Below are 113,935 nucleotides of genomic sequence, written 5' to 3' on the forward strand. Positions count from 1 at the left end.
GAGATGACCTCGGGCCAGATGGTTCTCGTGCTCGAACAGCAGGGCAATACGTTCTTTATCTACGACACGACCTGCGACGGGAACCGTGCCGAGGTGCCTCTGTCAGATTTCATGCCCGTTTTCACAGGCACGATTGTTCGCGCTGATGTTGCCGTCAGTGAACTGACCCGTCGCCATGCGGAGAAAGACAAAAAGGCCCACTGGTTCTGGGGCGAATTGAAACGGTTCCGCCGTCACGTGGCTGAAGTGGCTGTGGGGTCGTTTGTCGCAAACCTCTTGGCCGTGGCGATCGCGCTGTTTTCCTTGCAGGTCTATGACCGCGTGATCCCGCACCAATCCACCGCCACCCTTTGGGTGCTGGCGATTGGTGCTGGCCTTGCGATGATCTTGGAAGCCTTCTTGCGCATCGCGCGTGCCCGTCTGATGGACGGGGCAGGGCGTCAGATCGAAATGAAAGTGCAACAGCTCCTTGTTGATAAGGTGCTGGGCATGAAGGCAGGTGCAGCGAATTCCCCATCGCAAACCTTTTCTGCGGTGCGAGAGTTTGGGTCGATCCGCGAATTCTTTACCGCCTCTACCATCGGCACGCTGACCGATTTGCCGTTTATCGTGCTGTTCCTCGCGCTTGTGGCGTCAATTGGCGGTAACGTGGTTTGGGTGCTCTTTGCGGGCGGTGTTCTCATGGTCGCGCCGAGCTTTGTCTTGCAGCGCAAGATGATCGCGCTGACCCGTCAGACCCAAGGGGCGAGCACCAAAGCGAACCGCCTATTGCATGAAATCGTTTATGAATCAGACACGATCAAAGCCACCCGTGGCGAGGATCGGTTCCGCCGTCAGTGGACGGAGCTGTCTGCGCTGAACTCTCTGGCCACGTCAGAGCAGCGCAAACTGGCGTCGACCCTGACGTTCTGGAGCCAAGGCGTCCAGCAGGCGACCTATGTTGCGGCGGTTGTGACGGGTACCTTCATGGTGTTCTCGGGCGAATATACCGTCGGCACGATCATCGCGGTGGGTATTCTGACCTCCCGCACGCTTGGCCCGTTGACGCAATTGGCGGCGACGATGGCGCGCTGGTCGAATGTGAAGGCCGCATTGGATGCCTTGGACAAGGTTGCAGATGCGCCGCAAGACATGGATGAGACCCGCAGCTACCTGCGCCGCGATACCGTCGATGGCGCGTTCGAACTGCGCGATCTGATGTTCAAGTACGACGAAGACAGCGACCGCGTGGTTGATATCTCGTCGCTCAAAATCGAGGCAGGCCAACGGGTTGCGATCCTCGGTGCGAACGGGTCGGGGAAATCAACGCTACTCAAGATCCTGTCGGGTCTCTATCCGCCGACAGGTGGCCGCGTGATGCTCGACGGCGTTGATATGGGCCAGATCATGCCGCGCGACCTGCGCCGGAATGTTGGCTACCTCGGCCAAGAGGTGCGTATGTTCGCAGGCACTTTGCGCGATAACCTCAATATGACGATGCTCGAACGCGATGACGAACGTCTGCTGAAATCGCTCGATTTTGCGGGGCTTGGTCCGTTCGTGCGTTCGCATCCCAAAGGTCTCGATATGCCGATTTCGGACGCGGGGCAGGGCTTGTCCGTCGGTCAACGTCAGTCGATTGGCTGGGCGCGTCTGTGGCTCCAAGACCCGAAGGTCTGCTTGCTGGATGAGCCGACCGCAGCGCTCGATCAAACGCTTGAGGCGACACTGGTGTCTCGTCTCGATCACTGGCTGGGTCAGCGCACCGCGATCATCGCGACGCACCGCGTGCCGATCCTGCAACTGACGGGGCGTACCGTTATTCTGCAAAATGGCCGTTTGGCCGTCGATGGTCCCCGTGACGAGGTCATGGCCCATCTGCGCAACAAAAAGGTAGCGGGCTAATGGCAACGGTAGACGCAGAATTCGAAAAAGGTCTCGGTTCCTCTAGCCGTATCATCTGGCTTGTTGTGGCGACCGTCATGGTCTTCCTGATCTGGGCAAAGTTTGCGTGGGTTGATGAAATCGTTCGTGCCGATGGTCAGATCATTTCCGCCGCCCGCCCGCAGATCGTTCAGAACCTCGAAGGCGGTATCCTCGCGGAGCTTTTGGTCAGCGAAGGGTCCGTTGTTGAACCGGGTCAGGTCCTCGCGCGGCTGCGCGGAACGCAGTTTCAGGCAGCGGTGGATGATCTCGCCGATCAACTCGTGGCCGCAAGTATTCGCCGTGTCCGTCTGGAGGCAGAGATGGCGGGCCAAACCGATTTCGAGGTCGCCGCGATTTTCGCACAGCACAGCCCGACGACAGTTGCGTCTGAACGTGCGCTTCTGCAGGCGCGTCAGGCGGACTATCAGAGCCGTATCAGCGGGGCGCAGGCCGTCTTGCGCGAGACGGAGCGCGAGTTGGCCTCGATGGAGGATATGTACCGACGCGAAATCGTCGCGCTGTTCGAGGTGACGAACGCTCGCAAGGCCCATTCGGATGCTCAGAACCGCTACAATGACATCGTCACGGGCGCAGAGCTGGAACGGGCGAATGAATACTCAGAGGTGCTGCAAATCATCGGCACCCTGACCCAAGAACTGCGCATGGCTCAGGACCAACTGAACCGCACGGTTATCGTCGCACCGATGAGGGGTGTGGTGAATAACCTTGCCGTCACGACAATTGGGGGCGTTGTCCGCCCAGGGGAAGAGATTTTCCAGATCATCCCATTGGACGACGAGTTGTTCGTTGAGGCTCATGTCAAACCCGAGGACATCGCCAACGTCCGCACAGGGCAAGACGCGAATATCAAACTCTCGGCCTATGATTACACGATCTACGGCACCTTGAACGCGACGGTCGATTTCATTTCAGCCGACACGTTCAAGGACGACCGTCGCCCCGATATTCCGCCGCACTACAAGGTGACTTTGCGTGTCGATCTCTCTGATCTGACCGAGCGCCAGCGCGAGATTGAGATTCGTCCGGGCATGCAGGCAACGGTCGAATTGCACACTGGTGGGAAAACCGTGCTGCAATATCTCACGAAACCTCTTTATCGCGGGTCGGAGGCATTGCGCGAACGCTAAGTCCGCAAACCCATCACGACATTTTTTGACAACAGCAGGGGTCATTTGGCCCCTGTATTTGTGTTTCATTGACCTTTTCCCACCATAGGAAGCGGGACCAAAGTGAGCAAAGCGGGCAGCTGGGCTTGAAGCCCCCCTAACTGACCACTAAGACTCTGTTTGGAAAACCCGTGTTATCGACGTGCGCGTCCCCAATTCGAGGCAGTGATGATGAGAGACCCGATCGAGACCTATGCCAACCTTGTGCCCATGGTTGTCGAACAAACCGCGCGTGGCGAACGTGCTTACGATATTTTCTCGCGCCTGCTGAAGGAACGCATCATTTTCGTGAACGGTCCGGTACATGACGGCATGGCGCAGCTCATCGTTGCGCAGCTTCTGTTCCTTGAATCGGAAAACCCGAAAAAAGAAATCAGCATGTATATCAACAGCCCGGGTGGCGTTGTGACCGCTGGTCTGTCGATCTACGACACCATGCAGTACATCCGTCCGAAGGTTTCGACCCTTGTTGTTGGTCAGGCTGCGTCGATGGGGTCGGTCCTGTCGATGGCGGGCGAAAAAGGGATGCGCTTTGCGCTGCCGAACGCACGTATCATGGTGCACCAGCCCTCTGGCGGTTATCAGGGTCAGGCAACGGACATCATGATCCATGCCCAAGAAACCCAGAAAATCCGCAACCAGCTGTATCAACTCTACGTCCACCACACTGGACAGCCGCTTGAGGTCGTTGAGAAGGCGCTGGAGCGCGACAACTTTATGTCGCCGCAAGAAGCAAAAGACTGGGGTCACATCGACGAGATCCTGCAGAACCGTGGCGAAGCGGCGGAATAATCCGCCCTTTGTTATTACTTTTTGGCGTTGTGGACCGGTCCGGCCTGCCATAGTCTCGGACTTCAAAGGCACCGGACCGTTTACAACGACGACAGACGCCCAGGGGAACCAGTATGGCGAATACGACAGGCAGCGACAGCAAAAACACCCTCTACTGCAGCTTCTGCGGTAAGAGTCAGCATGAGGTGCGCAAGCTGATCGCAGGCCCCACTGTGTTCATTTGTGACGAATGTGTCGAACTTTGCATGGATATCATTCGCGAAGAGACAAAGTCGTCGGGCCTAAAAACGACTGAGGGCGTCCCGACACCGCGCGACATCTGCAAGGTTCTGGATGACTATGTGATCGGTCAGGAACACGCAAAGCGCGTGCTCTCTGTTGCGGTGCATAACCATTACAAACGCCTGCATCACTCTGGTAAATCCGGAGAGATCGAACTGGCGAAATCGAACATCATGCTGATTGGCCCGACAGGCTGCGGTAAAACGCTGCTTGCTCAGACCTTGGCCCGAATCCTCGATGTGCCGTTCACCATGGCGGATGCAACCACTTTGACCGAGGCTGGTTATGTGGGCGAGGACGTTGAAAACATCATACTGAAACTGCTTCAGGCGTCGGAATACAACGTAGAGCGGGCACAGCGCGGCATCGTCTATATCGACGAGGTCGATAAGATCACCCGCAAGTCTGACAACCCGTCGATCACCCGTGACGTGTCGGGCGAGGGCGTTCAGCAGGCTCTGCTGAAGATCATGGAAGGCACTGTGGCGTCTGTTCCGCCGCAGGGTGGCCGCAAGCATCCGCAGCAGGAATTCCTGCAGGTCGACACCACGAACATCCTGTTCATCTGTGGTGGTGCATTCGCGGGCCTTGATAAAATCATCGCGCAGCGCGGCAAGGGCTCTGGCATTGGCTTTGGTGCTGCTGTCAAAGAGAACGACGACCGTGGCGTGGGCGAGATCTTTAAAGAACTCGAGCCCGAAGATCTGCTGAAATTCGGCCTGATCCCTGAATTTGTGGGCCGTCTGCCTGTGATCGCAACCCTCACCGATCTGGACGAGGATGCGCTGATCATCATCCTGACCCAACCAAAGAACGCTCTGGTCAAACAATACCAGAAACTGTTCGAGATTGAGGGCGTTGACCTGACCTTTACCGATGACGCCCTGCGCGCGATCGCGAAAAAGGCCATCGACCGTAAGACAGGCGCGCGTGGTCTGCGTTCGATCATGGAAGATATCCTGCTCGACACGATGTTCGACCTGCCAGGTATGGAAAACGTCACCGAAGTCGTCGTCAACGAAGAAGCCGTTGGCCCTGATGCCAAACCGCTGATGATCTTCGAAGAAGACGCTAAGGGCGAAAAAGCCAGCGCAAGCTAAGGCGAAGCTATCTTGAAACAGGGCCGTCCAAATTGGGCGGCCTTTTTCGTTGCTCACAATCCATATTGAAACACCCTGCGTTTGGTTCTAACGCAACGGCAACGCCAATAAAGGATCATCCAAATGACGATGAAACGCATTTTCACGGGTAGCCCGTTTGAAGAAAAGATCGGCTACTGCCGTGCCGTTGTAGCTGGTGGTTTTGTCCATGTTGCTGGCACCGTAGGGCAGGGCGATGATGTCGTCGAGCAGTGCAAGGCTGCGCTGACAACGATTTCGAACGCGCTCAAAGAAGCGGGTAGCGACCTGAGCAAGACCGTTCGTGTCACCTATTACCTGCCCGACGCGGCAGAGTTTGAACCCTGCTGGCCGACCCTGCGCGAGGTATTTGGCGCAAACCCGCCCGCAGCGACCATGGTCGAATGCAACCTGATCGACCCGAAATACCGGATCGAGATCGAAGTGACTGCACTCGCAGGCTAAAATCCCCTTTGCGGCGCGGCGGGCACTGGACCTTTGGTGCCCGTTGCGACATAACCCAAGTGTCGATTTAAGGGAGCGGTCCATGGGCCTTCTGAACATCATCAAACGCCTGCTGACTTGGTGGGACGGACAAACCATTGGCACCCAACTGTTTACTTGGCGCAAAGGCGTCAAAGTTGGTGAAGATTCGCAGGGCAACATTTTCTACAAGACCCGTGATGATTCCCGCCGTTGGGTGATCTTCAATGGAGAGATCGAAGCCTCGCGCATTGATCCTGACTGGCATGGCTGGCTGCACCGCACATTCGACACCGCGCCGAGCGAGGTTCCGTTGAACCACAAGCCGTGGGAAAAGCCGCATCAGGAAAACCTGACAGGCACCGCGATGGCCTATGCTCCTGCCGGTTCGATCCGCCGCGCACAGCCAGCAGAGCGTGCCGATTACGAGGCATGGCAGCCCGAATAAGGAGCTCGCCTCATGGCTAATCACACCACAGAGACACTCGTCGGCGCCGCGGTTCTTGCCGTGGCTGTCGGCTTTTTGGGCTATGCGTCCAAATTCACCGATTTCGCGTCGGGTGGATCGGATTATGCGTTGAACGCCAGCTTCCGCTCGATTGAGGGCGTGAGCGTTGGCACCGACGTGCGCATGGTCGGCGTGAAGGTCGGCACGGTAAGCGACATCAAACTCGATACCGAATTGTTCCGCGCCACGACTGTTTTGTCGATGCGCGATGGCGTGCCTGTACCGAACGACAGCACTGCTGTGATCGCGTCCGAGGGTCTGTTGGGCGGTAACTTTGTTGAAATTCTGCCGGGTGCATCGTTTGACAACTATCAGCCGGGCGAAGAGATCCTTGATACTCAAGGCTCGGTTAGCCTGATGAACCTTTTGTTGAAGTTCGTCTCTGGTTCTGGCGACAGCGGAAGCTCGAACTGATGCGCGCGCTGGCCTTTGCCCTTGCGCTCTTTGCTGCGCCCGTTGCAGCCCAAGAGGTCAGCGTAGCGCCCAAAGGCGAACTACGCGTCTTGGATAAAATCACAGGTGTGGTGAGCGATTTGGTTTTAGCCTCTGGTGAGGCGACAACCTTGGGCCATCTCACGGTGACTTTGGGCGAATGTCGCTATCCCACCGACAACCCCTCGGGCGATGCCTATGCCGAAGTGACCGTGATGTATCGCGACAACGCGACGCCAGCGTTTTCGGGCTGGATGATCGCCTCGGCCCCTGCGCTCAACGCGATGGACCACCCGCGCTACGACGTCTGGGTGCTGCGCTGTATCACTGAATAAGCGGTCTCTATCGGGGCTTTTGCATTGAACCGTGCAGGCTCTGCCAGAGCCGCTTTCAATCGTTTTCGATATTCACCGCGTGGGATTTCGATCCCGCCCAAAGATGCCAAATGCGGCGTCAGGAATTGGGTGTCAAAGAGGGTGAACCCGTCGAGCCGTAGACGGTCGATCAGCCACGCCAGCGCGATCTTGGAGGCGTCGGTGCGGCGTGAAAACATGCTCTCACCGAAATAGGCCCCACCCAAGGCCACGCCGTAGCTGCCACCGATCAGGGTGTCGCCCTCCCAGACCTCGACCGAATGAGCAAAACCGGCCTCATAGAGCGCGGTGTAGAGCGCAAAGATGGTATCGCTGATCCATGTCTCATCACGGTCAGCGCAACCCTCTACGACTTGCACAAAAGCCGTGTCAAAGCTGACCCTGAACCCGCCCCTCTGCATTCGTTTGGCAAGGCTGCGCGAGATGTGGAAGCCGTCGATTGGGATTATGCCGCGAAAACGCGGGTCGACCCAGAACACCTCTGGATCATCGCGGGACTCTGACATGGGAAACACGCCCGACGCATAGGCGTTGAGCAGGAGTTCAGGTGTCAGGGCAGGGGCTTCGTCACGCATGGTCCGCACCATAGGCACAGTTGCGGCATAGAAAAAGGGCGCGCTGTGGTAGCGCGCCCTTTTAAATCAGGTGTTGGCTTCGAGCCATTTTTCCAGCCAGTGGATGTTGTAGTTCCCTGACTGCACATCCGGTTCCGCGAGTAGCGCGTGGAACAGCGGGATCGTGGTATCGACGCCATCGACAATCAGTTCGCCCAAGGCGCGTTTCAAGCGGGCCAAGGCTTCGGGACGGTCGCGACCATGCACGATCAGTTTCCCGATCAAGCTGTCGTAATAGGGCGGGATCGAATAGCCGTCATACAGCGCGGAATCCATCCGAACGCCCAGACCACCCGGTGCGTGATACTGCGTGATCTTACCGGGGCAGGGGCTAAAGTTCGGGAGCTTTTCAGCGTTGATACGAACTTCAATCGCGTGGCCGTTGATCTTGAGGTCGTCTTGGGTGAACGACAGGCCCTGCTTTGCAGCAACGCGGATCTGTTCACGCACGAGGTCGACGCCAAAGATGCCCTCGGTCACAGGGTGTTCCACCTGAAGGCGGGTGTTCATTTCGATGAAATAGAACTCTCCATCCTCATAAAGGAACTCGATCGTGCCAGCGCCTGAATAGCCCATCTTGCCGATTGCCTCAGCACAGATGCCGCCGATACGAGCGCGCTCTTCTGCGGTGATGCAAGGGCCAGGGGCCTCTTCAAAGACCTTCTGGTGACGACGCTGGAGCGAACAATCACGCTCGCCAAGGTGAACGCCGCCGCCCATACCATCGCCGAAGACCTGCACCTCAATGTGGCGCGGCTTCTGGAGGTATTTCTCCATGTAGACTTCGGCGTTGCCAAATGCGGCTTTCGCTTCAGAACGTGCGGTCGAGAAGGCGGTTTCCAGCTCTTTCTCATCCTTTGCCACTTTCATCCCGCGGCCACCGCCACCAGCGGTCGCTTTGATGATGACTGGGTAGCCCATATCAGCCGCTGCCTTTTTCGCAGCAGCGATGTCAGGCACACCACCCGCAGAGCCCGGAACAACTGGGATGCCCAGCTTTTCAGCGGTTTCCTTTGCGGTGATCTTATCGCCCATCATGCGGATGTGCTCCGCCGAGGGACCGATAAAGGTCAGGCCGTGATCTTCGACGATCTGAACAAAGGCCGCGTTTTCCGACAAGAAGCCATAGCCCGGGTGGATCGCCTGAGCGCCCGAGATTTCACAAGCGGAAATGATCGCGGGGAAGTTTAGGTAGGATGCCGTGGAAGAGGGCGGTCCAATGCAGATCGCCTCGTCTGCCATACGGACGTGCATCGCATCAGCGTCAGCGGTCGAGTGGACCGCAACAGATTTGATACCCATCTCGCGGCAAGCGCGCACGACCCGAAGGGCAATCTCGCCACGGTTCGCAATGAGGATTTTATCGAACATGGGGCGCAGCCTTATTCGATGATAACGAGCGGAGCACCGAAATCGACCGGCGAACCATCAGCGACAATGATCGTCTTGATCTTGCCCGATTTCGGCGACGGGATCTGGTTCATTGTTTTCATCGCTTCGATGATCAGCAGCGTGTCGCCTTCGTTCACGGTCTGGCCAACGGTGACGAACGGTGCGGCGCCAGGTTCAGCAGCGAGGTAAGCGGTACCAACCATCGGCGAGGTCACAGTGCCCGGGTGCGACGCAGGATCGTCGTTGGCAGCAGCAACAGGCGCAGCAGCGGCGGGTGCAGCAGCAGGTGCAGCGGCAGCAGCAGGCGCAGCGGGCATAGCCATCGTTTGAACGATTTGCTGTTGGCGGCTTACCCGAACGTTCAGGCTGTCGTTGTCGCCATATTCGCGGACGACTTCCAATTCGGTGAGGTCATTTTCGCGGAGGAGTTCTGCCAATGCGCGGATAAAATCCACATCGCCGTCGTGGCTGCGTTCTTTGCTCATCTTTTCTCGGCCCTTGCCATTACGTTGCGTCCGCCCTGAAAAAGTGCGGTTGGTTCTGGCTTATACGCCAATGAATAGAGGCTGGAAAGCGTTAGGCGTCGCCTTTCGAGGGTAATAAACGGCAAACAGGCCCAACCATGGGGTTGGGCCTGCAAGAAAATGTCGCAACCTTTGAGGTTTGCGCAATAACGTATCAGATCGCCAGATACTTGGACCGAAGCGCCTCGTCTTCGAGGACTTCTTGGGCCGAGCCATCAAACACAACCGTTCCAGTATCAAGGATCACCGCACGGTCCGCCAATTTCAGAGCGGCGACAGCGTTTTGTTCAACGATGATCGTGGTGATGCCCTGATCACGGATGATTTTGAGCGTCTTAGCGATCTCTTGAACGATCACGGGGGCTAGGCCTTCGTAAGGTTCGTCGAGAAGCAGAACTTTGATGTCACGGGCCAAGGCGCGCGCAATCGCAAGCATCTGTTGTTCACCGCCTGAAAGGGTGATCCCCTCTTGGGTGCGGCGCTCTTTGAGGCGCGGGAACAGTTCGTAGATGCGTTCCAACGACCAGCCGATCGGCGGTGCGATCTGTGCGAGTTTCAGGTTCTCTTCGACCGTCAGGCCCGGAATGATGCAGCGATCTTCGGGAACGAGGCCGATGCCTGCCGCGGCAGCCTGATGCGACTTCATCAGGTGCAGCGGCTGGTGGTCGAGCCAGATCTCACCGTGTTTCAGCGCGGGATCGTCCATACGTGCAATAGCCCGCAGGGTCGATGTTTTACCCGCACCGTTACGGCCCAAGAGGGCGAGGATTTCGCCTTCGTGGATGTCAAAGCTGACGCCTTGCACAATGTAGCTTTCGCCGTAGTAGGCCTGAATGTCCCAGACGCTGAGGTATTTGGCGTGGGTGGCGGCGTTGTTGACGTTTTTGTCGAACGGCTTGTTCATGTTCAGCCCCCTTAGACCTGTGCTTCGCCCAAGTACGCTTCACGCACTTTGGGGTGGCCTTTGATGTTTTCCGGCGTTTCCTCGATCAGCGGCGTGCCCTGAGCGAGAACCGTGATCCGTTCCGCGAGAGAGAACACAACGTGCATGTCGTGTTCGATGATCGCCATGGTGATGTCGCGTTTGTCCTTGATCTCTTTGAGAAGATCGATGGTGTTGTTGGTGTCGGCACGCGCCATCCCTGCGGTCGGTTCGTCGAGCAGCAGGAGTTTCGGGTTCTGCACCAGACACATCGCCATTTCCAAACGACGTTTATCACCGCGCGAAAGGCTGCCCGCATGCATGTTGCGTTTGTCTTGCATGTTCACATCCAAGAGCATCTGCTCTGCCATTTCGACGATATCCTTTTCGGACTCGACAGTTTCGATGGCATGCATACGGAACGCCCCGTCACGCTTTGCAAAGCAGGGGATCATCACGTTTTCGATCACCGACAGGTCGCTAAAGATTTCCGGTGTTTGGAACACGCGGGAAATGCCCATCTGGTTGATCTCGTGCGGTTTGCGGCCCAGCACCGACTGACCGTCAAACATGACCGAACCGGAGTCGGGGATCAGTTTGCCAACCAGACAGTTGAGCAGGGTCGATTTACCAGCGCCGTTCGGACCGATGATGGCGTGAACCGTGTTTTCCTTAACGGACAGGTTCACATCACCCAGTGCCTGCAACCCGCCGAAGCGTTTGTTGACGCCTTTGACTTCAAGAATACCCATTGGTTTCTCTCCTTATTCGGCAGGCTGGTTAGAGGAATCTTCGTCTTTGCCGCGGTTTTTCCACCAAGAGGCAATCCGCTGGCCACCCTCAACGAGGCCGCCCGGCAAGAAGATAACGATCAGCATGAACAGCACGCCCAAGGTCAGGTGCCAGCCTTCACCCACAAAGCGGGCAAAGAACCAAACGACGACCGACTCGAGGCTGTCAGGCAAGAAGCTGAACCAGCTGTGCAGGATGGTTTCGTTGATCTTTGAGAAGATGTTTTCGCAGTATTTGATGAAACCAGCGCCCAGCACCGGACCCATCAGGGTGCCCGCACCGCCGAGGATGGTCATCAGAACAACCTCACCCGACGCAGTCCACTGCATACGCTCTGCACCAGCCAGCGGGTCCATCGCAGCCAGCAGTGCGCCAGCCAGACCAGCATAGATGCCAGAGATCACGAAAGCCGCCAGCGTGTAAGGACGCGAATTCAGACCTGTGTAGTTCATACGCTGTTGGTTTGATTTCACCGCACGCAGCATCATGCCGAACGGCGAACGGAAAATCCGGAGCGACATGTAGAAGCCAAGGATCGCAATCACAGCACAGACGTAGAAGCCCACGTTGAAGTCAAAGCTCCATGCGCCGATGTCCAGCGTGTAGGTGCTGTTCATCTTTAGTCCGAACAGACCCGGCACAGGCAGAGAGCTCGTATCTGCTACACCGTCGAGGACCCGCGGGTCGTTCAGGTTCAGCTGAAGGCCCGTTTCGCCGTTGGTGATCGGTGTCAGCACCGAATAGGCCAGACGATAGCTCATCTCTGCAAACGCGAGCGTCAGGATCGAGAAGTAGATGCCCGAGCGACGCAAGCTGATGTAACCGATAGCGAGCGCAAAGAGGCCCGATACGATCATCGCGAGGATGATTGCAGGCAGGATGTTCATCGACAGGAGTTTGAACATCCAGACTGCAGAGTAGGACCCCACACCCAGAAAGGCTGCGTGACCGAACGACAGGTAGCCGGTCAGACCGAACAGGATGTTAAATCCGATCGCCATCAGGCCGTAGATCGCAAAACGCTGCATCAGTGCAGGATAACCTGCGTTGAACTGCGCCATCGCGCTATCCGTCGGAAAGGGGTTCAACAGGAATGGCGTCAGCAAGGTCAGCGTGACCACGATCAGCAGGAATTTGGTGTCTTTTTGGTTCAAGCCGAACATGGATTAGTCCTCCATCACGCCCTTGCGACCCATGAGGCCACGTGGACGGGTAAGTAGTATGACGATGGCGACGAGGTAGATGATGATCTGGTCGATGCCTGGGATGATCGCTTTGACTTCGTTAAGCGATGCAAAGGATTGCAGAATGCCCAAGAGGAAGCCCGCAGCCACAGCGCCTGGAAGCGAACCCATGCCACCCACAACCACCACAACAAAGGACAGCACGAGGAAGTCCATACCCATGTGGTAGTTCGGCGACAGGATCGGTGTGTACATCACGCCCGCCAGACCCGCGACGCCAGCAGCGAGGCCGAACATCAGGGTAAAGCGTTTGTCGATGTCGATCCCCAAGAGGCCCACCGTTTCACGGTCTGCCATACCTGCGCGAACAACCATCCCGAAGGTGGTGAACTGGAGGAAGGCAAAGACGCCGCCGATGATCACAGCCGAGAAGAAGAAGTAGACCAGACGCCATACAGGATAGAAAATGTCCATACCGAGTAGCGCGCCGATGTTCACAGTGCCCGAATAGTCGGACGGTGCCATCATCTGGATCGGGTTCGCGCCAAAGAAATATTTAACGATTTCTTGCAGTACGATCGCCAGACCAAAGGTCACAAGGATCTGGTCCGCGTGGGGGCGTTTGTAGAAGTGTTTGATCAGACCGCGCTCCATCGCCCACCCGACAAAGAGCATCACGGGGATGGTCAGCAGGATGGCAAGTGGCACGGAATAGTTGATCATCGCTGACCCGATGGTTTCACCGAACCATGCCTCTACATAGGGGGTTTTAACCTCGAGAGGTTTGCCCAAGAAGTCGGTCTTGGTCGGATCGAGCGAAACCTTGGAAATTTCGAAAACCGTGCGCAAGGTCACAGCGCAGAAGGCGCCGATCATGAACAGCGCACCGTGCGCGAAGTTCACAACACCCAATGTGCCGAAGATGAGAGTAAGGCCCAACGCGATCAGCGCGTAGGCCGAGCCTTTTTCAAGGCCATTGAAAAACTGCAGGATAATAGCGTCCATTGTCCCCGCCCTGTCTTGGGAGTGGCTAAACCCCCGTGCGTTGACGGGGGCGAACCGGCCGCGCATTGTGCGCGACCGGTCTATGTGAGTGGTGATTAAGCGCCCGGGTTACACTGACCGAGATCGCCACCGGCGAACATCGGGTGATCCGGTGCGTATTCGACCTGAGCACGCGGGGTCGTTTCAACGATTTCCAGCGTGTCGTATTCGTTGGTCGGGTTCTCTGCGCCTTTCATAACCAGAACGTCTTTGAAGCACTGGTGGTCTGCACCGCGGTACAGAACCGGACCGTTGCCCATGCCGTCGAATTCGAAATCTTCGAGAGCTTCGACAACGCCACATGGGTTGAAGGTGCCTGCGCGGGTTACAGCATCTGCATAGAGCAGGGTCTGAACATACGAGGTGTGTGCAGCGTTTGAAGGCGGACGGCCATATTTTTCGCCGAACGATTTTACGAAGGCCTGGGTGCCAGCGTCTTGCAGCTGCCAGTTCCAGTTCATCGAACCGTAAACGCCTTGGATGTTCGAACCAGCACCAGCCGCCATCAGTTCCGAGTAGAGCGGAACAACGATTTCGAACTGCTTGCCGTTCACCATCTTATCACGAAGACCGAACTGAACGGCCTGCGACAGCGAGTTCACCATGTCCCCGCCGTAGTGGTTCAGGATCAGAACATCTGCGCCCGAGTTCAGAACTGGTGCGATGTAGGACGAGAAGTCGCCTGCGCCAACTGGGGTGCGAACCTTCTCAACGGTCTGCCAGCCGAGAGCTTCGGTGGACGCCGCGATCGACTCTTCCTGTGTCCAGCCCCAAGTGTAGTCAGCGGTGAGGTGATACGCGCGACGCTCGGTGCCATAGACGTTGCCCAGAACCGGAGCCAGAGCAGCACCGGACATGTAGGCGTTAAAGAAGTGACGGAAACCGTTGGCCTTGCGGTCTTTACCGGTTGTGTCGTTCGAGTGGGTCAGAGCGGCCATGAAGATCACGCCAGCTTCTTGACACAGACCTTGAACAGCAACAGCCACGCCCGAGGACGAACCGCCAGTGATCATCACTGCGCCGTCTTTCTGGATCATCGACTGTGCGGAGGCACGTGCAACGTCAGATTTGGTCTGGGTGTCACCAGTGACGAAGGTCACTTTCTTGCCCAGGATACCTGCGCCGTCGAGCGCTTTGGACGAGAAGGTGTTCAGCATACCGCCGTCGCCTTCGCCATTCAGGTGCTCAACAGCGAGCTGGAATGCGCGCAGTTCGTCGAGACCTTCTTCGGAGTAGGGGCCAGTTTGCGGAACGTTGAAACCAAACACGACTTCGCTGCCTGTTGGGGCATTGGTAAAGCCGCTGTGGCTTTCAGCGCGTAGGTAAGTCGGCAGAAGCAGGCCAGAGCCGGCGATAGCGCCAGACTTCAGCACGCCACGACGCTAGAATTTATTGGACATTATTATCCTCCCTATTGTGAAAATCCGCGCCGGGCTCCTCCTTCCCGATGCGAAAAGCATTTTTACATGCAAGGTCATTATCAAGGGAGTTTCGAAAATCGGGCAACAAGTCACTTGGATATAATGATTTTTTTGTAAAGAAAATCACAATGCCATGGTATACGTTGTAAAATCGTTTTCTCGCAGGTGCGGAAACAGACTGAAAACGTTGAAGGAATCACGATGGTGCAGCGCCAGTTAACAGGGTCCAGAATTCGCGAACGGCGTGTCGACCTTGGTATACGACAAACTGATCTGGCAAATGCGGTCGGGATATCCGCGTCCTACCTGAATTTGATCGAACACAACCGCCGCAGAATCGCGGGAAAGTTGCTCAACGACCTCGCGCGGGCGATGCAAGTGGACCCATCTGCGCTGACCGAAGGGGCGGAAACGGCGCTTTTGGATCAGTTGCGCGCCTCTGCCGCGCGGGACCGTGCCTCTGGGGCAGAGGTATCGCGGACAGAGGATTTCGCGGGTCGTTTCATTGGCTGGGCCTCGCTCGTCGTGCGTCAGGATAAGCGGATTGATGAACTAGAGGCGCGGGTCAAAGTGTTGACCGACCGACTGGCCCACGACCCGCAACTGGCGACATCTTTGCACGAGGTGATTTCGTCGGTGACCTCGATCCGCTCTGCGGCGTCGATCCTTGTCAGTGATGATGACATCGACCGCGATTGGGAACGTCGGTTCCATCGCAATATATATGAGGACAGTCAGCGATTGGCCGAAGCGTCACGGGCGCTGGTGTCCTACCTTGACGCGCCCAGCGAAGAGGGCACCGCTTCGCTGTCGCCTCAAGAAGAAGTGGAAACCTACCTCGATGCGCAAGGGTTCCACTTGCCGTATCTCGAGGGCGATGGGGCACCGCAGCGTGCACCAATGCTACGATCCAAGGCGGCGTCAGCCCTGTTGGCTGACTATCGGACGCGTTACCTCGCCGATGCCGAAACAATGCCGCTCAAGGAGTTCTCGGCGGCAGCGATTGAGGTCGGTCATGATCCCGCGCTTCTGGCTGGGCGCTTTGGCGTGCCACTGGCCGCGGCGATGCGACGGCTCGCCACTCTGCCGATCGAGAGCGGCCATCCTGCCTTTGGTCTGGTGATTTGTGATGCGGCAGGGGCGATCACATTGCAGCGTCAGGTCTCTGGCTTCGGGTTGCCGCGTGCGGCGGCGGCCTGTCCCCTTTGGCCTCTGTTCCGCGCCTTTAGTCAACCGATGCAACCCATTCGCCGCGACGTTCAGTTGCCAGTCGACGGTGGGGGGCGGTTCCGCTGCTATGCGATTGCCGCACCCGCAGGTGCTGCGAGCTTTGACGCACCTGCAACGATGGAGGCCGTAATGCTTGTGCGCTCCGTGGCACCTTCGGGCGGTCCTGCCGATCCTGTCGGCACATCCTGCCGAATTTGTCCCCGCAGCGGTTGCCGTGCCCGCCGTGAACCGTCGATCTTGAACGAGGATGCGGTTTAGCAATCACAGCTTTGACAGTGACGCCTATTACGGTGATAGTCAGGCGGAAACCGATGTCTTGGGAGGGGCTGAGGAATGGCAAAACGGGTTTTGGTCATCGAAGATGAACCGAACATTATTGAAGCGATCAGCTTCATCCTGTCGCGAGACGGGTGGACCGTGCATACCCATTCCGATGGTGAAACCGCCAACGAACGGATCACTGCGACGCCGCCCGATTTGATCATTCTGGACGTGATGCTGCCAGGTAAAAGCGGCTTTGATATTCTGCGCGATCTGCGCGAGTCCCCCGAAACCACCGACTTGCCTGTGCTGATGCTGACCGCGCGGGGTCAAACCCGTGACCGCGAGATGGCAGAACGGCTCGGTGTCACGCAATTCATGACCAAACCGTTTTCGAACGCTGAAGTTCTTGAAAGCGTGCGCGCCTTGGTGCGTGACTAAGCGCGATGGCGCGGCCCACCAAAAATACCTTTCTCGAACGCGCAGGATATCGCCGCCGCCGTATGCGTGACGTGGCACGTGTGCTGCCCGTTCTAATCGGGATTCTGTTCTGTATTCCGTTGTTGTGGGACCGAAATGGCGAACTCGGCACCGCGGATGCGCTGATCTATCTCTTTACGGTCTGGCTCTGCGCTCTGGGTATTTCAGCGGGGATCGCTCGTTTTCTGACCACTGATCGGAGCGATGATCGGTGATGGTGTCGTTTAACCTCCTCTTGGCTGTGGCGCTCGCTTATGTCGCGTTCCTTTTTGTCATCGCCTTTGCCGCCGAACGAAGCGCGGAAAAGGGGTCGGGGGCGTGGCTGCGGTCACCGTGGATCTACACTCTTTCTCTGTCGATCTATTGCACGGCTTGGACGTTTTACGGTGCGGTGGGCTATGCGGCGCGGTCGGGGTTAGAGTATCTGACGATCTACCTTGGCCCGACAGTTGTGATGATCGGCTGGTGGTGGGTTCTACGTAAATTGGTGCGGATCGGACGGAGCCAGCGGATCACATCAATCGCTGACCTCGTGTCATCGCGTTTCGGGAAATCGACCGCGCTGGGCGTGATGGTCACGTTGATGATGGTAGTGGCCGCCACGCCTTACCTCGCGCTGCAACTCCAGTCTGTAACGCTGTCGTTCGCGGTCTTTGCGGATGCCGCCGGCGACAGTTGGCTGAGCGAAGACCTGACCCGCTCCGCTCTGTGGGTCGCCTTGGGCCTTGCGGTCTTTACGATCATCTTTGGCACGCGGAACCTTGATGCGAACGAACGTCACCACGGGATCGTTATGGCGATCGCGGTCGAGGCAGTAGTAAAGCTCTGCGCCTTGGTCGCGGTTGGGGTCTTTGTGGTCTGGGGCGTTGCGGGTGGCTTTGGTCCGATGATCGACCTGATCGACACCTCTGACATTGCGCAGTGGCAACAATCCAGCGGACGCTGGGTGGGGCTGACCTTCCTTTCGGGCGCTGCGTTCCTGACCCTGCCGCGCATGTTTCAGGTGTTGGTCGTCGAAAACGCCAATGAAAAGAACCTGATCACCGCAAGCTGGGCCTTTCCTCTTTATCTTCTGACGATGAGCCTTTTCGTCGTGCCGATTGCGGTGGTGGGTCTGAAAATCCTGCCGGAAGGATCCAACCCCGACTTGTTCGTTCTGACCATCCCGCTGAGCCAAGGGTTGGACGGGTTGGCGATCTTCTCGTTCCTTGGCGGGTTCTCGTCTGCAACCTCGATGGTGATCGTGGCAACGATTGCGCTGGCGACGATGATTTCGAACCACATCGTGACGCCGCTGTGGCTTTCGTCCAAAGGCCCGGGGGCGGTGGTTTCTGGCGATATCCGTCAGTTGGTGATCGGCGCACGCCGCCTGTCCATCGCGGGTGTTCTGCTGCTCGGTTACATCTATTTCCGCCTGTCAGGTGGTGGCGAAGCACTCGCCGCCATTGGTTTGATTTCATTCGCCGGTGTCGTGCAGGTTCTCCCTGCGATGATCGGCGGGATTTTCTGGCGTGGTGCGACCCGCTGGGGCGCAGTGGCAGGTATCACCGTCGGCTTTGTCATCTGGGCATGGTCACTGTTCCTGCCGTCCTTTGGGCCTGATGGCATCCTGCCGCAAACGGTCATCGATCACGGGCCGTTCGGGATCGCGGCGCTCCGTCCACAGGCGCTCTTTGGGATCACGGAAATCGACCCGCTGATCCATGCATTGATGTGGTCGATGTTGCTGAACTCTGTCGCGTTTTTCTTTGGCTCTGTCCTGACCTTCCCGCAGCCGTTGGAGCGGTTGCAGGGTGCGCAATTCGTCAACATCTTTGAACATTCCGAAGGGGCGCGGGCATGGACCACCTCAACGGCTGAGGCCGAAGATTTGTTGATTATGGCGCAGCGTATCCTTGGTTCGAACGAGGCGCAGGTTCTGTTCCAGCAAGAGGCGCAGCGGCAGGGGAAGGCTGGCTACCTGCCCGAGGTCACGCCAGAGTTTGTCCAGAACTTGGAGCGCGAATTGGCAGGGTCCGTGGGGGCTGCGACGGCCCACGCGATGGTTGGCCAGTTCATCCAAGGTGCGTCCGTTTCCGTTGAGGACCTGATCGCGGTGGCGGACGAGGCTGCGCAGATCATGGAATATTCCAACCGACTGGAGCAAAAGTCGGCAGAGCAAGAGCGCACCGCACGTCAGCTGCGCGATGCCAACGAAAAGCTCACCCAGTTGTCGATCCAAAAAGATGCCTTCCTGTCCCAGATCAGCCACGAACTGCGGACGCCGATGACCTCGATCCGGTCCTTCTCTGAAATCCTGCGCGAAGGCGGGATGTCGGATGAGGAACTGTCGAAATATTCGGGCATTATTCATGATGAGGCGATGCGTCTGACCCGCTTGCTTGACGATCTGTTGGACCTGAGCGTGTTGGAAAACGGTCAAGTGACGCTGAACATGGCCCAAGGCAACCTTAAGACGGTCATTGATCGTGCGGTTTCAGCGACAGCGCATAGCCCCACAGCAATCACAGTGAAACGGCGCGATGGCGAAGAGACCATTCCGCTCTACACCGATCTGGATCGCCTCACGCAGGTCTTTATCAACCTGATCGCCAACGCGGGCAAATACTGCGATGCAAAACGTCCTGTGCTGCGGATTGAGCCGCGTAAGGTCGCGGGCGAATGGGTCGTTGATTTCATCGATAACGGTGCGGGGATAACCAAAGAGAACCAACAGGTGATCTTTGAGAAATTCTCGCGTTTGTCTGATCATCGAAAAGCGGGCGGTGCGGGCCTTGGCCTCGCCATCTGCCGCGAGATTATGACCCGACTGGGTGGCACGATTACTTATCTACCAGGGCAGGGTGGTGCGGCCTTTCGTGTCGTTTTGCCGCCCGCCGTTAACCCCGTGCTAACGCGCTGAGAGATACAGTCGGCGGGCTATGGAAACGCCCGTTTTACACCGCATGTTACGCAAGCCCCCCGACGCGCCAGTCGGGACACCTGACCGTGCCTTGCGGTTGGCGATCGTTCGGGCGTTTGATCGGATGTTCGGTGTTCCCGTATCGGTCGATGTGGCATTGTCGGAGGTCGATGTTGATGACCTCGCGGCGTCACTTTCCGACGGTGTCATCATCGGGCTCGACCGTGGGATCGCCGTGGGCCTGTTGGCCTGTGACCCACCGCTCGTCGCGGCGCTAACGCAGATGCAAACGATTGGGCGGGTGGTGGATCGTGACGCAGCGCCGCGTCCAATTACGGCGACGGATCGCGCGTTATGCCTTCCGTTCTTAGCCACCTGTTTCGATGATCTAGTGGGAGGATTGGTGGACACCGATCTGGCAGACTGGCTCACGGCGGTGACAATTGGCGCAGCGATCACAACTCCACGACAGGTGCCAATGATCCTAGCTGCGACGACCTATCGGGTGGTGCGGTTCGCGGTCAGGTTCGGCGACACCTCTCGCGCGGCTGAATTGGTGATCGCGCTTCCTCCAGCGCCGAAACCACAGGCCAAGGCGCCGTCGACCCAATGGGCCGATAACTTGCGGCAGTCGGTTTTGGAAACGCATGCGCAACTGAACGGTATTCTCGCGCGGATTTCGCTGCCGTTATCGCAGGTCGAAGGATTGTCTGTGGGGGATGTAGTGCCGCTCTACGGGGCTACGGTTGGTGCGGTGCGTCTGGAAGGGCCAGATGAAACCTGCGTTGCCATGGGCCGCTTGGGCCAGATGGCGGGGCAACGGGCCGTGCGGATTGAACCCGCGCAGCCCGCGCAATTGTCAGAGGTGACGGTGGCTGATCCGCCCCGTCAGGCAGCGCCTTTACCCCTCAGCGAGGCCGTCGATACGGGCAGCGAGACCTGAGAGGTCATAGCCCGCACGTGCGGTCGCGTTGATGATCGCCTCAGTCGGCATTTTGCCTGCCATACCCAGCGACCAAACGATCGACGACCGTGTGCCCGAGGCGCAGTAGGCCAGCACGGGCCCACCAGCGGAGTCGATGGTCGCCATCTGGAGTGCGACCATGTCCATGTTCAGGCCTGCGTGGGTGACGGGATTGACCACATAGGCCAATCCAGCGCCCTCGACGGCGATTTTCATCGCGTCAGACTGCCACTCCGGCGGGATCTCCGAATCGGGACGGTTATTGATAACCGCCACGAACCCTGCCGCTTTGATCGCGTCGAGGTCTTCGGGGGTGATTTGCGGGGTCACAGCATAGCTGTCAGTGATCGTGCGTATATCCATAGCGCAGGATTAAACCGCCGGAGCGGCTCCGTCCAGACGTGCTTTTATCGAAGGCGCAAACCACATGCCTGCACCCATCGCGAGCACGAAAACTGTACCCTGAATGCCACCATAATAGAGTGAGGCAATCGACGGTCCTGGGCAAAGACCCACCAGACCCCAGCCAAAGCCAAACAGCGTCGAGCCAAGGACAAGGTTACGGCCGATCACAGGGTTCGGTCGCGGCGGGAACATACCGCCCAACGCGGGCATACGGCCTTCGGTCCAGCGCCATGCAAAGAACATCGGAATGATCGCGCCGCCCATCACAAATGCGAGCGTTGGGTCCCACTCGCCGAACACGTCGAGCCAGCCTTGAACTTTACGGGTGTCGGTCATGCCAGACACAAAGAGGCCAGCACCAAAGAGCCCACCGGAAATAGCAGAAAAGAGATTACGCATTACACCCACCCCAGCAAATGTTTGAACAGGATCACGCCAAAGCCGCCTGCGACGATGTAAAAGACAGTTGCAACCATCCCACGCAGCGACAGGCGCGAGATACCGCAGACGCCGTGCCCAGAGGTGCAGCCATTTGCGATGCGTGTGCCAATGCCGACCAAAAGGCCTGCAACGATTACAGCCCATAGATTTTCAGTGGCATAAGTTTGTGCAGGGCCGTCGCCTTGGAGGTTACCAAAGAGAATTGCCAAAACGGTCGGTACGCCCAAAAGTCCAGCGATGAACCATGCCCGTTCTGCTTTTTGGTTGCCAGCGCTGCCGTCGATGATTCCACCGATGATGCCGGATGCCCCCATGATGCGCCCGTTTACCAGTAGGTATACGGCACCGCCCAATCCAATGAGCACACCTCCGGCAAGGCCGAAGATCCATTCAATCTGCATATTTTTTGTCCTGTTCGTTTCCCAAGAGTTGGCGAGAGAGGGCAAACGGCCCATTTACATAACCACCGACACCTTTCGGCGCCGTTATATTTGAATTACGATCTGTTTCGCGTTATCTGCGTTACAATCGCGGACAAAGCCGAACCTTTGGCATATCGGACATTGCAGCGGTCCTGACCAGATTCTGTGCTAGCTTGTCTGGCACTGAAAATAGAACACTGGTCACGTATTGCAATAGTTTAATATGTGGGTTATTAAATTTATGAGGACGTAATGGACGATCTGGCAATCACGGCGGAGGCCATGGATAAGGCAGCAGACGAAGCAGCAGAAGTGATGAAGGTTCTTTCGAACCCAGCTCGCTTGCGTATTCTTTGCGCTCTTCTTCCCGGAGAGCGGTGTGTTGGCGAGCTCGAAGAGATGCTCGGCGCGTCGCAGTCTTATGTATCGGGTCAGTTGGCACGTATGCGGTCGGAAGGCTTGGTCTCTTGCGATCGTGAAGGCCGCACCATTCGTTACCGTTTGGCAGACCCACGCGTTGGTCCGATCCTTGAACGTCTGTACGAAGTCTTCTGTCCAGTTCCTGCCGCACCTTGACGTGTGTCATGGCGCGGTAATCCGCGCGGCGTTACCTTAGGTCATTCAGCGGGGGTTGTCCCGCTGACCGACCCAAGAGGAGCGGACATGACACAGCACGAACTCGAAGCAAAACTCTACGCCATCCTTGACGATATGCAGCGCGATGCCGCGCATCGGTATCGGCTTCAGCCAGAATATCATGCGATCCTGAAACAAATGGCGGACGAAGGCGTTCCCGTTCCGCCACGTCTACAGGATCTGGATATGCGCCTGATCGACGAAGCCGTAGAAGCCCAATTCGATAATATGCCGATCTAGGATGTTGCGCTGAGGCGACGAAACAGGCGTGAAATCCCGCGAAATGCCTGTTTTTGCACCCGAAACGGCGGCAAAGGCTTGCCCTTTGCCTCTGTGCAGGCCCAAAGTCTGGCAGAGCAGTCGGTGAGTAGGACTTGGGCAGTTTGTCGAATTTAGTGAAATTCCGAATGCGCGATGGCGTTGCGGTCATTGTGCTTGCCTCTCCGCCTGTGAATGCGCTGACCCATGCGCTGCGCGTTGAGCTTGACCGTCTGTTGGACCAGTTGGCTGTGCGTGACGATGTGATGGCGGTTTCCATCACAGGCGAGGGCGATACCTTCTGCGCGGGCGTTGATGTTCGGCAGATGGACAAACTCGACGATGCACCGTCGCTGCGGACGATTTGCCAAAAGATCGAAAACCTGCCAATGCCTGTGATCGTAGGTCTGCGCGGGATGGTTCTGTCTGGGGGTGTCGAACTGGCGCTCGCGGCGCATTACCGACTGGCCGAAGCGACCTGTAAACTCGCCATGCCAGAGGCGTCTTTGGGGTTGTTGTCCCCCGCTGGTGCGACCCAACGTTTACCGCGCCTCGTCGGGGCGGCGAGCGCATTGGATATGCTGCTCGGCGGCAGGCCCGTTACGGCAGAGCAGGCGAAGCTGTCTGGCCTCATCGATGGGATCGTCACGGGTGGCATCCGTGCGGCGACACTGCAATTCGCGGAACACTTGATCACCCATAATTCCCCGTTGCGCCGTGTGCGTGACATGACCAAAGGGCTGCGTGATCCGAAATATTTCGATGTCGTCGCCAAGGCCCGCAAAACGGCAGGGCGTGATCCGTTGCGTGTGAAATCGCTTTATGTCGATGCGGTTGAGGCGGCAGCGATGTTGCCATTTGATATCGGGATAGAGTTCGAAGAAGACCGGTGGCAGCAATCCCTTGCCGACCCGCAATCCACCGCCCTGCGCCGTCTGTTCGCGGCAGAGCATCAATTGCCCACCGACATGGTGACACGAGACGCAGAGACGCGGCGGCGGGTTCTGGGGCCAAAGGCGCAGGATATCCTGAAACGCCTGCGACGGTCGCAGGTCCTCGCGGCAGAAATGATGTTTGCGATGGGCCGATCAAAGGGTGCGATTGACGCGGTGATGATCGACTACGGCTTTGCCCAAGGTCACTTCGGAGCAGAGCCAGAGCGCGTGTCGCTACAAGATCGTACAGAGATCACCGAACGTCTGATCGGTGCGATCGCGGGCGAGGGGGGGCGCATCCTCCAAGAGGGCCTCGCGCGGCGTGCGGCGGATATCGACGCGGTGGCTGTGATCGGGATGGGGTTCCCGCGGTGGCACAGTGGCCCGATGCATGCGGCGCGTGAGATCGGGATCGTTCATTTGCGTGAAAAGATGCGCGACTGGCAGGTCGAAAGCCCTGTTTGGACAGTGCCGCGCATGATGGATGAGGCGGCGAAATATCTGATGGGCTTTGACGCGATCAGCGTCCAGCGCCCTTAACCGAGGCTGATCCCGAGGATCACAGCCATCAGGCCCATTACAGACAACAACAGCATGCCAAGGTTGATCGGGATCACCTTGCCCAGACGTTTGCGAAGGTCGTCGTCATTGGTCGCTGCTTTTTTCGCCGCGCGCACCAGAACCACGGTCCACAGCAATCCGCAGACACCAATTGCCGTGATTGCGGCACCGATCCAGATCAGCAGGTCCATCGTCGTCTCCCTCTGTGTTGCGGGGTTTCGCCTAACGCGGGGACATGAGCTTGGCAAGGGTCTTGGCAAGCGGCGGGGCAGGGGTTAGGGATTGCCCCCAACCCGAAATGAAGGAGCTCCAATGTCCGATTCCGTCACCGAAAGCGTTGCAAGCCAAGAGCTGCGCCAGTTCATCGAACGCGTCGAACGTCTGGAGGCCGAAAAGAAAGATATCGCTGACAGCATCAAAGAAGTGATGGCTGAAGCCAAGGGTCGTGGCTACGACACCAAAGTCATGCGCAAGGTCATTTCGCTGCGCAAACGCGATGCAAACGACATCGCCGAAGAGGAAGCGATCCTCGACATGTACAAAGCTGCATTGGGCATGTGATCCGTGCGGGGCGGCCCCATGCCGCCCTAACCTTTGCCGCTAGGGTTGAATGAACTTCACACCTGGCATTTGGGCGATCAGTTCCAGATCGTCCTCGTAGGCGGCGGTGATATGTTCGACCATATCATCGGTCCAACCTTCAATCTCGATATCTTCGACGATCTGATCTTCTAGGGCGAACCGCTCTAGGAAGGTTGCGATCACCTTGCGCTTTTTCGCCTCGGTCTGGGGTGGATGCGATTTGATGTAGGCCAGAAAGCGGTGCATCCCTTCGCGGCTCATGATGGTTTGCAGCAGGTCAAAGCCGCCCGTGATCCGCGTCATCGGATCGACGCCAGATACCTCACGAATAAGCTGCGCCCACAGAAACGGCGTGTCCTCATTGCACCAAACGGTCACGGGAATACCGGGCGCATTGTCGAGGAGCCGTTCAATCACATCGGACCAGCGAACTTGATCCAGCCGCGCGCCTCGCATGAAATCGTCCAGCGTTTCCGCCTTGGACGCCTTTAGCGCCTCGGGCAAGAACGTCGCGGGGTTGCGAATGCCGATATAGAGCGACACTTGATCCCGCGGAAACAGGTCGCGTAGCGTCTGCGCTTTGGCCGCGGCGAGCGCATAGAACTCCCCACCTTCAAAGATACGGTTCGGCACGCAGATGAAATCGGGATTGCTGAGGACAACGCGGTGCCCTTCTTGATCCTCAAGGATCGCATCGACCAGAATATCGCGGGTTTCTTCGGCGGGGACCTGCCCCTGAAGGTTGTGCATGGTTTCGCGCAGCAGTCGACGATAGCGGTTCGGTTGCGGCACGATCACGCCTTGTTGCGCAAAGCTGTCTGCATTCTTGAGCAAGCTTTTGATAAGCCGCTCGTCGTCCGTGCAGCTGGCGCCGATATGAACCGCGATTTCCATGTCGTCTTTCTGTTCTGCTTTTTGTTGCCCCAATATAAGGGCTTTTCTGGACAGGGAAACCGCTTTCGGATAGGCGATCATTTATGTCCGAGCAAACTAGTCAGATATCAGCAACCGCAAAGCGCCGTCACCTGATCGACAGGTGGTCTGTTGGTGCGTTGATCATTGCGGCTTTGGTGCTGCTCCCGATCCTCGCGGTCGTTTGGTTTGCAGTCACACCGACAGACAACATCTGGCCGCACCTCTTGCGCACCACATTGCCCCGCTACCTGAGCAACACGCTGATCCTGATGGGATCGGTCGGCGTGATCACCGCAGCGGTTGGAGCAGGGGCGGCGTGGCTCGTCGTCATGTATCGGTTCCCCGGTCGGCAATGGCTGCAATGGGCGCTTTTGATGCCCTTGGCAGTGCCTGCCTATGTGGGTGCCTACGCGCTGGTAGACCTGCTGGAATACGCGGGCCCCGTGCAAACAACCTTGAGAGAGTTGTTCGGCTGGACCCGCCCAACCGACTACTGGTTCCCTGCAATCCGCACCCGTTGGGCTGCGGTTTTGGTGCTTTCTGCCTCGCTCTATCCCTACGTCTACCTACTGGCCCGCGCGGCGTTCCGCGAACAGTCGGGCGCTGGATACGAGGTCGCCCGTGCGCTGGGCGTCGGACCCTTGGGGCGGTTTTGGCGGGTGGGTCTACCTCTCGCGCGTCCCGCAATTGCGGCGGGCTGTGCGGTCGCCATGATGGAGACCGTCAACGATTTCGGTACGGTGGACTATTTCGCCGTCCAAACCCTGACCACAGGGATTTTCACCACATGGCTACAGGGCGGCAACCTTGGCGGAGCTGCGCAGATTTCGATCCTCGTGCTGGGGCTCATCGTGCTCCTCGTCACGCTTGAAAAGATATCGCGCCGTCGGAGCCGTTTCTTTACCTCTGCCCGAGGTCAACGCCCTGTAGAAGCCGTCGCCCTCACCGGGTTTGGCAAATGGATTGCGACCTTGGCCTGTCTGATCCCGCTGACGCTAGGTTTCATTCTGCCCGTCGTTGTCCTGTCGAGCCACGCCTTTAACGCGGGCCAATGGGTTGATCCGGGGTTGATCCGCGCTTTTACCCACACGCTGGTTGTCGGCGGCGTCGCGGCGGTTCTGACCGTGATTGGTGGCGTTTTGATGGTTTACGGCGTCCGTCTGTCAGGCAAGTCCCTGCCGCGCCTTCTGATGCCCGTCACCGCGATTGGTTACGCCGCGCCGGGAGCCGTTCTGGGCCTCGGTATTCTGGTGCCGCTCGCAGTCTTTGATAACAAACTCGCCGACGGTGTGCTGGCCCTCACAGGCTGGGATCCGGGCCTTTTGCTGACGGGCACGGCCGCAGCACTGGTCATCGCTTATGTGGTCCGCTTCTTCGGAATCGCCCAAGGCGCAGCCGACGCCGCATTGGGGCGCGTGTCGCCCAGTCTTCCGATGGCGGCACGCTCGCTCGGCCAAACCGCTGGGGGCGTGCTGAAACAAATTTATTTACCCCTCGTGCGGGCGTCAGTTGGTTCGACGCTACTCTTGGTGTTCGTGGATTGTGTTAAGGAATTGCCAGCGACACTTTTGCTAAGGCCATTTAATTACAATACCTTAGCAACGCGCGTTCATGAAAAAGCCAGCCTCGAGAACCTAACCCAAGCCGCGCCTGCGGCTCTGGTTATCACGCTCGTCGGGCTTTGTGCTGTCGCACTTCTTGCAAGAGCGAACCGGTAGGTCTTGCGCACCTCGCAACGACTCGTTATTAGCCGCCACGTGCCCCTATAGCTCAGCTGGTAGAGCAACTGATTTGTAATCAGTAGGTCCGCGGTTCGAGTCCGTGTGGGGGCACCACTTTAAGTAGAGCATGCCCAGCGCATTTGATGCTTAACTATCTGGAAACACTCAAAGATTTAACTTCGCTTCACCATGGCGATTGCATTGAGTGATGACCAGAATGCAGACCAAAAGTGTCCCATATACGTTTAACCGTGAAGGTTATTACTACTTCTCTAGACGTGTGCCGAACGACTTAGTTGAACATTACAGCTATCCACGAGTCGTTCAGTCGCTTCACACAAAGCAGTACTCCATAGCTCGAACACGGGCCGTGATGCTGGCAGCTAAACTGGATGAACACTGGTCTCACATGCGGCTAGCCCATGCTGATCTACCCGGAAAGCATTTGCTAAAGCAGAAGAGCGCTTCGTTTGTGCCGAGTGGTACTGCACCTCAGGTGATGCAGAGCATGTGCTTAACGGAAGCTGTTGAGACGTACCTGTCGCTCAAGGGTGCAGGTAAACCAAAGACATTCCATGCTGCTGCACATCGTACCTGTGGCTACCTTGTTGATGCTTGTGGCTTGAAGCACCTGCATGAGTACACTCGTAGTGATGCTCTGGCTTTCCGTGACAGTCTGATTGCTCGTGGTTTGGCAGGGTCCAGTATCACTCGTATCTTCAATAGCGTTGTGGCTGTGTTCAACTTTGTGAACTCTGAACATGCTCTGGACCTGAAGAACCCTTTCACTCGTGTGTACCATGATCGGTCTGCTGGGGTGTCAGAGCGTCAGCCTGTTGCGGTGAATGACATCCGTGTTGTGCAAGCAAAGTGCAAAGAGCTTGATGATGAAGCTCGTTGGCTGGTCGCTTTAGTGAGTGACTCAGGGTTACGCTTGGCTGAAGCAGCAGGTGCAATGGTGTCTGACCTGAAGCTGGATCATCCTGTTCCGCATATCATCATTGAACCCAATAGTTATCGTGGCCTTAAGACATCGGGTAGTAAGCGTATTGTGCCTCTCGTTGGTGCATCACTCTGGGCTGCCCAGCGCATTGTGGAGACTTGTAGGGATGCAAAGGGACCAGCATTCCCGAGGTATAATAAAACGGGCAAAACCAATGCGAACTCAGCCAGTAGCGCTCTGAATAAGTGGTTGAAGCCATATGTCGGTGAAGGATGCTCAATGCATAGCTTCCGTCACTCTATGCGTGACAGGCTGAGAGCCGTTAGCTGTCCGACTGAGATGGTCGATCAGCTAGGGGGATGGTCACATGATAGCGTAGGGCAGGGCTATGGTCGTGGGTATGAACTCGAACAGCTTCAGCAGTATATGAAGGCAGTTGTTTTGACTTGATCGGTGTCTGACTTTCGAATGGTCATCACTCAATGCAATCGCCATGGTGAAGCGAAGTTAAATCTTTGAGTGTTTCCAGATAGTTAAGCATCAAATGCGCTGGGCATGCTCTACTTAAAGTGGTGCCCCCACACGGTTAGACCCATAGTTCTATTCCCGTTACAGGCACAACAAATCTGCTAACACTCTGATTTCATTACATAGGCTAATCCGTAGTTCATCACAATACGGCACATCTTGGTCAGTAATCTGGTCAGTAATGCTTTGGTAGGTTCAGCATCCCAAGTAGAACCACAAAGCAAACTCCTTCGTTCACCTTGATGCCCAGCGCTTATGTGATGCTTTCAGTATAAACTTGGTGTGCTGTAGCTCTAAGCTAAGCATGTCAGTGATACGTGATTGGTTGTGCCATCACAGGCTACAACACAGGCAATTCATGAAGTTGAGACTGTAAGGTAGCGACTAGATGCACTGACCAAACCTAGGTGATGCATACCCAAGGTTAAGATGTGCCCTGTGACTCCCTGAGAGAGCCGTACAGAGGCAACTCATGTATGGCTTTAGGTACCCCTGCGTGGGCCATAGGGGGCACTATGGTAGTACGTATATGTGCTGTTACACACACGAGGTTTTACGATTGGTAGTGGCTGTAAAGCTAAGACAAAGGATGTGTGTCTGAGTAGGTAACGATGCTTGTTCTAGCGTTACTATAATAGGGCCACGGTAGTGGGCTGAGCTACCCCCCGAAATTCGGACACTGACGTAAGCTACGATTTGTTGTCTGCTGATCTTCGACGAGAAGGAGATCAGAGATGTCGAAACGGAAACAACACGCGCCTGAGTTCAAGGCGAAGGTGGCGCTTGAAGCGCTGAAGGGTGAACAGACGGTGGCCGAGCTGGCGAGCCGGTTCGGGGTTCATCCGACGATGATCCATACATGGAAGCGGGCGTTGCTGGAAGGTGCGTCTGGCGTGTTCGAGCGCGGCAGCAGGAAAACCCCCGAGATCGACGAAGAGCAGGTGAAAGAACTCCATGCTAAGATTGGGGAGCTGGCTGTGGCCAACGATTTTTTGTCACGAAAGCTCAAACCATGGACCGGCAAGTGAGGCGCAAGATGGTTGAGCCGGCCAATTCGGCGTTGTCCATCGGTAAGCAGTGCAAGTTGCTGTCGATCGCACGGTCGTCCTTCTACTACACGCCCAAGGGAGAGACGGAGCAGAACCTTGACCTGATGCGGAGAATTGACGAGCAGTTCTTGGAGGCTCCGTTCTTCGGTGTCCGCCAGATGACCTGGCACCTGCGCAACAACGGCCATCTGGTGAACGAGAAGCGCATTCGCCGATTGATGCGGCTGATGGGCCTGATGCCGATCTACCAGAAGCCCAACACCAGCAGGCCAGCGAAGGGGCACAAGACCTATCCCTACCTACTGCGAGGTCTACGGGTGGAACGCCCGAACCAGGTTTGGTGCTCAGACATCACTTATCTGCCGATGCGCAGCGGGTTCCTTTACCTCGTGGCGATCATGGACTGGCACACCCGCAAGGTTCTGTCCTGGCGGATCTCGAATACACTTGAGGCCGATTTCTGCGTGGAAGCGCTGAACGAGGCCATCCACAAGTTTGGACCGCCCGACATCATGAACACCGATCAAGGATCGCAGTTCACATCTTTTGCTTGGACAGATCGGCTGCGCCGAACGGGCGTGCGCATCTCGATGGATGGCAAGGGACGCTTCTTAGACAATATCTTCATCGAGCGGCTGTGGCGAACCCTGAAGTACGAGTGCGTCTACCTGCATGCCTGGGAGACCGGATCAGAAGCGAAGGCAGGCATCCGGAAATGGATGACTTTCTACAATCACCAACGCCCACACTCAGCTCTTGGCGGTAGGCCACCAGCTGTGGTCTATTGGCCGAGGAAAAATGATACCCAACCCGATCAGCAGGTGCAACGAGTAGCTTAATCTACGCCAGATCTTGTCCAAACATCGGGGAGTAGCTCAGGCCGAGATGAGAAGTAGGAACACAAGGATGTCTCTACTCCTCTGTATTAACTACCTCTCATACCCTGACTTAGTATGTGAAACCTAAGATGGTTAAGTCATCCTCAATCGTTGAGACTTCCGATGCTTAAACCACTCTTCATTCCTACCTTGCCATTCTGAAACCTCAGATAGGGATGCCATGATTGTATCGATATCTAGGTGGTCTAATCCAATCGTGGCTAGAGTAAGAGAAGACATCACGTGCTAAGGTTGCTTATACTGATCAAACTACGACAACGCTGGAGATAGGTTGATGCTCAAAGCTGTGATCTTCGTCACCATGTTAGGCTTCAGTGCCACTGCCGCTTTAGCTGATGGCATTAGTCTTACATGTAAGAATATGGCTACAGGTGAAGATCAGCCACTTACTCTCAACAGCGGCAGAATGTCTGCTCAGTTCGGTACAGGTAATCTTGGAAAGGTCTTGTTTTGGGGCGATGATGACATCCGTTGGGTGACAGTGACCAACACTGGCATCGTGGCCTTCATGTTTCAGCAATCCACCTACAGAGTTATCGCTGATGGTGTTCTGACAAACCACTTCGACTATTTGGATCAAATGAACCGCATTGGCATGGACCAGATTGTCCTACCCAAAGACATCTACCAATGTCGTCGATCTTGAGTGGCGACAGCAAACCCCACCTGATGCACTCATCAATGCTACATCAGAATAGGTAGGCTCAGTCCCATACTTCGTTTTGGATGCACAAGCTGCACCTTAACGATTGATGATTGAATGACCCAGAAGCCTGTTGTTGACCTTACCAAGATGTCCCCGCATGAGTTTGCCCAGTATGTGATGCAAGCCGATGTAGGTGAAAAGATGATCTACATGAGGAAGAGACAGGGGGAATCCACTCCGTTGAAACGTGAGGCACTGTATCTTTACGAAGGTGGATACGTTCTGCTGACACAACGTCGATGTGAAACGCCTAACAATAAAGAGTTTGAGTATATAGCTACACGGACCACGAAGTCTGCAAATCCAAATAAAGTTGGGGCTGTTGTAGAATAAGGATGGCTCCACCCCAGAAGTCTAAATCTGACACCAACAACTACTTTGCGGTTGTACAAACCAGATTTCTCAATTTAGATCACATTTACGTCATCGTTTCTTAGCCTAATTCGTAAGGACTCAGTAAAAATGAAAAAAATCGTTCTCGCTATCTCGGTGTTATCATCCTTGGGAGCTTGTGCTTCCCCCCCCATCCAAAATTGCGCCAGTCGCAGTTTCGGCTAGCGACTATTCAGGAATGTCTTGCACCCAACTGGTTAGAGAATTGTCGTCTGTTAGCGAACAACTCACTGAAGCAGAACGTCGTCAGCGCAACGCAGTAGCAACCGATGCTGCTACCGTCTTCTTTGTTCTGGTACCAGTTTCGTCGATGGCAGGAGATTCAGAGGGCGAGGTAGCTCTCTTCAAAGGTCAAAAAATTGCCATCGAACAAGCGCTATCCCGAAAATCCTGCTAATTTTGATACCATTTTGAAGCTTGCGAAAAATTGCCAAGGTCTGAACCTACAGGCCGAGTTCCACTTCTAAGGAATTGTGCAGGTTAACGAGCATAGGGCCGGCCTTCGGGTCGCCTCTTTTCGTTTGCGAAACATTCTTCAATAGGTCAGGCTATCAAATCTCTAGCCGAAGCGCATTTTGATCAAAGGGACTTGCTCTTGAAAACCATAAAACTTCAACTTTTCAATTGCGGTCTTTGTCGGGCTAGCGACGTTGTGGCATTAATTAACAAAATATCAGTGGTGCAACGTCTTCAGACCTTAGTGATATCTTTATTATTGGCTGTGTTTATGACGGTGCCATTCTCTGCCTCGGCAATTACCATCTCCAGTAACTCGCAAGCGTTTAGAACTCTAAATAACTGTCAAATCTGGGTTGCAGTGTTAACATCTGCGAACCAAGTTCACATTAAAGTAAGAAACCTTTCGTCATATGACGAGTCGGTGGCGTTATTCCTTATCGATATCTCTGATTCTGAGCGAGACTTAACCCCCGCATCTGATAATAGCAGAAATTGGAGTGCGGCGAATATAGAGCAAACATGTGGGTTGGCAGGAGGAAGTGTCTCGAACGTCAGTTCGAATTATGTTTTAGGCACAACACGTTCTGGCTATGCTTCCTTCACTGCTAGTTTTTCTTATGGTGGCGACACTTACTCCTTGAATGTTACGGGGGCTGGCGTTTCCTCGATAACAGTTGCGGCTCCTGATATTACGCCCCCTACGCTTTCTTCATCGTCGCCATCAGATGATGCAACTGGTGTGGCAATCAATTCCAACATTGACTTGACGTTTTCTGAGGCAGTCGACACGGAGACAGGCACGATTTTCATCAAAAAGGTTTTTGATGGCTCCACTGTTGAAAGTTTCGACGTTGCCACATCCAGCGCCATAAGCGGGTCAGGTACAACTATCATTACCATTAACCCAACCTCTGATCTTACTGGGTCTACAGCTTACTATGTCGAAATTGCTTCGACGGCTCTTGATGATGCTGCTGGAAATAGTTTCGCAGGTATATTTGGGGCAACGACGCTGAACTTCGAAACAGCTGACATCACAACCCCCACATTGACCTTCAGCCCTGCGAACAGCGCCACGGGTGTGGCCGCAGATGCAAACATCACCATTTCTTTCAGTGAAGCCGTTCGCTTGCTCGATAACTCAACTCTAACTGATACAAACGTGGACGCATTGATTACGCTAAAGGAGACAAACTCCAGCGGCGCCAATTTAGCGTTCGATGCGACTGTCAGTGGCAATGTTGTTACGATCAACCCGACGAGTGATTTTGGCTCAGGGCAGGTGGTCTATGTAGCAATTGGAGCGACAGTCGAAGACAGCGCAGACAATGCCATCACCGCAAGCAATGCTACGTTTACGGTGGTACAGGCCAATTCGCCAGCACTGGACTTTGCAGCCAACGAAGATGTAATCCGCCAGCAAGTGCAGTCCGTTGCTCTTCAAAGCATCCGTAATGGTGTTCAGGAGGCATCAGGCTTCATGTCATCAGCCCGTGATAGGTTTATTGGTAGGATGCGTAGTTATGCCTCTAAATCTGTCCTGTCAGGTCGCAACAACATTCCTTTCGACATCGATGGCTCTACGTCTGTATCCACGAGTTCAGCAAACATTAATGGTAACTTCTTTGGTCAGTTTGGAAACTTTGATGGCACCTACAGACGCATGACGTCTGGGGACTTCAATCTTCAACGTGATGAGAATGGAAATACCACTGGTGCATTGTCTGGTCGCATCGCTTGGGAATACTTGACGTCTGACACAGCAATGCTGGGCTGGTTTGTTGGTGCCGAGTATATTCAGTCCGACATGTCTGGCGCCTTTGCAGGTGATCAGACCTCTTTCGGGGCATCAATCGGTGGTTACTTCGTTACCGAACTACAAGACCAGCTATACCTAGATGGTCACCTCACCGTTAAGCAGAACGAACATGATCTGCAGTTAACCAACGGGACACTTGATCTCGATAGTCTCTATCAGAGCACATCTGTTTTGAGTGGTCTGACACTAACTGGTGTGACTACCATTGACGAGAGTTCCGACCTTTGGCCAACGTTCTCGATCAATGCTGCTCGTACTGACCTCGGCACCATCGGGTTCACTGGCACAGCCTATGGCCTGACAAACAGCACTCTCTCGATTGACGGTGGTCTCGTATCATATGCAGATGTCTCTTTAGCACCCAAGTACCGTGCAGCGATGGACGGTCAGACACTGGCCAATAGTCTGCTGGTGGCTACTGTAACACCTAAAGCAATGTGCGAGTACACGGAGTTAAGCAGCACTACCTCTCGGAACTGCGGCACAGGTCTTTTGCTCGGCCTCCTAGGCACGACCAAGGACGGCAACGGGACCCTCGAACTCGAGTTAGGCCTGGACAGCATCGGTGGAACTACACGGCATTCCGTGGCTTTGAATGCAGACCTGAGATACTGATTAAGGCTGAAGGTTAACGAGCATAGGGGCGGCCTTCGGGTCGCCTCTTTTCGTTTTGCAGTGGCTTTAGGTTAAACCTAAACCTTCACTGAAGCGATCATAGTAATGCTGCAATGATGTCCCAAGTTCGTCAGATGGATTGTACTGACCGTCAGAGAGCACAAACCGCTTCATACCTGTGATGCCACCTAAGTGTGCCGCAGCACGTAGACCGTCTCTGTTGAAGCGCTGGGCGGGTTCACCCATGCCATCAATAGCGTCATCGATGCTTGCGATGTGCCATGCTGCAACTCGTGACTGAAGCTCACTGTCATTGATGAACTCATCCTGTGTGAACTCTGTTCCAGTTGCGGCTTTGTAGTCATTCAGGCGAGCTTCCCCAAACTGTAAGTAGCCTACAAAGGAACGACCATCTTGTGTCGTATAGGATGCCCGCTGAGAGTCACTGCTTTCACTTTGGATGAGCTTATCCATAAAGGATTGAGATTACTCTGTAGCACCCCTCTCAGCGCCTCTCCGAGGCTGATCAAATGTAATGTCTAATGCCTGCGCCCCCTCATTGTGGATGATATTTAGAGTGCCCTGTTCTGTGGAGGACTTTGGGGTGTTCACAGGGTTAGGTGCCTCAGCTTGTGGGACTGCAGCCTCTAGCCAGCCCACAATCATGTCTCGACGTTCATATGACATGTTAGGCCACATAGATTTGGCGACTTGGGAGTAAGGCTTGCCAAGTGCCATCGCAGACTGATGAAGCAACTTCGCCAATGTCTCAATCTGAGCACGATGCTCTGGTGACATCTTGTTCAACATTGCACGGAGCGATGAAGGCAACGATGCGCCAAGGATGTTTTGCTTCAGAGTTTCGACGTGATCTGGAGTGGCATTGCGGGATGCATTAGGGCGCATGAACCCATTGAGACTGCTCATGGTCTGTTCCTTGTGGTTTGTGGTTGTGTGGGGGGGGCTTTGCTTGGTCTGTGCAGACACGTGGAGTGCACAAAGAGGCAAACCTGAAGGCGAAACAGCTAATGGTTTCGGCCTTAGTAGATTGACAGTTAAGGGGATTTCTTAGCGAGTTTAAATCTAAGAACGTAAACTACATCAGTAACTGTATCTTATCTATATGTAGTTATATTTTACCATTAAGTAACTATATGATGTATTAACTCAAGCATTGCACAAGCGTGGCTCATCACGAAAAGGGCTTATGCGTGAGAACCAATTCTGAGTGGGATACGTGCCAAGTCGAACAGCGAATGTGTTCAACACTTAGCACCCATAGTTTTACTCATTTATGCAGATTTTTCAAGCTGTAAGACTGGCTTCTTAGTTAATTCCCGTACTGTAAAAGCCAATCCTTATGCGAGGTTTTAGGTTAGCTACTGCCCTTCAGGGTACATTTATGTGGGCCGACCATATTTATTGAAAACATACCAGATGAGCGTAACCTTCAACCGACCCAGAAAATGTCAAAATGAGATTATTATCATGGATTGTTTCGACGAACTTGTAGATCAGCTAGTGAAAGAAATCGAAGGGCAAGAAGCTAAGAAACGACCAAGGTACAAAGAAGCCAAGCGACGTTTTAGAAATGCGGTTTCAGTCATTATTGAAGATGCATGGAAAGCGCAAAGATCAATCCCCGTAAGAAGATGTTCCGTTCATCTGAGCAGTAACCACTACTCACATACCAACAGATATGCTGATCCCAATCTCACCTATCGAACGTTTAAGCCTGCTTATGATGGGCTGCGGAAACTTGGATACATCGAGGAGACCCAAAAGGGATATTACGACCCCTTTAAGATGCAAGGTAAGCTCACTCAGTATCAGTCATCAGATAAATTAAAGAGATTAATCGGAAAGTTAGAGGCTCACCCTGCCATCTACTTCCAGCCTAGTAAGGATGATGAAACCGTACTGCTCAGAACGAAGTCCGATCAGCGTAAAGTACTAATCGACTACGTTGAAACTGCACAGACCAATAGGCATCGACGCAAGCTACTAAAGATCAACCAATGCCTCTTGCGGCATTGGCTCGACATTGAGCTACCGAACACGGAATATGCCACGATAGCTCAGAGAATTAATAGCCGAACCGATAAGAACCCAATCGATTTTTCCAGACGAACTCTCGTACGTATCTTCAGCAATCCTGACTTCAAACATGGAGGGCGGTTCTACCGTGGCTGGTGGCAAAATATACCCAGCGAATACCGCAAGTACCTAACCATTGATACAAAGCGCACAGAGGAACTCGACTATTCTCAGCTAAACCCGAACATCTTGTATGCGATGGCAGGCAAAGAAATGGGCAGTGCTGACGCATATGATCGTATTCTCGGTGACAAACACCGTAAGTTAGCGAAGCAGGCTTTCAATGCGATGATACAGTCACCATCTCCTCTCAGGAGTTGCCCTAAGGCGATTGACCTGTCGAAGGTTGGCATGAAATGGGCGGAAATCCGTAAGGCTGTACTAAAAGCCCATCAACCGATTGAGCAATACTTCTTCAAAGGCATTGGTAATAAGCTGCAGTATGAGGACAGTCTTATCGCTGAGCGGATCATGCTTCACTTTGCTAAGCACGATATCCCTGTCTATCCAGTTCACGACAGCTTCATAATGCACCACGGTTACCGTGAAGAGCTTAAAGATGTAATGGAACAGGCTTTTAAGGACAGATTTAAGGCAGATATTGATATCTCAGTTGAGGCAGTAGACTGGAGCTACCTTAAGAAGGAACAAACTTCAGACCACCTAGATATCGATACAATCATGGCATCCCTATCTGAGGTTTCAGAATGGCAAGGTAGGAATGAAGAGTGGTTTAAGCATCGGAAGTCTCAACGATTGAGGATGACTTAACCATCTTAGGTTTCACATACTAAGTCAGGGTATGAGAGGTAGTTAATACAGAGGAGTAGAGACATCCTTGTGTTCCTACTTCTCATCTCGGCCCACTACCGTGGCCCTATTATAGTAACGCTAGACCAAGCATATCCTTACCTACCCAGACACACATCCTTTGTCTTAGCTTTACAGCCACTACCAATCGTAAAACCTCGTGTGTGTAACAGCACATATACGTACTACCATAGTGCCCCCTATGGCCCACGCAGGGGTACCTAAAGCCATACATGAGTTGCCTCTGTACGGCTCTCTCAGGGAGTCACAGGGCACATCTTAACCTTGGGTATGCATCACCTAGGTTTGGTCAGTGCATCTAGTCGCTACCTTACAGTCTCAACTTCATGAATTGCCTGTGTTGTAGCCTGTGATGGCACAACCAATCACGTATCACTGACATGCTTAGCTTAGAGCTACAGCACACCAAGTTTATACTGAAAGCATCACATAAGCGCTGGGCATCAAGGTGAACGAAGGAGTTTGCTTTGTGGTTCTACTTGGGATGCTGAACCTACCAAAGCATTACTGACCAGATTACTGACCAAGATGTGCCGTATTGTGATGAACTACGGATTAGCCTATGTAATGAAATCAGAGTGTTAGCAGATTTGTTGTGCCTGTAACGGGAATAGAACCATAAGTCTAACCGTGTGGGGGCACCACTTCTTTCCCAAAATAGATCAACACTGTGCTGATTTACGGTCGGTTTTCCGTGAACGTCCGTCTTAGAATGTGAACGTCGCCTCGCATCCTTGATCCGATCCTGACCGCGGGGATGTGATCGAAAACTCTGCGTTGCTGCGTTCTGCGATGATGTGGACGATAGAGAGGCCGAGGCCGGTGCCGTCGCCTGCGCCGCCGCCGCGCATGAACCGTTGTGACAAGTGGGCAAGTTTTTCGGCATCGACGACGGGGCAGTCGTTGGCGACGGTGAGGCGGTGTTCTGGGTCGAGGGTGACGGAAATCTCGGTGCCTTCGGTCCGGTAGCGCAGCGCGTTTTCGATCAGGTTTCGTACCACAATGCCCAGCGCATCAGGATCGAGGTCGGTCATCACTGCTGTGTCGGGTAAGCTAACGCGAACGGTCAGCTCAGGCTCGGTCCGTTTGAAATCATCCACGATCATGTCGATAACGAGGGCCGCATCCATTGGCTCCTCAACGCGGAGCTTTGCGCCTTCGGCGCGGGCCATTTGCATCAGTTTTTCGGCGTAGCGGTTCAGGCGCTTGAGCGTGGTTTCGATCTCTTTGGCCCGTGCGACGGCGACGGTGTCTTTGCTTTCCGCCTGTAGACGTTGTGCCTGTGCGATTGCGCCCGCAACAGGAGTGCGCAGCTCGTGGGCGGCATTCGCGGCAAAGTCGCGTTCGGCGGCAAAGCCAGCGTTGAGACGTTCCATCATGCGGTTCGTGCCGTCGACCATCGGTTTCAATTCACGCGGAAGATCGGCGATGTCGACGGGGGTGAGGTTCGCAGGGCCGCGCGTCTCAATCTCTTTGCGCAAGAGGCCAAGAGGGACCAACCCGCGCCGCACGGCATAATATATAGCCACGAGGGTGAGGGGCACGACAAAGAGGAGCGGCAGTAAGAACGCCGTAATCGCGGTGTGGAGGATTTCTTGCCGTGCGTCCAAAGGACGGGCCACAGCAATCACAGCGCCGCGCCGTTCGGGGGCCACGTAGAACCGATAGCCATCTCCATCCGAAAACCCCGTGCGCGTTGGGAAATCGATCGCCTTCGCACCCTCAGAGCGCAAGAGTAGGCCGCTGCGGTCGCGGATAATCTGAAACTCGACGTCATCTGAATGATCCAGTCGCCCTAGGTCGCGGGGGCGGTCGTCTTCGTGGTCGTCAAAGTGTTCATGCAAAACGATGGGCAGAATGCGGTCGGCTGCGGTGCGTAGGTCGCGGTCAAAGCCCTCGTTCACCTCGTGATACATCTGCTGGACGGTCACAACGGCCGCGCCGATCCACAAAACGGTGACCATGAGGCTGACCCAAAGGCCGATCCGCGCGACAAGTGACAGGGGGCGCTTTATCATCATGGTTGCCCCAAACGGTAACCAAGGCCACGTTCGGTCAGGATCACCTCTTTGCCAATCTTTTTGCGCAGATGGCTGATGTGGACCTCAATCGTGTTCGGTCCCACGCTTGTATCGAAATTCGACAGCACTTCTTCGATCTGGCTCTTGCCGACGACTTGGTTCGGGCGCTGGAGGAGCGCCTCAAAGATAGCCCATTCACGATTGGTCAGCGCGATTTTGACGCCAGACTTTAGAACTGTTCGCCCCGCAATATCGATATCCAGATCGCCATGCGTGATCAGCGGGTTCGGGTTTCCAGCATAACGGCGCGAGACAGATCCGATGCGGGCCGAGAGTTCACTCAGGTCAAAGGGTTTGACCAGATAATCGTCTGCACCTGACTGTAGCCCTGCGATGCGGTCAGAGACTTGATCCAAGGCTGTGATAATGATGACAGGCGTTGCATCGCCGCGGGACCGCAGGGATTTGAGAAACGGAATGCCGCGCCCATCGGGCAAAAGTAAATCCAAAAGGATTAAATCGAACGGAAACGCCATTAGTGCCGACTGCGCCTCGTCCAAGGTTGTTACCCGATCCACGCTGTGCCCATCGGCCATGATTTGATCCGCCACCGCAGGGCCGAGCACCAAATCATCTTCCACCAGCAAAACGCGCATGTCGCACTCCGTTCATTATCTAGGGATTACACTCTCTTGTGAACCTGAAGACAAGCTGAAGACGCTTTTGAGAAACCTTCAGTTTCGCTTCAGGTTCGTTGTCGATAAGGCAATCGATAACTGGGCCATGAGCCCAATCTGACGGAGAACACAGATGAAATTTTTGACACCCGCTCTTGTCGCAACAACCGCACTTATTGCCCCGTCCTTTGCCTCTGCGGCGCAGGTGACATTGACCACACATATGCGCAACTACGGCGGCGAAGATGCGTACCTCGGCTATTATCTCACCGATGCGAGCGGCCAGTATGTGCGTCACCTCTGGATCGCGTCGGGGAAATCGCGCTGGTGGGATCACCTGAGCGGTTGGTATGCAGGCACAGGGGGATCGAGCAGCGAAATTTCGGGTCTTTCTGGTGCGAGCCTTGGTTCGGGCCGGACCCGTGAGATTACCGTCGATGTCGAGGATGCCTTGATCAACGCTGGCTATCAAATCCGTGTCGACGTTGCTGTCGAACATATGCCCAATAGCCACGCTGAAATCATTGTGCCGCTGGATGACGCAAATAAAGGTCAGTCGGTTCCGGGTCGCGGATATATCGCTACCTTTACCTTCGATATGTGAGGTCTTTGAATGTTCCGCGCTTTCCACCGTTGGGCAGGTGTCTCTGCCTCTCTGTTGCTGGTGATTGTGGCCCTGACGGGCGCGATCCTGTCGATCTTTCCACTACTGTCAGCCGACCGTACGGCGGCGCGGTTGAATGCAGGAGATTTGGTGGTTGCCGTCCAGCAAGCAGTTCCTGGCGCGGAACAAATTGTCGTTGATGATAACGGTGTCATGTCTGCCGTATCGTTTGGTGCAAACGGGCTAGAGCAGACCCTTATCGACCCTGCCACCGGCGCAGCGATGGGGGCGGTGCAAAGTAGCCAACTAGAGCTTTGGTTCGAAAATCTGCACCGTGCGCTCTTTCTCTCTGATGCTGGCCACGTGACTGTTCTGGTCATCACCGTTGCAATGGTGATCCTGTCGATCTCTGGGTACTTCCTTGCAGCCCGTCGCATGGGCGGCTGGCGCAAGCTATTCTCTCGTGATCGTGGTGATGGGGCGGGCGGTCTGCACCTGAAAATCGCTCGGATTGCTGGAATTGGTTTACTGATCTCGTCGATCTCTGGCGTGTGGATGGGGGCCTCGACTTTCGGTCTGATCCCTGAAACCTCGCCCTATCCTGCATGGCCATCTGCGATCAGCACAGAGGCCGCATTGCCCGCCGATCAACTGGCAGCCCTCACTGCGATTGACGGAGATACCATCCGCCAAATCACCATTCCCCGTGCTGGTATCGCGGGCCAAGCCTATTTGGTCGAGACCGATGCAGGTGCGGGCTATGTTGATCCCGCTACGGGCGAGATGCTGACATGGGATCAACGCTCCCTTTGGTCCAAGGTTATGGACCTGATGCACCTGTTGCATACAGGGCAGGGCGCTTCGATCCTTGGTCTCGTGCTGGGTCTCATGTCATTGGCTGTTCCGGTTCTGACGGGATCTGGCCTCTTGGTCTGGATCGCCGGCCGAAACCGTGGTCCAAAGTTGCACAACACAGACGCAGCAAAGGCCGATGTGATCCTGTTGGTCGGATCAGAAACAGGCACAACGGCGCGGTTTGCACGTGCGGCGGCGCTCTGGCTGCAAGGGCAGGGGCAGATGACGCATATCGCCGATATGAACGACTTCGCGCCTGAAACATACGCTGCGGCTCAATCGATCATCCTTTGTGCTGCGACCTATGGTGAAGGGGACGCGCCCCATTCCGCATCGGATTTTTGCGAGGCTATCGCAACCGCACGCCCCCTTCTGACGCCGATTTCCATCGTTGGCTTTGGGGACTCTTCCTACCCAGAGTTCTGCGGTTATGCCCGCAAAGTAGCAGAAACCCTGCGCGAGCGTGGCTGGTCTGTGCCGACGGATATTCACACCGTTGACCGCCAATCGGTTCAGGATTTCGCGACATGGGGCCGTGATTATGCGGCGGCATTCGGTCTGCCCGAACCCGAACTTGCCACCATGGTTGATCCGCAGCCGACGACTGATCTGACCCTGATCTCTAAACGCACCTACGGCGAAGAGGACCAAGCCCCGATGGCCGTCCTGCGTTTTGCCCTGCCGAAACGGTCTGTCCTTGATCGTTTGATGCGGCGCGGCTTTGCGGGGTTCGAGGCGGGCGATCTGTTAAACATCGTCCCCCAAGGCGACCCAAGCCCACGGTCCTATTCGCTGGCTTCGGCGTCCAAGGACGGTTTTGTCGAAATCTGCGTCCGCAAAGCGCCGGGTGGTCTGTGCTCTGGGCAACTCTACGCGCTAGAGGTGGGTGAGACGGTCCACGCCTATGTCTCGACCAACGCGGCCTTCCACGCGCCCAAAGGGGATGCGCCCTTGGTGCTGATCGGTGCGGGTGCTGGCGTCGGGGCTTTGGCGGGCTTTATTCGGGCGAACGCTGCCCACCGTCCTGTTCACATGTATTTTGGTGTCCGCAGTCGTCGTGGCGGCTATGCCTATGACGACGATTTTGCGGCATGGGAAACGGACGGGCGGTTGACCTCGCTGACGCTCGCGCTGTCGCGTGGTGCGAAACCTCGCTACGTGCAGAATACGGTCGCGGATGACGCTGTGCGCATTGCTGACCTGATCAATACGGGTGCGCAGATTTTGATCTGTGGCGGACGCGATATGGGTGACGGTGTCAAAGCGGCGCTCGACGATATTCTCACTCCGCTTGGCCTCAGTGTTGACGCGCTTAAGGCCGAAGGACGGTATGCTGCCGATGTGTTCTGATCGCTGTCATAACCTTTCGGGCGCAACGATGGGCACGGCCCGCTGGCATGCGCAATTCTGGCTGCCAGAGGGCGTGGACCCATCCCCCTATCAATCAGCGTTCCAAGAGGCGGTGGACACCGTGGACGCCCAGATGTCCCTTTGGAAACCGCAGAGTGACCTGTGTCGTTTGAATGCTGCACCTGTTGGGGAATGGGTCACTGTGCCCTTCGCGCTTTTTACTGTTCTGGATCAGGCGCTAACCATCGGGCGGCTGTCGGGCGGCGCGTTTGATATTGCCGTTGGTCGCGCGGTCGAGGCATGGGGGTTTGGCCCCAAATCTGCCGATGCAGATCATTTGAGCCAGATGATCGGCGATGCATCGCATATCGCGGCCCATGACGCGGTTGAACTGGATACAGAGGGCCCTCGGGTTCGCAAAAACTATTCTGTGCACTTGGACCTCAATGGTATTGCCAAAGGATACGGCAGCGACTGCCTCATCGACGCGGCCCGCCGTTTGGGCGTGTCATCCATTTGTGCGGGGATCGACGGTGACCTGCGCGCCATCGGCACCAAACCTGACGGTGGGTTCTGGCCCATCGCGATTGAGGCCCCCGACTACGACCGCCGCGCGATCCATTCCGTTGTCGAAGTGACCGACGTCGCCGTTGCCACCTCTGGCGACTATCGCCACTGGATTAGGGTCGGGGACAAACGGCTGTCTCATACCATCAACCCAAGGCAGGGCATCCCCCTTACCGATGGTCCTGCGTCCGTCACCGTTTTGGATGAAACCTGCATGGCCGCAGATGCTTGGGCCACGGCATTGATGGTGATGGGCAAAGAGGCGGGAACGCTCTTTGCGCGGGCGAACGGCATTAAGGCGATGTACCTCGAACGCGTCTGAGTCGGGATGCGCCCCCCGAGATTGGCGTTCTCCCTCTGGTTTCTTGCACGAACGTGTAGGTTGATACCGCATTTGCGTGCGGCGCTACCCCATGCGCACGCATGAAGTGATCACGTTAAGAGTGTATGGTCAAAGTGTTCCTACCTCTTAACTAGTCCTGCTCATGTTCGCATTTTACGTAGTCCCCCTCGCGTTTGTTTCTGTTTTCCTTCCCAGTGACGCGAACATGAGCAGTGGTTTAGAGGTGTCAGACCCACACACGATCAGCGCTGAGACTGACCTCGCGCAGGGTCCCCATTTCCCCTCCGTCACGTTCGAATTCTGATCGGCGCTTGTCCCTTTGGTGTCTCTGAGGTCTACTGGCCAAAAGACCGGAGCGAAGACATGGCCGACCTAGAAACCCGTATTGCCCAAGGGCGAGGTGACGCACCCGCCGATATCGTCCTACGTGGGGGCGAGGTTCTATGCGTCGTCACAGGGGCGCGGATTTCGGGGGACGTCGCGATTTGCGGCGATACCATTGTTGGGATCGGGGCTGACTATGAGGGCAAAGAGGTCATCGACGTGTCGGGCCTTACGTTGGTGCCTGGGTTTATCGACACGCATCTCCATATCGAAAGCAGCCTCGTCACGCCGTTCGAATTCGACCGCTGCGTTGCGCCGCGTGGGGTGACAACGGCGATCTGTGACCCGCATGAGATCGCCAATGTCATCGGGCTAGAAGGCATCCGCTATTTTCAGGCGGCCTCTGAACGCACTGTCATGGATATCAAGGTCCAGTTGTCGTCCTGCGTGCCGTCCTCGCATATGGAAACGGCAGGGGCGCGGCTCTTGGCGGACGATATCGCTCAGGTCATGGGGCATCCGTCGAACATTGGACTGGCAGAGTTCATGAACTACCCCGGTGTGATCCACCGCGATCCCGACTGCATGGATAAAATCCGTCTGTTTGAAGGTGGCCATATCGACGGGCATTGCCCGCAACTGTCGGGTAAAGATCTCAACGCTTATGTCGCCGCAGGCATCCGCACCGAACATGAGGCCACAACTGCTGAAGAAGCCATTGAGAAGCTGCAAAAAGGCATGCGCGTCTTGATCCGCGAAGGGTCGGTGTCCAAGGATATGATCGCGCTGCAACCCGTGCTGACCGATATCACCTCGGCCTATATGTGCCTCTGCACGGATGACCGTAACCCTCTCGATATCGATGAATATGGGCATTTGGACTATATGATCCGTAGTCTGATCGCCCGAGGCAGCCCAATCACCGCGGTCTACCGCGCGGCCTCCCTGTCTGCGGCTGAAGCCTTTGGTCTAAAGGATCGTGGTCAGATCGCGCCCGGAAAGCGCGCTGATATTGTCGCTGTGCGTGATCTATCGGCCTGTGACGCGCAATTGGTGCTTTGTGGTGGGAAGGTCGTAAACGATGCCGCCTTTGCCGCGCGGGACATCATCTCGCCCGTAGGCCGCAATTCGGTTAAGGCCCCGACCGTCACGCCCGATCATTTCCGCCACGGTGGAAACAACCCCGAGACGCCTGTTATTGGTATCCTTGAGGGGAAGATCATCACCGAATTCCTGCGCGAGGACATTCCCAGCACCGATGGCGACAAACGCCCTGACATCGCCCGCGATCTGATCCGCATCGCAGTGATCGAACGGCACGGGGTCAATGGCAACTCCGCCACGGGCTTTGTCAAAGGGTTCGGGCTGAAGTCTGGGGCGATTGCCTCGACCGTTTGTCACGACCACCACAATATTGCGGTCGTTGGCGCGGATTACGACGATATGGCGCTGGCCGCGAACCGCTTGGGTCAGATCGAAGGCGGTTTCGTTGTGGTTCAGGATGGCAAAATCCTAGCCGAGCTTGCGCTACCTGTCGCAGGTCTCATGAGCCTTCTGTCGTTCGAAGAGGTCCGCGATCAACTGATCCCGCTCAGGGCTGCTGCGCATTCATTGGGCGTCACGCTCGAAGAGCCGTTCTTGCAACTGGCTTTCCTCGCCCTGCCTGTGATCCCCGCATTGAAAATCACCGATCGCGGGATGGTCGATGTTCATAAGTTCGAGCTGATTTCCTAACTGCCTATTTTTTCACCAAAACGCCCCAAATCAGGCAATTGGCGGGCTGTCTGCCTATGAATTAAGCGCCTCACGCGGCGTCGCCTTTTCCCTGTCGCGGGCCTCTGTCTAGCTACCCGAGCAAGTGGGGAACGGGATGCTGGACGCGACACATCAGGTCAAATTGCAACGCGCCAAAGGGCGGGTAGTGGCTGGGTTTTCTGGCCCCGACAATCGCCTGCGCGACTTGCATCAGTCTGGTAGCCTAAAGGCGCTGCTTCCCCGTAATCACGCGCCCGTGCCAGACGTTGTCTTGGTGAATACCGCTGGCGGTTTGACGGGCGGGGATGATTACCGCATCGACATTTGCGCCCATGACGGCGCGTCTGCCACCGTTGCCACGCAAACGGCTGAGCGGGTTTATAAAGCGTCCCAAGGGGTGGCGCGGATGGATGTCCATCTGACGGCCAAAGGGGGCGCGACGGTCCATTGGATGCCGCAAGAAACCATCCTCTTTGACCAAAGCGCGATTGCTCGAACGATCTTGGCCGACCTTGATGCGGATAGCCGTTTGCTGATCGTCGAACCCGTGATCTTTGGCCGTAAGGCGATGGGCGAAACGCTGCAAACTGTGTCCTTTAGCGACCAGTGGCGCATCCGCGTGGATGGTCGTTTGATCCATGCCGAGGCCACCCGCATCACAGGTGATTTCACACGGTATCAGGGGATCGGCTGCCTCAACGGTGCCCGCGCAACGGCGACCATCCTTTATGTCGGCCCTGATGCAATGGATCGTCTCGATCAGGCCCGCGCGCTGGGCGTTCCCGCCACGGCTTGGGGTGGGAAACTGGTCGTGCGGTTGATGCATGACGATGCCCGCGCCCTGCGCCGCCAACTGACCGAATTTCTACGTAATTTCCGCGGCTGCGATCTGCCCCGCGTTTGGACAATTTAAGGAGGCACGATGAACCTCACTCCTCGTGAAAAAGATAAACTGCTGGTCGCTATGGCCGCCATCGTCGCCCGAAAGCGGCTGGAACGGGGTGTCAAACTGAACCACCCCGAGGCCATCGCCCTCATCACCGATTTCGTCGTTGAAGGTGCGCGAGATGGCCGTTCGGTCGCGGATTTGATGGAGGCTGGCGCTCATGTCGTCACCCGCGAGATGTGCATGGATGGCATCCCAGAGATGATCCACGACGTTCAGGTCGAAGCGACGTTCCCAGACGGCACCAAGCTCGTCACCGTTCACCACCCCATTCGATAAGAGGCGCCCATGATCCCCGGAGAAATCATGCCCAAAGCGGGCGATATCGAACTGAACGCAGGTGCGCCTGTGACAACGCTTTTGGTGGCGAATACGGGCGACCGTCCTGTGCAGGTCGGCAGCCACTACCACTTTGCCGAAACCAACGCCGCGCTGTCCTTTGACCGCGATGCTGCACGTGGTCTGCGCCTCGACATCGCGGCAGGCACAGCTGTGCGGTTTGAACCGGGGCAAGAACGCGAAGTGTCCCTGATCCCTTTGTCGGGCGACCGTCGGGTTTACGGCTTTAACCAACACGTGATGGGAGACCTCTGATGCCCGCAAAAATCTCTCGTGCGACTTATGCTGATATGTTTGGCCCCACCGTGGGGGACCGCGTGCGGCTTGCTGATACCGACCTAATTATCGAGGTCGAACACGATCACACCATCTACGGCGAAGAGGTAAAATTCGGCGGCGGTAAGGTGATCCGCGATGGTATGGGCCAATCCCAGCGCACCCGTGACCAAGGCGCGGTAGATACCGTCATCACCAACGCGCTGATCGTTGACCATTCGGGGATTTATAAGGCCGACGTTGGTTTGAAAAACGGTCGAATTCACGCGATTGGTAAGGCAGGCAACCCTGACACGCAGCCTGGCGTGAACATTATCATCGGACCCGCGACCGAAGCCATTGCGGGCGAGGGGCGTATCCTTACCGCTGGCGGGATCGACAGCCATATCCACTTTATCGCGCCGCAACAGTTCGACGATGCGCTGCATTCGGGCGTCACGACGATGATCGGCGGCGGCTCGGGTCCTGCGCATGGCACGCTGGCGACGACATGCACGGGCACATGGCACATCGGCCAGATGATGCGGTCGTTCGACGGTTTGGCGATGAACACGGGCATTGCGGGCAAGGGCAACGCCTCGCTCCCTGATCCGCTGCACGAAATGGTGCGGGCAGGGGCGTCCTGCCTGAAACTGCACGAGGACTGGGGCACCACCCCTGCTGCCATCGACTGCTGCCTGAGTGTCGCGGACGAAATGGACGTTCAGGTGATGATCCACACCGACACGCTGAATGAATCGGGCTTTGTCGAAAATACCGTCGCCGCGATGAAGGGTCGGACCATCCATGCCTTCCATACTGAGGGCGCAGGTGGCGGCCACGCGCCCGACATCATCCGCGTGTGTGGCGAACCGAACGTGATCCCGTCCTCAACCAACCCGACGCGCCCCTACACGGTCAACACGCTCGAAGAGCACCTCGACATGCTGATGGTGTGTCACCACCTCGATCAATCGATTCCCGAGGATGTGGCCTTTGCCGAAAGCCGTATCCGCAAGGAAACCATCGCGGCTGAGGATATCCTGCACGATATGGGCGCGTTTTCGATCATCGCGTCGGACAGTCAGGCGATGGGGCGCGTGGGCGAGGTTCTCATTCGAACATGGCAGACCGCCGACAAAATGCGCAAACAGCGCGGTCGGTTGAGCGAAGAAACAGGCGACAACGACAATACCCGCGTCAAACGCTACATTGCGAAATACACGATCAACCCCGCGATTGCCCATGGTATGTCCCGTCACATCGGCAGCGTTGAGGTCGGGAAACGCGCTGACCTTGTGCTCTGGAGCCCTGCGTTCTTTGGCGTGAAGCCAGAGATGGTTCTGTTGGGCGGCACCATCGCGGTTGCGCAAATGGGCGATCCGAATGCGTCGATCCCGACGCCGCAGCCCGTTTATACTCGTCCGATGTTCGGCAGCTTTGGCGGCGGTTTGACGGCTGGCAGCGTGACCTTTGTGTCCAAAGCCGCGTTTGAGGCTGGCGTAGGTGATGGTCTGGGCAAAGAGGTGATCGCGGTCGAGAATTGCCGCAACATCGGCAAAGCTGACATGGTCCACAATGCACTGATGCCCAAGGTCGAGGTTGATCCTGAAACCTACGAGGTCCGCGCGAACGGCGAACTTCTCACCTGTGAACCCGCAAGCGAACTGCCCATGGCACAGCGCTATTTCTTGTTCTGAGGTGTCCATGCTAACCGAACTGACCCTGACCGCCCGAGAGGTCCGCCGTGGCCCAAACCCGCCCGCGGGTCTTAGCATTACGCTGACCTATGAGGATCGGTTCCTCCGCCGCAAACGGCTGATCACCGATCAGGGACAGGCGGTTCTGTTGGATTTGGCAGAAACGACCTCGCTCGATCATGGGGATATGCTGATGCTCGAAGATGGGCGTGGGGTGGCAATTTTCGCGGCACCCGAGGCGCTGATCGAGGTCACGGGCAACGACCTGACCCGCATCGCGTGGCACATCGGCAACCGTCATACGCCCTGCCAGATCGCTGAGGGGCGCCTGCTGATCCGCGAAGATCACGTGATGGCCGATATGCTCATGCGCCTTGGGGCCAACGTTCGCCGCGTCACCGAACCTTTCACCCCCGAAGGTGGCGCCTATGGTCACGGGAGGACGCATGGCCACGCCCACTGACCTCCTCACTCTTTCGCAATGGTTCGGCGCGAATTTTCCCACGGGGGCATTCGCCTATTCGCACGGGCTTGAGGCGATGGTGGAAAGCGGTGTTGTCACGGACGCGACAACGTTTGCCGCGTGGCTGCGGGACGTGTTGGAACGTGGCGCGGGGCGGCAAGACGCGATCCTGCTGTCCTTGGCCTATCGCGGGAATGCGGAGCAGGTGGCGGAATTGGCGCTGGCCCTAAGTGCGACCGCAGAACGGCATTTGGAAACCACCGCGCAGGGGCGGGCCTTTGGTTCGGTCGTGGCGGATGTGTGGGGCGGGGCGGCGACCGCATGGCCCTTGCCGGTTATTGCAGGCTCAGCGGCCCACCGCGAAGGTCTGCCATTGTTCGAAACCCTGACCTTTGCCCTGCAATCCTTTGCGGGCAACCTCTGCACCATCGCGGCCCGCTGCGTCCCCATCGGCCAGACCGAAGCGCAATGTGTCCTGCGCTCTGTCGTTCCGATCATCGAGGCCATCGCCCGTGACGCACTTACTGCGACTGAGGATGACCTTGGCAGTGCTGCAATGGCCTCAGACCTTGCGGCAATTGCCCACGAAACCCAAAGAACAAGGATTTACCGCACATGACCTCTCCTCATGGCCCATTGCGCGTTGGTATCGGCGGACCCGTTGGCGCTGGAAAAACCACTCTGACCAAAGAGTTGTGCAAGCAACTGGCGGACCGATGTTCAATGGCGGTGATCACCAATGACATCTACACCCGCGAGGACGCAGAGGCACTGATGCGGGCGCAGGTTCTCCCCCTTGATCGTATTCGCGGGGTTGAGACGGGCGGCTGTCCGCACACCGCGATCCGCGAGGATGCCTCGATCAACCTTGCCGCTGTGGCTGAACTCAACGAAGCCTTCCCTGATCTGGATCTGATCCTGATCGAGAGCGGCGGCGATAATCTCTCTGCTACGTTCAGCCCAGAACTTGCGGATCTGACGATCTATGTGATCGACACGGCGGCAGGTGATGACATTCCGCGCAAAGGTGGGCCTGCGCTGACGAAGTCAGACCTACTCGTGATCAACAAACGCGACCTTGCGCCCTATGTGGGGGCCGATACGGACCGCATGAACCGCGATGCGACAGAGCACCGTAAGGGCAAACCGTTCCTCTTTGCCGAATTGCGAAACGGGATCGGACCGCAAGAGATCGCAGAGTTCATAATCCGCGAGGGTGGGATCACTTTGCGGGATGCGGCGGCCTAGCCCATTGATCCCAAAGACGGCTCAGGCTATCGACGGGGCATGACGCCAGACGATATTATCCCGCTCTTCACCCGTGCCGATGGCAGCTTCCTGTGTGCCCGTTGGGGACGCCCGATTGTGCCTGTCATTTTCGGCGTCGAGGAAGAAACCCTCTCTGTCCTGAAAGGTGCGATTGAGGTCGTTGTCGCGATGTCTGGTCACAAGATGGCTGAGACGGACCCTGAACTGGGCGCAAATCTGATGATCTTTTTCTGCCGTGAGTGGGCGGATATTTCGGGCGTGCCGAACCTTGAAAAGCTGGTCGATGGGCTGGACGGGATTGTTGAGCGCCTAGAGGCGTCGAACGCCAACCAGTTCCGTACGTTCAAATTCGACAGCACAGGCGCGATTTCAGCCTGCGTGGTGTTCATCCGCATGGACGCGCAGATGGCAAAGCTACCTGCTGAAGACATCGCGCTGGCTCAAGCCGCACAGATGTTGCTGACATGGGGTGACGGGGCCTTTGCTTCGAAATCACCGCTGGCACTGGCGAATGGCGTGACGGTTTTGCGCCCCGACATCGCTTCGGTCATTGCCGCCGCCTATCATCCGGTCCTGCCTGCTTGCGACCGTGACCCCAGCCACGCCTACCGCCTTGCCGCCAGAACGGAGCTGTCATGACCCACCGTTTCACTTGCCGCGTTTACTACGAAGACACCGACCTTGCGGGGATCGTTTATTACGCGAACTACCTGCGGTTCATCGAACGTGCGCGGAGCGAATGGGTGCGGGGGCTTGGCATCGATCAGGCCCGTATGAAAGATGAGGATGGCATCGTCTTTGCCGTGCGTCGCGTTGAGGCCGATTATTTGCATCCTGCCAAATTCGATGACGAGCTGACGATCGAAACCACCGTCGAACATATGGGCGGTGCGAGCATGGTGCTGCGTCAGCTCGTGACCCGAACAACTGACCCCAAAGCCGCGCCGTTATTCACGGCACTTGTAACACTTGTCGCGATTGGGCGGAACGGAACAGCGGTGCGATTGCCCGCAATCCTGCGGCGTCCGCTGCATTAAATCATATCTTTCCGTGGGTTGTGATCGCTGACCTGTGCCGTCCGCGTATTTCCGCCGGATACAAAGCCGTGATCGGCGGACCCTTGGCAGAATACCCGCATATGCTGTAAAGAGTTATGCAAATCGCGGAACGAACCGCGGCGGCAAACGAGCAGGCAGATGGAAGCAGCAACCGACTACACGATGTGGGCGTTATTCGCCCGCGCGACAATTCTTGTTAAACTCGTCATGATCATGCTCGTAATGGCATCGGTTTGGTGTTGGGCGGTGATCGTGGACAAAATCGTCCAATATCGCAAAGCGCGCGCCGAGGCTGCCGTCTTTGACCGTTCGTTCTGGTCGGGTGAACCGCTGAACGATCTGTTCGATCAAATCGGCACAAACCCCCAAGGCCCGAGCCAGCGTATTTTCGTCGCTGGTATGCTTGAATGGCAGCGCAGCTTGCGTGGGGACGGTGGTTTCATCGCTAACGCGCATGCGCGCATTGATCGCTCTATGGATGTCGCTATCGCCAAAGAAGCCGCAGCCTTGCAAAAAGGGCTTCCCGTTCTGGCGACTGTTGGTTCAACCGCGCCGTTCGTTGGCCTCTTTGGGACCGTTTGGGGGATCATGAACTCCTTCATCGAAATTGCTGAGGCGCAGACGACGAACCTCGCCGTTGTGGCCCCGGGTATTTCCGAGGCGCTTTTGGCGACAGGTTTGGGCCTTTTGGCTGCTATTCCTGCAGTTATTTTCTATAACAAACTGTCCAACGACAGTGACCACGTCATCGCTGGCTATGAAGCCTTTGCCGATGAATTTTCGACCATCCTTGGTCGTCAGCTGGATAGCTAATCCATGGGTGCGGGTGTCATGAAAAAAGGCGGGGGCGGCGGGTCACGCCGTCGTCGTCGCGTGAGCGGCGGCAACGCTGCCATGTCAGAGATCAACATCACGCCGTTCGTCGACGTGATGCTGGTGCTTCTCATCATCTTTATGGTCGCGGCCCCGTTGATGACGGTGGGCGTGCCTGTCGAGCTTCCGAAAACGCAGGCCAGCGCGCTGCCGACGGACGACGAAGAACCGCTGACGGTGACGATCACCGCAGAGGGTGCCGTTGCCATCCAGAACAGCGAAACCGACGAGGCAGAACTGGTCACCAAACTTCAGGCCATCGCGGCAGAGCGGACCTCTGACCGTATCTATCTGCGCGCGGATGGGGCCAATAATTGGGACCGCGTGGCGCATGTCATGGGACTCCTGAACGCGGGCGGATTTTCCAACATCGGTCTTGTGACCGATATCGCAACTCCGGGATCGGGCGGTTAAGGTCGTGAACCTACAACGCTACAGCATCGGCACTTGGGTGTCGGGGGTCGGCCATACAGGGTTGATCCTCTGGCTGATTGTTGGCTGGGGCATGAACAACACGCCGATGGATTTCGAGGTGACGCAAGTCTCCGTCGTCTCTGGCGCAGAATACGAGGCGATGGTGGCTGCAACCTCGCCCAACCCTGTCGCCGAACCGATTGGAGAGATGGTAACGCCCGACGTGCTCGTGGACACGCCTGCGCCTGTCGTGGAAGAGGTCGCGCCTGTTACACCTGCGCCGACCCCTGCGCCCGAAGCCCCTGTCGAGGACACGCCGCCGCCGCCGCCACCTGCGCGGCCTGAACCTGTTGCGCCGCCTGCGGATGCTGTCGTGGAACCTACGCCGCCTGAACAACCCGCTGGTGCCCCCGATATGCCCGTGAGCGATCGCCCTGTTGAGCGTCCCGCCGACCGGGTGGCATCGACCCCAACGCCACCCCCGCCGCCAGAGGCTGACGTCTCGCCACAGGCGCAAACGGCTGTTGTTGAGGATGCTCCGACCGAAACCACAGATCCCGTGATCGAAGAGCAAACTCCGACCGCGCCCGAAGAAACCGCGACCCGCATCGTGTCGCCAGATGAAAAGCCGTCGTCGGCACCGACCTCAACACCGCGTCCGCCGTCGCGCCCGTTAGCACTTGTGCCGCCAACGCCTGCACCCACGCAGACGCCGGAACCCGATACGCAAACCGCGCAAACCCCTGCACCTGCAGAAACCCCAGCGCCTAGCACCGACACAGAAGCAGCGAATATCGCGGCAGCTTTGGCTGCGGCATCTGGCGCTGCTGTAAACGAAGGCCCAGCAACCTCTGGCCCGCCGCTTACTGGTGGTGAAGAGGATGGGTTCCGTCGTGCGGTCAGCAGCTGTTGGGTCGTCGATAATGGTGCACAGTGGGCCAGCGTCACCGTCACCGTCGGCTTTAGCATGACCCAAGAAGGCAAAGTTTCGGGCGACGTGGAATTGCTGAACTTTACGGGTGGCGATCAGGCCACCGCGCGCGCCGCATTCGAGGCCGCTCGCCGTGCGATCCTGCGGTGCCAGTCGTCGGGCTACCCGCTTCCTGCAGACAAATACGAACACTGGAAAGACGTCGAACTGACGTTTGACCCGTCGACAATGAGGCTCCGCTGATGACTGGCGCGCTTTACTGTTCACGTTTGTTCACGAATTGGCGTCTTTCCGCGTATTTTTCCGATCTTTGTTACGGAAATCTGGTAAAGACAGCGCTAACACCCCAAGGCTGCGATGTGCAGGCATATGAGGATACGAATGTTTAAGAAGTTAATGGCCCTTCTGCTGGTGGTTTTTCTGGGCGCACCTGTTGTGGCTGAACCCCTGCGTCTGACCATCACCGATGGTGTCATCGAACCGCTCCCCTATGCGATCCCAACGTTCCAAGCGGAAATCGCTGGGTCCGAGGATATGGCCGCGAATATCACCCGCGTGATCGCAGAGGATCTGTCGGGCACAGGGCTGTTCCGTCAAATCCCGTCCTCGGCTTTTATCAGCCAGCACATCTTTGACACCACGCCAGCTTATCCCGATTGGCGTGCCATCAACACCCAAGCCCTGATCACAGGTGCGGTAGCGGTGCAGGGCGGTCAGGTCGTCGTGAAATTCCGCCTCTATGACGTGTTCACAGGGGCTGAAATGGGCGATGGTCAACAGTTGGTCGCTGGCGTCGATGGCTGGCGTCGTTTGGCGCACAAGGTCGCCGATCAAGTCTACAGCCGCATCACGGGCGAATCCGGCTATTTCGACAGCCGTGTGATCTATGTCGCCGAAAGCGGTCCGAAAGATAACCGTCGCAAGGTCATTTCGATCATGGATTACGATGGTCAGAACGCGCAGTCATTGACCCAAGGCAACTCGTTGGTGCTCGCACCTCGGTTCTCGCCCACTGGTGATCGCGTCCTGTACACGTCGTACGAATCCGGTAGCCCGCGCATCTATATGCTGAACGTGTCCTCTGCGGTTGCGCAGCCAATCACCACTGCGCCGGGGAACATGGCGTTCTCGCCGCGCTTTAGCCGCGATGGCCAGCGCGTGATTTATTCACTCGAAACGGGCGGGAATACCGACATCTGGATGACCGACATTGCAACAGGCCAGCACAGCCGTCTGACCAATGCGCCTTCGATTGAAACGGGTCCGTCGCTGTCGCCAGATGGCAGCCAGATCGTGTTTGAATCAGATCGTTCGGGCACCCAGCAGCTCTACGTTATGCCAGTGACAGGCGGTGAACCGCGCCGCATTTCCTTTGGCGAAGGGCGCTACGGCACACCCGTATGGTCGCCGCGTGGGGACCTCGTTGCGTTTACCAAACAGAACGCAGGGCGTTTCCACATCGGCGTTATGCGCACCGATGGCAGCGAGGAGCGCTTGCTCTCTTCTGCCTCTGGCGGGTTCCTCGATGAAGGCCCGACATGGGCGCCCAATGGCCGTGTGATCATGTTCTTCCGCGAAGCGCTCGGCGCGGGCGGTGGTCCTTCGCTCTACTCGGTTGATATTTCCGGTCGGAACCTGCGTCAGGTCCCGTCCAACGGTTTCGCTTCTGACCCCTCATGGGGCCCGTTGCTTCGCTAATATTATGGACGGATTCCCAATAGGGGGCCGTCCATGCTATACATGACCCAAGAGCAGTCAAAAACAGGATAGAAAATCCATGCAAACCCTTACCAAAGCGGCCCTTATCGTTCTGGCCCTGTCCACCGCCGCCTGTACCCGCCCCGACCGTTTCGGCGCTGTTAACTCGGTTGATCTTAATGCTGCTGGCGGTGCTAGTGGCATCGGGATGTCGGGCCTCGGCGATGTGAACGACCCGACAAGCCCAGCCTATTTCCAGCAAAACGTCGGTGACCGCGTTCTGTTCGCTGTCGACCAGTCGACCCTCTCTGCCGAAGGCCGTGCGGTTCTTGACGGTCAGGCACAGTGGCTGATGACTAACAACGATTACCTCGCTGTGATCGAAGGTCACGCTGACGAACAGGGCACCCGCGAATACAACCTTGCGCTCGGTGCTCGTCGTGCGAACGCCGTTTACGAATACCTGATCTCCAAAGGTATTTCGGCCTCGCGCATCCGCACCATTTCCTATGGTAAAGAACGCCCGCTGGCGACATGCGCATCGGAAAGCTGCTACAGCCAGAACCGTCGCGCTGTGACCGTAATCAGCATTGGCCAACTGGGCTAAGACGACCAATTTTGGGGGCGTGATATGATCCGCAACACTTTCCTTGCCGTGGCTTTGGCCTGTGCGACAGCCGTTCCGGTAGCGGCGCAGGACGCGCAGACCTTGGCTGATGTGCGCCAACAGCTCTCTGCGTTGTATGTTGACGTGCAATCGCTGCGGGCTGAACTTTCGGCCACGGGCGGCATGACGGCAGGTGTTGCGGGGGCCACGCCCCTTGATCGTCTGAACGCGATTGAGGCAGAGCTTCAGCGTCTGACCTCGAAGAGCGAAGAACTAGAGTTCCGCATCGGACAAGTTGTCCGCGACGGTACGAACCGCATTGGCGACCTAGAGTTTCGCCTCTGCGAATTGGAAGAAGGCTGCGATATAGGTGCCTTGGGCGATACGCCGACTTTGGGCGGCGTGGATGTCGCGCCTGTCGCACCGCAGCCTGCGCCGACCACTACCATCGAACCGCAGCTCGCCATCGGCGAACAGGCCGATTTTGAGGCTGCGCAAACGATGATGGAAGAGGGCGATTTCGCCGGCGCTGCCGTCGCGTTTGACAACTTTACCGCCGCATACCCCGGTAGCCCGCTGAGCCAGCAGGCCCATTACCTGCGCGGTGAATCCTATGAGAGCCTTGGCGAAATGACCAACGCGGCACGCGCCTATCTGTCGGCTTTTTCGGCCGATCAAACGGGCGAAGGTGCGGCGGACGCGCTGTTTAAACTGGGCTTCTCGCTTGGCGCGATTGGGCAGACGCAGGACGCTTGTATTACGCTGCAGCAAGTTGGGAACAAATTCCCCAATAGCGACGCCGCTTTGGATGCGCAGAGCGCGATGCGCAACTTCGGATGTTCCTAAACCCTGAATGGCTGATGCAGCAGGGCGAAGATGCCATGCTGCTGCATCAAGTGCATTCGGCCTATTCGGATCATCCGTCCCATATTGCAGTGGCGGTATCTGGCGGCGGGGACTCCGTCGCCCTTTTGCATTTGGCCTACCGCGTTGTGGCGCAGACGGGGCAAACGCTCTTTGCGGTCACCGTCGATCATGGGCTAAGGGCCGAGTCCGCAACCGAGGCCGCGACCGTCGCCCAGTTCTGCCAAACGCTGAACATTCCCCACACGACCCTGAATTGGAACGGCACAGAGGCCCAAGGCAACCTCATGGCCGCCGCCCGCGATGCGCGGTATCAATTGATTGCAGACTGGGCCAAATCCAACGGGATCGGGCATGTCATGCTGGGCCACACTCGCGATGACGAGGCAGAGACGTTTCTCATGCAACTTGGTCGTGGGGCAGGGGTGGATGGCCTGTCAGCTATGGACTGGCGACCCCGTCGGCTGGGTATTCACTGGGGCAGGCCTCTGCATCAGTCCATGCGGTCCGAACTGCGCGATTACCTGACCCGTCAGGGGATCGAGTGGATCGACGATCCGACCAACGAAAACCCTAAATACCTCCGCAGCCGTATTCGCGCAGCGATGCCGCAACTGGCGGATCTGGGCCTCACTGTCGATGCCATCGCCACAAGCGCCGCTAACCAAAAGATGGCGCGGGCGGCACTTGATCATTACGCCGCGAAAGAGGCAGACACCCACCTGACCATTCAGGGCGGCGATGTGATCCTGCCCCGCAACCTCGACCGCCTGATGGTGCCTCAAGACATCCAGCGCAGGCTCTGGCTCGCATCCGTGATGTGGATCGGTGGCGGGGACCATGCGCCACGGCAACGCGGTCTGTCCCAGATCACCCACGCCATCCGCGACGGGCGCGATGTGACGCTGAACGGCTGCGCGATCCTCGTGAAACGGGACCACATCCGTTTTACCCGCGAACTGAACGCTGTGCGCGACCTGCGCTGTCCAACGACTGAAATCTGGGACGGACGGTGGCAACTGACGGGGCCTCACGCGCCCGATCTGCACATTTCCGCCGTCGGTGAAGAGGGGATTCGCCAGTGTTCCGACTGGAGAGCCTCTGGTTTCCCACGTCCGTCGATTATTTCTTCGCCCGCCGTTTGGCGCTCAAACACCATAATAGCAGCGCCATTGGCAGGTTTAGGCGCAGAATGGACTGCGCAGATCGTCGCGCCATTCAGTATGGGTAAGAACGTCCATTGAACCTCCTCGTTTGATCCCTATTTTAAGGAACAAATCTGACTTGCCGTAATGCAGGTCGGGAACGTCAAAGGAGTCCCCCTTGGGCAACGCACGCAATATCGTATTTTGGGTCGTCCTGTTTTTGCTGGTCGTCTCGCTCTTCAATGTTTTCTCGTCTGGTTCATCGAGCCTGCAATCCACTCAGCGGAGCTATTCCGAATTCATCCAAGCGGTGAATGACGGCAGCGTCCAAAAGGTAACGCTGGATGGCGAACGTGTCCTCTATACCGGAACTGACAATCGCGAATACGTCGCGATCCGTCCGACCGATGCGCAGGTCACAGATATGTTGATCGCACGCGATATTCCGGTGACCGCAGACGCGCAGGAACAATCCACGTTCCAAGCTGTTCTCTTGAGCCTTCTGCCCTTTGTCCTGCTGATCGGCGTTTGGATCTATTTCATGAACCGTATGCAAGGCGGTGGCCGTGGTGGCGCGATGGGCTTTGGCAAATCCAAGGCCAAATTGTTGACCGAGAAACATGGCCGCGTGACCTTTGATGACGTGGCTGGCATCGACGAGGCCAAAGAAGAACTGCAAGAGATCGTAGAGTTCCTGCGCAACCCGCAGAAATTCAGCCGCCTCGGTGGGAAGATCCCCAAAGGCGCGCTTCTCGTTGGCCCTCCGGGTACAGGTAAAACGCTTCTGGCGCGCGCAATCGCGGGCGAGGCTGGCGTTCCGTTCTTCACCATCTCTGGTTCTGACTTTGTTGAAATGTTCGTCGGTGTGGGTGCATCCCGCGTCCGCGACATGTTCGAACAGGCGAAAAAGAACGCGCCGTGCATCGTGTTCATCGACGAGATCGACGCAGTCGGTCGTGCGCGTGGCGTTGGTATGGGCGGCGGCAACGACGAACGTGAACAAACGCTCAACCAGTTGCTCGTCGAAATGGACGGCTTTGAAGCCAACGAAGGCGTGATCATCGTTGCGGCAACCAACCGCCGTGACGTGCTCGACCCTGCGTTGCTGCGTCCGGGTCGTTTTGACCGTCAGGTCACCGTTCCGAACCCGGACATCAAAGGCCGCGAGAAAATTCTTGGCGTCCACGCTAAGAAAACCCCGCTCGGCCCTGACGTTGATCTGCGCATCATCGCACGCGGCACCCCTGGGTTTTCTGGTGCGGACCTCGCCAACCTCGTGAACGAAGCTGCCTTGACCGCTGCCCGCGTTGGTCGCCGCTTTGTCACTATGGTCGACTTTGAGAACGCCAAGGACAAAGTCATGATGGGCGCAGAACGTCGTTCGATGGTTCTGACCCCAGATCAAAAAGAGAAAACCGCCTATCACGAGGCTGGCCATGCTGTTGTTGGTCTGTCGCTGCCCGAATGTGACCCCGTCTATAAGGCGACGATCATTCCGCGTGGCGGTGCCTTGGGCATGGTTGTCTCTCTGCCAGAAATCGACCGCCTGAACTGGCACAAGGCTGAATGTCAGCAGAAACTCGCGATGACGATGGCAGGTAAAGCGGCAGAGATCATCAAGTACGGCGCGGACAATGTATCGAACGGCCCTGCAGGTGACATCCAGCAAGCCAGCCAATTGGCCCGCGCGATGGTGCTGCGTTGGGGTATGTCGGACAAGATCGGTAACGTCGATTATTCCGAGGCAGCTGACGGCTATACGGGCAACACCGCTGGTTTCTCTGTCTCGGCGCACACCAAAGAAGCGATCGAAGAAGAAGTTCGTCAGTTCATTCAGGACGGCTATGACACCGCCTACCGCATTCTGACCGAAAAGAATGACGAATGGGAACGTTTGGCCCAAGGCCTGCTGGAATACGAAACCCTCACCGGTGAAGAAATCCAGCGCGTGATGAAAGGCGAACCGCCCCAAGGGAACGGCGACGACGATGCAGGCAATGCGCCGTCTGTTGTCGCGATGCCCAAGGCTGGCAAGGCCCGCAAGCCCAAGGACGACGGGCTAGAGCCGGAGCCTACTGCTTGAGCGGACAGCTAAAGAACGACTGGAACCCCGAAACCTATTCAAGGTTTCGGGGTTTGCGTTTGCGCCCCGCGATTGACCTGCTTCAACAGATTAGCGGCGAGGGGGAGGGCGATATCATCGACCTCGGATGTGGAAACGGCGCCGTGGGGGAACCGCTCGCGGATCGTTTTGCAGGTCACAAGATCATTGGCGTTGATGCCTCTGAGGCAATGCTGGTGCAGGCTTCAGAAACCCGTGCCTACGATGAGCTCGTTCATGCGCATATCGACCATTGGCAACCCGCCCGCCCGCCTGCGGTGATCTTTTCCAACGCAGCGCTCAATTGGATCGGCGATCATCAAACGTTGATGCCGCGGCTTGCGGGGCAATTGGCAGAGGGCGGTATACTTGCCGTACAAATGCCGGGTCAACATAATGCCCCGTCCCATGCGCTCGCCCGTGAAATCGTGGTCGAGATGTTCCCAGACCGCTTTGCCGACGGCGGCTGGAATACGGATGTTCTGGACCCAGCGGCCTACCACCGCATCCTGTCTGACCTCGGCACCGTCACCGCGTGGGAAACGACTTACCTCCAGCCGCTGACCGCCGTAGACGATGGCCACCCCGTCCGCCATTTCACCCAGTCCACCTACCTGCGCCCGATCCTCGATACACTTGATGCGGACGAACAGGCCAGTTACCTCGCGGCCTATGAGGCTGGGTTGGCTGTGGCCTATCCTCTGTTACCCAACGGCGGCGTTTTATTCCCGTTCCGCCGTATCTTCTTTGTTTTGGAAACGTAAATGCCTGCCCTGACTAAGACCAAGTATTCTGGAACGATTACTCACCTCGGCTACATGCCCACGCTGTCGGATGGCACTGTCACGTCACATACGGTCGATCAGATGGCGATGGACTTCGGGGGCTATGACAAGGACGCCCACTATGGCCTGACGCGCCCGTCGTGCAGCCGTGTGACCCAGCAGTACCCCAAAGGCACCGATATTCGGAACACCCGTCAAATCTCGATCCTATCTGCCAATGAGATTGCAGAGATCGCCGCAGACCTCGGGCTAGAGGCGCTGGACCCGCTGTGGCTCGGCGCGACGATTGTGATCGACGGTATCCCTGATTTCTCGCACATCCCGCCGTCCTCGCGTCTGCAATGCGAACGCACTGGACTAACGTTGACGGTCGATATGCAAAACCGTCCCTGTCACATCGTCGCTAAGACCATTGAAGAGGCAGAGCCGGGGCATGGCAAAACGTTCAAAAGCGCCGCAAATGGCAAACGTGGTGTGACGGCTTGGGTCGAACGGATCGGAGAGATTCAGATCGGCGATCAGCTTACTCTGCACGTGCCAGATCAACGCGCTTGGGCCCCTTAGGTTTCCGATCGGCAACCGCCTGTTCCTCATGGCGGCGATTTCAAGGCTGAATAGGTCGGAAACGCATAGTTGCCCCTCTTCCTCTCGCGATAGCCTTGCCGCAAATAACAGGGAAGAGGAAAGTACCGTGACTTTTAAGACTGATATTCAGATTGCTCGCGAGGCAAACAAGAAACCTATCCAAGAGATCGGTGCGATCCTCGGTATCGAGTCTGCGGATTTGATCCCTTACGGTCACGATAAGGCGAAAGTCTCTTCTCGTTTTGTTGAAGAAGTTAAATCGCGCAAGAACGGTAAACTGATCCTCGTCACCGCGATCAACCCGACCCCTGCGGGCGAAGGCAAGACCACCACCACCGTAGGTCTGGGCGATGGTCTGAACCGTATCGGTCAGAAAGCTGCGATCTGTATCCGCGAAGCGTCCCTTGGGCCGAACTTCGGGATGAAGGGTGGCGCGGCTGGTGGCGGTTACGCGCAGATCGTTCCGATGGAGGACATGAACCTCCACTTTACGGGCGACTTCCACGCGATCACCTCGGCGCACAACCTTCTGTCGGCGATGATCGACAACCACATTTACTGGGGCAACGAACTCGAAATCGACGAACGTCGCGTATCGTGGCGCCGCGTTTTGGACATGAACGACCGCGCTCTGCGTGACACCGTGACCTCGCTCGGTGGTGTGTCGAACGGCTTCCCGCGTCAGACGGGCTTTGACATCACCGTAGCTTCTGAGGTTATGGCGATCCTCTGCCTCGCAAACGACATCGACGACCTTCAGGAACGTCTGGGTTCGATGATCGTGGCCTACCGCCGCGACCGCACCCCGATCTATTGCCGCGACATCAAGGCGGACGGCGCAATGACCGTTCTGCTCAAGGACGCGATGCAGCCGAACCTCGTTCAAACGCTCGAAAACAACCCTGCTTTCGTTCATGGCGGACCGTTCGCAAACATCGCGCACGGCTGTAACTCTGTTGTTGCGACGACCACCGCGTTGAAACTTGCAGACTATGTCGTCACAGAAGCTGGTTTCGGTGCTGACCTCGGCGCTGAAAAGTTCATGAACATCAAATGCCGCAAGGCTGGCCTCGCACCTGACGCAGTTGTTGTCGTGGCGACCGTGCGCGCGATGAAAATGAACGGTGGTGTGGCGAAAGCTGACCTTGGCGCCGAAAACGTCGCTGCGGTCGAAAAAGGCTGCCCGAACCTTGGCCGTCACATCGCCAACGTCAAATCGTTCGGCGTGCCTGTTGTTGTTGCGATCAACCACTTCGTCACCGACACCGAAGCTGAAATCCAAGCGGTCAAAGACTACGTTGCCAAGCAAGGCGCCGAAGCGATCCTGTCGACCCACTGGGCTGACGGCGGCAAAGGTGCAGAAGCACTGGCCCACAAGGTCGTGCAACTGGCGAACTCTGGTTCGGCTCACTTTGCACCGCTTTACCCCGATGAAATGCCTTTGTTCCAAAAGGTCGAAACCATCGCAAAACGCATCTACCACGCGGACGAAGTTATTGCGGACAAGAAAATCCGCGACCAACTGCGCGAATGGGAAGACGCAGGCTACGGCAACCTGCCAGTCTGTATGGCAAAGACACAATATTCGTTCTCAACCGACCCGAACCTGCGTGGCGCTCCGACCGGACATAGCGTTCCGATCCGCGAAGTGCGCCTGTCCGCCGGTGCTGGTTTTGTTGTGGTAATCTGCGGTGAGATCATGACCATGCCCGGTCTCCCGCGTGTGCCGAGCGCGGAAAACATCCGTATCGGTGACAATGGGCAAGTTGAGGGGCTGTTCTGATCCGTTCCTCGGATCAGCAACACCACCAATTGAAAAGAGGGGAGCCGTATGTCGGCAACTGTGATTGACGGAAAGGCCTTTGCGGCCTCAGTGCGCGAAAAGGTGGCGGGTCATGTGGCCCGCCTGAAAGAAGAGCAAGGGATCGTGCCGGGCCTTGCTGTGGTTTTGGTTGGCGAAGATCCTGCGAGCCAAGTCTACGTGCGCTCTAAGGGCAAACAGACCGTCGAAGTCGGTATGAAGTCGTTTGAATACAAACTGCCTGATACCACGACCGAAGACGAACTATTGGCCGTCATCGACAAACTGAACAACGATCCGCAGGTTCACGGGATCTTGGTTCAGTTGCCGTTGCCGTCGCATATGAACTCTGACCTTGTGATCAACGCGATTGATCCGGCGAAGGACGTGGACGGGTTCCATATCTCGAACGTCGGTCTGTTGGGCACTGGGCAGAAATCGATGGTGCCGTGCACGCCGCTCGGCTGTTTGATGATGCTGCGGGATCACCACGGGTCGCTGTCGGGTCTGAATGCCGTTGTGATCGGTCGTTCGAACATCGTCGGCAAACCGATGGCGCAATTGCTGTTGGGCGATAGCTGCACCGTCACCATTGCGCACAGCCGCACCAAAGACATCGAAGCCGTCGTCCGTCAGGCCGATATCGTTGTCGCGGCTGTTGGCCGTCCTGAAATGGTCACAGGCGACTGGATCAAGCCGGGTGCGACTGTCATCGACGTGGGCATCAACCGGATCGACGCAGGCGAGGGTAAAACCCGTCTGGTCGGGGATTGCCACTACGACAGCTGCGCTGAGGTTGCTGGTGCGATCACACCTGTTCCAGGTGGCGTTGGCCCGATGACCATTGCGTGCCTTCTGGCGAACACCGTGACCGCCTGTTGCCGTGCCAACGGTCTACCAGAGCCCAAAGGCCTCACGGCTTAATACCAATAGCCCTTGCCGTGATTACGGCAGGGGCACCACCAAGGCCCGCGGTCCCGTCAGCACCGCAAACGCCCGCGCCGCAAAGAGATCCCTGATCGGGGATTTGACCGCAGGAATCCCACCCGTGTAGGTCCCGAAGGCGGGCATAATCAGTCGATTTTCATCATAGACAAAACAGGCTCGCGCAGGTCCGCTGAGGCTATGTTTTGGGTGATAATGGCCCGACACTTCGGCCTGTGCTTCGCGTTCTGCGATATGACGGAATGTCAGTGATCCCGCCGTCACTTCGTCCACATATTCCCCGCCCAATTCGACAGGCCCCGCATCGTGGTTCCCTGCGATCCAGACCCATTCGCGCCCCGCCTGCATTCGTGCCAGCCACAGCTTCTCTGCGTCGGGCATATGTTCGATAGCCTCAACATCGTCAAAGCTATCACCCAAACAAATCACACGCGCAGGTGACACTTCATCCAACACAGCATCCAGACGCGTCAGCGTATCCCGCGTGTCAAAGGGCGGCAGCAGGGCGCGCCCCTTGCGGGCAAAACGTTCGGACTTGCACAGGTGCAGGTCCGACACGACGAGCGTGTCATGATCGGCCAGCCACAACGCGCCATCGGCATGCGCGGTCAGTTGTGTGTCACAGAGGGAAAAATCGTGATGCGTCATGCCAGCGTCTTTGGCCGCAGCGGGGAAATGCGTCAAGTGGACTTAGCCCAATCCTGCCTCTTTCATCAAGGCTTCGGCGCGTTCGGCCTCTAGCCGTTCGCGTGCGACCCCTTGGACGGGTATCTTTCCGACTTCTAACAGCAGTGGCGCGGCCAGTGGCGGCAGACGGTCGAGCGCCAGATGATCAATCCGTCCACTCGTCCGTGTCAGCATTTCCTCAATCCGCCCAAAATCGACCAAGCCGCGCATGGCTTCTTCGCGGGTGATACGCAGCATAAGGTGGTCGGGGTCGTATTTCGCCAATGTGTCATAGAGGATATCGGACGACACGGTTGCCTGCCGCCCCGTCTTTTTCGACTGCGGCGTGTTGCGCATCATCAGCATGGCGATGGTGGCCGCCGTGCGGAACGTCCGCTTCATCACCATGTTCGATTGCAGCCACCGATCACGCCCCTCGCGCAGCCCGTCAGCCGTGAGGAGGGGGGCGACATCTTCAACAGGATCCAACCCCCAAACCAGCGTCGCATAATCCGTTGCGACAAATCCCAAGGGCGCGAGGCCCGCTTCTTCCATCCGTTGCGTCAGGATGAGGCCCAGCGTTTGTTGCGCATTGCGCCCCGCAAAGCCGTAGACGCACATGAACTGCCGCCCGTCATGCGGAAAGGTCTCGACCAGCAGCCTATCCGCGCGGGGCAGGTGCGATACCTCGCGCTGGAGGTTCAACCACTCCGCCGTATGACGGGGCAACTCGGGCCAATCGCTGTGCTGAAACATCGCCAATACGCGAGCCGAAAGCTGCGTCGATGTGGCGAACTTTGTCCCGTTGAACACGGCGACGCGCGGGTTCTGAGCGGCAGAGCGCGTGACCTCCACCACCATTTCCTTGATCCCTTGATAGCGGACGATTTGCCCGCCGATCAGGAAGGTATCCCCTGCGGTCAGCGTCGCGGCAAAGCTCTCTTCGACTTCACCCAGAGGTTTGCCCGCACCTCGCATCCGCACCTTCAGCGTTTCGGTGTCCTGAATGGTGCCGATGTTCATGCGGATCGATTGCGCGGCTCGTGGATCGCGAAGCTGCCACAGCCCGTTCCGCTCCATCAACCGTTGCCATTGGTCATAGGCGCGCAGCGCATAACCGCCCGTCGCCACGAACTCCAAACAGTCGTCAAATGCCGCTCGCGATAGCCCCGCATAGGCGCCAACGGATTTCACCTCGTTAAACAGCTCTGTCGCGTCAAACGGACCTGCACAGGCGCGGATCAGGATGTGCTGGCACAGAACATCACGCGGTCCATCGCCCTTGGGGTCGCCGTCCAGATCGTGATCCCGCGCGGCGGCGAGAGCCGCAACACATTCGATCACCTCGAACCTATTCGCGGGAACCAAGAGCGCCTTTGATGGCGCATTATACCGGTGATTGGCCCGCCCGATCCTCTGAATCAACCGCTTCACGTTCTTGGGTGCGCCGACCTGAATGACCAGATCGACGTTGCCCCAATCGATACCTAGATCGAGGCTCCCTGTGCAGACCACCGCCCGCAAGTCCCCGCGCACCATCGCCGCCTCAACCGCATCGCGCTGATCCCGCGAGAGGCTCCCGTGGTGGATGCCAATCGGCAAATCGTCCGTATTGGCGAGCCAAAGGTTGTGAAAGAATATCTCTGCCTGCGCCCGTGTGTTGTGAAAAATCAGCGTGGTTTTGTGCCGTTTGACCTCTTCCAACACCGCAGGGATCGCATAGCTCGCCCCGCCACCAGCCCAAGGCGGCGGGGTGTCTGTGACCAACATCGCAATATCAGGCGCAGGACCTGGGTCCGCGTTGAGGATCGCGCAGCTAGTGGGGGACAGTTCCCGTGCAAGGGCCTGAGGGTCCTCAACCGTTGCCGACAGGCCCACGCGCCGCAGGTCAGGGCATATCGCCTCGAGCCGCGAGAGGGCCAGCATCAACTGATCGCCGCGTTTGCTCTCGGACAGGGCGTGGATTTCATCGACGATCACGCGTTTCAGGCCGCGAAACATCCGAGGCGCATCCTCGTAAGAGGTCAGCAGCGCAAGGCTCTCTGGCGTGGTCAACAGAATATGAGGCGGATCAACCCGCTGTCGTTTCTTGAGCGTGGCACTGGTGTCGCCTGTCCGATCTTCAATGCGGATTGGCAACGCCATGTCCTCAACAGGCCGCCGCAGGTTCCGCCCGATGTCGGCAGCCAGTGCCTTGAGTGGCGAGATATAGAGCGTATGAAGCCCCTCGTGCGTGCCATCCGCCAGTTCGATCAAGCTCGGCAAAAACCCAGCCAGCGTCTTACCGCCGCCCGTTGGGGCAATCAGCAGCAACGCCTTTTCTGACGCCCGCTCCAGCATGTCGCGCTGATGCGGGTGGATCTGCCAGCCACGGCTCGCGAACCAATTATCGAAAATTTGGGGTAGGGCGGTCATACCGCCAATCTGCCTTGGTTCTAGTCCACGTCAACCCCAGCAACCGATTAGATCGCCGATGGTCCTGTATTCGCGCGATTGGCAAGCTCTGCGCGGATTTCATCGCTGTGCTCTCCACGGTGCGGAATGGCGGGGGGCGACCACGCGGGCTGGCCCGAAAACCGTGGCGCTGGAGCGGCTTGCAGGGTTCCGTCGATCTCGTGCCATGCGGACCGAGCGGCGTTCAACGGATGCGCCATCGCCTCTTCTGGGCTGAGAACAGGGGCCACGCAGGCATCCGTTCCCGCGAAAACAGCCGCCCAGTCATCACGGCTGCGCGTTGCGAAAATCCCCGTAAGGCGGTCGGTCAAATTAGGCCAAGCGGCACGATTGAACTGGTCCTGAAACGCAGGGTCATCGCCCAACCCGAGACGGTCGAGGAAGATCGCGTAGAATTTCGGCTCTAGGCACTGAACCCCGATAAACCCACCATCGGCACAGCGATAGGTTCGGCTCCAATGCGGACCGTCTAGCAGGCCTTTCCCGCGGGTCGTTGGGAACATGCCCGACTGCCGCAATGTCATCAGAAGGTTCATCATATGCGCCGTACCGTCATAGATCGCGGCATCGACAACGGTGCCTTTGCCTGTTGCGCGAGCCTTGAGGATGGCGGCCAGCATTCCCACGGCCAGATACATTGCACCGCCGCCAATATCGCCAACCAAGGTCGGGGGCGTCATCGGCTGCGCCCCTGTTTCCCCCGCATACCACGCGCCACCCGCCAGCGAGATGTAATTCAGGTCATGCCCCGCCGTATGCGCCAGCGGTCCGTCTTGGCCCCAGCCTGTCATACGCCCAAAAACCAGCGCTGGGTTCACCTGATGGCAAACCTCTGGCCCGAGGCCGAGTTTCTCCATCACGCCGGGGCGGAACCCTTCGATGAGTCCGTCCGCGCTCGCCACCAGTTGAAGCGCCGTCGCCACATCATCAGGAGATTTGAGGTCGAGAGCGATGGACCGTTTCCCACGGTCCAATACGGCGCGTTCAGGCATCCCCGGTGTCACGCCGCCGCCCTTGCGGTGAATCACGATCACATCAGCGCCAAGATCGGCCAAGAGCATCGCGGCAAAGGGACCGGGGCCAAGCCCTTCGATTTCGATAATCCGCACGCCATCCAACATCATTGCTGGCTCCTCTCCACCTGAATGTCCCCCAATCAAAGTTATGAAGGGCGAGGCGGACAAAGGCCAGTGCGTCAGCGCATCCAGAACCCGTTAGCTTTGATCCGATTGCGAATCTGGCGCTCTTTGCGGGGGAGATCGTTCTGATCGAACAGGTCCCGAATTTTTGCCCCGCGCCCCTGATAAACCAACCGTTTGATCGGTTCATAGAGTTTGAGGATCTTCTTCACCTTATTCGGTGTCGCGACTTCCTCCAGAACCTCAACCACACGGTCGCTTTCGCGCGCGTAGAGGAGCGGGAACATGCGGTAATGGCAGGTGACATCCCCATCCAGCCCGTCCAACTCTGGTCCCGGTCTGCCGCCGCCAAAAGAATGGATAACCAGCGGCAGGATTGCTTGATCCAGCCAAGGGTCGAGCGACTGAACCGCCAATTCATCAGGACGATTGTCGCGCAGCTCTACTGCCCATTCGGTGAACCGTTTCCCGAACTCTGCAGGATCGCGGTAGAAAAACCAGCCCGCATTAAAATAGAGATACCGTTTCCAGTATTCATCGGGTTCGTTCAGGTCGAGCGTGCTTTCGAACTCCAGCCCGAATTTGTCATAGAGCGATTTCCAGACGCCCGTGTAACCGGGCCAATAGAGCTCTTCTTCGGGCCATGTCCCTTCGCGTCGCATAGAGGCCGACGGACGGTCGAAATCAAATGCCACCGTGGAAATATCGCCCGTGATCAGCGTGTCGGTGTCGAAAAATACGAAAGGCTCGCCAGCGGGCAGGGTGCTGAGGCCTTCGATTTTGTTGCCGTAGGGGTAGGCCTGACCGAAATGTTTGCTCTCGAACGGCACGATTTCTGCGCCCAGTTCGATCAATGCCTCTTTGACAGAGACATCCATCGTGGGGTCCGATTTCCACAACGGCCCCATTTGCGGCTCTGCAATGATCAAACGGCCTTTGAAATCGAGGGAATTCGCCCGCAGCGACGCCGCAAACAGCAGGGCCTCATACTGAAGCCGTCCCGACTGTCCGACGATCATAATATTGAACGGCGGAGTGGTTTTCGATTTTCGCGCCATAGCTGCCTCAGGTCTTTTGCAACCACTATAGGGGGAAGTCGTGGCCTGCGAAACCCGAACACGCTAACGGATGCGCGGAAAACGCTGAGTTATAGCAATATGTGGGGGAAGTGGTGGGCGACCCTGGAATCGAACCAGGCGTGGGTCTCCCCGGCGGAGTTACAGTCCGCTGCTGCACCTTGCAGCCCGTCGCCCGAACCTAGGCAAAGCCTCGTTCGTGGGGGGCTGAATATGGGTCTTGGCCGAGGGCGTCAACAGGAAAAATGATCGTTTTTCGACACACTTGTGTAAAGTGCCAGTTTGGCCCATTGAGAGGGCTAGGATATAAGGGGTTCGCCATGCAAAAACCGAAGTGGGTCATCGAAAAAGAACAGGCCAAACGTGCAGCCGCACAAGAAACCGTCTGGCTGTTTGGTCTCCATGCGGTGCGCGATGCGCTGATGAACCCCCGTCGCAAGCGTTTGCGGCTGGTTGTGACCAAAAATGCTGAGGCAAAACTGGCGGATGCGATCGCAGCGAGCGGCATGGTTCCCGAAATTTCGGACCCGCGCAAATTTGCAGCCCCCATCGATCCCGACTCGGTCCACCAAGGTGCAGCACTCGAAGTGAAAGCGCTCGAATGGGGCACTTTGACCGATGTTGTCATGGGGCCGGGCATTGATCCTGCACGGATTATCCTGCTCGACCGTGTGACCGACCCGCATAACGTCGGTGCGATTCTCCGCTCTGCCGAAGTGTTCGGTGCCCGCGCTGTGGTCGGCGTGCAGCGACACTCTGCCCCTGAAACAGGTGCGCTGGCGAAAACCGCGAGCGGTGCGCTAGAGCGTCAGCCCTATATCCGCGTGCGCAATTTGGCGGATGCGATGGAAGAGTTGAAACAATTGGGCTTCATCATTCTAGGTCTCGCAGGCGAGGCAGATCAAACGATCGAAGCCGCGCTTGAAGGTCGCAAGGATCGCCCTGTCGCGCTGGTCCTCGGTGCCGAAGGCCCAGGTTTGCGGGAAAAAACACGCGAAACCTGCGATGCGCTGGTGCGGATCGACTTTGCGGGCGGGTTCGGATCGCTCAATGTGTCAAACGCTGCGGCGGTGTCGCTTTATGCGTCCCGTTAAGCCTCTGTTCACGTTTTCCTGATCAGACTTTCCTTAGGCAGCTCAGTGCCTATCTCTTCGTGCATGAGGCAAGCCTCGGAACAGGCTTGCAATATCTCACTGTCCCTCGTTCCATACTAGGCGTTCGGGTCCCAATCCCCCGAACGCCTTTTTTCTGCGAAAATGCTGGGTATATCCGCACCATGACGATCCAAGACGACATCATCGAAACCGTTCTACGCCAAACCAAAGTCATCGCTCTGGTCGGGGCGTCTTCAAATCCTGAACGCCCATCATATCAGGTGATGGCTTATCTTATGGCCAACGGATACCGCGTGATCCCTGTCAATCCGGGCCTCGCAGGGCAGGAATTGATGGGGCAGCTGGTCTATCACGACCTGACCTCGATCCCCGATGAGGTCGATATGATCGACATTTTCCGCCAATCCGATGCGGTGCCCGCCATCGTCGAAGAGGCGCTGCTGCGCTGGCCCACACTCAAGGTCGTTTGGACCCAGTTGGGCGTTGTCCACGACGGAGCAGCAGCCATGGCAGAGACGCGTGGTGTCACCGTGATCCAAGACCGCTGCCCAAAGATCGAGATCGCGCGCCTCGGGCTCTAACGGGGGGCGAACCCCCTCAGTTGCTCAGCGCGTCCAAGATGCGTGCCCAGCTGCGGATACCTTTGTGGAAGCTCCGCAGATCGTATTTTTCGTTGGGCGAGTGGATGGAATCATCTTCCATCGCGAAACCGATCAGCATCGAATCCATATCGAGGATGGTTTTGAAATAACCCGCGACGGGAATCGATCCGCCTGATCCTGTGAAGGCCGCAGGGTTGGGCCATTCATCTGTCAGGGCCGCACGTGCAGCGGCAAAGGCGGGATTGGTTGTTGCCATCACGCTCGCCGGACCTGCGCCATGGTCGTGGAATTCGACCGAACAATCTGGCGGAAGCTGATCGCGCACCCACTGTCGGAAGTTATCGCGGATTTTCAGCGGGTCTTGGGTTCCGACAAGGCGGAAGCTGACCTTTGCCTTGGCGACCGACGGCAGCACGGTTTTGAAACCGTCGCCCGTGTATCCACCCGTGATGCCGTTCACCTCTGCCGTGGGACGCGCCCAAATCTGTTCGAGGACGGTTTTTCCCTTTTCGCCAGCAGGGGTGGTCAGCCCTACGTCACCAAGGAACGCCTTATCGTCAAAGCCCAAAGCCTCCCACTGGCTGCGCAGTTCATCGGATAGCTCTGGCACGCCCTCATAAAAATCAGGCACCGTGATGCGACCGTTTTCATCATGCAGATTGGCGACGATGTTTGACAGCACGCGGATTGGGTTTATTGTCGGACCGCCATACATGCCCGAATGAAGGTCTTTGGACGGACCCGTGATGACCACTTCTTCGCCCAAGAGGCCGCGCAGCATGGTGGTGATTGCAGGGGTGTTTGCGTCAAATAGGTCGGTGTCACAGATCAGCGCGACATCAGCCGTGAGGTCCTTCGCATTTGCCTCCATAAATGGGACAAGAGAGGGCGAACCGCTCTCTTCCTCGCCCTCAAGGAAGATCGTGATCTTGCACGGCAGCTTGCCTGTTTCTGCGACATAGGCACGGCAGGCCTCAATAAAGGTCATCAACTGGCCTTTGTCATCAGATGCACCACGGGCGCGGATGACTTTGCCCTTGTCAGTCTCTTCGATCGCAGGATCAAAGGGATCGCGATGCCAAAGGTTCAGCGGATCAACGGGTTGCACATCATAGTGGCCGTAGAACAAAACATGCGTGCCGCCTTCGCCGCCATGGGCCATGACCATCGGATGACCTGGCGTCGGACGGGACGCAGCGTCAAAGCCGATGCTCTTGAGGTCCTCAACCAACCAATCCGCCGCCTTTGCACAATCGGCCTTGTAAGCGGGGTCGGTGCTGATCGACGGAATGCGGAGCAATTCCATCAAACGATCCAATGCATTATCCAGATCAGTGTCGATACGGGTGAGGATGGTGGACAGGGTCATGATCGCTCCGGCTTTGGTTTCCGATAGGAGACTACGCCGTTCCGATAGGGTGTCCAGTGCTGGAAAAGGTCGTTTTTATCTCTGGCGTGTCAAAAGGTAGCGTATTGTTAGAACCACTCTAAGGCTATATGGACCCACGAACCTGCCGTTAGCGCATTCGCGCTGCCTGACGTGAAGGATAGACATTTGGACTACAACGCCCACCTCGACGCTGCACTTGGTAAACTCCACGAAGAAGGCCGGTATCGGACCTTCATCGATATCGAGCGCAAAAAGGGACATTACCCTCACGCGCTTTGGCGCAAAGAGGACGGTAGCGAACAGCCGATCACAGTGTGGTGCGGCAATGACTATCTGGGCATGGGTCAACACCCCGTCGTTCTCGCGGCTATGCATGAGGCACTGGACGCAACGGGTGCGGGCTCTGGCGGTACACGGAATATCTCTGGCACGACCGTTTATCACAAACGGCTCGAGGCAGAACTGGCCGACCTTCACCAGAAAGAAGCGGCGCTTCTCTTTACCAGTGCTTACATCGCGAACGATGCAACACTGTCGACTCTGCCGAAATTGTTCCCCGGTCTGATCATTTATTCGGACGAGCTGAACCACGCATCTATGATCGAAGGCATCCGCCGCAATGGTGGCGCGAAACGCGTATTCAAACACAACGATCTGGCCGATTTGCGCGCGAAACTGATGGCCGACGATCCTACGGCGCCAAAATTGATCGCCTTCGAATCCGTCTATTCGATGGACGGCGACTTTGGACCGATCAAAGAACTCTGCGATCTGGCAGAGGAATTCGGTGCGCTGACCTACCTCGATGAAGTGCACGCCGTTGGCATGTACGGCCCGCGTGGTGGTGGTGTTGCTGAACGTGACGGTCTGTTGGACCGCATCGACATCGTGAACGGCACCTTGGGCAAAGCCTTTGGCGTCCACGGTGGCTACATCGCGGCATCGGCGAAAATGTGTGACGCTGTGCGCTCTTACGCGCCTGGCTTCATCTTTACGACCTCGCTGCCGCCTGTCGTCGCGGCTGGCGCTGCGGCCTCTGTCGCGCATTTGAAAACCGATCAAGCTCTGCGTGACCTGCATCAGGAACGTGCAGCGGTTCTGAAACTCCGTCTCAAGGGCATGGGCCTGCCGATCATCGACCATGGGTCGCACATCGTGCCTGTGATCGTCGGCGATCCCGTCCATACCAAAAAGCTGTCCGACATGCTGCTGAGCCAGTTCGGCATCTACGTCCAGCCGATCAATTTCCCCACCGTTCCACGCGGCACAGAACGTCTGCGGTTCACGCCGTCGCCCGTTCACGGCCCGAAAGAGATTGATGCATTGGTGAGCGCAATGGACCAACTCTGGAGCCATTGTGCGCTGAATCGTGCCGAAATGGCGGGTTAACTTTTTTCTGCCTGTGCACTGCTCTTTAGTATATGCTAGGGGCAAGAAAAGGCATCGTGATTGGGACGAATCGTAAAGCGATGCCGCTAATTTGAGGCGGTGGGACGGCCCTAATGATCGTTAAAGGTTTTCGGCGTAAAACTGCACCTGAGGCTGAAGAAAACAAAGGCTTTGACGCCTTTGATCTGCGCCTTGGTGACCTCATGCGTGGCGAGCGTGCTACCATGGGCAAAAGCCTTTTGGACGTTCAGCGCGAACTCAAAATCAAAGCGGCCTATATCGCAGCGATCGAGAACGCTGATCCTTCTGCATTCGACACTCCGGGCTTCATCGCGGGCTATGTGCGCTCTTACGCACGCTACCTGAATATGGACCCCGATTGGGCCTTCACGACATTCTGCCGCGAAAGCGGATTTGCGACCGCGCATGGCATGTCCAAAGCGGCCTCCAGCACAAAGACCAACCGCACCTTGGCGACCGACCTTGCGTCCCAGCAGTCAAAACCCAAGGATATGTTCGAGACTCCATCGACCCCGTTCGTTCCTGCGGGCGAGGGCTTCTTTGCCAAGATTGAGCCGGGCGCGATTGGGTCGCTCGCTGTTCTCGTGGCTTTGGTCGCGGGCTTGGGCTACGGCGGCTGGACTGTTCTGAAAGAAGTGCAGAAGGTCCGCTTCGCCCCTGTTGAGAACACTCCTGTTGTCGTGGCTGACCTCGACCCTCTGGCAGGTCTTGGCACTGTTGCGGACGACGCTGGTGCCTATGCCGCTGCGTTTGAACCGCCTGCGGCTGATGGCCTCGACCGTGTATATCGTCCTCAGGCGCTCGACGTGCCTGTGATGATCGCCCGCGATGGCCCGATTTCTGCGCTTGACCCATCGTCGATCGGCGCGCTCGCCCCCGAGGTAGAGCAAGGCCCGACCATAATGGCGACTGCACTACCGACCGAGGCCGCAACACCGATCACGGGCACGGTTCAAGTGACCGATGGCCCTGCGCCTGAACTGGCGATGGTTGCTGTGCGTCCGTCTTGGGTGCGTGTGCGTGCCGCTGACGGTGCCGTCATCTTCGAGGGTATCATGAACGCTGGTGACACATGGGCTGTGCCCGCAATGGCCGAACCGCCTGTTCTGCGGACAGGTGAATCGGGCGCGGTCTATTTCCAGATCAACGGTACGATCCACGGTCCTGTGGGCGAACGTGGCGTCGTGACGTCGAACCTTGCGCTGTCGGCTGATGAACTGGCGCAGACCTTTGCGGTTGCTGATCTGTCGGCTGACGATGATCTGGCTGCGGTGGTGAATGTCGCTCAGGCTGAAATCACTCAGTAATCCGCCTTTCCGATCACATCTTTTCGTTGACCCGTTGCCTGTCGGGGTGCCGCGCTTTAGGTAAAGCGCCTAGGCTTATTTCAAAGGTGTCCCATGTCGCACAACCCGATCCGTCCGTGGCGTAATATCGACCGTCGTAAATCGCGCCAGATCATGGTTGGCAATGTGCCCGTGGGTGGGGATGCACCGATCACGGTGCAGACCATGACGAACACCTTGACCCATGACGTGAAAGCCACGCTGGACCAGATCATCCGCGCGGCCGAAGCGGGCGCTGACATCGTGCGGGTTTCTGTGCCCGACGAGGCATCCTCTGCCGCGATGAAAGAGATTTGCCGCGAAAGTCCCGTGCCGATCGTGGCCGACATCCATTTCCACTACAAACGCGGCATCGAATCCGCCCTCGCGGGCGCGGCCTGCCTGCGCATCAATCCGGGTAACATCGGTGATGAAGCGCGGGTGAAAGAAGTGATCAAAGCCGCCCGCGACAACAACTGCTCCATCCGCATCGGCGTGAATGCGGGGTCGCTGGAAAAGCACCTCTTGGACAAATACGGCGAACCGACCCCCGACGCGATGGTGGAAAGCGGCCTCGACCATATCAAAATCCTTCAAGACAACGACTTCCACGAGTTCAAGATCAGCTGCAAAGCCTCGGACGTGTTCATGGCAGCGGCAGCCTATCAACAACTGGCTGAGGCGACCGACGCCCCCATCCACCTCGGTATCACAGAGGCGGGCGGCCTGACCTCGGGCACGATCAAATCGGCGATTGGCCTTGGTAATCTCTTGTGGATGGGCATCGGCGACACGATCCGCGTCAGCCTCTCGGCGGACCCCGTTGAAGAAGTCAAAGTCGGCTATGAAATCCTCAAATCCCTTGGTCTGCGCCACCGTGGTGTTAACATCATTTCCTGCCCGTCCTGCGCGCGTCAGGGCTTTGACGTCATCAAAACGGTTGAGGCCCTAGAGGACCGCCTGTCCCACATCAAAACTCCGATGAGCCTCTCGATCATCGGCTGTGTGGTGAACGGTCCCGGAGAGGCGCTTATGACCGACGTTGGGTTCACTGGCGGCGGGGCAGGGTCGGGCATGGTCTATCTGGCGGGTAAGCAGAGCCATAAGCTCGGCAACGATCAGATGATCGACCACATCGTTGAACAGGTCGAAAAGAAAGCCGCAGAGATCGAAGCGGACCAAGCCAAGGCCCTCTGACCAACGCGTCCCCGCTTTTCGATCCGCATAAAAACTGAGCAAACGCCTCTGTTTTTGACCAAGCGTGCAAAAAATTTAAACCGCCGATTTCGTGCTGCACTGCAGGAAATCGGCGGTTTTCGCGTCTAAGCGCTTCCCTAAGGTCACCCCGCAATCCCCTGTTTTGGAACGGTTTCCGTAGTTTCCCTGCGAACGGTCACGGCTTTTCTGCATTGCGCGAAGGTGACGCGCCACTCAAATCCCGTGCGTTTTTGTCGGATTATTTTACCAATTGATAAAAAATAAAACCTTGGCAGTCTTTTGGCAAAACCAATGACAACAGGGACCACAAATGACCACGCCGATGACCCCCGGTATCCAATCCGGCCGTTTGTCAGCCGACGCGCTTTCGCGGAACTTTGAAGACCTCCATGCGCCGCTTGATGCGCATGAGGCCCGCGTAGCAGCCGACCGCTGTTATTTCTGTCACGATGCGCCGTGTATGACGGCCTGTCCGACGTCGATCGATATTCCGCTGTTTATTCGTCAGATCCAAACGGGCACGCCCGAGGCGGCTGCGAAAACGATTCTATCGCAGAATATCCTCGGCGGTATGTGCGCCCGCGTTTGCCCGACAGAGACGCTCTGCGAAGAGGCCTGCGTGCGCGAAGAGGCCGAAGGAAAACCTGTCATCATCGGTCAGCTTCAGCGCTATGCGACCGACACGCTGATGGCAAAGGGCGTGCACCCGTTCACCCGCGCTGCCCCCACGGGCAAGTCCATCGCCGTGGTTGGGGCAGGGCCCGCAGGGCTGTCCTGTGCGCACCGCCTCGCCATGAAAGGCCACGATGTCACCCTCTACGATGGCCGCGCCAAAGCGGGTGGCCTGAATGAATACGGGATCGCATCCTATAAATCGACCAATGACTTTGCCGCGCGTGAGGTCGCTTGGCTGTTGGAAATCGGTGGCATCACGGTCGAGACAGGCAAGATGCTCGGCGCTGATCTCACCCTTGATGCGCTGAAATCCGACCATGATGCGGTGTTCCTCGCCGTTGGCTTGGGTGGCGTGAACGCGCTGCGCATCGAAGGCGAAGACCACGCGACCGCTGCCGTTGATTTTATCGAAGAGCTTCGACAATCCACCGACCTGACGACACTCCCCGTGGGTCGGAATGTGGTGGTGATCGGCGGCGGTATGACCGCCGTCGATGCTGCTGTTCAATCGAAATTGCTTGGCGCGGATACGGTGACAATCGCCTACCGCCGCAGCCGCGCTGAAATGGCAGCAAGCCCGTTTGAACAAGACCTCGCCGCTGCCAAAGGCGTGCGCTTGATGTTCAACGTGATGCCGACCGTGATTGCCGATGGCACGATCACGCTGGAATACACCGCGACCAAGGATGGCAAACTCTCTGGCACGGGCGAAACCGTGACCTTGCCTGCCGATCAAGTGTTCAAAGCCATCGGTCAAACCCTGACCACGGACGCTGGTCTCAAACTTGAGGGCGGCAAGATCGCCGTTGATGCCGCAGGCCGCACGAGCCTCGCAGGGGTTTGGGCTGGTGGCGACTGTGCCACGGGTGGCGAAGACCTCACCGTAACGGCCGTCGCCGAAGGACGCGACGCCGCCGAAGATATCCACGCTGCAGTGATGGGAGCGTAACATGGCCGATCTGACGACAAACTTCTTGGGTATTACCTCCCCGAACCCGTTCTGGCTCGCCTCTGCGCCGCCGACCGACAAGGAATACAACGTTCGCCGTGCGTATGAGGCAGGTTGGGGCGGTGTCGTGTGGAAAACGCTCGGCTCCGAAGGCCCGCCCGTCGTGAACGTCTCTGGCCCGCGCTATGGCGCGATCTGGGGCGCGGATCGACGGCTCCTTGGGTTGAACAACATCGAACTGATCACCGACCGTCCGCTGCAAACCAACCTCGAAGAAATCACCCGCGTGAAAAAGGACTACCCCGACCGCGCGTTGATCGTGTCGCTGATGGTTCCTTGTGATGAGGACTCGTGGAAAGCGATCCTGCCGATGGTCGAGGAAACAGGCGCCGATGGGATCGAACTCAACTTTGGCTGTCCGCATGGCATGGCCGAACGCGGGATGGGCGCTGCCGTGGGGCAGGTGCCTGAATACATCCAAATGGTCACGGAATGGTGCAAGAAATACTATTCCAAACCCGTGATCGTAAAGCTGACGCCGAATATCACCGATATCCGCAACCCAGCCCGCGCCGCAAAGGCAGGTGGCGCTGATGCGGTGTCTTTGATCAACACGATCAACTCCATCACCTCTGTGGACCTCGACCTGATGGCCCCGCAACCGACCATCGGCGGCAAGGGCACCCATGGCGGCTACTGTGGCCCTGCGGTGAAACCAATCGCGATGAACATGGTGGCCGAAATCGCCCGTGACCCGCAGACCGCTGGCCTGCCCATTTCGGGCATCGGTGGCGTGACCACGTGGCGTGATGCGGCAGAGTTCATGGCGCTCGGCGCGGGTAACGTTCAGGTCTGCACCGCCGCGATGACCTATGGCTTTAAGGTCGTCCAAGAGATGATCAGTGGTCTGTCGGAATGGATGGACGACAAAGGCTACACATCGACCGCCGACTTTATCGGCATGGCCACGCCGAACGTCACCGATTGGCAGTATCTCGACCTGAACTACGTCACAAAGGCCAAGATCGACCCAGATGCATGCATCAAATGTGGTCGCTGCTACATCGCCTGCGAAGACACTAGCCACCAAGCGATCCTGATGAAAGAGGGCCGCGTGTTCGAGGTGGACGACAGCGAATGCGTCGCCTGTAACCTATGCGTGGATGTCTGCCCTGTTGAGGACTGCATCACCATGGTCGAACTGCCCAAGGGCGAGCTGGACGAACGCACAGGCCGCAAACGCGGTGACTATGCGAACTGGACGACCCACCCGAACAACCCCGCTGCACAGGCTGCGGAGTAAGGAAAAAACGTTGCGCGGTTGCCTGTTTCTTGGGCAAGCTGCCTGAAACCTGCCGCGCAACGGTTCAGAATTGGGCTTACGCTCGAAATTTTAGCACTTTGTTTTGATCAAAAAAGCGGTCAGCATGAGGATGCTTTTACCGCTTGGTCAAAAGAGACTCGGACATCAGGAGACAGGAATGGCTGCACTTACTGGCAATCTGACCGTAAATGGGGATCGACTTTGGGACAGCTTGATGGAGATGGCCAAGATCGGTCCAGGGATCGCCGGCGGATGTAATCGCCAGACCTTGACCGACGAAGACGCCGAAGGCCGCGCGCTGTTCAAATCGTGGTGCGATGCGGCGGGTATGACGATGGGCGTCGATACCATGGGCAATATGTTCATGACCCGCGAAGGCACTGATCCTGATGCTCTGCCGATTTATGTGGGATCTCACCTCGACACGCAGCCCACGGGTGGGAAATACGATGGTGTTCTGGGCGTGCTCGGCGCACTTGAGGCCGTTCGGACGATGAATGACCTCGGTATCAAGACCAAACACCCGATTGTCGTGGTGAACTGGACCAACGAAGAGGGCGCGCGGTTCGCCCCTGCGATGCTAGCCTCTGGTGTGTTTGCTGGGATGCATACGCAGGACTACGCCTATGCGCGGACCGACCTCGACGGTAAGTCCTTTGGCGATGAACTCGCGCGGATCGGTTGGAAGGGCGACGAAGAGGTTGGCGCCCGCAAGATGCATGCCTATTACGAATTGCACATCGAACAAGGCCCGATCCTCGAGGCAGAGGGCAAAGACATCGGTGTCGTCACCCATTGTCAGGGTCTTTGGTGGCTCGAATTTACCCTCACGGGCAAAGAGGCGCACACGGGCTCTACCCCTATGCCACTGCGTGTGAACGCGGGCCTCGCCATGTCGCGCATTCTGGAAATGGTCCAAGAGGTCGCGATGAAAAACCAGCCCAATGCTGTGGGCGGTGTGGGCCAGATGCGGTTCTCTCCGAACTCGCGCAACGTGCTGCCGGGTAAGGTGGTCTTTACCGTCGATATCCGCACGCCCGATCAGGCCAAACTCGACGCGATGCGGGCAGAGATTGAAACCCGCGGCGCTGAAATCGCAGCCGAACTGGGCGTCGGATGCTCAGTCGAGGCGGTCGGCCACTTCGATCCCGTCACTTTTGCCCCTGACCTCGTGTCGAACGTCCGCAACGCGGCAGAGCGGTTGGGCTACAGCCACATGAACATCATCTCTGGCGCTGGGCATGATGCCTGCTGGGCGGCCCGTGTGGCCCCCGCGACCATGGTCATGTGTCCTTGCGTCGATGGCCTGTCGCACAATGAGGCCGAAGAGATCAGCCCAGAGTGGGCCAAGGCAGGCACCGATGTCCTGCTCCATGCCGTGCTCGAAAGCGCGGTCATCGTCGAATAAGAGGGAGATAAGACCATGACCACAGTCATCAAAAACGGCACCATCGTCACCGCCGACCTCACTTACAAGGCCGACGTCCTGATTGAGGGTGGCGTCATCACCGCAATCGGGCAAGGGCTCAAGGGCGATAAGGAATTGGATGCCACGGGGTGCTACGTCATGCCGGGTGGTATCGACCCTCATACGCACCTCGAAATGCCATTCATGGGCACCTATTCCTCGGATGATTTCGAGAGCGGCACCCGTGCGGCGCTCGCCGGTGGCACGACGATGGTCGTCGACTTTGCGCTGCCATCTCCGGGGCAGGGGCTGCACGATGCACTGCAAATGTGGGACAACAAATCAACCCGCGCGAACTGTGACTACTCGTTCCACATGGCGGTCACGTGGTGGGGCGAACAGGTCTTTAACGAAATGGAATCCGTGATCCGTGATCGCGGCATCAACACGTTCAAACACTTCATGGCCTATAAGGGCGCGTTGATGGTGAACGACGACGAAATGTATGCCTCGTTCCAGCGTCTCGCTGAACTGGGCGGCATCGCTATGGTGCACGCTGAAAACGGGGACGTTGTTGCCGAACTCTCGGCCAAGCTTTTGCGCGAAGGCAATACAGGCCCCGAGGCCCATGCCTATTCCCGCCCGTCTCAGGTCGAAGGTGAAGCCACCAACCGCGCGATTATGATCGCTGATATGGCGGGCGTGCCTCTTTATGTCGTGCACACCTCCTGCGAAGAAGCCCACGAGGCCATCCGCCGTGCGCGTATGAACGGCAAACGGGTTTGGGGTGAACCGCTGATCCAGCACCTGACCTTGGATGAAAGCGAATACTTTAACCCTGACTGGGACCATGCCGCGCGCCGCGTCATGTCCCCTCCGTTCCGCAATAAGAAACATCAGGACAGCCTATGGGCGGGCCTGCAATCTGGGTCGCTCTCGGTTGTGGCGACAGACCACTGCGCCTTTACCACGGATCAAAAACGCTACGGCGTTGGGGACTTTACCAAGATCCCGAACGGCACGGGTGGCCTAGAGGACCGTATGCCGATGCTCTGGACACATGGCGTTAACACAGGCCGCCTAACCCCGAATGAATTTGTCGCTGTAACCTCAACGAATATCGCGAAAATTCTGAACTGCTACCCGAAAAAAGGTGCTGTTCTTGTTGGGGCCGATGCAGACCTCGTTGTGTGGGACCCAGAGAAAGAAAAGACCATTTCCGCCTCTTCGCAACAGTCGGCAATCGATTATAACGTGTTCGAGGGACAGACGGTGAAGGGCCTGCCACGTTTCACTTTGACCCGTGGGCATGTGGCCATCCATGATGGAGAAATCCGCACCCAAGAAGGTCATGGTGAGTTCGTGAAACGCGGTCCAAACACCGCCGTGAACAAGGCCCTGTCCACGTGGAAAGAACTGACCGCACCGCGTCCTGTCGAACGCAGCGGTATCCCGGCAACGGGCGTATAAGAAGAAAGAAGAAGACCTGATGAGTGTCATCGAAGCCAAAGGCCTCAACCTTACCTTTCAGACCAACGACGGGCCCGTTCATGCCCTTCGCGACGTCAACCTGACCATTGAGAAAGGCGATTTCGTTTCATTCATCGGGCCATCTGGCTGCGGTAAAACGACGTTTCTGCGCTGCATCGCGGGGCTGGAACATCCGACGGGCGGAACGTTGTCCGTCAACGGCATGACCCCCGACGAGGCTCGCAAGGCGCGGGCCTATGGCTACGTGTTTCAGGCGGCGGGTCTTTATCCTTGGCGTACTATCGGGGGCAACATTCGCCTGCCTCTCGAAATCATGGGCTTTTCCAAAGAGGATCAAGCCGAGCGTGTGAAAAAGACGCTCGATCTCGTGGACCTCACAGGGTTCGAAAAGAAATTCCCGTGGCAGCTCTCTGGTGGGATGCAGCAGCGGGCGTCCATTGCCCGCGCTTTGGCTTTTGATGCCGATATTTTGTTGATGGATGAACCCTTTGGTGCGCTCGATGAAATCGTCCGCGATAAACTGAACGAAGAGCTTTTGAAACTCTGGGCCCGCACGGAAAAAACCATCGGCTTCGTCACCCACTCCATCCCCGAGGCGGTCTATCTCTCGACCAAGATCGTCGTGATGTCACCCCGTCCGGGTCGGATCACCGATGTGATAGAAAGCACCCTGCCGCGCGAACGTCCTTTGGATATCCGTGACAGCGCAGAGTTCATCGAAATCGCCCACCGCGTTCGCGAAGGCCTGCGTGCGGGGCATCTGGATGACTAAGGCTGGCCCGATCCTGACTGTCGTCCTCGCGATCATGGCGCTCTGGTATGTCGCCTGTATCCCGATGAACGTACAGGAAACGCTCACCGCAGCCGAACGGGCAGGGGCCGTAGTGACCCCTGACAACGCCCGCGCCCGTGCAGAGGTTGGACGTTTTTCCCTGATGTTGCAAAACACCGATACCCTAGCGGGGAGCTGGTCGGTCGAACGCGCCCGTCTGCCCGCACCACATCAGATCGTGGCAGAACTTTGGGACAGCACTTGGACCGAAGAGGTCTATGGCCGCCGTGGCATCGTGAACTCGGGCAGCCTGTCGAATAAATCGCTGATCTATCACGGCTGGGTCACGCTATCCGCGACCGTTGTCGGCTTTGCCATTGGTGCGGGCCTCGGCGTCCTGCTCGCCGTTGGTATCGTGCACAGCAAAACCATGGATATGTCGGTCATGCCTTGGGCGATTGTCAGCCAGACGATCCCGATTGTGGCTCTGGCCCCAATGATCATCGTGGTCCTTTATTCCTTTGGCATCCAAGGCCTGATACCCAAAGCCGTCATCAGCGCCTATCTGTCCTTCTTCCCTGTCGTTGTCGGCATGGTCAAAGGTCTGCGGAGCCCCGATGCGATGCAGTTGGACCTCCTCCACACCTACCACGCTGGCCAAGGGGCGACCTTCTGGAAGCTCCGCCTGCCGTCCTCGGTGCCTTATCTGTTTACCTCGCTCAAGGTCGGCATCGCGGCATCGCTCGTCGGGGCTATCGTTGGTGAACTGCCTGTGCAGCGTGGCGGGCTAGGTGCGCGGATGCTGGGCGGGTCGTATTATGGCCAGACCGAACAAATCTGGGCGGCGCTGTTCTTTGCCGCTGGTATGGCGGCGCTCTTGGTGGCGCTGATTGGCTGGATTGAGGCCCGCACCCTTAAACGGATGGGAGTGCAGGCATGATCTACGTCCTCTTTGCCGCTCTGATCTGGGCCATGGGCTGGGGCCTGAACGCTGTGATCGCCAATGGTCGCGCCGCCAAAACCTCTGCCGCGCAAATCGGCGTGCCGCTGATTTTCGGTGCAACTGTGCTGATCATCTGGGAGCTTTTGGTTACGGGGCTGAACATTTCCGCCGTGATCCTGCCAGCGCCCACGGCCATCGCGGCGGCCTTTGGTGCGAACCTCACGATCCTCTGGGCCGACTTTTTCCAGACCTTCGTCAAAGGCGCGTTCAGCGGCTATGTGATCGGCTGTGGCGCGGCCTTCCTCGTGGCGATTGTCGTGGACCGCTACGATTTCCTGCGCCGTGGCCTCTTGCCTGTCGGCAACTTCGTCGCGGCTTTGCCTATTGTGGGCACCGCACCCATCCTCGTGATGTGGTTCGGCTTTGATTGGCAGTCCAAGGCTGCGGTCGTCGTGGTCATGGTGTTCTTCCCTATGCTGGTGAACACAGTCGCGGGTCTGCGCGACACCTCGACGATGCAGCGCGATCTGATGCGCACCTATGGCGCATCCTACACGCAAACGCTTTTGAAACTCCGCATCCCTGCTGCCATGCCCTTTGTTTTCAACGGGCTCAAAATTGCGACATCTTTGGCGCTCATTGGCGCGATTGTAGCCGAATTTTTCGGCTCACCTGTTTTGGGCATGGGATTTAGAATTTCGACATCGGTCGGTCAGTTGGCCCTTGATATGGTCTGGGCAGAGATCGTTGTCGCTGCAATCGCGGGCAGCCTATTTTACGGGCTGGTCGCAAAGATCGAGCAATGGGTGACCTTCTGGCACCCATCGCAACGAAAACACTAACCGGCGCAAAAGTCGGATCACCACCAACAAGGAGTAACCCAATGAAGACCTATATGATCGGCGCCGTGGCCGCCCTTTGCACCGCCACCACAGCCTTTGCAGACGATGTGACGCTTCAGTTGAAGTGGGTCACCCAAGCTCAGTTCGCAGGCTACTACGTCGCGCTAGAGCAGGGCTTTTACGAGGCCGAAGGGCTGGACGTGACGATCCTCGCAGGTGGTCCCGACATAGCACCGGGTCAGGTGCTCGCTGGTGGCGGCGCCGATGTGATGATCGACTGGCTGCCCTCGGCGCTCGCGGCTCGCGAAAAAGGTTTGCCGATCGTGAACATTGCACAGCCCTATAAATCCTCGGGCCTTATGCTGACCTGCTGGAAAGACAGCGGCATCACTGGCCCTGCTGACTTCCCTGGTCACACCATCGGCGTTTGGTTCTACGGCAACGAATATCCGTTCCTGTCGTGGATGAGCCAAGAGGGTATCTCGACCGACGGCGGCGAGGGTGGCGTGACCGTCCTGAAGCAGGGCTTCAACGTCGATCCACTGTTGCAGCGTCAGGCCGATTGTATCTCTACCATGACCTATAACGAATTCGGTCAGGTGCTTGAGGCTGGCGTTTCACCCGATGAACTCGTCACCTTCAAGTACGAAGACGTGGGCGTCGCAACCCTTGAGGACGGTCTCTATGTCCTCGAAGAGAACCTCAACGATCCGGCATTTGCTGACAAAATGGTCCGCTTTGTTCGTGCATCGATGCAGGGCTGGAAATGGGCTGAAGAGAACCCAGAAGACGCAGCCATGATCGTTCTCGACAACGACGAGACAGGCGCACAGACCGAAGAGCACCAGATCTACATGATGGGTGAAGTTGCGAAACTGACCGCTGGATCGAATGGCGCGTTGGATGTTGCGGACTATGAACGCACTGTTGCGACCCTGTTGGCTGGCGGCTCTGATCCTGTGATCACCGTTGAACCGACGGGCGCATGGACCCATGCGATCACGGACGCTGCACTTCAGTAAAACGAAAACGGGCAGGAGAGTGATCTCCTGCCCGACGTTTTATCCGCGTGATGCCTTTTCGGCGATGCCAGACTGCGACGTGCGTTTGTCCAGCTCTGCCTCAATATCAGAGAGCGTCACATCGCGGGCCGCACACATCACCAACAGGTGATAGAGACTATCCGCCGCTTCTCCGATCAGCTTTTCACGGTCGCCTTTGACCGCTTCAATGATCGCCTCAACGGCCTCTTCGCCAAATTTCTCAGCGCATTTTTCAGGGCCTTTGGAAAACAGCTTGGCTGTCCAAGAGCTCTCTGGGTCAGCGCCCTTGCGCGACTGGATGGTTTTATCGAGATCGTAGAGCGACATCAGAGCCTCACTGGAATGCCGGCAGCGGCCATGTGTTCTTTGGCCTCACCGATTGTGTAGGTGCCGAAGTGGAAAATCGACGCGGCCAGCACAGCCGACGCACCACCTTTGGTCACACCTTCAACTAGGTGATCAAGGTTCCCCACACCGCCCGAAGCAATCACGGGAATATCCACTGCGTCCGAAATGGCTTTGGTCAGGGGCAGGTTAAAGCCCGCCTTGGTGCCGTCGCGATCCATTGAGGTCAGCAGGATTTCCCCTGCGCCTTTCTCCATCGCGGTGATTGCAAACTCGACTGCATCAATGCCTGTGGGCTTGCGTCCGCCGTGAGTGAAAATCTCCCATCGGCCGGGTTCAACGGTTTTCGCGTCGATCGCACAGACGATGCATTGCGACCCGAACCGCATCGCGGCGTCCGTTAGCACATCAGGGTCAGCAACAGCAGCCGAATTGAACGACACCTTATCCGCCCCCGCGAGAAGAAGCGCCCGAACGTCATTGTGCGTCCGAACACCGCCGCCCACCGTCAGGGGCATAAAGCAGGCTTCAGCCGTGCGGGTCACCAGATCGAACATCGTGCCACGGTTTTCATGGGTCGCATGAATGTCGAGGAAACACAGTTCGTCCGCACCTGCGGCGTCATACGCCTTTGCAGCTTCGACGGGATCACCGGCGTCAATGAGGTCAACGAAATTGACGCCCTTGACCACGCGGCCATCAGCGACATCTAGGCAGGGAATGATACGGGTCTTTAGCATGACCTTTCCTTACGCGGGCAGGGCGCAACGGGCAAGTTGTCGTTTGCGCCGTGGTGTGAAATGGTCCGCACAAATAAGGAGAATACGAATGACATTCGCAAACTACCCGAGCCTAAAAGACAAAGTCGTTTTCGTCACAGGCGGTGCGTCAGGCATTGGTGCGGATATTGTGCGGGCTTTTGCTGCCCAAGGCGCGCAGGTCGGCTTTATCGACATCGATGAGGACGCTGCCGTGAAACTTATGGACGAGGTTGACGGCGATCTGACCTTTGCGGCTGCCGATCTCACAGATATCGAAGCCCTCCGTGTGGCATTTGCCGCGCTTGAGAATGAGGTCGGCTATGCGGACGTTCTCGTGAACAACGCTGCTCGCGATGACCGTCACGATTGGCGCGATGTCACGCCCGAATACTGGGACCAGCGTCAGGCGACAAACCTGCGCCATATGTTCTTCGCGATCCAAGCCGTAGCCGACGGCATGATCTCCAAAGGCGGCGGCTCGATCATCAACATGGGCTCAAACAGCTGGTGGGAAGCCGCAGGCGGTATGCCCTCTTACACCACCGCAAAGGCCGCTGTGCACGGGATGACTCGCGGCATGGCGCGTGACCTTGGCCCGCATCGCATCCGTGTGAACACCGTGGTGCCTGGTTGGATTATGACCGAACGTCAGAAACAGCTCTGGGTTACGCCCGAAGGCATCGCGAAACACAAAGAACGTCAGTGCCTGCCCGATCTGATTGATCCGGTTTACGTCGCACGCATGGTGCTGTTCCTTGCCTCTGACGACGCAAAGATGTGCACGGCGACGAACTACGTTGTGGATGCAGGCTCGATCTAACGATCAGCCACGGCACATGGTTTCGGCGGTCTGAGCGAAGTTCTTATAGCGCAGCCAAAACGCCTCGGTCGCGGGGTTATCGGATTGGCGCGTATCTTGGGCTTTTTGCGGATCGCCGAACAGTTCCGCTGCACGCGATTGGTCCGACCCGCGCAGGGTCTGGTTCGCAGCGCGCTGAATACAGGAACACAGGGCAGGGTTCGCTGCGGAACGATGGCTCGACATACAGGCCCGCGCAATATCTCCAGACGCACCGGAGCGTCCACCGCCACAAGACATCAGTGCCAAACATGCCATTCCGGCCATCACAAAACGGACCATTGAAAACCTCTGCCGATTAAACGCCCCACCCATCAGCGTGGGTTTTGTTGGGCTGATTTGCCTCTGAGATGCAGAGTGCCAGAGAGGGGGCCGAATGTCCACGCAGCATAAGGCTCAAACGAAAACAGGGCGCAAAACTGCGCCCTGTTCCGGTCCCGAAGGACATATTCGATCGGCGATTATGCCAGAGCGAGGTTCGAAGCCGACTCACGACCGTCACGGCCGGATTCGATGTCGAAAGTAACCGCTTGACCGTCTTTCAGACCGGTCAGGCCAGCGCGCTCAACAGCGGAGATGTGAACGAAAACGTCGTTACGTGCGCCTTCAACTTCAATGAAGCCGAAGCCTTTGGTCGAGTTAAACCATTTTACGGTACCATTAGCCATGGTGTAGTTCCTTTATGTTAAGGCGTCCGCAAAACGCGACGCCGCCGGCAGCTCAACGTCGAATAGCTGGGCCGGGTAAGGAACAGTGTCGAAATTCAGATTGCATCCGCCGTCTAACAGAGTGTCCCCCTTTACGCAAACGAAAACGGGGACCGCCGTTGCTGGGCACACTTGCCCGACTGTGAACCCGCTCTGTTTCATGAAAGTTTGTGCCTTGACGGTACATGGGAAACCACTGCCCTATTGAACCAAAGCGAGCGGTCTAAAGAAATGCGGGACACATGATTTTCCAAATTCTCGAAGTTGTCCTGCCCATCTTCATCATCATCTCGGTCGGATTTGTTTACAGTCGCGCGGTAAAGCCTGATTTATCTGGCATAAACCGCATGATCGTCGATATCGCGCTTCCAGTTTTAATTTTCACCTCGCTCTCCGATAAAGACTTCGATCCGATGTCTGCTGCGACGTTTGCAATGGCTTCGGTTCTGCTGATTATCGCCAGTGGTGTATTGGTCTTCCCTTTCGCTCGGTTCTCGGGCGCGAATTGGCGATCCCTTTTGCCCTGCGTCATGTTCGGAAATGTCGGACCTGTTGGTATTCCTCTGATCGTGCTTGCGTTTGGGCCCGAAGGACTGCCGATTGCAGTGGTTTTGCTCGTCCTCTCCAATATCCTTCATTTCACGCTTGGCGCGGGCGTGATGAGCGGTCGAACCCATTGGCGGATCGTGTTCACCAATCCTCTTGTCTGGGCGACGGTTGCGGGAATAGCCGTTTCACAGCTTGGCCTGACCTTCCCGAAATGGGTTGATACACCGCTGACGATGATCGGGAATATCCTCGTGCCGACGATGCTCTTGTCACTCGGTGCTCGGCTGTCCACAAGTGAAATCAGCGATCTCGGGGTCGGCGTGCGGGGCACCGCTCTTACCACGCTGGCCCGGCTTTTTGCCTGTTATATCATATTGTTGGTCATTCCGCTCGAAGGGATCGAACGCGGCGCTCTGATCCTGTTTGCCTGTCTGCCGTCCGCTGTGTTCAACTACATGCTCGCCGACAAATACAACGCCGAGCCGAACAAGGTCGCCTCGATGGTTGTCGCAGGTCATTTCGGCAGCCTGATCGTTTTGCCGCTCGGGTTATGGCTGGCCTTGATGTGATGACAGGGCCGAAAATAAGGCCGTTGAGGGCGATCAGGAATGACGCCCGAAACGCTGCAAATGCAAAAAGTTTTGTGCTTGCAAAATTAGACCTAACTATTCACCAATTCCAAGAATTCGAATGAGGGAGGATGCCGATGACAAAGGTAGCATTTTTAGGGCTTGGCGTGATGGGTTACCCGATGGCGGGCCATTTGCAGGCCAAGGGGCATGACGTCACCGTTTATAACCGCACTGCGGCAAAGGCCGAAAAATGGGTCGCGCAGCATGGAGGCGCGATGGCAGCCACCCCGCGAGAGGCCGCTGAGGGTGCGGACATTGTATTCGCCTGCGTCGGCAATGACGACGATTTGCGCGGCGTGTGCACGGGTGCGGATGGTGCCTTTGCGGGCATGTCGAAGGGCGCGATTTTTGTAGACCACACCACCGTGTCTGCTGCGGTGACCCGCGAAATGTTTGCCGCTGCTGAGGCTCTCGGCCTTGGCTTCGTGGACGCGCCCGTTTCGGGCGGGCAGGCGGGTGCCGAAAATGGCGTCCTGTCGGTCATGTGTGGTGGTGTTCAGGCGCAATATGACACAGCTGAGCCCGTGATTGCCTCTTACGCCCGTATCTGCCGTCGCATCGGTGACTCTGGCGCGGGCCAGATGACCAAGATGTGCAACCAGATCGCCATCGCGGGCCTCGTTCAGGGTCTGTCCGAGGCGCTGCACTTTGCGGGAAAAGCAGGTCTCGACGGTGCATCCGTGGTCGAAGTTATCAGCCAAGGCGCCGCAGGCAGCTGGCAAATGTCCAACCGCTATCAAACCATGATCGACGACCATTTCGAACATGGCTTTGCCGTAGATTGGATGCGCAAGGACCTTGGTATTTGCCTGTCGACTGCCGATGAAACAGGGGCGAGCCTGCCCGTCACAGCGCTGGTCGATCAGTTTTATAAGGACGTTCAAAAGATGGGCGGCGGGCGTTGGGATACGTCATCGCTCATCAAACGTCTTCGTGCTGCGGGGTAAATCCTCGCTTCACATCTAACGATACGAACCGCCGCGCCCCACAAAGGAGACGACCGTGACCAAGCCGAAACTGCTGATTACGCGTAAACTACGACCTGACGTGGAGGCGCGTGCGGCGCGTGACTATGACGTGACCTTTAACCCCGAGGACCGTCTGTTCACCCGCGATGAACTGATCGCGGCCTGTCGCACCGTTGACGCCGTTCTGCCCTGCCATTCCGAACATTTCAGTGCCGATGTGATCTCGGAAATCGGCGCGGGGCTAAAGATTATCGCCAACCATTCGGTCGGCACCGATCACGTTGACCTTGCCGCGGCCAAAGCGGCTGGCATTGTCGTCACCAACACCCCTGATGTGCTGTCAGATGCGACCGCCGAAATCGCGATGCTCTGCATGCTCGGTGCTGCGCGGCGCGGGGCCGAAGGCGACGCTATGGTGCGCTCTGGTCAGTGGAACTTCTGGTCGCCCGCTTTCATGGTGGGGCGTCAGGTGACGGCCAAACGGTTTGGCGTTCTGGGCATGGGGCGGGTCGGTCAAGTCACCGCTGAACGGGCGCGTGGGTTTGGAATGGAAATCCATTACCACAACCGCCGCCGTCTGCCCGAGCATCTCGAAAAAGGGGCGATCTACCACGACACCCTCGAAGGACTACTCGGCTGTTCCGACGTGTTGAGCCTTCATTGTCCATCGACCGCTGAAAACGCTGGAATTATCAACGCAAAAACCCTCGCGCTTTTGCCTGATCGGGCGATTTTGGTGAACACGGCGCGGGGCGCATTGGTTGACGAATCCGCTCTCATTGATGCTTTGATGTCAGGTAAATTGTTCGCGGCTGGTTTGGATGTGTTTCAAACAGAGCCAGGCGGAAATCCAAAGCTTGCCGCATTGCAGAATATTTTCATGTTGCCGCACATCGGCTCTGCCACCGAAGAGACCCGAGATGCCATGGGGTATCGTGCGCTGGACAATTTAGACGCCTATTTCAAGGGTGAAGACCCGCATGACCGCGTTGCATAGTTCTGAAAATAAAAAATAAATTTAACTTTTTCGGCAATATTTCCATCTGGTGGAAAAGATAAATTTATTTCCTTGATTTTGATGAAAGGCCTTCTACCGTAGGAGATAGATTAACGACACACAATGTGTCTGAAATCGTCTGGGAGGACATCAATGACTAAGAAAACTGACACTGCGCGTCTGTCGCGCCGTTCCTTTATTCGTACCGGTGCCCTAGGTGGTTCGGCTGCTGCCGCGACCGTTCTGGCGGCTCCGCCGGTATTGGCCCAATCGCCGATCGTAATGAAAATGCAGACCTCGTGGTCTGCGTCTGACATCTGGATGGACTTTGCACGCGAATATGTTGACCGCGTCGAAGCGATGTCCGGTGGCCGTATCAAAATCGACCTTCTGCCAGCAGGCGCAGTCGTTGCCGCGTTCCAGGTGATGGACGCTGTGCATGACGGCGTTCTTGACGCTGCGCACTCCGTGCCTGTGTACTGGTATGGTAAATCCAAAGCGGCGTCGTTCTTCGGCACCGGCCCTGTTTTCGGTGGCTCTGCTACAACGATGCAGGCTTGGTTCTATCAGGGCGGCGGTGCAGAACTGTATCGCGAACTGACCCAAGACATCCTCGGCCTGAACGTCATCGGTATGATGGGTATGCCGATGCCTGCACAGCCATTCGGCTGGTTCAAAGAAGAAGTAAACACCGTCGCTGACCTCAACGGCTTTAAATACCGTACTGTGGGTCTGGCTGCTGACCTTCTTCAGAGCATGGGCATGTCGGTTGCACAGCTTCCGGGCGGCGAAATCGTTCCCGCGATGGAGCGTGGCGTGATCGACGCGTTCGAATTCAACAACCCGTCGTCGGACCGTCGTTTCGGCGCACAGGACGTTGCTAAGAACTACTACCTGTCGTCCTATCACCAAGCGTCGGAATCGTTCGAATTCCTCTTCAACAAAGACTTCATGGAAGACCTGCCAGAAGACCTGCAGGCGATCCTCAAGCACGCAGTTGAAGCGTCTTCGACCTCGAACACCGCTCTGGCGATGCGCGAATACTCCAAAGACCTCGCAGAACTTCAGTCGGATGAGGGCGTCACTGTTCACCGCACCTCGAAAGACATTCTCGCAGGTCAGTTGGCCGCTTGGGACACGCTGATCGCTGATCTGGCAACAGATGAGTTCAACGCACGTGTCATGGAAAGCCAGCGTGCTTGGACCGAAAAAGTTGCGTACTACGAACTGATGAACGCACCTGACCTCGGCCTCGCATACGAGCACTATTTCCCGGGTAAGCTGAAGCTCTGATCATCAGCAAAAAGGCGCGGGGGACCGCGCCTTTTTCACCTAGGATTGGTCCGGACTGGAGTTACGAATGCTAAAATATATCCGATTTGCCGATACTGTATCTGCGTGGTTCGGCAAGGCTTTTGGATGGCTGATCATCCTGATGACCCTTGGCATGAGCTACGAGGTCTTTGTTCGGTATCTGTTGAACAGCCCCACGCCGTGGTCGCTGGACATCAGCTTTATCATGTATGGGACGTTGTTCATGATGGGCGGCGCCTACACCCTGTCGCGCGGCGGTCACGTGCGCGGCGACTTCCTCTACCGACTGTGGCGGGAACGGACGCAGGCGATCGTCGACCTGACGCTCTATGTGTTCTTCTTCTTCCCCGGTATCCTCGCTCTGATCTTTTCGGGCTGGAAATACGCAAGCCGGTCGTGGAGCTACACCGAGGTCTCGGTGAACAGCCCCGCAGGCATTCCAATCTATCAGTTCAAAACTGTGATCGTCGCGGCGGGCCTTTTGCTCTTTATCCAAGGCATCGCGCAAGTCTTCCGCTGCATCATCTGCATCAAAGAGGGCAAGTGGCCCCCGATGGCGTCGGACGTCGAGGAAACCGAAACCCTACTTATGAAACAGGCATCTGAGGGCAAATAATCAGGTCCCCATCAGGCTGAGACCTACTCATCTGCCGTCCTATTACTGGAGTTCACACCGTGACCGATCCACAAATCGCTCTTACCATGCTGGGCATCTTTATTGCCTGCGTGTTTTTGGGCTTCCCGATTGCCTATACGCTCATGGCGATTGGCCTCGGCTTTGGCTACTACGCCTATTTCGACGCTGGCCGTATGTGGCGCAGCTTTAACCGACTGACCGAAGACGCTGGTTGGTGGGATTCGACCTCTCTCTGGCTAGAGGGGTTCTATAACAACCGTATCTTCGACCTCTTCATCAACCAAACCTACTCAGTCATATCAAACGAAGTTCTTACGGCGATCCCGCTGTTCCTCTTCATGGGGTACATCGTGGAACGCGCGAACATCGTGGATAAACTGTTCAGCACGCTTGCGCTTGCATCGCGCAACATCCCGGGTTCGCTCGGTGTGGCCGCTCTGATCACCTGCGCACTCTTCGCAACGGCAACAGGTATCGTGGGCGCGGTTGTGACCCTGATGGGCCTCTTGGCACTGCCGCAGATGCTCAAGATGCGGTACGACCACAGCTTTGCGGCTGGTATCATCTGTGCTGGCGGTACGCTGGGTATTCTGATCCCGCCGTCGATCATGTTGATCGTTTACGCTGCATCTTCGGGTGTTTCGATCGTGCGCCTCTACGCTGCGGCTCTGCTGCCGGGTCTGGTGCTGGTTGGCCTCTACATCACCTACATCGTGGTGCGGTCTATCCTGAACCCGAACCTCGCGCCGAAACCGACCAAGGAAGAACTCCCCGAGGTCCCGCTGGGCAAGATGCTTTGGATGCTGGCAACCAGCTTCCTGCCGCTTGCGATCCTGATCCTCTCGGTTCTTGGTTCGATCCTCTTTGGTCTGGCAACCCCGACCGAAGCCGCGTCCATCGGTGCGCTGGGTGGTATGGTGCTGGCGATTGCCTACCGTGCGATGACCTTTGATCGCCTGCGTGAAAGCGTCTATCTGACCGTCCGCACCACCGCGATGGTGTGCTGGCTGTTCGTTGGTTCCTATGTGTTCTCGGCCGTGTTCAGCTACTTGGGCGGTGAACAGGTGATCGCAGAGTTTGTGACCCACCTCGATCTGACACCGATCCAGTTCCTGATTATCGCTCAGTTGATCATCTTCCTTCTCGGCTGGCCGCTGGAATGGTCCGAAATCATCATCATTTTCGTGCCAATCTTCTTGCCGCTTCTGCCGATGTTCGGGATTGATCCGCTGTTCTTTGGTGTGCTCGTGGCGCTGAACCTTCAGACCAGCTTCTTGACCCCACCAATGGCGATGAGTGCGTACTACCTCAAAGGTATCGCACCGCCGCAGGTCAAACTGCTCGAGATCTTCAAGGGCGTGCTGCCGTATTGCGGTATGGTCGTGATAGCCATGTTACTCATGTACACCTTCCCGCAGATTGTCTTTAGCCTACCGGATGCCGTCTATGGTCCGCAGCGCTAAGACACAGACCATACTCGGTTTGGGGGCGGTCGCTTTGCGCGACCGCCTCGCTTCGGGTGAATTTACGGCCGTCGATGTGGTCGAGGCTTGCCTTGACCGCATTACTGAATTTGAACCGCAGGTTGGCGCTTGGGCGTGGCTTGATGGCGACCATGCCATTCAACAGGCGCAACGTCTGGATCAATGGCGGCAAATGGGACGGCCCTTGGGTCCGCTGCATGGGCTGCCTGTCGGTCTAAAAGACATCATCGACACCAAAGGCATCCCGACCGAAAACGGAACGCCCATCGACGCGGGACGAGTTCCCGATGAAGATGCTTGGATCGTCTCGCGTCTACGGGCTGCGGGTGCGATTATCTTGGGGAAAACGGTCACGACTGAGGCCGCATTCATGCATGCGGGCAAAACCCGCAACCCGCATAACCCCGATCACACCCCGGGCGGATCATCCTCTGGCTCTGCAGCTGCGGTTGCGGCGGGCATGGTGCCCTTTGCTATTGGCACACAAACCGGCGGTTCCGTCATTCGTCCTGCATCTTTCTGTGGTGTCGTAGGGTTCAAACCCACGTTCGGCCTGATCCCGCGGACGGGTATTCTGCCACAATCGCCCCACCTCGACACCGTGGGCGTTTTTGCCCGCTCCGTCGAAGATGCCGCGCTCTTGACCGAGGTCATCGCTGGCCACGACCCGTTGGACCGTGCAACATCCCCAGTTCCAATGCCACGGATGCTCGACGTGGCTACGTCGAAACCTCCGGTGCTGCCTGACTTTGCCTTGGCCCGAATCCCTGGATGGGATCAGGCCGATCCGCAAATGACCGCTGCCATCGAAGAACTGGTCGACCTCTTGGGAGACAAATGCATCGAAGCCCCGCTGCCCGAACTGAGCCAAGCCGCCAAAACCCGCGAACTGATCAACTTCGCAGAAATGGCGAAATGCTACTATCACTTCGAGGCCCGTGGTCGGGATCAACTATCGGACAAGCTCCGCACCGCCATCGACAAAGGCAAAGACGTCATGGCACGCGACTATATCTCTGCGCTCGACTGGCGCGAGGTGTTGAACGCTGGGTTCGAGGCGATCTTTAACCGCGCGGACGCGATCATCTGTCCCGCCGCCCTGGGCCCTGCGCCCGAAGGGTTAGAGGACACAGGCAACCCGATCTTCAACGGGCTTTGGACCTTGGCAGGGATGCCATCGGTCACGATCCCGCTCTTTGTCGCGGAAAACGGAATGCCGATGGGTGTTCAGCTTGTGGGCCGTCGCAACGACGATGCGCGGCTCTTGCGGACAGCCAAATGGCTCAATTCACATATAGAAACACTCGAAACAGGGAACTGAGACTATGAACAATACGATTGCTGTATTTGCGTTTTTGGTGGTCATCGCCTTCTTGTCGATCCTTGTGATCCATGTCCCGCGCGTTGACTTGGTTGCGGTGATCTCAATCACTGTGGCACTGGCCCTTTGGGACCTCTACACCACCTGCTTTGCCAAAAAGGGCTAAGCACAAATAAAACGGGCGGCCCTAGAGCCGCCCGTTTTCGTTTATTTATCTAACCTCAGAGTGTGGCGAGGAAGTGATCAATGCCCGCCTGAGCGACCTCGCGGTCTTGGGCAGGGGTGCCTGACGACACACCGATGCCACCCACAACGTCCCCATCCACGATCACAGGCAGACCGCCACCGACGACCATCAAACGGCCTCCGATTGCAGAGTCGATGCCATAGGTCGGGCCACCGGGTTGGCTGATCGCGCCATAATCATGCGTCGCTTTTTTCGCCGCCGACGCGGTAAAGCTCTTGTCGATGGCGATGGTGATCGAAGTGACCTTGCCGCCGTCCATTCGTTCAAACGCCACCAGATTGCCGCCTTCGTCTGTGATTGCGATGCACATCGGCACGCCAATCTCACTCGCTTTGGCTCGCGCACCCTCAAGGAGGATGCGCGCGTCGTTCAGGTCTAGTCGCTTGATGATTTGCATGACGCTATCCAATCACTTCGCAGCGGCTTTGACGCGCAGGCGCGCCTTATACAGAAGCGGTTCAGTGTAGCCCGACGGTTGCGAAATGCCTTCGAGCACCAGCGCCCGCGCCGCATTGAATGCTTCGCCATCGAACGACGGTGCCATCGGTTTATAGGCCGGATCGCCCGCGTTCTGCGCGTCGACCTTCGGGGCCATACGGCGGAAGGCGGCCTCGACCTGATCAACGGTGCAGATGCCATGCTCGATCCAGTTGGCGAGGTATTGCGACGAAATCCGCAGGGTCGCGCGGTCTTCCATCAGGGCCACATCGTCGATGTCGGGCACTTTGGAACAGCCGATACCCTGATCGACCCAACGCACCACATAGCCCAGAATGGACTGGCAGGCGTTGTCCAATTCGCGGGTCACATCCTCGTCCGACACATTGCGGCCGATCATGACAGGCGGTGTCAGCAGCGCGTTCTGCGAGGCATGGTCACGCGACCGCAGTTGGTTCTGAACCTCGGACACATTCACATGGTGATAATGCGTGGCGTGCAGGGTCGCAGCGGTGGGCGAGGGAACCCACGCAGTGTTTGCTCCTGCCTTCGGATGGCCGATCTTGGCCTTGAGCATATCCGCCATATCGTCAGGACGTGCCCACATGCCTTTGCCGATCTGCGCCTGACCCGTGAGGCCAGCCGCCAGACCTGTGTCCACGTTCCCGTTCTCATACGCGCCGAGCCATGCGCTCCCCGCCATTTCGCCACGCGGGATAACAGGGCCCGCTTGCATCATGGTGTGGATTTCATCGCCCGTACGGTCGAGGAAGCCGGTGTTGATGAACACACAGCGCGTTTTAACCGCGTTGATGCAGGCCGCGAGGTTTGCCGACGTACGGCGTTCTTCGTCCATGATACCGAGCTTGACCGTATCACGGGGCAGGCCGAGCATATCCTCAACCCGACCATAGAGCGTATTCGCAAACGCAACCTCTTCGGGGCCGTGCATCTTGGGCTTCACGACATAGACCGACCCGCTGCGCGAATTCCGCATACCGTCGGTTTTCGCCAGATCGTGCATCGCACAGGCCACGGTGATCACCGCGTCCATGATGCCTTCGGGGGTTTCTTCGCCATTCATCAGAACCGCGTTGTTGGTCATCAGGTGACCGACGTTACGCACCAGCATCAGCGCACGACCGGGGTGGGTTACAGCTTCGCCGTTCGGCGCTGTGTAGGTCACATCGTCGTTCAGACGACGGGTCATGACCTTGCCGCCCTTGTCAAAGCTCTCTTCCAGCGTGCCTTTCATCAGGCCCAGCCAGTTTGCATAAACAACGCATTTGTCCTCGGCATCGACAGCCGCGACAGAGTCTTCGCAGTCCTGAATGGCGGTCAGGGCGCTTTCCAAACGGATGTCCGAAATGCCAGCCGGATCAGTTGCGCCAATCGCGCTCTCACGGTCGATCTTAATCTCGATCAGCAGGCCGTTGACGCGCAGCATTACGTCGCCGTTCGCACGGTAGCCTGCGTATTGGCTCGCGTCTTTCAGAGTGGTTGCAGCGCCACCAACGGTGATCGACAGAGCCTCGCCCGCGTCCAGCGCCTCAACATCGGCCCACGATCCGTTGGCCAGCGGTGCAACCTCATCCAGATGTGCACGTGCCCAGGCGACAACCTTTGCGCCGCGCTCTGCGTCATAGCCTTTGCCCGCAGGTTTCCCTTCGATGGCGTCTGTGCCGTAGAGCGCATCATATAGCGATCCCCAACGTGCGTTCGCCGCGTTCAGCGCAAAGCGTGCATTCATCACAGGAACAACCAGCTGCGGCCCGGCGATGCTCGCGATCTCTGGGTCAACGTTTTCGACCTTGATTTCGAACGGGGCAGGTGCTGGCTGAAGATAGCCGATCTCGCGCAGGAACGCGTTCGCTTCTTCCACGTCAAAGGTTTTACCCTTTTGCGCCTTATACCAGCCGTCAATTTGCGCCTGCAGATCCTCACGCTTTTCAATCAAAGCGCGGTTCACAGGTACGAGGTCTTTGAGAAGTGCGGAATACCCATCCCAAAATGCATCAGCATCAATGCCGAGCAGGATTTCGTTTTCAATGAGAGCCGCCAGATCAGCAGACACCTCAAGTTCAGAGCGTTTTACATAAGTCATAGCGGCCTCCATTTTTTAAAAATGTAGACCGAGGGCAGGCGGGGTGTTAACCATCGACGAAATAGTTTTTCACGATGCGGAAAATGTCGATGAAACAGAAAGTCGGATCAGTTCAGTCGGTGCAACGGGCGATGACCCTGCTCAAGGCCCTCGCGGCGTCAGATGAAGGCCATCGTGTCAGCGACCTTGCCAAGGGCGCGGGCCTCGCCGTGTCCACCACCCACCGCCTATTAACCACACTCGAAATCGACAACTTTGCCTACTTCGATCCAGAGCGCGCGCTCTGGCATATCGGGCGCGAGGCTTACTCTGTCGGGTCGGCCTATGTGCAGAAATATAACTTCGTTACACCCGCCTTGCCTTACCTGCGTAAACTGCGGGATGAGACCCGCGAAACCGCGAACCTCGGCGTGCTGGATGGAGAGCAAATTGTTACTATTTCTCAAGTAGAAAGCCGCGAGATCGTTCGCGCTATTTCCCCCACGGGTGGACGTGTTCCGGCCTTTTGTTCGGGCATGGGTAAGGCCATTTTGGCCACATGGTCAGACAATCAAATCGAACGCTTTGCAGAGCGGGCAGGGTTCCACCCGATGACCCCCCGATCGCACCGAAACCTCGACACATTGATGAAGGAAATCCGCCACATCCGCGAGGTCGGCTATGCCGTCGATGACGAAGAACATGCCGCTGGTCTGCGCTGCGTTGCGGCAGTGGTTCTTTCGCGTGCAGAGGATGCAGTCTGTGCGATTTCCGTGTCTGCGCTCTCCTCGCGGCTTTCTCATGACCGTATCAGCGAAGTCGGTGTTCGCATCCGCGATATGGCACAATCATTGACAGATTCGCTGCGCGGGGCCGCATAATCACGCACTTTTCCACCAGATGGAAAAACTGGAAAAATTGCGTTGGTCTTTCCGCGTTTCGGCCTATTGTTAAGACAGGGAGGACGAACCGATGGACATGCCAATTCCAAGCGCAGAGATTTTGTCGCGCCGCGCAGATCATATCGCCGCGCTCAAATCCGTGGTGCCTGCGGACCGGGTTATTGAGGACGTGATTGGTCTGCGCGCTTACGAATGCGACGCGCTTACCGCCTATCGCTGCACGCCCCTCGCTGTGGTTTTGCCTTGCAACACCGAAGAGGTCGCTGCCGTCCTGAAACTCTGCCATGACCGTGGGATCCCTGTTGTCCCACGCGGCGCGGGCACCTCGCTTGCAGGTGGATCACTGCCGACGGCTGACGCCGTTGTTGTGGGCGTTGCCCGTCTGACGGACGTGCTTGAGGTCGATTACGACGACCGGATTATGCGCATCCAAACGGGCCGCACGAACTTGTCCGTGACTGCAGCAATCGAGGAAGACGGCTGGTTCTACGCCCCCGATCCCTCGTCACAGCTCGCTTGTGCGATCTCTGGCAACATCGGCATGAACTCGGGCGGGGCGCATTGCCTCAAATACGGGGTGACGGTGAACAACCTCTTGGGTCTGCGGATGGTGCTGATGGACGGCACGATTATCGACCTCGGCGGCGCTCATATGGATGCAGGCGATATTGACCTTCTGCCTGTGGTCTGCGGTGCCGAAGGTCAGTTGGGCATCGTAACCGAAGCCACGCTCCGCATCCTGCCCAAACCCGAAGGCGCGCGCCCTGTCATGGTAGCCTTCGGTTCCTCCGCCGTCGCGGGCGCTTGCGTGTCCGACATCATTCAGGCGGGCATTGTCCCCGTCGCCATCGAATTCATGGACCGCCCCTGCATCGAAGCCTGCGAAGCCTTCGCCAAAGCGGGCTACCCCGATTGCGAGGCGCTCTTGATCATCGAGGTCGAAGGATCTGACCGCGAAATCGATCACCAGCTTGCCCTCATCCGCGAGATTGCCGAACGGCATAACCCCGACGAAATCCGCGAAAGCCGTTCGGCCGATGAATCCGCCCGCATCTGGCTCGGCCGTAAATCGGCCTTTGGCGCGATGGGGCAGATCAACGACTACATGTGTCTCGACGGCACGATCCCTGTGTCCGAACTTCCTTACGTCCTCGAACGGATCGGCGAGTTGTCCAAGGAATACGGCCTCGGCGTTGCGAACGTATTCCATGCGGGTGACGGCAATATGCACCCGCTGATCCTCTTTGATGCGAACAAACCCGGTGATCTTGAACGATGCGAGGCGATGGGCGCCGACATCCTCTGTCTCTGCATTGAGGTTGGCGGATGTCTGACGGGCGAACATGGCGTTGGCATCGAAAAACGCGACCTCATGCACGCGCAATTCAACGCCCAAGACCTAGAGGCGCAGATGATCGTAAAGGATGTGTTCGACCCGAAATGGCTCTTGAACGCGGCCAAAGTGTTCCCGCTTGATGCGTCAGAGGCGCGCCGCGCATGACCCAAACGATATTCACCCCGACGACCGAAGACGAACTGTCCGACATCATCGCATCCGCCTCGGCACCGTTCGACATCGTCGGCGGTGGCACACGCCATACGCCTGCGGGCCATCAGCGTCTCTCGACCGCTGGGCTGTCGGGCGTGCGCCTCTACGAACCCGGTGCGCTAACCCTTGTGGCAGGGGCAGGGACCACCATGGCAGAGATCAACGCGCTCTTGGCCGACAATGGTCAGCGTCTGCCCTTTGAACCGATGGATCACCGCGCCGTTCTCGGCACCTCGGGCGAACCGACGCTCGGCGGGATGGTCGCACTGAACCATTGTGGTCCGCGCCGTGTTCAGGCGGGATCTGCCCGTGACATGCTCTTGGGCCTGCGGTTTGTCGATGGCAGCGGGCGCATCGTGAAAAACGGTGGCCGCGTGATGAAAAACGTGACGGGTTACGACATTGCCCGCCTCCATTGTGGCGCGCGCGGGAAGCTGGGCGTGATGACCGAAATCTCGCTCAAGGTGCTGCCGCTGCCCGAACGCACGGCGACGATGGCATTGGCTGAACCTTCGCCCATTGCTGCTGTAGCCGCCCTGTCCAAAGCGCTCGGTTCCCCGTTCGAGGTCAACGGTGCCGCATGGCATCAGGGTCGTATTCTCCTTCGGATCGAAGGGTTTAACGATTCCGTCAGCTACCGCGCCGACCAACTCTCACGCCTGCTACCGGGTCTGACCCTCGTCGATGAAAACCCGTGGGATGACCTGCGCGACGCCCGCTTTGCGGCCACCTCGGATCGCGACATCTGGCGCGTGTCTCTGCGGGCCAGCAATGGGGCCAAGGCAGCCGAGCGACTGATGGGCATGGGCGTCGATGTGACCTTGGATTGGGGCGGCGCGCTCCTCTGGGCGAGCACGGATAACGGCTTTGACCTGCGCTCCGCCCTCGGTGGACTTCACGGGCACGCGACGCGCTTGCGCGGGGGAGGGGATACACCTGCCCTTGAACCAGCGGCCGATGGCGTTGCCCAACTGACCACTGCATTGCAAAACGCTTACGACCCACGCGGGTTGTTCAACAGGTGATCCATGAAAACTGAATTCACAGAAGAACAGCTCGCCATTCCCGCCATCGCGCGGTCTAACGAAATCCTGCGGTCCTGCGTCCACTGTGGGTTCTGCACGGCGACCTGTCCGACCTATCAAATCCTTGGTGATGAAATGGATAGCCCCCGAGGGCGCATCTACCTGATCAAGGATATGCTGGAAAACAACCGTCCTGCGGATACGGAAACGGTCAAACACATCGACCGTTGTCTGGGCTGTTTGGCTTGCATGACCACATGCCCGTCGGGGGTGCATTACGCGCATCTCTTGGACCACGCTCGCAGCCATATTGAGGCGACCTATAAACGCCCGCTCTTTGATCGGGTGCTGCGTTGGACCTTGGCGCGGATCATTCCTTATCCGTCGCGGTTCCGCCTCGCGCTGCGTGCGGCGCGTATCGGTCGTATCCTCGGCCCACTTATGCCTGATCCGCGACTACGCGCCATGCTCGCGCTGGCCCCTGACCGCATCGTGCCGCCCGCCGATCACGACCGCCCGCAAACCCACGCAGCCCAAGGCACCGCGCGGAAACGTGTGGCCCTGATGACAGGCTGTGCGCAAAAGGCGCTCGATTCAGAGATCAACGCTGCCACCATCCGGCTCTTGACCCGCCTCGGCGTCGAAGTGGTCATCCCAGAGGGCGAAGGCTGCTGCGGCGCCATCGTCCACCACATGGGCCGCGAGTCCGAGAGCCACAGCTTTGCCCGTCAGAATATCCAGACATGGGCGCGGGAAATGGATGGCAAAGGGCTCGACGCGATCATCATCAACACCTCGGGCTGCGGCACAACGGTCAAGGACTACGGCCACAGCTTCCGCAACACCGATCTGGCCGAAGATGCCGCGCGCGTGTCAGGCATCTGCCGCGACATCACCGAATTCCTCGCCACGCTGGACCTGCCCGAACAGCCCAAACAGAACATGCGCGTGACCTACCACGCGGCCTGTTCGCTCCAGCATGGTCAAAAGGTCAAAGATGCGCCAAAGGCGCTCTTGACCCGTGCAGGGTTCGACGTCGCAACGCCCAAGGACTCCCACCTCTGCTGCGGTTCTGCAGGGACATATAACCTGTTGCAGCCAGAGATCGCGAATGAACTGAAGGCCCGCAAGCTGGCGACGATCAACGACACGAAACCCGACGTGATCGTGGCTGGAAATATCGGCTGTATGACCCAGATCGGATCAGGCGCAAACGTGCCAGTCTTCCATACGGTTCAACTGCTCGACTGGGCCTACGGCGGACCAAAGCCAGAGTAGGGGGCTACTCTGGCTTTTGCCTGTTTTACCCGCGTCCGATAAACGGCATCGCGGTCGCCATGATGGTCATGAACTGGACGTTCGTCTCGAGCGGCAGGCCCGCCATATACATCACGCTCGTCGCCACTTGCGCCACATCCATCGTCGGCTCGACCTTGATCGACCCATCCGCTTGCGCAATGCCCTTGGTCATCGGTGCGGCCATTTCCGTCAGCGCATTGCCGATGTCGATCTGCCCACAGGCGATGTTGAATTGCCGCCCATCAAGGCTCAGCGTCTTTGTCAGTCCCGTCACCGCATGTTTTGACATGGTGTAGGGCACCGATCCGACCCGTGGCGCGTGGGCAGAGATCGACCCGTTGTTGATGATCCGTCCGCCCTGCGGCGACTGGTGCCGCATCATCCCATAGGCCGCACGGGCGCATAGGAACATACCCGTGATATTGATGTTCGACAGGTTGAGCCAATCCTCGACCTTGATCTCGTCGATGTGCGCCGCTGGAACGCCGACGCCTGCATTGTTGAACAACACATCGAGCCGCCCCCAGGTGTCGCGCAGCGTGGCAAAGCCCGCCTCGACCTCGCTCGGCACGGTCACATCGAACGGCAGGACGAGCGCGTTCTCATGCCCCTGCGCCGTCTCGGTCAGCGTTTCGGCGCGGCGACCGACCAGAGCCACCCGCCACCCATTTTCCAGAAAATGACGCGCCGTGGCCCGTCCGATGCCGCTTCCGGCACCTGTGATCATGATTGTTTTCATCGTGTTATCGCCCAAGGTATCCCCCTTAAACCGTCAGCAGTACCGCGCCCGTGACACCGCCTGCTTCAATCGCGGCATGGGCCTCTGCGGCCTGTGCCAATGGAAACCGACGCCAGACGTTCGGCTTGATCACGCCGCGCTCTGCCGCATCGAACACAGCCTTTGCGCGGGCACGGTATTCACTCTCCTCCACCGCATGGTTCGCAATGGTCGGGCGGGTGATGAACAGCGATCCCTTGGTGTTCAGCGTCGACATCTCGACCGCAGCAGGCGCCCCAGAGGAGGCCCCCATCGACACCATCAACCCACGCGGGGCAAGGCAGTCGATGGACGTGTCAAAGGTCGCACGCCCCACACCGTCATACACAACCTGAACCTTCGCGCCCTTGGTAAAGGTGCTCACCTCATCAACGATGTTATCCGTGCCCCAGATCAGCACCAGATCACAGCCTGCGGCCTTTGCCGTCTCAACGCTATGCGCACCAGACACAACACCGATCACCGTCGCGCCGATCTCTTTGGCCAAGGCGGTCAAGATCTGACCCACACCGCCCGCAGCACCGTAAACAAGGATCGTATCGCCCGCTTTGACCTCGCCGGTCGCGGTCAGCAGATATTCCGCCGTGATGCCCTTGAACAAAATTGCCGCAGCATCTTCAAAACTCAGCGCATCGGGGATTTTCACCGCCCGCGCTGCAGGGATGTTGCGGGTAGAGGCATAGGCCCCGACAGGCCCCAGAATATAGGCGATCCGATCCCCGACATTGTAGCCCGTGACACCGTCGCCAATCGCCACAACGCGTCCGGCCCCCTCAAGGCCCAGCCCATTCGGCACGGCAAACGGCGCGGTCCCTTTGCGCTGCATCACGTCAAGATAGTTGATCCCAATCGCCTCATGCTCGATCCGCAACTCCCCTGCTGCGGGGGCCACTGGCTCTACTTGCACGGCGTGCAAAACTTCGGGCGCACCGGTTGTCTCCAACCTGATCACTGTATCCATCGTCGGGCTCCTCCTCCCTGTCATTCCGAAACGCTAGCGACCGTTTGAACGGTTCACAATCATTTACCCAAGGGAACTGGCGCGGCCCGCTATGATTGCCAGCGATTTCCGAAAATTCGTTCGGACAGAGCGCCCAATTCACCGCTTTCTCTCGACATTCCGCCCATAGGCCCCATGCCGATGCGGTTGGCAGTATCTCCCCCCTTGCAAAACGGACCTTTCCCCTACATAGACAGGCGCTGAACCCCACATAGGCTGCCTTTTCCATGACCGACCTGTCCCACATCCGGAACTTCTCGATCGTTGCTCACATTGACCACGGTAAATCCACGCTTGCGGACCGTCTGATCCAGTCGACGCAAACCGTTGCTGACCGCGATATGAAAGCGCAGCTTCTCGACAGCATGGACATCGAACGCGAACGCGGGATCACGATTAAGGCGAACACCGTCCGCATTGATTACCTCGCTGACAATGGTGAGAAATACGTCCTCAATCTGATCGACACCCCCGGTCACGTCGACTTTGCTTACGAAGTCTCCCGCTCCATGCGCGCGGTCGAAGGCTCGCTCTTGGTCGTGGACTCGACCCAAGGCGTTGAGGCGCAGACCCTTGCCAACGTGTATCAGGCCATCGACGCGAACCACGAAATCGTCCCCGTCCTGAACAAGATCGACCTCCCCGCCGCAGACTGCGAACGCGTTGCCGAACAAATCGAAGACGTGATCGGCATCGACGCCTCCGAGGCGCTTCAGGTCTCTGCGAAATCTGGCATCGGCATAAAAGAAACACTCGAAGCTATCGTCCACCGTCTGCCCGCGCCCAAAGGCGACCGCGATGCGCCGCTCAAGGCGATGCTCGTTGACTCTTGGTATGACAGCTACCTCGGGGTTGTGGTCCTCGTCCGTATCGTTGACGGCGTTCTGCGCAAGAACGACAAGGTCAAATTCATGTCCAACGGCACCGTCCACCACGTGGACCGCATCGGCGTCTTCAAACCCGCCATGCTTGCCGTTGATGAACTCGGACCGGGCGAGATTGGCTTCCTCACTGCATCGATCAAACAGGTGCGCGACACCCGCGTGGGCGACACCATCACCCACGATAAAAAGGGCGCCGAGACACCGCTTCCGGGCTTTAAGCCGTCGATCCCTGTGGTGTTCTGTGGCCTGTTCCCCGTCGACTCCTCCGAATTCGAGGACATGCGCGACGCGATCGAAAAACTCGCCCTCAACGACGCCTCCTTCTCTTACGAGATGGAATCCTCTGCCGCTCTCGGCTTTGGCTTCCGCTGTGGCTTCCTCGGCCTGCTCCACCTCGAAGTGATCCGTGACCGCATTGAGCGCGAATATAACATCGACCTGATCACCACCGCGCCGTCCGTGGTCTATCACCTCCACATGAAATCGGGCGAAGTGCGCGACCTGCACAACCCCGCCGACATGCCCGATCAGACCCTCATCGACCACATCGAAGAGCCCCGCATCAAAGCGACCATCCTCGTGCCTGATGAATACCTCGGTGACGTGCTCAAACTTTGTCAGGACCGCCGCGGCATCCAGCTGAACCTCACCTACGCAGGCTCGCGCGCGATGACCGAATACGACCTGCCTCTGAACGAGGTCGTCTTTGACTTCTACGACCGCCTGAAATCCGTGACCAAGGGCTATGCCTCCTTCGACTACCACCTTGTCGGCTACCGCGAGGACAACCTCGTGAAAATGTCGATCCTCGTGAACGAAGAACCCGTGGACGCGCTCTCCATGCTGGTCCACCGTGACCGTGCCGAAACCCGTGGCCGCGCCATGTGTGAAAAGCTCAAGGACCTGATCCCGCGTCACATGTTCAAAATCCCGATCCAAGCCGCCATCGGTGCCAAGGTGATCGCCCGCGAAACCCTCTCTGCCATGCGCAAAGACGTGACGGCCAAGTGTTACGGCGGCGACGCCACCCGTAAACGCAAACTTCTGGACAAACAGAAGGCGGGTAAGAAGAAGATGCGCCAGTTCGGCAAAGTCGAAATCCCGCAGGAAGCCTTCATCTCTGCGTTGAAAATGGATGATTGATCAACGCGCTAAGGTGTAGTTACATGAAAGCCGCTCCGGTTCGGGGCGGCTTTTTTGTTTGGTGGGGTAGTGCTCATGGAAGGCGAACTTGAAATTTTCGATGCATTTGGCATCAATTTATCAAATGATTTGACGTCTGCACAAAAGGTGCAAAAAATTGTGGCTTGGGTTTTAGGGAACTTTGAGCCTTATAGTTTGCATTCGCACGATTTTAGCGAATGGGATAATGATTTTGAGTTAGAAGATGAATTACAGAATGAAGGGTTGAGCGTCGAAGATATTTTAGACGAATTTTTTGAAGACGAGTTGACCGTAAAAGAACGTAAAATCGTTATTGACGAAATAAACGAACATTCGTTTGGGGATGAAATATGGGTAGCGCCGTCTGATCGTGTGGAAGTGCGTCCGATAGAAGAAGAATTGCCTGATTATGATCAGTTAATTGCGCAGATTCCTTCAATTTTGAGGGACTTAGAATATATCAAGAAAGCGTTGCCCAAACTTATTGGTGACAACGGCGCTCCTGGAACAGAATGTTTAAATGAAAATTACATTACAAGTTTGCAGAAAAACTTGAGGGAAGTTGAAAGTACTCCAAAAGAAGACATCCCGCAGAAGAAAGAAATTTTTGGGTCTTTGATTAAGCGCGCTAGAGATTTCGTTCGTCAATTTAGTCAAGCATTCGGTGACAAGACCAAAATTTATCGAGAAGCACTTCTTCAATCTATTGCCAAAGAGGTTGGAAAATCGACGGCTAATGAGCTGATCAACTATCTGCTTGCAAACGGTCGGTTTTCTAATTGGATTGAAGCATTCAATAAGTTATTTGAGGATTGGTTCAATAACTAAGCCCGCGTAGCGGGCAGCGCCCGACCCGCCCCCACGGGCGGGCGCTTCGCTTCCCACCCTCGGGTCGGGCGCTGCCCGTCCTTCACTTCTTCCGCGTCCGCAACTCCTGCTCACGCATCATCATCTCGATTTTGTGGTCGTAGGCGGCCCACATCACGCGGCGGCGTTTGGCGTCGATGTCTCGTTCGTGGTCGGTGATGTCTTTGCCCATCAGCCGCTCCATCGCGCGGAGTTGGTAGAACGGCACCACCCCCGCGACGAGGCGGCGGTGTTTGGTGATCCAGACGTGGGTGCCCATGCGGTCGACCCATTCGACATAGGCATTGGCGCGGGTGCGGAACGTGGTGAGCGACACTTTCTTGAACTGAGGCAACGGATCGAGGTGCATTTGGGGCAAAACCTTCCATGAGGATTTCGAAATACGTCCTGTTTTTCGGCATTTCGGACTCTTTACGGGGTTTTGGGCCAGTAACGGACCGTTCGGTGCCCCCGTTAATACGTCCTGTTTTTGCCTCAAACAGGTGCGATTAGGTTACCAAAAACCGCCTAACGTCCCGTTACACCACCGTACGGCGGGGTTTGGGCCACAAGATATAGAGATTGACGCAGATCAACGCGGTGCTGTGTTAATATGAGTTAATCTTGATGCATTGGCATTTGTTGACAGGAGGCATCCATGCTCCGCCTTGCATCTATTCTCTATTCTTTGATCGGCACGACCCTCGCGGGTTCGCTCGTTGTTGCAGCACTTACAATGGGTTACGATACGTTGAACCCCATCCTGATGGCGGCTGGTGCTGGCTTTGTTGCGGCGGTGCCGGTGACATGGTTGGTGGCGCGCGCGATCCAAAACGCATAAATCGCGACGGAAATCAGGGGCTGCGGCGTTTACCTTTAAAGGAGACGCCAATGCCCACGATTTATCTGTTTTTTATCAGTGTTTTAGCCGTTTTTGCGGTCTATTCGTCCTCAATAGTCTAGATTGAGGAACGTTCTGACAGCCATTTCAAATTCCCGCGGCTTTTCCGCATGGAGCCAATGCCCCGTTCCGGGGATTTTGGCGAAATGCGCGTTGGGGAATAACTCTTTGATTTTATTTCTGTATTCGGGCAGGACATAAGTCGAATTTGCGCCCGACAGGAACAGCGTTTCGCCCTCAAATCGCTTGCCCGCGACATCAGGAAAGCCCAAAATCGCAGGCATGTTCGCCTCAAGCGCATCCAGATTGAGCTTCCAGCGTTTCTCTTTTAAATCAAGGGATTGCAGGAAAAACGCCTGTAGCCCTTCGTCCAAATGCGCCAGCTGAGCCATCGCATCTTGCCGCTTTTCCACAATATTTAGGTCTACGGCCCGCATCGCATCAATATTTTGCGTCTGCGTATGGCTATAAGCAATCGGCGCTATATCTGCGACAATCAGCCTGTTAACCTTTTCAGGGAAATTCAAAGCCAACACCATCGCCGCCTTACCACCCATGGAGTGGCCGAGGATATCGCATTTGTTTTCAATGACTTCCGCGAGGTCATCGGCCAGTTCGGGGTAGGTGTGGCTGTCGTTCCAAGGGCTGCTGCCGTGGTTGCGCATATCGACGGCCACGACCTCACGTTCGTCCGAGAGACGTTTGGCGATGACACCCCAATTGCGGCCAGACCCGAAAAGTCCGTGCGCAATCAAGAGGTTCGGTTTGTCCGTCGGTTCGCCGTGGCGGATTATGTTTAGCATGATCTATCCCCAATTCAGCATTGGTATATCGGGCGATTGGGTAAAGAAAAAGGGCCGCGAAATCCATCGCGGCCCTTTGGCTATCTGGCTCTGACTGACCTTAGAGGGTCGGGTAGAGCGGGAACTTTTCGCACAGGGCTTCAACTTCGGCTTTGACCTTAGCTTCGACCTCTGCGTTGCCGTCCGCGCCGTTTGCAGCCAGACCGTCAACAACCTCAACGATCCAGTCAGCAATCTGACGGAATTCAGCTTCTTTGAAGCCGCGGGTGGTGCCAGCCGGCGAACCCAGACGAACGCCCGAGGTTACAGTCGGTTTTTCAGGGTCAAACGGGATGCCGTTTTTGTTGCAGGTGATGTTTGCACGACCCAGAGCGGCTTCGGTTTCGTTGCCTTTTACGCCTTTGGGGCGCAGGTCAACGAGCATCAGGTGGCTGTCGGTGCCGCCAGTTACGATGTCGAGGCCGCCTTTCATCAGTTGATCAGCAAGCGCCTGAGCGTTTGCGACAACCTGCTTCTGGTAGTCTTTGAACTCGGGGCGCAGTGCTTCACCGAAGGCAACCGCTTTACCAGCGATGACGTGCATCAGCGGGCCACCCTGAATACCCGGGAAGATCGCCGAGTTCAGTTTTTTTGCGATGGCTTCGTCGTTGGTGACGATCATGCCGCCGCGCGGACCACGAAGGGTCTTGTGGGTGGTGGTTGTTGCAACGTGTGCATGTGGGAATGGCGACGGGTAGAGGCCAGCAGCCACGAGACCCGCAAAGTGCGCCATGTCCACGAGGAGGTATGCGCCAACGCTGTCCGCGATTTCGCGCATTTTGGCGAAGTCGATGATGCGCGGGATAGCCGAACCACCTGCGATGATCATTTTCGGCTGGTGTTCGGTGGCAAGAGCTTGGATCTGGTCGTAGTCGATCTGGCTGTCCTGCTGGCGAACGCCGTATTGGATCGCGTTGAACCATTTGCCCGACTGGTTCGGCTTTGCGCCGTGGGTCAGGTGGCCGCCTGCGTCGAGCGACATGCCGAGGATGGTGTCACCCGGCTGGAGGAGGGCTTGGAACACGCCTTGGTTCGCTTGCGAACCAGAGTTCGGCTGAACGTTCGCGAATTCGCAGTTGAACAGCTGTTTTGCGCGTTCGATCGCGAGGTTTTCCGCGATGTCTACGTATTCGCAACCACCGTAGTAACGCTTACCAGCATAACCTTCGGCGTATTTGTTGGTCATGACAGAGCCTTGGGCTTCCATCACGGCTTTGGATACGATGTTTTCCGAAGCGATCAGTTCGATCTCGTGGCGCTGACGGCCCAGTTCAGAGCGGATCGCAGCGAAAAGATCGGGGTCACGGGTTTCAAGGCTTTCGGTGAAAAAACCAGCGTCGGTGGCAGTCATACGCACTTCCTCAGAGTAGGAGTTTTGATTGCCTGTTGTTTAGGGGTTCTTAGGGCGCTGGGAAAGTCGCGAAAACGTCATAATCATCATGAAAGCGAAGCAAAGACGGGAAACGGGGCCATGATCGGGGATATTTTCGCGCATCGGCAACTTTGGCGGTGCAGGACGGCGGTTCCTTTGCTACCCATTGATCATTGACCGGAGGGGACAATGACGAAAATTGCCTTTGTTGCCAGTGATGCACCCACCGCCCAGAATGCTCTGGAGCGTCTTTTGGCGCGTTATAAATCGGTGCCCGTCGAAGAGGCGCAGGTCATCGTCGCCTTGGGCGGGGATGGGTTTATGTTGCAGACCTTGCACGGGACAGAACATCTGGATCTGCCTGTTTACGGGATGAACCGTGGCACGGTCGGGTTCTTGATGAATGAATATCACGAGGACGATCTGCTGTTTCGTCTCGCGGCCGCAGAGGAAGAGCAGTTTAACCCGCTTTCCATGACCGCTGAGACAAATGATGGCAAAGTGCATCATGCGTTGGCGATTAACGAGGTGTCGCTCTTGCGCGAGGGCCCTCAGGCGGCGCGATTGCGGATCACGGTCGATGGCAAGCTTCGGATGGCTGAATTGGTGTGTGATGGTGCGCTTCTCGCGACGCCAGCTGGCTCTACGGCCTATAACTATTCGGCCCACGGCCCTATTTTGCCGATCGGGGCGGATGTTCTTGCACTGACAGCGGTCGCTGCGTTCCGTCCACGACGGTGGCGCGGGGCGTTGTTGCCGAAATCGGCCGAGGTTCAGTTCGACGTGATCGACCCCAAAAAGCGCCCCGTTATGGCGGACGCAGATGGGCGGTCGGTGCGGGATGTTGCGCGGGTTCGGATTAAGACCGCGACGGATGTGGTGCACCGC

General features: G+C 57.2%; 113 protein-coding genes, 2 tRNA genes and 1 pseudogene (2 of these 116 only partly in view). 82 read left to right on the plus strand and 34 right to left on the minus strand.

What is annotated here, in order from left to right:
* The 8 genes from BSK21_RS03420 to BSK21_RS03455 all read left to right on the plus strand — a co-directional run.
* On the plus strand, positions 1-1,884 hold the 3' portion of the coding sequence (locus BSK21_RS03420; protein WP_067548256.1) for an ATP-binding cassette domain-containing protein. 348 nt of this gene lie to the left of the window's left edge; 1,884 of the gene's 2,232 nt are visible here — the last part of the coding sequence; its start codon lies off the left edge, out of view; it ends in the stop codon at positions 1,882-1,884.
* Positions 1,884-3,053 (plus strand): HlyD family efflux transporter periplasmic adaptor subunit, encoded by a 1,170-nt coding sequence (locus tag BSK21_RS03425; RefSeq protein WP_067548253.1) that lies wholly within the window; start codon positions 1,884-1,886, stop codon positions 3,051-3,053. Before BSK21_RS03420 ends, BSK21_RS03425 begins: the two co-directional genes overlap by 1 nt.
* Positions 3,054-3,263: 210 nt before the next feature.
* A complete protein-coding gene (locus tag BSK21_RS03430; protein WP_067548249.1) occupies positions 3,264-3,884 on the plus strand; it encodes an ATP-dependent Clp protease proteolytic subunit in 621 nt (206 codons plus the stop codon).
* A 113-nt stretch (positions 3,885-3,997) separates the two neighbouring features.
* Entirely contained in the window at positions 3,998-5,266 is a 1,269-nt protein-coding gene (gene clpX, locus BSK21_RS03435; RefSeq protein WP_067548246.1) for an ATP-dependent Clp protease ATP-binding subunit ClpX, read from the plus strand.
* A 123-nt stretch (positions 5,267-5,389) separates the two neighbouring features.
* Positions 5,390-5,749 carry a RidA family protein gene (locus BSK21_RS03440; protein ID WP_067548242.1) on the plus strand — a complete coding sequence of 120 codons (360 nt, stop codon included), beginning with the start codon at positions 5,390-5,392 and terminating at the stop codon, positions 5,747-5,749.
* Positions 5,750-5,831: 82 nt separating this feature from the next.
* Positions 5,832-6,215 carry an NADH:ubiquinone oxidoreductase subunit NDUFA12 gene (locus BSK21_RS03445; RefSeq protein WP_067548239.1) on the plus strand — a complete coding sequence of 128 codons (384 nt, stop codon included), beginning with the start codon at positions 5,832-5,834 and terminating at the stop codon, positions 6,213-6,215.
* Between the two features lie 12 nt (positions 6,216-6,227).
* Positions 6,228-6,689, plus strand: coding sequence for an outer membrane lipid asymmetry maintenance protein MlaD (mlaD, locus tag BSK21_RS03450; RefSeq protein ID WP_067548236.1), 462 nt, complete (start codon positions 6,228-6,230; stop codon positions 6,687-6,689).
* A complete protein-coding gene (locus tag BSK21_RS03455) occupies positions 6,689-7,042 on the plus strand; it encodes a DUF2155 domain-containing protein (RefSeq protein ID WP_067548232.1) in 354 nt (117 codons plus the stop codon). The genes mlaD and BSK21_RS03455 overlap by 1 nt, the downstream gene beginning before the upstream one ends.
* Here BSK21_RS03455 and aat read toward each other — a convergent pair.
* The 8 genes from aat to BSK21_RS03495 form a co-directional block, all read right to left on the minus strand.
* Positions 7,006-7,656 (minus strand): leucyl/phenylalanyl-tRNA--protein transferase, encoded by a 651-nt coding sequence (gene aat, locus BSK21_RS03460; RefSeq protein WP_067548229.1) that lies wholly within the window; start codon positions 7,654-7,656, stop codon positions 7,006-7,008. The genes BSK21_RS03455 and aat overlap by 37 nt on opposite strands.
* 66 nt (positions 7,657-7,722) lie before the next feature.
* Positions 7,723-9,066, minus strand: coding sequence for an acetyl-CoA carboxylase biotin carboxylase subunit (gene accC / locus BSK21_RS03465; RefSeq protein WP_067548226.1), 1,344 nt, complete (start codon positions 9,064-9,066; stop codon positions 7,723-7,725).
* A gap of 11 nt (positions 9,067-9,077) precedes the next feature.
* Complete coding sequence (gene accB / locus BSK21_RS03470; protein ID WP_067548223.1) at positions 9,078-9,572, minus strand: acetyl-CoA carboxylase biotin carboxyl carrier protein; 495 nt, start codon at positions 9,570-9,572, stop codon at positions 9,078-9,080.
* A 193-nt stretch (positions 9,573-9,765) separates the two neighbouring features.
* Positions 9,766-10,515 (minus strand): ABC transporter ATP-binding protein, encoded by a 750-nt coding sequence (locus BSK21_RS03475; RefSeq protein ID WP_067548220.1) that lies wholly within the window; start codon positions 10,513-10,515, stop codon positions 9,766-9,768.
* A gap of 11 nt (positions 10,516-10,526) precedes the next feature.
* On the minus strand, positions 10,527-11,285 hold the full coding sequence (locus BSK21_RS03480) for an ABC transporter ATP-binding protein (RefSeq protein ID WP_067548217.1): 759 nt from the start codon (positions 11,283-11,285) through the stop codon (positions 10,527-10,529).
* Positions 11,286-11,297: 12 nt separating this feature from the next.
* Entirely contained in the window at positions 11,298-12,488 is a 1,191-nt protein-coding gene (locus tag BSK21_RS03485; protein WP_067548214.1) for a branched-chain amino acid ABC transporter permease, read from the minus strand.
* Between the two features lie 3 nt (positions 12,489-12,491).
* Positions 12,492-13,514: a branched-chain amino acid ABC transporter permease gene (locus BSK21_RS03490; protein WP_067548210.1), complete on the minus strand. Its 1,023-nt coding sequence runs from the start codon at positions 13,512-13,514 to the stop codon at positions 12,492-12,494.
* Between the two features lie 95 nt (positions 13,515-13,609).
* Positions 13,610-14,926 (minus strand): substrate-binding protein, encoded by a 1,317-nt coding sequence (locus BSK21_RS03495; RefSeq protein ID WP_067548207.1) that lies wholly within the window; start codon positions 14,924-14,926, stop codon positions 13,610-13,612.
* Positions 14,927-15,139: 213 nt separating this feature from the next.
* On the opposite strand from BSK21_RS03495, the gene BSK21_RS03500 reads away from it, so the two are divergent.
* From BSK21_RS03500 to BSK21_RS03520, 5 genes are all read left to right on the plus strand, one after another.
* The gene (locus BSK21_RS03500) at positions 15,140-16,462 is read left to right on the plus strand and encodes a short-chain fatty acyl-CoA regulator family protein (protein ID WP_367147022.1); all 1,323 of its coding nucleotides are present in this window, start codon (positions 15,140-15,142) and stop codon (positions 16,460-16,462) included.
* A 75-nt stretch (positions 16,463-16,537) separates the two neighbouring features.
* On the plus strand, positions 16,538-16,906 hold the full coding sequence (locus BSK21_RS03505; protein WP_067548200.1) for a response regulator transcription factor: 369 nt from the start codon (positions 16,538-16,540) through the stop codon (positions 16,904-16,906).
* 5 nt (positions 16,907-16,911) lie between these two features.
* Positions 16,912-17,160: a hypothetical protein gene (locus BSK21_RS03510; protein ID WP_082959386.1), complete on the plus strand. Its 249-nt coding sequence runs from the start codon at positions 16,912-16,914 to the stop codon at positions 17,158-17,160.
* Positions 17,160-19,847 carry a sensor histidine kinase gene (locus BSK21_RS03515; RefSeq protein ID WP_067548197.1) on the plus strand — a complete coding sequence of 896 codons (2,688 nt, stop codon included), beginning with the start codon at positions 17,160-17,162 and terminating at the stop codon, positions 19,845-19,847. The genes BSK21_RS03510 and BSK21_RS03515 overlap by 1 nt, the downstream gene beginning before the upstream one ends.
* 43 nt (positions 19,848-19,890) lie before the next feature.
* On the plus strand, positions 19,891-20,790 hold the full coding sequence (locus tag BSK21_RS03520) for a FliM/FliN family flagellar motor switch protein (RefSeq protein ID WP_074038955.1): 900 nt from the start codon (positions 19,891-19,893) through the stop codon (positions 20,788-20,790).
* Here the strand turns inward: BSK21_RS03520 and BSK21_RS03525 are convergent.
* From BSK21_RS03525 to BSK21_RS03535, 3 genes are read right to left on the minus strand one after another with little or no spacing between them, the layout of a single operon-like run.
* Positions 20,749-21,174: a TIGR01244 family sulfur transferase gene (locus BSK21_RS03525; RefSeq protein WP_067548191.1), complete on the minus strand. Its 426-nt coding sequence runs from the start codon at positions 21,172-21,174 to the stop codon at positions 20,749-20,751. The genes BSK21_RS03520 and BSK21_RS03525 overlap by 42 nt on opposite strands.
* A gap of 9 nt (positions 21,175-21,183) precedes the next feature.
* Positions 21,184-21,615 (minus strand): DUF6691 family protein, encoded by a 432-nt coding sequence (locus BSK21_RS03530; RefSeq protein WP_067548188.1) that lies wholly within the window; start codon positions 21,613-21,615, stop codon positions 21,184-21,186.
* A complete protein-coding gene (locus BSK21_RS03535) occupies positions 21,615-22,058 on the minus strand; it encodes a YeeE/YedE family protein (protein WP_067548185.1) in 444 nt (147 codons plus the stop codon). The genes BSK21_RS03530 and BSK21_RS03535 overlap by 1 nt, the downstream gene beginning before the upstream one ends.
* A 273-nt stretch (positions 22,059-22,331) precedes the next feature.
* On the opposite strand from BSK21_RS03535, the gene BSK21_RS03540 reads away from it, so the two are divergent.
* The 3 genes from BSK21_RS03540 to BSK21_RS03550 all read left to right on the plus strand — a co-directional run bounded on the left by BSK21_RS03540 (position 22,332) and on the right by BSK21_RS03550 (position 24,448).
* A complete protein-coding gene (locus BSK21_RS03540; RefSeq protein WP_067548182.1) occupies positions 22,332-22,655 on the plus strand; it encodes a helix-turn-helix transcriptional regulator in 324 nt (107 codons plus the stop codon).
* 87 nt (positions 22,656-22,742) lie between these two features.
* Entirely contained in the window at positions 22,743-22,955 is a 213-nt protein-coding gene (locus tag BSK21_RS03545) for a hypothetical protein (RefSeq protein ID WP_067548179.1), read from the plus strand.
* Positions 22,956-23,122: 167 nt separating this feature from the next.
* The gene (locus tag BSK21_RS03550) at positions 23,123-24,448 is read left to right on the plus strand and encodes an enoyl-CoA hydratase/isomerase family protein (RefSeq protein WP_067548177.1); all 1,326 of its coding nucleotides are present in this window, start codon (positions 23,123-23,125) and stop codon (positions 24,446-24,448) included.
* Here the strand turns inward: BSK21_RS03550 and BSK21_RS03555 are convergent.
* Positions 24,445-24,660 (minus strand): hypothetical protein, encoded by a 216-nt coding sequence (locus tag BSK21_RS03555; protein WP_067548174.1) that lies wholly within the window; start codon positions 24,658-24,660, stop codon positions 24,445-24,447. The two genes, BSK21_RS03550 and BSK21_RS03555, sit on opposite strands and share 4 nt — an antisense overlap.
* A gap of 121 nt (positions 24,661-24,781) precedes the next feature.
* On the opposite strand from BSK21_RS03555, the gene BSK21_RS03560 reads away from it, so the two are divergent.
* The gene (locus tag BSK21_RS03560; RefSeq protein WP_067548171.1) at positions 24,782-25,030 is read left to right on the plus strand and encodes a DUF2312 domain-containing protein; all 249 of its coding nucleotides are present in this window, start codon (positions 24,782-24,784) and stop codon (positions 25,028-25,030) included.
* Positions 25,031-25,069: 39 nt separating this feature from the next.
* On the opposite strand, the gene BSK21_RS03565 is transcribed toward BSK21_RS03560, so the two are convergent.
* On the minus strand, positions 25,070-26,026 hold the full coding sequence (locus BSK21_RS03565; protein WP_232230449.1) for a hypothetical protein: 957 nt from the start codon (positions 26,024-26,026) through the stop codon (positions 25,070-25,072).
* A gap of 2 nt (positions 26,027-26,028) precedes the next feature.
* Between BSK21_RS03565 and BSK21_RS03570 the strand changes: the two genes are divergently transcribed.
* The 9 genes and pseudogenes from BSK21_RS03570 to BSK21_RS03610 all read left to right on the plus strand — a co-directional run bounded on the left by BSK21_RS03570 (position 26,029) and on the right by BSK21_RS03610 (position 35,098).
* The gene (locus BSK21_RS03570) at positions 26,029-27,684 is read left to right on the plus strand and encodes an iron ABC transporter permease (protein WP_067548168.1); all 1,656 of its coding nucleotides are present in this window, start codon (positions 26,029-26,031) and stop codon (positions 27,682-27,684) included.
* Positions 27,685-27,725: 41 nt separating this feature from the next.
* Positions 27,726-27,801: transfer RNA gene (locus BSK21_RS03575), tRNA-Thr, on the plus strand.
* Positions 27,802-27,904: 103 nt separating this feature from the next.
* Positions 27,905-28,090 (plus strand): annotated as a pseudogene (locus BSK21_RS16255) (DUF6538 domain-containing protein); the annotation flags it as partial.
* A gap of 105 nt (positions 28,091-28,195) precedes the next feature.
* Positions 28,196-29,080: a tyrosine recombinase XerC gene (locus BSK21_RS03580; protein ID WP_231924758.1), complete on the plus strand. Its 885-nt coding sequence runs from the start codon at positions 28,196-28,198 to the stop codon at positions 29,078-29,080.
* An 812-nt stretch (positions 29,081-29,892) separates the two neighbouring features.
* Positions 29,893-31,046, plus strand: a protein-coding gene (locus BSK21_RS03590) for an IS3 family transposase (RefSeq protein ID WP_156894207.1) whose coding sequence is annotated in 2 segments (ribosomal slippage) — positions 29,893-30,166 and positions 30,166-31,046 — 1,155 coding nt in all. Because the reading frame shifts where the segments join, the coding sequence is not laid out codon by codon here.
* Between the two features lie 334 nt (positions 31,047-31,380).
* On the plus strand, positions 31,381-31,752 hold the full coding sequence (locus BSK21_RS15830) for a hypothetical protein (RefSeq protein WP_156529552.1): 372 nt from the start codon (positions 31,381-31,383) through the stop codon (positions 31,750-31,752).
* A 114-nt stretch (positions 31,753-31,866) separates the two neighbouring features.
* Positions 31,867-32,145 (plus strand): hypothetical protein, encoded by a 279-nt coding sequence (locus BSK21_RS03600; RefSeq protein ID WP_067548624.1) that lies wholly within the window; start codon positions 31,867-31,869, stop codon positions 32,143-32,145.
* 265 nt (positions 32,146-32,410) lie between these two features.
* Entirely contained in the window at positions 32,411-32,602 is a 192-nt protein-coding gene (locus BSK21_RS03605) for a hypothetical protein (protein ID WP_156529551.1), read from the plus strand.
* Positions 32,603-32,857: 255 nt separating this feature from the next.
* Positions 32,858-35,098 carry an Ig-like domain-containing protein gene (locus BSK21_RS03610; RefSeq protein WP_156894208.1) on the plus strand — a complete coding sequence of 747 codons (2,241 nt, stop codon included), beginning with the start codon at positions 32,858-32,860 and terminating at the stop codon, positions 35,096-35,098.
* A 66-nt stretch (positions 35,099-35,164) separates the two neighbouring features.
* On the opposite strand, the gene BSK21_RS03615 is transcribed toward BSK21_RS03610, so the two are convergent.
* Both BSK21_RS03615 and BSK21_RS03620 read right to left on the minus strand, forming a co-directional pair.
* Complete coding sequence (locus BSK21_RS03615) at positions 35,165-35,572, minus strand: hypothetical protein (protein WP_067548615.1); 408 nt, start codon at positions 35,570-35,572, stop codon at positions 35,165-35,167.
* Positions 35,573-35,584: 12 nt separating this feature from the next.
* Complete coding sequence (locus tag BSK21_RS03620; protein WP_067548611.1) at positions 35,585-36,025, minus strand: hypothetical protein; 441 nt, start codon at positions 36,023-36,025, stop codon at positions 35,585-35,587.
* A gap of 561 nt (positions 36,026-36,586) precedes the next feature.
* Here BSK21_RS03620 and BSK21_RS03625 point away from each other — a divergent pair.
* On the plus strand, positions 36,587-37,966 hold the full coding sequence (locus tag BSK21_RS03625) for a hypothetical protein (protein WP_074038957.1): 1,380 nt from the start codon (positions 36,587-36,589) through the stop codon (positions 37,964-37,966).
* A gap of 767 nt (positions 37,967-38,733) precedes the next feature.
* On the opposite strand, the gene BSK21_RS03630 is transcribed toward BSK21_RS03625, so the two are convergent.
* Both BSK21_RS03630 and BSK21_RS03635 read right to left on the minus strand, forming a co-directional pair.
* A complete protein-coding gene (locus BSK21_RS03630; protein ID WP_082959414.1) occupies positions 38,734-40,047 on the minus strand; it encodes an ATP-binding protein in 1,314 nt (437 codons plus the stop codon).
* Positions 40,044-40,703 carry a response regulator transcription factor gene (locus BSK21_RS03635; RefSeq protein WP_067549687.1) on the minus strand — a complete coding sequence of 220 codons (660 nt, stop codon included), beginning with the start codon at positions 40,701-40,703 and terminating at the stop codon, positions 40,044-40,046. Before BSK21_RS03635 ends, BSK21_RS03630 begins: the two co-directional genes overlap by 4 nt.
* 154 nt (positions 40,704-40,857) lie before the next feature.
* On the opposite strand from BSK21_RS03635, the gene BSK21_RS03640 reads away from it, so the two are divergent.
* The 25 genes from BSK21_RS03640 to folD all read left to right on the plus strand — a co-directional run bounded on the left by BSK21_RS03640 (position 40,858) and on the right by folD (position 65,280).
* A complete protein-coding gene (locus tag BSK21_RS03640) occupies positions 40,858-41,328 on the plus strand; it encodes a DUF2271 domain-containing protein (protein ID WP_067549685.1) in 471 nt (156 codons plus the stop codon).
* A 9-nt stretch (positions 41,329-41,337) separates the two neighbouring features.
* Entirely contained in the window at positions 41,338-43,533 is a 2,196-nt protein-coding gene (locus tag BSK21_RS03645; RefSeq protein WP_067549683.1) for a PepSY domain-containing protein, read from the plus strand.
* On the plus strand, positions 43,523-44,422 hold the full coding sequence (locus BSK21_RS03650) for an FAD:protein FMN transferase (protein WP_197498154.1): 900 nt from the start codon (positions 43,523-43,525) through the stop codon (positions 44,420-44,422). Before BSK21_RS03645 ends, BSK21_RS03650 begins: the two co-directional genes overlap by 11 nt.
* A gap of 384 nt (positions 44,423-44,806) precedes the next feature.
* On the plus strand, positions 44,807-46,501 hold the full coding sequence (gene ade / locus BSK21_RS03655) for an adenine deaminase (protein ID WP_074038958.1): 1,695 nt from the start codon (positions 44,807-44,809) through the stop codon (positions 46,499-46,501).
* A gap of 136 nt (positions 46,502-46,637) precedes the next feature.
* On the plus strand, positions 46,638-47,435 hold the full coding sequence (locus BSK21_RS03660) for an urease accessory protein UreD (protein WP_067549678.1): 798 nt from the start codon (positions 46,638-46,640) through the stop codon (positions 47,433-47,435).
* 9 nt (positions 47,436-47,444) lie between these two features.
* Positions 47,445-47,747 carry an urease subunit gamma gene (locus BSK21_RS03665; RefSeq protein WP_067549676.1) on the plus strand — a complete coding sequence of 101 codons (303 nt, stop codon included), beginning with the start codon at positions 47,445-47,447 and terminating at the stop codon, positions 47,745-47,747.
* A 9-nt stretch (positions 47,748-47,756) separates the two neighbouring features.
* On the plus strand, positions 47,757-48,062 hold the full coding sequence (locus tag BSK21_RS03670; protein WP_067549674.1) for an urease subunit beta: 306 nt from the start codon (positions 47,757-47,759) through the stop codon (positions 48,060-48,062).
* The gene (gene ureC, locus BSK21_RS03675; RefSeq protein ID WP_067549672.1) at positions 48,062-49,762 is read left to right on the plus strand and encodes an urease subunit alpha; all 1,701 of its coding nucleotides are present in this window, start codon (positions 48,062-48,064) and stop codon (positions 49,760-49,762) included. Before BSK21_RS03670 ends, ureC begins: the two co-directional genes overlap by 1 nt.
* Positions 49,763-49,769: 7 nt before the next feature.
* Positions 49,770-50,225: an urease accessory protein UreE gene (locus BSK21_RS03680; RefSeq protein WP_082959413.1), complete on the plus strand. Its 456-nt coding sequence runs from the start codon at positions 49,770-49,772 to the stop codon at positions 50,223-50,225.
* Entirely contained in the window at positions 50,209-50,844 is a 636-nt protein-coding gene (locus BSK21_RS03685; RefSeq protein WP_067549670.1) for an urease accessory protein UreF, read from the plus strand. Before BSK21_RS03680 ends, BSK21_RS03685 begins: the two co-directional genes overlap by 17 nt.
* Entirely contained in the window at positions 50,841-51,473 is a 633-nt protein-coding gene (gene ureG / locus BSK21_RS03690; RefSeq protein ID WP_067549668.1) for an urease accessory protein UreG, read from the plus strand. Before BSK21_RS03685 ends, ureG begins: the two co-directional genes overlap by 4 nt.
* A gap of 39 nt (positions 51,474-51,512) precedes the next feature.
* Positions 51,513-52,133, plus strand: coding sequence for a hypothetical protein (locus BSK21_RS03695; RefSeq protein ID WP_067549666.1), 621 nt, complete (start codon positions 51,513-51,515; stop codon positions 52,131-52,133).
* Positions 52,130-52,531 carry a tol-pal system-associated acyl-CoA thioesterase gene (gene ybgC, locus BSK21_RS03700; RefSeq protein WP_067549664.1) on the plus strand — a complete coding sequence of 134 codons (402 nt, stop codon included), beginning with the start codon at positions 52,130-52,132 and terminating at the stop codon, positions 52,529-52,531. Before BSK21_RS03695 ends, ybgC begins: the two co-directional genes overlap by 4 nt.
* A 159-nt stretch (positions 52,532-52,690) precedes the next feature.
* Positions 52,691-53,365 carry a protein TolQ gene (gene tolQ, locus BSK21_RS03705; protein ID WP_067549662.1) on the plus strand — a complete coding sequence of 225 codons (675 nt, stop codon included), beginning with the start codon at positions 52,691-52,693 and terminating at the stop codon, positions 53,363-53,365.
* Positions 53,366-53,368: 3 nt separating this feature from the next.
* Positions 53,369-53,839, plus strand: coding sequence for a protein TolR (gene tolR, locus BSK21_RS03710; RefSeq protein ID WP_067549661.1), 471 nt, complete (start codon positions 53,369-53,371; stop codon positions 53,837-53,839).
* Between the two features lie 4 nt (positions 53,840-53,843).
* Positions 53,844-55,013 (plus strand): hypothetical protein, encoded by a 1,170-nt coding sequence (locus tag BSK21_RS03715; protein ID WP_067549659.1) that lies wholly within the window; start codon positions 53,844-53,846, stop codon positions 55,011-55,013.
* Between the two features lie 138 nt (positions 55,014-55,151).
* Positions 55,152-56,468, plus strand: a complete 1,317-nt coding sequence (gene tolB, locus BSK21_RS03720; RefSeq protein ID WP_082959412.1) for a Tol-Pal system beta propeller repeat protein TolB — start codon at positions 55,152-55,154, stop codon at positions 56,466-56,468.
* Positions 56,469-56,547: 79 nt separating this feature from the next.
* Positions 56,548-57,075, plus strand: a complete 528-nt coding sequence (gene pal / locus BSK21_RS03725; RefSeq protein ID WP_067549655.1) for a peptidoglycan-associated lipoprotein Pal — start codon at positions 56,548-56,550, stop codon at positions 57,073-57,075.
* Positions 57,076-57,099: 24 nt separating this feature from the next.
* On the plus strand, positions 57,100-57,921 hold the full coding sequence (gene ybgF, locus BSK21_RS03730) for a tol-pal system protein YbgF (RefSeq protein ID WP_067549652.1): 822 nt from the start codon (positions 57,100-57,102) through the stop codon (positions 57,919-57,921).
* Complete coding sequence (gene tilS, locus BSK21_RS03735) at positions 57,912-59,183, plus strand: tRNA lysidine(34) synthetase TilS (RefSeq protein ID WP_082959411.1); 1,272 nt, start codon at positions 57,912-57,914, stop codon at positions 59,181-59,183. Before ybgF ends, tilS begins: the two co-directional genes overlap by 10 nt.
* Positions 59,184-59,262: 79 nt before the next feature.
* Positions 59,263-61,167 (plus strand): ATP-dependent zinc metalloprotease FtsH, encoded by a 1,905-nt coding sequence (gene ftsH, locus BSK21_RS03740; protein ID WP_067549650.1) that lies wholly within the window; start codon positions 59,263-59,265, stop codon positions 61,165-61,167.
* Complete coding sequence (locus BSK21_RS03745; RefSeq protein WP_231924771.1) at positions 61,164-61,949, plus strand: methyltransferase domain-containing protein; 786 nt, start codon at positions 61,164-61,166, stop codon at positions 61,947-61,949. Before ftsH ends, BSK21_RS03745 begins: the two co-directional genes overlap by 4 nt.
* Complete coding sequence (locus BSK21_RS03750) at positions 61,950-62,534, plus strand: MOSC domain-containing protein (RefSeq protein ID WP_067549646.1); 585 nt, start codon at positions 61,950-61,952, stop codon at positions 62,532-62,534.
* Positions 62,535-62,661: 127 nt separating this feature from the next.
* Positions 62,662-64,338, plus strand: a complete 1,677-nt coding sequence (locus BSK21_RS03755) for a formate--tetrahydrofolate ligase (RefSeq protein WP_067549644.1) — start codon at positions 62,662-62,664, stop codon at positions 64,336-64,338.
* Positions 64,339-64,386: 48 nt separating this feature from the next.
* Entirely contained in the window at positions 64,387-65,280 is an 894-nt protein-coding gene (folD, locus tag BSK21_RS03760; RefSeq protein WP_067549642.1) for a bifunctional methylenetetrahydrofolate dehydrogenase/methenyltetrahydrofolate cyclohydrolase FolD, read from the plus strand.
* Positions 65,281-65,301: 21 nt separating this feature from the next.
* Here folD and pdeM read toward each other — a convergent pair whose 3' ends face one another.
* The 5 genes from pdeM to BSK21_RS15835 all read right to left on the minus strand — a co-directional run bounded on the left by pdeM (position 65,302) and on the right by BSK21_RS15835 (position 70,813).
* Positions 65,302-65,949, minus strand: coding sequence for a ligase-associated DNA damage response endonuclease PdeM (gene pdeM, locus BSK21_RS03765; RefSeq protein WP_074039054.1), 648 nt, complete (start codon positions 65,947-65,949; stop codon positions 65,302-65,304).
* Positions 65,950-65,991: 42 nt separating this feature from the next.
* Entirely contained in the window at positions 65,992-68,382 is a 2,391-nt protein-coding gene (locus BSK21_RS03770) for a ligase-associated DNA damage response DEXH box helicase (RefSeq protein ID WP_067549640.1), read from the minus strand.
* 47 nt (positions 68,383-68,429) lie between these two features.
* Positions 68,430-69,542, minus strand: coding sequence for a CaiB/BaiF CoA-transferase family protein (locus BSK21_RS03775; protein WP_067549748.1), 1,113 nt, complete (start codon positions 69,540-69,542; stop codon positions 68,430-68,432).
* Between the two features lie 74 nt (positions 69,543-69,616).
* Positions 69,617-70,618: a hypothetical protein gene (locus BSK21_RS03780; protein WP_067549638.1), complete on the minus strand. Its 1,002-nt coding sequence runs from the start codon at positions 70,616-70,618 to the stop codon at positions 69,617-69,619.
* A gap of 111 nt (positions 70,619-70,729) precedes the next feature.
* A tRNA-Tyr gene (locus tag BSK21_RS15835) sits at positions 70,730-70,813 on the minus strand.
* Positions 70,814-70,956: 143 nt separating this feature from the next.
* Between BSK21_RS15835 and rlmB the strand changes: the two genes are divergently transcribed.
* A complete protein-coding gene (gene rlmB / locus BSK21_RS03785) occupies positions 70,957-71,730 on the plus strand; it encodes a 23S rRNA (guanosine(2251)-2'-O)-methyltransferase RlmB (protein ID WP_067549636.1) in 774 nt (257 codons plus the stop codon).
* 182 nt (positions 71,731-71,912) lie between these two features.
* Entirely contained in the window at positions 71,913-72,332 is a 420-nt protein-coding gene (locus BSK21_RS03790; protein WP_067549635.1) for a CoA-binding protein, read from the plus strand.
* Between the two features lie 16 nt (positions 72,333-72,348).
* Here BSK21_RS03790 and BSK21_RS03795 read toward each other — a convergent pair whose 3' ends face one another.
* Positions 72,349-73,722, minus strand: coding sequence for a M20/M25/M40 family metallo-hydrolase (locus BSK21_RS03795; protein WP_067549633.1), 1,374 nt, complete (start codon positions 73,720-73,722; stop codon positions 72,349-72,351).
* Positions 73,723-73,908: 186 nt separating this feature from the next.
* Here BSK21_RS03795 and hemA point away from each other — a divergent pair, with 186 nt between their 5' ends.
* The 11 genes from hemA (at position 73,909) to BSK21_RS03850 (ending at position 87,122) form a co-directional block, all read left to right on the plus strand.
* Positions 73,909-75,132 carry a 5-aminolevulinate synthase gene (gene hemA / locus BSK21_RS03800; RefSeq protein WP_067549631.1) on the plus strand — a complete coding sequence of 408 codons (1,224 nt, stop codon included), beginning with the start codon at positions 73,909-73,911 and terminating at the stop codon, positions 75,130-75,132.
* 113 nt (positions 75,133-75,245) lie between these two features.
* Positions 75,246-76,460 carry a helix-turn-helix domain-containing protein gene (locus BSK21_RS03805; protein WP_067549629.1) on the plus strand — a complete coding sequence of 405 codons (1,215 nt, stop codon included), beginning with the start codon at positions 75,246-75,248 and terminating at the stop codon, positions 76,458-76,460.
* Between the two features lie 93 nt (positions 76,461-76,553).
* A complete protein-coding gene (gene ispG, locus BSK21_RS03810; RefSeq protein ID WP_067549627.1) occupies positions 76,554-77,675 on the plus strand; it encodes a flavodoxin-dependent (E)-4-hydroxy-3-methylbut-2-enyl-diphosphate synthase in 1,122 nt (373 codons plus the stop codon).
* Positions 77,676-78,006: 331 nt separating this feature from the next.
* On the plus strand, positions 78,007-79,320 hold the full coding sequence (locus tag BSK21_RS03815; protein WP_074038959.1) for an NAD(P)-dependent oxidoreductase: 1,314 nt from the start codon (positions 78,007-78,009) through the stop codon (positions 79,318-79,320).
* A 1-nt stretch (position 79,321) separates the two neighbouring features.
* On the plus strand, positions 79,322-80,623 hold the full coding sequence (preA, locus tag BSK21_RS03820; RefSeq protein ID WP_067549625.1) for an NAD-dependent dihydropyrimidine dehydrogenase subunit PreA: 1,302 nt from the start codon (positions 79,322-79,324) through the stop codon (positions 80,621-80,623).
* 178 nt (positions 80,624-80,801) lie between these two features.
* Positions 80,802-82,052: a Zn-dependent hydrolase gene (locus BSK21_RS03825; protein WP_156529568.1), complete on the plus strand. Its 1,251-nt coding sequence runs from the start codon at positions 80,802-80,804 to the stop codon at positions 82,050-82,052.
* Between the two features lie 15 nt (positions 82,053-82,067).
* Positions 82,068-83,522, plus strand: a complete 1,455-nt coding sequence (gene hydA / locus BSK21_RS03830) for a dihydropyrimidinase (RefSeq protein WP_067549623.1) — start codon at positions 82,068-82,070, stop codon at positions 83,520-83,522.
* 19 nt (positions 83,523-83,541) lie between these two features.
* Positions 83,542-84,315, plus strand: a complete 774-nt coding sequence (locus tag BSK21_RS03835) for an ABC transporter ATP-binding protein (protein ID WP_067549621.1) — start codon at positions 83,542-83,544, stop codon at positions 84,313-84,315.
* Complete coding sequence (locus BSK21_RS03840; protein WP_067549619.1) at positions 84,308-85,255, plus strand: ABC transporter permease; 948 nt, start codon at positions 84,308-84,310, stop codon at positions 85,253-85,255. The genes BSK21_RS03835 and BSK21_RS03840 overlap by 8 nt, the downstream gene beginning before the upstream one ends.
* A complete protein-coding gene (locus tag BSK21_RS03845; RefSeq protein WP_067549617.1) occupies positions 85,252-86,100 on the plus strand; it encodes an ABC transporter permease in 849 nt (282 codons plus the stop codon). The genes BSK21_RS03840 and BSK21_RS03845 overlap by 4 nt, the downstream gene beginning before the upstream one ends.
* 41 nt (positions 86,101-86,141) lie before the next feature.
* Positions 86,142-87,122, plus strand: coding sequence for an ABC transporter substrate-binding protein (locus BSK21_RS03850; protein WP_067549615.1), 981 nt, complete (start codon positions 86,142-86,144; stop codon positions 87,120-87,122).
* 39 nt (positions 87,123-87,161) lie between these two features.
* On the opposite strand, the gene BSK21_RS03855 is transcribed toward BSK21_RS03850, so the two are convergent.
* The gene (locus BSK21_RS03855; protein ID WP_197498160.1) at positions 87,162-87,473 is read right to left on the minus strand and encodes a phosphoribosyl-ATP diphosphatase; all 312 of its coding nucleotides are present in this window, start codon (positions 87,471-87,473) and stop codon (positions 87,162-87,164) included.
* Positions 87,470-88,228, minus strand: a complete 759-nt coding sequence (hisF, locus tag BSK21_RS03860; protein ID WP_067549611.1) for an imidazole glycerol phosphate synthase subunit HisF — start codon at positions 88,226-88,228, stop codon at positions 87,470-87,472. The genes BSK21_RS03855 and hisF overlap by 4 nt, the downstream gene beginning before the upstream one ends.
* Positions 88,229-88,316: 88 nt before the next feature.
* Between hisF and BSK21_RS03865 the strand changes: the two genes are divergently transcribed.
* Entirely contained in the window at positions 88,317-89,069 is a 753-nt protein-coding gene (locus BSK21_RS03865) for an SDR family NAD(P)-dependent oxidoreductase (RefSeq protein WP_067549609.1), read from the plus strand.
* 3 nt (positions 89,070-89,072) lie between these two features.
* Here BSK21_RS03865 and BSK21_RS03870 read toward each other — a convergent pair whose 3' ends face one another.
* Together BSK21_RS03870 and BSK21_RS03875 are read right to left on the minus strand one after the other, a co-directional pair.
* Complete coding sequence (locus BSK21_RS03870; RefSeq protein WP_067549607.1) at positions 89,073-89,390, minus strand: arginine transporter; 318 nt, start codon at positions 89,388-89,390, stop codon at positions 89,073-89,075.
* Positions 89,391-89,569: 179 nt separating this feature from the next.
* Positions 89,570-89,776: a cold-shock protein gene (locus tag BSK21_RS03875; protein ID WP_067549605.1), complete on the minus strand. Its 207-nt coding sequence runs from the start codon at positions 89,774-89,776 to the stop codon at positions 89,570-89,572.
* Between the two features lie 281 nt (positions 89,777-90,057).
* Here BSK21_RS03875 and BSK21_RS03885 point away from each other — a divergent pair, with 281 nt between their 5' ends.
* The 8 genes from BSK21_RS03885 to BSK21_RS16010 all read left to right on the plus strand — a co-directional run bounded on the left by BSK21_RS03885 (position 90,058) and on the right by BSK21_RS16010 (position 97,883).
* Positions 90,058-90,933: an AEC family transporter gene (locus BSK21_RS03885; RefSeq protein ID WP_067549601.1), complete on the plus strand. Its 876-nt coding sequence runs from the start codon at positions 90,058-90,060 to the stop codon at positions 90,931-90,933.
* 137 nt (positions 90,934-91,070) lie between these two features.
* Complete coding sequence (locus BSK21_RS03890) at positions 91,071-91,943, plus strand: NAD(P)-dependent oxidoreductase (protein WP_067549599.1); 873 nt, start codon at positions 91,071-91,073, stop codon at positions 91,941-91,943.
* A gap of 55 nt (positions 91,944-91,998) precedes the next feature.
* Complete coding sequence (locus tag BSK21_RS03895; RefSeq protein WP_067549597.1) at positions 91,999-92,961, plus strand: D-glycerate dehydrogenase; 963 nt, start codon at positions 91,999-92,001, stop codon at positions 92,959-92,961.
* A gap of 153 nt (positions 92,962-93,114) precedes the next feature.
* The gene (locus tag BSK21_RS03900; protein WP_067549595.1) at positions 93,115-94,254 is read left to right on the plus strand and encodes a TRAP transporter substrate-binding protein; all 1,140 of its coding nucleotides are present in this window, start codon (positions 93,115-93,117) and stop codon (positions 94,252-94,254) included.
* A gap of 67 nt (positions 94,255-94,321) precedes the next feature.
* Positions 94,322-94,891: a TRAP transporter small permease subunit gene (locus BSK21_RS03905; RefSeq protein ID WP_067549593.1), complete on the plus strand. Its 570-nt coding sequence runs from the start codon at positions 94,322-94,324 to the stop codon at positions 94,889-94,891.
* A gap of 59 nt (positions 94,892-94,950) precedes the next feature.
* Positions 94,951-96,375 carry a TRAP transporter large permease subunit gene (locus BSK21_RS03910; protein WP_067549591.1) on the plus strand — a complete coding sequence of 475 codons (1,425 nt, stop codon included), beginning with the start codon at positions 94,951-94,953 and terminating at the stop codon, positions 96,373-96,375.
* Positions 96,359-97,717, plus strand: a complete 1,359-nt coding sequence (locus BSK21_RS03915) for an amidase (RefSeq protein ID WP_067549589.1) — start codon at positions 96,359-96,361, stop codon at positions 97,715-97,717. The genes BSK21_RS03910 and BSK21_RS03915 overlap by 17 nt, the downstream gene beginning before the upstream one ends.
* Before the next feature lie 4 nt (positions 97,718-97,721).
* Positions 97,722-97,883, plus strand: coding sequence for a hypothetical protein (locus BSK21_RS16010; RefSeq protein ID WP_197498152.1), 162 nt, complete (start codon positions 97,722-97,724; stop codon positions 97,881-97,883).
* A 55-nt stretch (positions 97,884-97,938) separates the two neighbouring features.
* Here BSK21_RS16010 and BSK21_RS03920 read toward each other — a convergent pair whose 3' ends face one another.
* Entirely contained in the window at positions 97,939-98,361 is a 423-nt protein-coding gene (locus BSK21_RS03920) for a heme-binding protein (RefSeq protein WP_067549742.1), read from the minus strand.
* A 12-nt stretch (positions 98,362-98,373) separates the two neighbouring features.
* Complete coding sequence (locus BSK21_RS03925; protein WP_067549587.1) at positions 98,374-100,506, minus strand: malate synthase G; 2,133 nt, start codon at positions 100,504-100,506, stop codon at positions 98,374-98,376.
* 89 nt (positions 100,507-100,595) lie between these two features.
* On the opposite strand from BSK21_RS03925, the gene BSK21_RS03930 reads away from it, so the two are divergent.
* The 4 genes from BSK21_RS03930 (at position 100,596) to glcF (ending at position 105,239) form a co-directional block, all read left to right on the plus strand.
* On the plus strand, positions 100,596-101,366 hold the full coding sequence (locus BSK21_RS03930; RefSeq protein WP_231924770.1) for an IclR family transcriptional regulator: 771 nt from the start codon (positions 100,596-100,598) through the stop codon (positions 101,364-101,366).
* A gap of 91 nt (positions 101,367-101,457) precedes the next feature.
* Positions 101,458-102,888: an FAD-linked oxidase C-terminal domain-containing protein gene (locus BSK21_RS03935; RefSeq protein ID WP_067549583.1), complete on the plus strand. Its 1,431-nt coding sequence runs from the start codon at positions 101,458-101,460 to the stop codon at positions 102,886-102,888.
* Positions 102,885-103,961, plus strand: a complete 1,077-nt coding sequence (locus BSK21_RS03940) for an FAD-binding protein (RefSeq protein WP_067549581.1) — start codon at positions 102,885-102,887, stop codon at positions 103,959-103,961. The genes BSK21_RS03935 and BSK21_RS03940 overlap by 4 nt, the downstream gene beginning before the upstream one ends.
* Positions 103,962-103,964: 3 nt before the next feature.
* Complete coding sequence (gene glcF / locus BSK21_RS03945) at positions 103,965-105,239, plus strand: glycolate oxidase subunit GlcF (protein ID WP_067549579.1); 1,275 nt, start codon at positions 103,965-103,967, stop codon at positions 105,237-105,239.
* A gap of 25 nt (positions 105,240-105,264) precedes the next feature.
* Here the strand turns inward: glcF and BSK21_RS03950 are convergent, their stop codons facing one another.
* Positions 105,265-105,999 (minus strand): SDR family oxidoreductase, encoded by a 735-nt coding sequence (locus BSK21_RS03950; RefSeq protein WP_067549741.1) that lies wholly within the window; start codon positions 105,997-105,999, stop codon positions 105,265-105,267.
* Between the two features lie 25 nt (positions 106,000-106,024).
* On the minus strand, positions 106,025-106,999 hold the full coding sequence (locus BSK21_RS03955; RefSeq protein ID WP_067549577.1) for a quinone oxidoreductase: 975 nt from the start codon (positions 106,997-106,999) through the stop codon (positions 106,025-106,027).
* 266 nt (positions 107,000-107,265) lie between these two features.
* On the opposite strand from BSK21_RS03955, the gene lepA reads away from it, so the two are divergent.
* The gene (gene lepA, locus BSK21_RS03960; RefSeq protein WP_067549575.1) at positions 107,266-109,065 is read left to right on the plus strand and encodes a translation elongation factor 4; all 1,800 of its coding nucleotides are present in this window, start codon (positions 107,266-107,268) and stop codon (positions 109,063-109,065) included.
* Between the two features lie 75 nt (positions 109,066-109,140).
* On the plus strand, positions 109,141-109,914 hold the full coding sequence (locus tag BSK21_RS03965) for a hypothetical protein (protein ID WP_067549574.1): 774 nt from the start codon (positions 109,141-109,143) through the stop codon (positions 109,912-109,914).
* An 82-nt stretch (positions 109,915-109,996) separates the two neighbouring features.
* Here the strand turns inward: BSK21_RS03965 and BSK21_RS03970 are convergent, their stop codons facing one another.
* The gene (locus tag BSK21_RS03970) at positions 109,997-110,302 is read right to left on the minus strand and encodes a hypothetical protein (protein ID WP_067549573.1); all 306 of its coding nucleotides are present in this window, start codon (positions 110,300-110,302) and stop codon (positions 109,997-109,999) included.
* A gap of 288 nt (positions 110,303-110,590) precedes the next feature.
* Between BSK21_RS03970 and BSK21_RS03975 the strand changes: the two genes are divergently transcribed.
* Complete coding sequence (locus tag BSK21_RS03975; RefSeq protein WP_067549572.1) at positions 110,591-110,773, plus strand: CTP synthetase; 183 nt, start codon at positions 110,591-110,593, stop codon at positions 110,771-110,773.
* A gap of 110 nt (positions 110,774-110,883) precedes the next feature.
* Here BSK21_RS03975 and BSK21_RS03980 read toward each other — a convergent pair whose 3' ends face one another.
* Both BSK21_RS03980 and glyA read right to left on the minus strand, forming a co-directional pair.
* Entirely contained in the window at positions 110,884-111,636 is a 753-nt protein-coding gene (locus BSK21_RS03980; RefSeq protein ID WP_074038960.1) for an alpha/beta fold hydrolase, read from the minus strand.
* Positions 111,637-111,736: 100 nt separating this feature from the next.
* Complete coding sequence (gene glyA / locus BSK21_RS03985) at positions 111,737-113,026, minus strand: serine hydroxymethyltransferase (RefSeq protein ID WP_067549570.1); 1,290 nt, start codon at positions 113,024-113,026, stop codon at positions 111,737-111,739.
* A gap of 210 nt (positions 113,027-113,236) precedes the next feature.
* Here glyA and BSK21_RS03990 point away from each other — a divergent pair, with 210 nt between their 5' ends.
* Positions 113,237-113,935 carry the 5' portion of an NAD kinase gene (locus BSK21_RS03990; protein ID WP_067549568.1) on the plus strand. 60 nt of this gene lie beyond the right edge of the window, so 699 of the gene's 759 nt are visible here — the first part of the coding sequence; its start codon is at positions 113,237-113,239; the stop codon falls past the right edge of the window.

The sequence above is a fragment of the Marivivens sp. JLT3646 genome (assembly GCF_001908835.1).
Taxonomy (GTDB): domain Bacteria; phylum Pseudomonadota; class Alphaproteobacteria; order Rhodobacterales; family Rhodobacteraceae; genus Marivivens; species Marivivens geojensis.

Bases quoted from the DNA above. Each gene is read 5' to 3' on its own strand.
- BSK21_RS03530 (WP_067548188.1), bottom strand. From the start codon at position 21,615: ATGCGTAATCTCTTTTCTGCTATTTCCGGTGGGCTCTTTGGTGCTGGC.
- BSK21_RS03885 (WP_067549601.1), top strand. From the start codon at position 90,058: ATGATTTTCCAAATTCTCGAAGTTGTCCTGCCCATCTTCATCATCATC.
- BSK21_RS03790 (WP_067549635.1), top strand. From the start codon at position 71,913: ATGACGATCCAAGACGACATCATCGAAACCGTTCTACGCCAAACCAAA.
- BSK21_RS03445 (WP_067548239.1), top strand. From the start codon at position 5,832: ATGGGCCTTCTGAACATCATCAAACGCCTGCTGACTTGGTGGGACGGA.
- BSK21_RS03670 (WP_067549674.1), top strand. From the start codon at position 47,757: ATGATCCCCGGAGAAATCATGCCCAAAGCGGGCGATATCGAACTGAAC.
- clpX (WP_067548246.1), top strand. From the start codon at position 3,998: ATGGCGAATACGACAGGCAGCGACAGCAAAAACACCCTCTACTGCAGC.
- glyA (WP_067549570.1), bottom strand. From the start codon at position 113,026: ATGACTGCCACCGACGCTGGTTTTTTCACCGAAAGCCTTGAAACCCGT.
- tilS (WP_082959411.1), top strand. From the start codon at position 57,912: ATGTTCCTAAACCCTGAATGGCTGATGCAGCAGGGCGAAGATGCCATG.
- BSK21_RS03775 (WP_067549748.1), bottom strand. From the start codon at position 69,542: ATGTTGGATGGCGTGCGGATTATCGAAATCGAAGGGCTTGGCCCCGGT.
- rlmB (WP_067549636.1), top strand. From the start codon at position 70,957: ATGCAAAAACCGAAGTGGGTCATCGAAAAAGAACAGGCCAAACGTGCA.
- BSK21_RS03580 (WP_231924758.1), top strand. From the start codon at position 28,196: ATGTGCTTAACGGAAGCTGTTGAGACGTACCTGTCGCTCAAGGGTGCA.
- BSK21_RS03980 (WP_074038960.1), bottom strand. From the start codon at position 111,636: ATGCTAAACATAATCCGCCACGGCGAACCGACGGACAAACCGAACCTC.
- BSK21_RS03850 (WP_067549615.1), top strand. From the start codon at position 86,142: ATGAAGACCTATATGATCGGCGCCGTGGCCGCCCTTTGCACCGCCACC.
- BSK21_RS03695 (WP_067549666.1), top strand. From the start codon at position 51,513: ATGACGCCAGACGATATTATCCCGCTCTTCACCCGTGCCGATGGCAGC.
- ybgF (WP_067549652.1), top strand. From the start codon at position 57,100: ATGATCCGCAACACTTTCCTTGCCGTGGCTTTGGCCTGTGCGACAGCC.
- ureC (WP_067549672.1), top strand. From the start codon at position 48,062: ATGCCCGCAAAAATCTCTCGTGCGACTTATGCTGATATGTTTGGCCCC.
- BSK21_RS03520 (WP_074038955.1), top strand. From the start codon at position 19,891: ATGTTACGCAAGCCCCCCGACGCGCCAGTCGGGACACCTGACCGTGCC.
- tolQ (WP_067549662.1), top strand. From the start codon at position 52,691: ATGGAAGCAGCAACCGACTACACGATGTGGGCGTTATTCGCCCGCGCG.
- BSK21_RS03925 (WP_067549587.1), bottom strand. From the start codon at position 100,506: ATGACTTATGTAAAACGCTCTGAACTTGAGGTGTCTGCTGATCTGGCG.
- BSK21_RS03525 (WP_067548191.1), bottom strand. From the start codon at position 21,174: ATGGATATACGCACGATCACTGACAGCTATGCTGTGACCCCGCAAATC.
- BSK21_RS16010 (WP_197498152.1), top strand. From the start codon at position 97,722: ATGAACAATACGATTGCTGTATTTGCGTTTTTGGTGGTCATCGCCTTC.
- BSK21_RS03795 (WP_067549633.1), bottom strand. From the start codon at position 73,722: ATGACCCTGTCCACCATCCTCACCCGTATCGACACTGATCTGGATAAT.
- BSK21_RS03950 (WP_067549741.1), bottom strand. From the start codon at position 105,999: ATGAAAACAATCATGATCACAGGTGCCGGAAGCGGCATCGGACGGGCC.
- BSK21_RS03640 (WP_067549685.1), top strand. From the start codon at position 40,858: ATGAAATTTTTGACACCCGCTCTTGTCGCAACAACCGCACTTATTGCC.
- BSK21_RS03825 (WP_156529568.1), top strand. From the start codon at position 80,802: ATGGCTGCACTTACTGGCAATCTGACCGTAAATGGGGATCGACTTTGG.
- BSK21_RS03935 (WP_067549583.1), top strand. From the start codon at position 101,458: ATGGACATGCCAATTCCAAGCGCAGAGATTTTGTCGCGCCGCGCAGAT.
- BSK21_RS03815 (WP_074038959.1), top strand. From the start codon at position 78,007: ATGACCACGCCGATGACCCCCGGTATCCAATCCGGCCGTTTGTCAGCC.
- BSK21_RS03875 (WP_067549605.1), bottom strand. From the start codon at position 89,776: ATGGCTAATGGTACCGTAAAATGGTTTAACTCGACCAAAGGCTTCGGC.
- BSK21_RS03430 (WP_067548249.1), top strand. From the start codon at position 3,264: ATGAGAGACCCGATCGAGACCTATGCCAACCTTGTGCCCATGGTTGTC.
- BSK21_RS03805 (WP_067549629.1), top strand. From the start codon at position 75,246: ATGATCGTTAAAGGTTTTCGGCGTAAAACTGCACCTGAGGCTGAAGAA.
- glcF (WP_067549579.1), top strand. From the start codon at position 103,965: ATGAAAACTGAATTCACAGAAGAACAGCTCGCCATTCCCGCCATCGCG.
- BSK21_RS03620 (WP_067548611.1), bottom strand. From the start codon at position 36,025: ATGAGCAGTCTCAATGGGTTCATGCGCCCTAATGCATCCCGCAATGCC.
- BSK21_RS03870 (WP_067549607.1), bottom strand. From the start codon at position 89,390: ATGGTCCGTTTTGTGATGGCCGGAATGGCATGTTTGGCACTGATGTCT.
- BSK21_RS03475 (WP_067548220.1), bottom strand. From the start codon at position 10,515: ATGAACAAGCCGTTCGACAAAAACGTCAACAACGCCGCCACCCACGCC.
- BSK21_RS03600 (WP_067548624.1), top strand. From the start codon at position 31,867: ATGACCCAGAAGCCTGTTGTTGACCTTACCAAGATGTCCCCGCATGAG.
- BSK21_RS03505 (WP_067548200.1), top strand. From the start codon at position 16,538: ATGGCAAAACGGGTTTTGGTCATCGAAGATGAACCGAACATTATTGAA.
- pdeM (WP_074039054.1), bottom strand. From the start codon at position 65,949: ATGACGCATCACGATTTTTCCCTCTGTGACACACAACTGACCGCGCAT.
- BSK21_RS03650 (WP_197498154.1), top strand. From the start codon at position 43,523: ATGTGTTCTGATCGCTGTCATAACCTTTCGGGCGCAACGATGGGCACG.
- BSK21_RS03890 (WP_067549599.1), top strand. From the start codon at position 91,071: ATGACAAAGGTAGCATTTTTAGGGCTTGGCGTGATGGGTTACCCGATG.
- BSK21_RS03560 (WP_067548171.1), top strand. From the start codon at position 24,782: ATGTCCGATTCCGTCACCGAAAGCGTTGCAAGCCAAGAGCTGCGCCAG.
- tolB (WP_082959412.1), top strand. From the start codon at position 55,152: ATGTTTAAGAAGTTAATGGCCCTTCTGCTGGTGGTTTTTCTGGGCGCA.
- BSK21_RS03940 (WP_067549581.1), top strand. From the start codon at position 102,885: ATGACCCAAACGATATTCACCCCGACGACCGAAGACGAACTGTCCGAC.
- BSK21_RS03660 (WP_067549678.1), top strand. From the start codon at position 46,638: ATGCTGGACGCGACACATCAGGTCAAATTGCAACGCGCCAAAGGGCGG.
- BSK21_RS03440 (WP_067548242.1), top strand. From the start codon at position 5,390: ATGACGATGAAACGCATTTTCACGGGTAGCCCGTTTGAAGAAAAGATC.
- BSK21_RS03845 (WP_067549617.1), top strand. From the start codon at position 85,252: ATGATCTACGTCCTCTTTGCCGCTCTGATCTGGGCCATGGGCTGGGGC.
- BSK21_RS03680 (WP_082959413.1), top strand. From the start codon at position 49,770: ATGCTAACCGAACTGACCCTGACCGCCCGAGAGGTCCGCCGTGGCCCA.
- BSK21_RS03965 (WP_067549574.1), top strand. From the start codon at position 109,141: ATGGAAGGCGAACTTGAAATTTTCGATGCATTTGGCATCAATTTATCA.
- BSK21_RS03510 (WP_082959386.1), top strand. From the start codon at position 16,912: ATGGCGCGGCCCACCAAAAATACCTTTCTCGAACGCGCAGGATATCGC.
- BSK21_RS03750 (WP_067549646.1), top strand. From the start codon at position 61,950: ATGCCTGCCCTGACTAAGACCAAGTATTCTGGAACGATTACTCACCTC.
- BSK21_RS03840 (WP_067549619.1), top strand. From the start codon at position 84,308: ATGACTAAGGCTGGCCCGATCCTGACTGTCGTCCTCGCGATCATGGCG.
- BSK21_RS03780 (WP_067549638.1), bottom strand. From the start codon at position 70,618: ATGGCGCGAAAATCGAAAACCACTCCGCCGTTCAATATTATGATCGTC.
- BSK21_RS03545 (WP_067548179.1), top strand. From the start codon at position 22,743: ATGACACAGCACGAACTCGAAGCAAAACTCTACGCCATCCTTGACGAT.
- hydA (WP_067549623.1), top strand. From the start codon at position 82,068: ATGACCACAGTCATCAAAAACGGCACCATCGTCACCGCCGACCTCACT.
- mlaD (WP_067548236.1), top strand. From the start codon at position 6,228: ATGGCTAATCACACCACAGAGACACTCGTCGGCGCCGCGGTTCTTGCC.
- BSK21_RS03645 (WP_067549683.1), top strand. From the start codon at position 41,338: ATGTTCCGCGCTTTCCACCGTTGGGCAGGTGTCTCTGCCTCTCTGTTG.
- BSK21_RS03975 (WP_067549572.1), top strand. From the start codon at position 110,591: ATGCTCCGCCTTGCATCTATTCTCTATTCTTTGATCGGCACGACCCTC.
- ybgC (WP_067549664.1), top strand. From the start codon at position 52,130: ATGACCCACCGTTTCACTTGCCGCGTTTACTACGAAGACACCGACCTT.
- BSK21_RS03930 (WP_231924770.1), top strand. From the start codon at position 100,596: ATGAAACAGAAAGTCGGATCAGTTCAGTCGGTGCAACGGGCGATGACC.
- hisF (WP_067549611.1), bottom strand. From the start codon at position 88,228: ATGCTAAAGACCCGTATCATTCCCTGCCTAGATGTCGCTGATGGCCGC.
- BSK21_RS03770 (WP_067549640.1), bottom strand. From the start codon at position 68,382: ATGACCGCCCTACCCCAAATTTTCGATAATTGGTTCGCGAGCCGTGGC.
- BSK21_RS03630 (WP_082959414.1), bottom strand. From the start codon at position 40,047: ATGATGATAAAGCGCCCCCTGTCACTTGTCGCGCGGATCGGCCTTTGG.
- BSK21_RS03535 (WP_067548185.1), bottom strand. From the start codon at position 22,058: ATGCAGATTGAATGGATCTTCGGCCTTGCCGGAGGTGTGCTCATTGGA.
- BSK21_RS03570 (WP_067548168.1), top strand. From the start codon at position 26,029: ATGTCCGAGCAAACTAGTCAGATATCAGCAACCGCAAAGCGCCGTCAC.
- lepA (WP_067549575.1), top strand. From the start codon at position 107,266: ATGACCGACCTGTCCCACATCCGGAACTTCTCGATCGTTGCTCACATT.
- BSK21_RS03835 (WP_067549621.1), top strand. From the start codon at position 83,542: ATGAGTGTCATCGAAGCCAAAGGCCTCAACCTTACCTTTCAGACCAAC.
- BSK21_RS03625 (WP_074038957.1), top strand. From the start codon at position 36,587: ATGGATTGTTTCGACGAACTTGTAGATCAGCTAGTGAAAGAAATCGAA.
- BSK21_RS03665 (WP_067549676.1), top strand. From the start codon at position 47,445: ATGAACCTCACTCCTCGTGAAAAAGATAAACTGCTGGTCGCTATGGCC.
- BSK21_RS03550 (WP_067548177.1), top strand. From the start codon at position 23,123: ATGCGCGATGGCGTTGCGGTCATTGTGCTTGCCTCTCCGCCTGTGAAT.
- BSK21_RS03685 (WP_067549670.1), top strand. From the start codon at position 50,209: ATGGCCACGCCCACTGACCTCCTCACTCTTTCGCAATGGTTCGGCGCG.
- BSK21_RS03920 (WP_067549742.1), bottom strand. From the start codon at position 98,361: ATGCAAATCATCAAGCGACTAGACCTGAACGACGCGCGCATCCTCCTT.
- BSK21_RS03900 (WP_067549595.1), top strand. From the start codon at position 93,115: ATGACTAAGAAAACTGACACTGCGCGTCTGTCGCGCCGTTCCTTTATT.
- BSK21_RS03480 (WP_067548217.1), bottom strand. From the start codon at position 11,285: ATGGGTATTCTTGAAGTCAAAGGCGTCAACAAACGCTTCGGCGGGTTG.
- BSK21_RS03540 (WP_067548182.1), top strand. From the start codon at position 22,332: ATGGACGATCTGGCAATCACGGCGGAGGCCATGGATAAGGCAGCAGAC.
- BSK21_RS15830 (WP_156529552.1), top strand. From the start codon at position 31,381: ATGCTCAAAGCTGTGATCTTCGTCACCATGTTAGGCTTCAGTGCCACT.
- BSK21_RS03425 (WP_067548253.1), top strand. From the start codon at position 1,884: ATGGCAACGGTAGACGCAGAATTCGAAAAAGGTCTCGGTTCCTCTAGC.
- BSK21_RS03865 (WP_067549609.1), top strand. From the start codon at position 88,317: ATGACATTCGCAAACTACCCGAGCCTAAAAGACAAAGTCGTTTTCGTC.
- BSK21_RS03455 (WP_067548232.1), top strand. From the start codon at position 6,689: ATGCGCGCGCTGGCCTTTGCCCTTGCGCTCTTTGCTGCGCCCGTTGCA.
- BSK21_RS03915 (WP_067549589.1), top strand. From the start codon at position 96,359: ATGGTCCGCAGCGCTAAGACACAGACCATACTCGGTTTGGGGGCGGTC.
- ispG (WP_067549627.1), top strand. From the start codon at position 76,554: ATGTCGCACAACCCGATCCGTCCGTGGCGTAATATCGACCGTCGTAAA.
- tolR (WP_067549661.1), top strand. From the start codon at position 53,369: ATGGGTGCGGGTGTCATGAAAAAAGGCGGGGGCGGCGGGTCACGCCGT.
- preA (WP_067549625.1), top strand. From the start codon at position 79,322: ATGGCCGATCTGACGACAAACTTCTTGGGTATTACCTCCCCGAACCCG.
- BSK21_RS03555 (WP_067548174.1), bottom strand. From the start codon at position 24,660: ATGGACCTGCTGATCTGGATCGGTGCCGCAATCACGGCAATTGGTGTC.
- ureG (WP_067549668.1), top strand. From the start codon at position 50,841: ATGACCTCTCCTCATGGCCCATTGCGCGTTGGTATCGGCGGACCCGTT.
- BSK21_RS03515 (WP_067548197.1), top strand. From the start codon at position 17,160: ATGGTGTCGTTTAACCTCCTCTTGGCTGTGGCGCTCGCTTATGTCGCG.
- accB (WP_067548223.1), bottom strand. From the start codon at position 9,572: ATGAGCAAAGAACGCAGCCACGACGGCGATGTGGATTTTATCCGCGCA.
- BSK21_RS03970 (WP_067549573.1), bottom strand. From the start codon at position 110,302: ATGCACCTCGATCCGTTGCCTCAGTTCAAGAAAGTGTCGCTCACCACG.
- pal (WP_067549655.1), top strand. From the start codon at position 56,548: ATGCAAACCCTTACCAAAGCGGCCCTTATCGTTCTGGCCCTGTCCACC.
- ade (WP_074038958.1), top strand. From the start codon at position 44,807: ATGGCCGACCTAGAAACCCGTATTGCCCAAGGGCGAGGTGACGCACCC.
- BSK21_RS03905 (WP_067549593.1), top strand. From the start codon at position 94,322: ATGCTAAAATATATCCGATTTGCCGATACTGTATCTGCGTGGTTCGGC.
- accC (WP_067548226.1), bottom strand. From the start codon at position 9,066: ATGTTCGATAAAATCCTCATTGCGAACCGTGGCGAGATTGCCCTTCGG.
- folD (WP_067549642.1), top strand. From the start codon at position 64,387: ATGTCGGCAACTGTGATTGACGGAAAGGCCTTTGCGGCCTCAGTGCGC.
- BSK21_RS03485 (WP_067548214.1), bottom strand. From the start codon at position 12,488: ATGTTCGGCTTGAACCAAAAAGACACCAAATTCCTGCTGATCGTGGTC.
- aat (WP_067548229.1), bottom strand. From the start codon at position 7,656: ATGCGTGACGAAGCCCCTGCCCTGACACCTGAACTCCTGCTCAACGCC.
- BSK21_RS03955 (WP_067549577.1), bottom strand. From the start codon at position 106,999: ATGGATACAGTGATCAGGTTGGAGACAACCGGTGCGCCCGAAGTTTTG.
- BSK21_RS03635 (WP_067549687.1), bottom strand. From the start codon at position 40,703: ATGCGCGTTTTGCTGGTGGAAGATGATTTGGTGCTCGGCCCTGCGGTG.
- BSK21_RS03565 (WP_232230449.1), bottom strand. From the start codon at position 26,026: ATGATCGCCTATCCGAAAGCGGTTTCCCTGTCCAGAAAAGCCCTTATA.
- BSK21_RS03490 (WP_067548210.1), bottom strand. From the start codon at position 13,514: ATGGACGCTATTATCCTGCAGTTTTTCAATGGCCTTGAAAAAGGCTCG.
- BSK21_RS03615 (WP_067548615.1), bottom strand. From the start codon at position 35,572: ATGGATAAGCTCATCCAAAGTGAAAGCAGTGACTCTCAGCGGGCATCC.